General features: G+C 61.2%; 104 protein-coding genes (2 of these 104 running past the window's edge). 48 read left to right on the forward strand and 56 right to left on the reverse strand.

Going from position 1 to position 115,343, the window contains the following annotated elements:
* The 6 genes from HJB89_RS23620 to HJB89_RS23645 all read left to right on the forward strand — a co-directional run.
* Nucleotides 1–708, forward strand: the 3' portion of a protein-coding gene (locus tag HJB89_RS23620; protein WP_221116568.1) for a hemin-degrading factor. Its footprint begins 342 nt before the window's first position; 708 of the gene's 1,050 nt are visible here — the last part of the coding sequence; its start codon lies off the left edge, out of view; its stop codon occupies nt 706–708.
* Nucleotides 709–719: 11 nt separating this feature from the next.
* Entirely contained in the window at nt 720–1,649 is a 930-nt protein-coding gene (locus HJB89_RS23625) for a hemin ABC transporter substrate-binding protein (protein ID WP_221116567.1), read from the forward strand.
* A 2-nt stretch (nt 1,650–1,651) separates the two neighbouring features.
* Nucleotides 1,652–2,764: an iron ABC transporter permease gene (locus HJB89_RS23630; RefSeq protein WP_207581492.1), complete on the forward strand. Its 1,113-nt coding sequence runs from the start codon at nt 1,652–1,654 to the stop codon at nt 2,762–2,764.
* Between the two features lie 9 nt (nt 2,765–2,773).
* Nucleotides 2,774–3,568 (forward strand): heme ABC transporter ATP-binding protein, encoded by a 795-nt coding sequence (locus HJB89_RS23635; protein ID WP_207581493.1) that lies wholly within the window; start codon nt 2,774–2,776, stop codon nt 3,566–3,568.
* 147 nt (nt 3,569–3,715) lie between these two features.
* A complete protein-coding gene (locus HJB89_RS23640; RefSeq protein WP_207581494.1) occupies nt 3,716–4,060 on the forward strand; it encodes a YqjD family protein in 345 nt (114 codons plus the stop codon).
* Nucleotides 4,061–4,069: 9 nt separating this feature from the next.
* A complete protein-coding gene (locus tag HJB89_RS23645; RefSeq protein WP_207581495.1) occupies nt 4,070–4,471 on the forward strand; it encodes a hypothetical protein in 402 nt (133 codons plus the stop codon).
* Nucleotides 4,472–4,685: 214 nt separating this feature from the next.
* Here the strand turns inward: HJB89_RS23645 and HJB89_RS23650 are convergent, their stop codons facing one another.
* Both HJB89_RS23650 and HJB89_RS23655 read right to left on the reverse strand, forming a co-directional pair.
* Nucleotides 4,686–5,243, reverse strand: coding sequence for an RNA polymerase sigma factor (locus HJB89_RS23650; protein WP_007630757.1), 558 nt, complete (start codon nt 5,241–5,243; stop codon nt 4,686–4,688).
* 10 nt (nt 5,244–5,253) lie between these two features.
* On the reverse strand, nt 5,254–5,460 hold the full coding sequence (locus HJB89_RS23655) for a NepR family anti-sigma factor (RefSeq protein WP_207584361.1): 207 nt from the start codon (nt 5,458–5,460) through the stop codon (nt 5,254–5,256).
* 254 nt (nt 5,461–5,714) lie between these two features.
* Between HJB89_RS23655 and HJB89_RS23660 the strand changes: the two genes are divergently transcribed.
* From HJB89_RS23660 to preA, 4 genes are all read left to right on the forward strand, one after another.
* A complete protein-coding gene (locus HJB89_RS23660) occupies nt 5,715–6,509 on the forward strand; it encodes a response regulator (protein WP_003581798.1) in 795 nt (264 codons plus the stop codon).
* A gap of 192 nt (nt 6,510–6,701) precedes the next feature.
* A complete protein-coding gene (locus HJB89_RS23665; protein ID WP_221116576.1) occupies nt 6,702–7,697 on the forward strand; it encodes a sensor histidine kinase in 996 nt (331 codons plus the stop codon).
* A gap of 415 nt (nt 7,698–8,112) precedes the next feature.
* Nucleotides 8,113–9,474: an NAD(P)-dependent oxidoreductase gene (locus tag HJB89_RS23670; protein WP_207581496.1), complete on the forward strand. Its 1,362-nt coding sequence runs from the start codon at nt 8,113–8,115 to the stop codon at nt 9,472–9,474.
* A gap of 15 nt (nt 9,475–9,489) precedes the next feature.
* Complete coding sequence (preA, locus tag HJB89_RS23675) at nt 9,490–10,803, forward strand: NAD-dependent dihydropyrimidine dehydrogenase subunit PreA (RefSeq protein WP_221150593.1); 1,314 nt, start codon at nt 9,490–9,492, stop codon at nt 10,801–10,803.
* A gap of 64 nt (nt 10,804–10,867) precedes the next feature.
* Here the strand turns inward: preA and ftrA are convergent, their stop codons facing one another.
* Entirely contained in the window at nt 10,868–11,854 is a 987-nt protein-coding gene (gene ftrA / locus HJB89_RS23680) for a transcriptional regulator FtrA (protein WP_207581498.1), read from the reverse strand.
* A gap of 90 nt (nt 11,855–11,944) precedes the next feature.
* On the opposite strand from ftrA, the gene HJB89_RS23685 reads away from it, so the two are divergent.
* On the forward strand, nt 11,945–12,355 hold the full coding sequence (locus HJB89_RS23685; protein ID WP_207581499.1) for a rhodanese-like domain-containing protein: 411 nt from the start codon (nt 11,945–11,947) through the stop codon (nt 12,353–12,355).
* Between the two features lie 38 nt (nt 12,356–12,393).
* Here the strand turns inward: HJB89_RS23685 and HJB89_RS23690 are convergent, their stop codons facing one another.
* The gene (locus tag HJB89_RS23690) at nt 12,394–13,416 is read right to left on the reverse strand and encodes an NAD(P)-dependent alcohol dehydrogenase (protein WP_207581500.1); all 1,023 of its coding nucleotides are present in this window, start codon (nt 13,414–13,416) and stop codon (nt 12,394–12,396) included.
* A 103-nt stretch (nt 13,417–13,519) separates the two neighbouring features.
* On the opposite strand from HJB89_RS23690, the gene HJB89_RS23695 reads away from it, so the two are divergent.
* The 3 genes from HJB89_RS23695 (at nt 13,520) to HJB89_RS23705 (ending at nt 17,715) form a co-directional block, all read left to right on the forward strand.
* A complete protein-coding gene (locus HJB89_RS23695) occupies nt 13,520–14,419 on the forward strand; it encodes a LysR family transcriptional regulator (RefSeq protein ID WP_207581501.1) in 900 nt (299 codons plus the stop codon).
* 192 nt (nt 14,420–14,611) lie between these two features.
* On the forward strand, nt 14,612–15,148 hold the full coding sequence (locus HJB89_RS23700) for a biliverdin-producing heme oxygenase (protein ID WP_207581502.1): 537 nt from the start codon (nt 14,612–14,614) through the stop codon (nt 15,146–15,148).
* On the forward strand, nt 15,145–17,715 hold the full coding sequence (locus HJB89_RS23705) for an HWE histidine kinase domain-containing protein (RefSeq protein WP_221150594.1): 2,571 nt from the start codon (nt 15,145–15,147) through the stop codon (nt 17,713–17,715). The genes HJB89_RS23700 and HJB89_RS23705 overlap by 4 nt, the downstream gene beginning before the upstream one ends.
* 3 nt (nt 17,716–17,718) lie before the next feature.
* On the opposite strand, the gene HJB89_RS23710 is transcribed toward HJB89_RS23705, so the two are convergent.
* Nucleotides 17,719–18,396 (reverse strand): TetR family transcriptional regulator C-terminal domain-containing protein, encoded by a 678-nt coding sequence (locus tag HJB89_RS23710; protein WP_207581504.1) that lies wholly within the window; start codon nt 18,394–18,396, stop codon nt 17,719–17,721.
* Nucleotides 18,397–18,672: 276 nt separating this feature from the next.
* On the opposite strand from HJB89_RS23710, the gene HJB89_RS23715 reads away from it, so the two are divergent.
* From HJB89_RS23715 to hydA, 3 genes are read left to right on the forward strand one after another with little or no spacing between them, the layout of a single operon-like run.
* Nucleotides 18,673–19,926, forward strand: a complete 1,254-nt coding sequence (locus HJB89_RS23715; protein ID WP_221116562.1) for a Zn-dependent hydrolase — start codon at nt 18,673–18,675, stop codon at nt 19,924–19,926.
* Nucleotides 19,926–20,531: a hypothetical protein gene (locus HJB89_RS23720; protein ID WP_207581506.1), complete on the forward strand. Its 606-nt coding sequence runs from the start codon at nt 19,926–19,928 to the stop codon at nt 20,529–20,531. The genes HJB89_RS23715 and HJB89_RS23720 overlap by 1 nt, the downstream gene beginning before the upstream one ends.
* A gap of 34 nt (nt 20,532–20,565) precedes the next feature.
* A complete protein-coding gene (hydA, locus tag HJB89_RS23725; protein WP_207581507.1) occupies nt 20,566–22,020 on the forward strand; it encodes a dihydropyrimidinase in 1,455 nt (484 codons plus the stop codon).
* 58 nt (nt 22,021–22,078) lie between these two features.
* Here the strand turns inward: hydA and HJB89_RS23730 are convergent, their stop codons facing one another.
* Nucleotides 22,079–22,492, reverse strand: coding sequence for a cupin domain-containing protein (locus HJB89_RS23730; protein WP_207581508.1), 414 nt, complete (start codon nt 22,490–22,492; stop codon nt 22,079–22,081).
* A 94-nt stretch (nt 22,493–22,586) separates the two neighbouring features.
* Between HJB89_RS23730 and HJB89_RS23735 the strand changes: the two genes are divergently transcribed.
* The 4 genes from HJB89_RS23735 to HJB89_RS23750 all read left to right on the forward strand — a co-directional run bounded on the left by HJB89_RS23735 (nt 22,587) and on the right by HJB89_RS23750 (nt 26,689).
* Entirely contained in the window at nt 22,587–23,372 is a 786-nt protein-coding gene (locus HJB89_RS23735) for an ABC transporter ATP-binding protein (RefSeq protein ID WP_221150595.1), read from the forward strand.
* A gap of 234 nt (nt 23,373–23,606) precedes the next feature.
* Entirely contained in the window at nt 23,607–24,536 is a 930-nt protein-coding gene (locus HJB89_RS23740; protein WP_207581509.1) for an ABC transporter permease, read from the forward strand.
* Nucleotides 24,533–25,660 (forward strand): ABC transporter permease, encoded by a 1,128-nt coding sequence (locus HJB89_RS23745; RefSeq protein WP_207581510.1) that lies wholly within the window; start codon nt 24,533–24,535, stop codon nt 25,658–25,660. Before HJB89_RS23740 ends, HJB89_RS23745 begins: the two co-directional genes overlap by 4 nt.
* 57 nt (nt 25,661–25,717) lie before the next feature.
* Nucleotides 25,718–26,689, forward strand: coding sequence for an ABC transporter substrate-binding protein (locus tag HJB89_RS23750; RefSeq protein WP_207581511.1), 972 nt, complete (start codon nt 25,718–25,720; stop codon nt 26,687–26,689).
* Here HJB89_RS23750 and HJB89_RS23755 read toward each other — a convergent pair.
* Nucleotides 26,682–26,888, reverse strand: coding sequence for a hypothetical protein (locus tag HJB89_RS23755; protein ID WP_207581512.1), 207 nt, complete (start codon nt 26,886–26,888; stop codon nt 26,682–26,684). The genes HJB89_RS23750 and HJB89_RS23755 overlap by 8 nt on opposite strands.
* Before the next feature lie 194 nt (nt 26,889–27,082).
* On the opposite strand from HJB89_RS23755, the gene HJB89_RS23760 reads away from it, so the two are divergent.
* Together HJB89_RS23760 and HJB89_RS23765 are read left to right on the forward strand one after the other, a co-directional pair.
* A complete protein-coding gene (locus HJB89_RS23760; protein WP_207581513.1) occupies nt 27,083–28,273 on the forward strand; it encodes an efflux RND transporter periplasmic adaptor subunit in 1,191 nt (396 codons plus the stop codon).
* A gap of 12 nt (nt 28,274–28,285) precedes the next feature.
* A complete protein-coding gene (locus HJB89_RS23765) occupies nt 28,286–31,612 on the forward strand; it encodes an efflux RND transporter permease subunit (protein WP_221140837.1) in 3,327 nt (1,108 codons plus the stop codon).
* Between the two features lie 104 nt (nt 31,613–31,716).
* On the opposite strand, the gene ureG is transcribed toward HJB89_RS23765, so the two are convergent.
* From ureG to HJB89_RS23855, 18 genes are all read right to left on the reverse strand, one after another.
* The gene (ureG, locus tag HJB89_RS23770; protein WP_207581515.1) at nt 31,717–32,328 is read right to left on the reverse strand and encodes an urease accessory protein UreG; all 612 of its coding nucleotides are present in this window, start codon (nt 32,326–32,328) and stop codon (nt 31,717–31,719) included.
* Between the two features lie 90 nt (nt 32,329–32,418).
* Nucleotides 32,419–33,090 carry an urease accessory protein UreF gene (locus tag HJB89_RS23775; RefSeq protein ID WP_207581516.1) on the reverse strand — a complete coding sequence of 224 codons (672 nt, stop codon included), beginning with the start codon at nt 33,088–33,090 and terminating at the stop codon, nt 32,419–32,421.
* 6 nt (nt 33,091–33,096) lie between these two features.
* Nucleotides 33,097–33,690 (reverse strand): urease accessory protein UreE, encoded by a 594-nt coding sequence (gene ureE, locus HJB89_RS23780; protein ID WP_221140846.1) that lies wholly within the window; start codon nt 33,688–33,690, stop codon nt 33,097–33,099.
* 87 nt (nt 33,691–33,777) lie between these two features.
* On the reverse strand, nt 33,778–34,641 hold the full coding sequence (locus HJB89_RS23785) for a GGDEF domain-containing protein (RefSeq protein ID WP_207581518.1): 864 nt from the start codon (nt 34,639–34,641) through the stop codon (nt 33,778–33,780).
* A gap of 330 nt (nt 34,642–34,971) precedes the next feature.
* Nucleotides 34,972–35,643 (reverse strand): TIGR02117 family protein, encoded by a 672-nt coding sequence (locus HJB89_RS23790; RefSeq protein ID WP_207581519.1) that lies wholly within the window; start codon nt 35,641–35,643, stop codon nt 34,972–34,974.
* Nucleotides 35,644–35,676: 33 nt separating this feature from the next.
* On the reverse strand, nt 35,677–37,389 hold the full coding sequence (gene ureC / locus HJB89_RS23795) for an urease subunit alpha (RefSeq protein ID WP_221150596.1): 1,713 nt from the start codon (nt 37,387–37,389) through the stop codon (nt 35,677–35,679).
* 3 nt (nt 37,390–37,392) lie between these two features.
* Complete coding sequence (locus HJB89_RS23800; protein ID WP_221150615.1) at nt 37,393–38,016, reverse strand: Urease operon accessory protein; 624 nt, start codon at nt 38,014–38,016, stop codon at nt 37,393–37,395.
* A 16-nt stretch (nt 38,017–38,032) separates the two neighbouring features.
* Nucleotides 38,033–38,440, reverse strand: coding sequence for a lysozyme inhibitor LprI family protein (locus HJB89_RS23805; protein WP_221150597.1), 408 nt, complete (start codon nt 38,438–38,440; stop codon nt 38,033–38,035).
* Between the two features lie 12 nt (nt 38,441–38,452).
* Nucleotides 38,453–38,758: an urease subunit beta gene (locus HJB89_RS23810; protein ID WP_207581522.1), complete on the reverse strand. Its 306-nt coding sequence runs from the start codon at nt 38,756–38,758 to the stop codon at nt 38,453–38,455.
* 10 nt (nt 38,759–38,768) lie between these two features.
* Nucleotides 38,769–39,020 carry a DUF1272 domain-containing protein gene (locus HJB89_RS23815; protein ID WP_207581523.1) on the reverse strand — a complete coding sequence of 84 codons (252 nt, stop codon included), beginning with the start codon at nt 39,018–39,020 and terminating at the stop codon, nt 38,769–38,771.
* Nucleotides 39,021–39,030: 10 nt separating this feature from the next.
* Nucleotides 39,031–39,333, reverse strand: coding sequence for an urease subunit gamma (locus HJB89_RS23820; protein WP_028743291.1), 303 nt, complete (start codon nt 39,331–39,333; stop codon nt 39,031–39,033).
* A gap of 20 nt (nt 39,334–39,353) precedes the next feature.
* Entirely contained in the window at nt 39,354–40,172 is an 819-nt protein-coding gene (locus tag HJB89_RS23825; RefSeq protein ID WP_207581524.1) for an urease accessory protein UreD, read from the reverse strand.
* A 152-nt stretch (nt 40,173–40,324) separates the two neighbouring features.
* On the reverse strand, nt 40,325–41,020 hold the full coding sequence (urtE, locus tag HJB89_RS23830) for an urea ABC transporter ATP-binding subunit UrtE (RefSeq protein WP_207581525.1): 696 nt from the start codon (nt 41,018–41,020) through the stop codon (nt 40,325–40,327).
* 224 nt (nt 41,021–41,244) lie between these two features.
* Complete coding sequence (gene urtD, locus HJB89_RS23835; protein ID WP_207581526.1) at nt 41,245–42,000, reverse strand: urea ABC transporter ATP-binding protein UrtD; 756 nt, start codon at nt 41,998–42,000, stop codon at nt 41,245–41,247.
* 5 nt (nt 42,001–42,005) lie between these two features.
* Nucleotides 42,006–43,169 (reverse strand): urea ABC transporter permease subunit UrtC, encoded by a 1,164-nt coding sequence (gene urtC, locus HJB89_RS23840; protein WP_207581527.1) that lies wholly within the window; start codon nt 43,167–43,169, stop codon nt 42,006–42,008.
* On the reverse strand, nt 43,166–44,818 hold the full coding sequence (gene urtB, locus HJB89_RS23845) for an urea ABC transporter permease subunit UrtB (RefSeq protein ID WP_207581528.1): 1,653 nt from the start codon (nt 44,816–44,818) through the stop codon (nt 43,166–43,168). Before urtB ends, urtC begins: the two co-directional genes overlap by 4 nt.
* A 115-nt stretch (nt 44,819–44,933) precedes the next feature.
* Complete coding sequence (urtA, locus tag HJB89_RS23850) at nt 44,934–46,226, reverse strand: urea ABC transporter substrate-binding protein (RefSeq protein WP_164014049.1); 1,293 nt, start codon at nt 46,224–46,226, stop codon at nt 44,934–44,936.
* Nucleotides 46,227–46,413: 187 nt separating this feature from the next.
* Nucleotides 46,414–48,318: a phosphatase PAP2 family protein gene (locus HJB89_RS23855; protein ID WP_207581529.1), complete on the reverse strand. Its 1,905-nt coding sequence runs from the start codon at nt 48,316–48,318 to the stop codon at nt 46,414–46,416.
* 178 nt (nt 48,319–48,496) lie between these two features.
* On the opposite strand from HJB89_RS23855, the gene HJB89_RS23860 reads away from it, so the two are divergent.
* The gene (locus tag HJB89_RS23860; protein WP_221150598.1) at nt 48,497–51,883 is read left to right on the forward strand and encodes an ATP-binding protein; all 3,387 of its coding nucleotides are present in this window, start codon (nt 48,497–48,499) and stop codon (nt 51,881–51,883) included.
* Complete coding sequence (locus HJB89_RS23865; RefSeq protein ID WP_207581531.1) at nt 51,876–52,793, forward strand: response regulator transcription factor; 918 nt, start codon at nt 51,876–51,878, stop codon at nt 52,791–52,793. Before HJB89_RS23860 ends, HJB89_RS23865 begins: the two co-directional genes overlap by 8 nt.
* Nucleotides 52,794–52,812: 19 nt before the next feature.
* Here HJB89_RS23865 and HJB89_RS23870 read toward each other — a convergent pair whose 3' ends face one another.
* The 7 genes from HJB89_RS23870 to HJB89_RS23900 all read right to left on the reverse strand — a co-directional run bounded on the left by HJB89_RS23870 (nt 52,813) and on the right by HJB89_RS23900 (nt 59,555).
* The gene (locus HJB89_RS23870; RefSeq protein WP_221150599.1) at nt 52,813–53,784 is read right to left on the reverse strand and encodes a D-glycerate dehydrogenase; all 972 of its coding nucleotides are present in this window, start codon (nt 53,782–53,784) and stop codon (nt 52,813–52,815) included.
* Between the two features lie 240 nt (nt 53,785–54,024).
* Complete coding sequence (locus tag HJB89_RS23875; RefSeq protein WP_207581533.1) at nt 54,025–55,146, reverse strand: branched-chain amino acid ABC transporter substrate-binding protein; 1,122 nt, start codon at nt 55,144–55,146, stop codon at nt 54,025–54,027.
* Between the two features lie 119 nt (nt 55,147–55,265).
* Entirely contained in the window at nt 55,266–55,619 is a 354-nt protein-coding gene (locus HJB89_RS23880; RefSeq protein WP_207581534.1) for a DUF6867 family protein, read from the reverse strand.
* Nucleotides 55,620–55,638: 19 nt separating this feature from the next.
* Nucleotides 55,639–56,382 carry an ABC transporter ATP-binding protein gene (locus HJB89_RS23885; RefSeq protein WP_221150600.1) on the reverse strand — a complete coding sequence of 248 codons (744 nt, stop codon included), beginning with the start codon at nt 56,380–56,382 and terminating at the stop codon, nt 55,639–55,641.
* A complete protein-coding gene (locus tag HJB89_RS23890) occupies nt 56,382–57,257 on the reverse strand; it encodes an ABC transporter ATP-binding protein (protein WP_207581536.1) in 876 nt (291 codons plus the stop codon). Before HJB89_RS23890 ends, HJB89_RS23885 begins: the two co-directional genes overlap by 1 nt.
* Nucleotides 57,257–58,648: a high-affinity branched-chain amino acid ABC transporter permease LivM gene (livM, locus tag HJB89_RS23895; RefSeq protein WP_164014065.1), complete on the reverse strand. Its 1,392-nt coding sequence runs from the start codon at nt 58,646–58,648 to the stop codon at nt 57,257–57,259. The genes HJB89_RS23890 and livM overlap by 1 nt, the downstream gene beginning before the upstream one ends.
* 4 nt (nt 58,649–58,652) lie before the next feature.
* Nucleotides 58,653–59,555 (reverse strand): branched-chain amino acid ABC transporter permease, encoded by a 903-nt coding sequence (locus HJB89_RS23900; protein WP_207581537.1) that lies wholly within the window; start codon nt 59,553–59,555, stop codon nt 58,653–58,655.
* A gap of 536 nt (nt 59,556–60,091) precedes the next feature.
* On the opposite strand from HJB89_RS23900, the gene cysQ reads away from it, so the two are divergent.
* Complete coding sequence (cysQ, locus tag HJB89_RS23905) at nt 60,092–60,889, forward strand: 3'(2'),5'-bisphosphate nucleotidase CysQ (protein WP_221150601.1); 798 nt, start codon at nt 60,092–60,094, stop codon at nt 60,887–60,889.
* A gap of 732 nt (nt 60,890–61,621) precedes the next feature.
* Nucleotides 61,622–62,347 carry a sugar transferase gene (locus HJB89_RS23910; RefSeq protein WP_164014068.1) on the forward strand — a complete coding sequence of 242 codons (726 nt, stop codon included), beginning with the start codon at nt 61,622–61,624 and terminating at the stop codon, nt 62,345–62,347.
* A 452-nt stretch (nt 62,348–62,799) separates the two neighbouring features.
* Here HJB89_RS23910 and HJB89_RS33375 read toward each other — a convergent pair whose 3' ends face one another.
* Nucleotides 62,800–63,072, reverse strand: a complete 273-nt coding sequence (locus tag HJB89_RS33375) for a hypothetical protein (RefSeq protein ID WP_259672105.1) — start codon at nt 63,070–63,072, stop codon at nt 62,800–62,802.
* Nucleotides 63,073–63,485: 413 nt separating this feature from the next.
* Between HJB89_RS33375 and HJB89_RS23920 the strand changes: the two genes are divergently transcribed.
* Entirely contained in the window at nt 63,486–63,761 is a 276-nt protein-coding gene (locus tag HJB89_RS23920; RefSeq protein ID WP_007533628.1) for a DUF1153 domain-containing protein, read from the forward strand.
* Nucleotides 63,762–63,781: 20 nt separating this feature from the next.
* Here HJB89_RS23920 and HJB89_RS23925 read toward each other — a convergent pair whose 3' ends face one another.
* Complete coding sequence (locus tag HJB89_RS23925; RefSeq protein WP_207581539.1) at nt 63,782–64,249, reverse strand: paraquat-inducible protein A; 468 nt, start codon at nt 64,247–64,249, stop codon at nt 63,782–63,784.
* Nucleotides 64,250–64,382: 133 nt separating this feature from the next.
* Between HJB89_RS23925 and HJB89_RS23930 the strand changes: the two genes are divergently transcribed.
* Nucleotides 64,383–64,661 (forward strand): GNAT family N-acetyltransferase, encoded by a 279-nt coding sequence (locus HJB89_RS23930; protein ID WP_207581540.1) that lies wholly within the window; start codon nt 64,383–64,385, stop codon nt 64,659–64,661.
* 259 nt (nt 64,662–64,920) lie between these two features.
* Here the strand turns inward: HJB89_RS23930 and HJB89_RS23935 are convergent, their stop codons facing one another.
* Nucleotides 64,921–65,271 (reverse strand): hypothetical protein, encoded by a 351-nt coding sequence (locus HJB89_RS23935; RefSeq protein WP_026188505.1) that lies wholly within the window; start codon nt 65,269–65,271, stop codon nt 64,921–64,923.
* Between the two features lie 435 nt (nt 65,272–65,706).
* On the opposite strand from HJB89_RS23935, the gene ctrA reads away from it, so the two are divergent.
* Nucleotides 65,707–66,408: a response regulator transcription factor CtrA gene (gene ctrA / locus HJB89_RS23940; protein WP_003542362.1), complete on the forward strand. Its 702-nt coding sequence runs from the start codon at nt 65,707–65,709 to the stop codon at nt 66,406–66,408.
* Between the two features lie 182 nt (nt 66,409–66,590).
* Here the strand turns inward: ctrA and HJB89_RS23945 are convergent, their stop codons facing one another.
* Together HJB89_RS23945 and chpT are read right to left on the reverse strand one after the other, a co-directional pair.
* On the reverse strand, nt 66,591–66,953 hold the full coding sequence (locus tag HJB89_RS23945; protein WP_207581541.1) for a response regulator: 363 nt from the start codon (nt 66,951–66,953) through the stop codon (nt 66,591–66,593).
* Nucleotides 66,954–67,074: 121 nt separating this feature from the next.
* Nucleotides 67,075–67,722, reverse strand: a complete 648-nt coding sequence (chpT, locus tag HJB89_RS23950; protein ID WP_207581542.1) for a histidine phosphotransferase ChpT — start codon at nt 67,720–67,722, stop codon at nt 67,075–67,077.
* A gap of 194 nt (nt 67,723–67,916) precedes the next feature.
* On the opposite strand from chpT, the gene HJB89_RS23955 reads away from it, so the two are divergent.
* The gene (locus tag HJB89_RS23955; protein WP_221132316.1) at nt 67,917–68,504 is read left to right on the forward strand and encodes a DUF1134 domain-containing protein; all 588 of its coding nucleotides are present in this window, start codon (nt 67,917–67,919) and stop codon (nt 68,502–68,504) included.
* 116 nt (nt 68,505–68,620) lie between these two features.
* On the forward strand, nt 68,621–69,781 hold the full coding sequence (locus HJB89_RS23960; RefSeq protein WP_221150602.1) for a hypothetical protein: 1,161 nt from the start codon (nt 68,621–68,623) through the stop codon (nt 69,779–69,781).
* A gap of 59 nt (nt 69,782–69,840) precedes the next feature.
* On the opposite strand, the gene HJB89_RS23965 is transcribed toward HJB89_RS23960, so the two are convergent.
* Both HJB89_RS23965 and HJB89_RS23970 read right to left on the reverse strand, forming a co-directional pair.
* Nucleotides 69,841–70,665 (reverse strand): RNA methyltransferase, encoded by an 825-nt coding sequence (locus HJB89_RS23965; protein ID WP_221140867.1) that lies wholly within the window; start codon nt 70,663–70,665, stop codon nt 69,841–69,843.
* 7 nt (nt 70,666–70,672) lie between these two features.
* Nucleotides 70,673–71,059, reverse strand: a complete 387-nt coding sequence (locus tag HJB89_RS23970) for a hypothetical protein (RefSeq protein WP_221140869.1) — start codon at nt 71,057–71,059, stop codon at nt 70,673–70,675.
* Nucleotides 71,060–71,100: 41 nt separating this feature from the next.
* Here HJB89_RS23970 and HJB89_RS23975 point away from each other — a divergent pair, with 41 nt between their 5' ends.
* The gene (locus tag HJB89_RS23975; protein WP_221140870.1) at nt 71,101–72,126 is read left to right on the forward strand and encodes an RluA family pseudouridine synthase; all 1,026 of its coding nucleotides are present in this window, start codon (nt 71,101–71,103) and stop codon (nt 72,124–72,126) included.
* A gap of 180 nt (nt 72,127–72,306) precedes the next feature.
* Entirely contained in the window at nt 72,307–73,215 is a 909-nt protein-coding gene (gene rpoH / locus HJB89_RS23980) for an RNA polymerase sigma factor RpoH (RefSeq protein ID WP_007630673.1), read from the forward strand.
* A gap of 208 nt (nt 73,216–73,423) precedes the next feature.
* Here rpoH and HJB89_RS23985 read toward each other — a convergent pair whose 3' ends face one another.
* Nucleotides 73,424–75,928, reverse strand: coding sequence for a hypothetical protein (locus HJB89_RS23985; RefSeq protein WP_221140872.1), 2,505 nt, complete (start codon nt 75,926–75,928; stop codon nt 73,424–73,426).
* Between the two features lie 60 nt (nt 75,929–75,988).
* On the reverse strand, nt 75,989–77,287 hold the full coding sequence (locus HJB89_RS23990; RefSeq protein ID WP_207581549.1) for an adenylosuccinate synthase: 1,299 nt from the start codon (nt 77,285–77,287) through the stop codon (nt 75,989–75,991).
* Nucleotides 77,288–77,478: 191 nt separating this feature from the next.
* On the opposite strand from HJB89_RS23990, the gene HJB89_RS23995 reads away from it, so the two are divergent.
* Nucleotides 77,479–78,396, forward strand: coding sequence for a DMT family transporter (locus HJB89_RS23995; protein ID WP_207581550.1), 918 nt, complete (start codon nt 77,479–77,481; stop codon nt 78,394–78,396).
* An 82-nt stretch (nt 78,397–78,478) separates the two neighbouring features.
* On the opposite strand, the gene HJB89_RS24000 is transcribed toward HJB89_RS23995, so the two are convergent.
* The 7 genes from HJB89_RS24000 to HJB89_RS24030 form a co-directional block, all read right to left on the reverse strand.
* Nucleotides 78,479–79,327: a GNAT family N-acetyltransferase gene (locus HJB89_RS24000; protein WP_207581551.1), complete on the reverse strand. Its 849-nt coding sequence runs from the start codon at nt 79,325–79,327 to the stop codon at nt 78,479–78,481.
* Nucleotides 79,328–79,699: 372 nt separating this feature from the next.
* Nucleotides 79,700–81,526, reverse strand: coding sequence for a bifunctional diguanylate cyclase/phosphodiesterase (locus HJB89_RS24005; RefSeq protein WP_207581552.1), 1,827 nt, complete (start codon nt 81,524–81,526; stop codon nt 79,700–79,702).
* Nucleotides 81,527–81,658: 132 nt separating this feature from the next.
* Nucleotides 81,659–83,443, reverse strand: a complete 1,785-nt coding sequence (locus tag HJB89_RS24010) for an IlvD/Edd family dehydratase (protein ID WP_221116548.1) — start codon at nt 83,441–83,443, stop codon at nt 81,659–81,661.
* Nucleotides 83,440–84,351: an NAD(P)-dependent oxidoreductase gene (locus HJB89_RS24015; RefSeq protein ID WP_207581554.1), complete on the reverse strand. Its 912-nt coding sequence runs from the start codon at nt 84,349–84,351 to the stop codon at nt 83,440–83,442. The genes HJB89_RS24010 and HJB89_RS24015 overlap by 4 nt, the downstream gene beginning before the upstream one ends.
* Nucleotides 84,352–84,495: 144 nt before the next feature.
* Entirely contained in the window at nt 84,496–87,696 is a 3,201-nt protein-coding gene (locus HJB89_RS24020; RefSeq protein ID WP_207581555.1) for an efflux RND transporter permease subunit, read from the reverse strand.
* A 142-nt stretch (nt 87,697–87,838) separates the two neighbouring features.
* Nucleotides 87,839–89,029: an efflux RND transporter periplasmic adaptor subunit gene (locus tag HJB89_RS24025; protein ID WP_221116547.1), complete on the reverse strand. Its 1,191-nt coding sequence runs from the start codon at nt 89,027–89,029 to the stop codon at nt 87,839–87,841.
* A gap of 46 nt (nt 89,030–89,075) precedes the next feature.
* Nucleotides 89,076–89,888 carry an alpha/beta hydrolase gene (locus tag HJB89_RS24030; RefSeq protein WP_207581557.1) on the reverse strand — a complete coding sequence of 271 codons (813 nt, stop codon included), beginning with the start codon at nt 89,886–89,888 and terminating at the stop codon, nt 89,076–89,078.
* A 164-nt stretch (nt 89,889–90,052) separates the two neighbouring features.
* Between HJB89_RS24030 and HJB89_RS24035 the strand changes: the two genes are divergently transcribed.
* Nucleotides 90,053–90,964: a LysR family transcriptional regulator gene (locus HJB89_RS24035; protein WP_207581558.1), complete on the forward strand. Its 912-nt coding sequence runs from the start codon at nt 90,053–90,055 to the stop codon at nt 90,962–90,964.
* A 325-nt stretch (nt 90,965–91,289) separates the two neighbouring features.
* On the opposite strand, the gene HJB89_RS24040 is transcribed toward HJB89_RS24035, so the two are convergent.
* Nucleotides 91,290–92,033 carry an SDR family oxidoreductase gene (locus tag HJB89_RS24040; protein WP_207581559.1) on the reverse strand — a complete coding sequence of 248 codons (744 nt, stop codon included), beginning with the start codon at nt 92,031–92,033 and terminating at the stop codon, nt 91,290–91,292.
* A gap of 119 nt (nt 92,034–92,152) precedes the next feature.
* On the opposite strand from HJB89_RS24040, the gene HJB89_RS24045 reads away from it, so the two are divergent.
* The 3 genes from HJB89_RS24045 (at nt 92,153) to HJB89_RS24055 (ending at nt 94,185) form a co-directional block, all read left to right on the forward strand.
* Complete coding sequence (locus tag HJB89_RS24045) at nt 92,153–93,076, forward strand: LysR family transcriptional regulator (RefSeq protein WP_207581560.1); 924 nt, start codon at nt 92,153–92,155, stop codon at nt 93,074–93,076.
* A 124-nt stretch (nt 93,077–93,200) separates the two neighbouring features.
* Nucleotides 93,201–93,515, forward strand: a complete 315-nt coding sequence (locus HJB89_RS24050; protein ID WP_207581561.1) for a hypothetical protein — start codon at nt 93,201–93,203, stop codon at nt 93,513–93,515.
* 52 nt (nt 93,516–93,567) lie between these two features.
* Entirely contained in the window at nt 93,568–94,185 is a 618-nt protein-coding gene (locus tag HJB89_RS24055) for a DNA-3-methyladenine glycosylase (protein WP_207581562.1), read from the forward strand.
* On the opposite strand, the gene HJB89_RS24060 is transcribed toward HJB89_RS24055, so the two are convergent.
* From HJB89_RS24060 to HJB89_RS24070, 3 genes are read right to left on the reverse strand one after another with little or no spacing between them, the layout of a single operon-like run.
* On the reverse strand, nt 94,186–95,727 hold the full coding sequence (locus HJB89_RS24060) for a DHA2 family efflux MFS transporter permease subunit (protein ID WP_207581563.1): 1,542 nt from the start codon (nt 95,725–95,727) through the stop codon (nt 94,186–94,188).
* A complete protein-coding gene (locus HJB89_RS24065) occupies nt 95,720–96,943 on the reverse strand; it encodes an HlyD family secretion protein (protein ID WP_207581564.1) in 1,224 nt (407 codons plus the stop codon). Before HJB89_RS24065 ends, HJB89_RS24060 begins: the two co-directional genes overlap by 8 nt.
* Entirely contained in the window at nt 96,936–97,400 is a 465-nt protein-coding gene (locus HJB89_RS24070; protein WP_207581565.1) for a MarR family winged helix-turn-helix transcriptional regulator, read from the reverse strand. The genes HJB89_RS24065 and HJB89_RS24070 overlap by 8 nt, the downstream gene beginning before the upstream one ends.
* Before the next feature lie 243 nt (nt 97,401–97,643).
* Between HJB89_RS24070 and HJB89_RS24075 the strand changes: the two genes are divergently transcribed.
* The 3 genes from HJB89_RS24075 to HJB89_RS24085 all read left to right on the forward strand — a co-directional run bounded on the left by HJB89_RS24075 (nt 97,644) and on the right by HJB89_RS24085 (nt 103,809).
* A complete protein-coding gene (locus tag HJB89_RS24075) occupies nt 97,644–99,188 on the forward strand; it encodes a sodium:proton antiporter (RefSeq protein WP_207581566.1) in 1,545 nt (514 codons plus the stop codon).
* Nucleotides 99,189–99,448: 260 nt separating this feature from the next.
* Nucleotides 99,449–100,627 (forward strand): efflux RND transporter periplasmic adaptor subunit, encoded by a 1,179-nt coding sequence (locus tag HJB89_RS24080; protein WP_207581567.1) that lies wholly within the window; start codon nt 99,449–99,451, stop codon nt 100,625–100,627.
* The gene (locus tag HJB89_RS24085; protein ID WP_221132310.1) at nt 100,624–103,809 is read left to right on the forward strand and encodes an efflux RND transporter permease subunit; all 3,186 of its coding nucleotides are present in this window, start codon (nt 100,624–100,626) and stop codon (nt 103,807–103,809) included. Before HJB89_RS24080 ends, HJB89_RS24085 begins: the two co-directional genes overlap by 4 nt.
* A gap of 33 nt (nt 103,810–103,842) precedes the next feature.
* Here the strand turns inward: HJB89_RS24085 and HJB89_RS24090 are convergent, their stop codons facing one another.
* Nucleotides 103,843–104,619, reverse strand: coding sequence for a metallophosphoesterase family protein (locus HJB89_RS24090; RefSeq protein WP_207581569.1), 777 nt, complete (start codon nt 104,617–104,619; stop codon nt 103,843–103,845).
* Between the two features lie 262 nt (nt 104,620–104,881).
* Here HJB89_RS24090 and HJB89_RS24095 point away from each other — a divergent pair, with 262 nt between their 5' ends.
* Nucleotides 104,882–106,006 (forward strand): monooxygenase, encoded by a 1,125-nt coding sequence (locus HJB89_RS24095; protein WP_207581570.1) that lies wholly within the window; start codon nt 104,882–104,884, stop codon nt 106,004–106,006.
* Nucleotide 106,007: 1 nt separating this feature from the next.
* On the opposite strand, the gene HJB89_RS24100 is transcribed toward HJB89_RS24095, so the two are convergent.
* Both HJB89_RS24100 and HJB89_RS24105 read right to left on the reverse strand, forming a co-directional pair.
* Nucleotides 106,008–106,472 (reverse strand): Rrf2 family transcriptional regulator, encoded by a 465-nt coding sequence (locus HJB89_RS24100; RefSeq protein WP_207581571.1) that lies wholly within the window; start codon nt 106,470–106,472, stop codon nt 106,008–106,010.
* Between the two features lie 174 nt (nt 106,473–106,646).
* Nucleotides 106,647–107,435 carry an SDR family NAD(P)-dependent oxidoreductase gene (locus HJB89_RS24105; RefSeq protein ID WP_207581572.1) on the reverse strand — a complete coding sequence of 263 codons (789 nt, stop codon included), beginning with the start codon at nt 107,433–107,435 and terminating at the stop codon, nt 106,647–106,649.
* Nucleotides 107,436–107,578: 143 nt separating this feature from the next.
* Between HJB89_RS24105 and HJB89_RS24110 the strand changes: the two genes are divergently transcribed.
* Nucleotides 107,579–108,349 carry a TIM barrel protein gene (locus HJB89_RS24110; RefSeq protein ID WP_207581573.1) on the forward strand — a complete coding sequence of 257 codons (771 nt, stop codon included), beginning with the start codon at nt 107,579–107,581 and terminating at the stop codon, nt 108,347–108,349.
* Here HJB89_RS24110 and HJB89_RS24115 read toward each other — a convergent pair.
* Complete coding sequence (locus tag HJB89_RS24115) at nt 108,346–109,365, reverse strand: LacI family DNA-binding transcriptional regulator (protein ID WP_207581574.1); 1,020 nt, start codon at nt 109,363–109,365, stop codon at nt 108,346–108,348. The two genes, HJB89_RS24110 and HJB89_RS24115, sit on opposite strands and share 4 nt — an antisense overlap.
* A gap of 167 nt (nt 109,366–109,532) precedes the next feature.
* Here HJB89_RS24115 and HJB89_RS24120 point away from each other — a divergent pair, with 167 nt between their 5' ends.
* From HJB89_RS24120 to HJB89_RS24135, 4 genes are all read left to right on the forward strand, one after another.
* Nucleotides 109,533–111,458 (forward strand): ABC transporter substrate-binding protein, encoded by a 1,926-nt coding sequence (locus HJB89_RS24120; protein ID WP_221150603.1) that lies wholly within the window; start codon nt 109,533–109,535, stop codon nt 111,456–111,458.
* A 188-nt stretch (nt 111,459–111,646) separates the two neighbouring features.
* Nucleotides 111,647–113,755: a family 10 glycosylhydrolase gene (locus HJB89_RS24125; protein ID WP_207581576.1), complete on the forward strand. Its 2,109-nt coding sequence runs from the start codon at nt 111,647–111,649 to the stop codon at nt 113,753–113,755.
* 101 nt (nt 113,756–113,856) lie between these two features.
* Nucleotides 113,857–114,843, forward strand: a complete 987-nt coding sequence (locus tag HJB89_RS24130; RefSeq protein ID WP_170278817.1) for an ABC transporter permease — start codon at nt 113,857–113,859, stop codon at nt 114,841–114,843.
* Between the two features lie 10 nt (nt 114,844–114,853).
* Nucleotides 114,854–115,343, forward strand: the 5' portion of a protein-coding gene (locus tag HJB89_RS24135) for an ABC transporter permease (RefSeq protein ID WP_221150604.1). Its footprint extends 701 nt past the window's final position; 490 of the gene's 1,191 nt are visible here — the first part of the coding sequence; its start codon is at nt 114,854–114,856; its stop codon lies beyond the right edge, outside the window.

Here is a 115,343-nt window from a genome sequence, read left to right on the forward strand (position 1 = left end):
GCCGTATCCAAGAAGGATGGCGACCAGGTGCGCCTCAGCCTGCAATATTTCGATAAGGCGGGCTGCGCCGTGCACAAGCTGCACCTGCGTCCGAATTCGAATGTCGAGGCTTATCACGCGATGGTCGCCGAGTTGAAACTCGAAGACCAGTCTCAGGACTTCGTCGAGGCCGAGACCTCGAATACCGTCGATGAAACCGCCTACGTCAGCCGAGACGAATTGCGCGACAGTTGGAACAAGCTCACCGATACCCATGAGTTCTTCGGCATGCTGAAACGCCTGAAGATCGGCCGCCAGGCGGCCATCCGCAGCGTCGGCGACGATTATGCCTGGAAGCTGGACAACACCGCGACTTCGGAGATGATGCATGCCTCGGTGAAATCCGGCCTGCCGATCATGTGCTTCGTCGCCAATAACGGCATCGTCCAGGTCCATTCCGGCCCGATCTTCAACGTCCAGGCCATGGGTCCGTGGATCAATATCATGGACCCTACCTTCCATCTGCATCTGCGCCAGGATCACATCGCCGAGACCTGGGCCGTGCGCAAGCCGACCAAGGATGGGCATGTCACCTCGCTGGAGGCTTACAATGCCGATGGCGAGATGATCATCCAGTTCTTCGGCAAGCGGCAGGAAGGCTCCGACGAACGCGCCGAATGGCGCGCGATCATCGAAAATCTGCCGCGGGCAGCAAGTGTTGCCGCATAAGGATCGCTGTGATGACGATGCGTAACAATCTGCGCCGGCTTCGCCCCTGGCAACTCGCCCTGACGGCGACCGTCATGGCACTGCCGCTGATCCCGTCGGCACCGGCGGTCAAAGGCTTCGCCTTCGTCCGCGCCGCCCATGCCGAAGAAAACAAGCTCGACACCTCGCGCCTGGTTTCGGTCGGCGGTGATATCACCGAGATCGTCTATGCGCTCGGCGAGGAAAACCGGCTGATCGCCCGCGACACGACAAGCATCTACCCCGAGGCGGCGCTGAAGCTGCCCAATGTCGGTTACATGCGGGCGCTCTCGCCGGAAGGTATCCTCGCCATGAACCCGACGGCGATCATCGCCGTCGAGGGTTCCGGCCCGAAGGAGGCGCTGGCTGTGCTGAAGAGTGCCAGCGTGCCCTTCGAAACCGTGCCGAGCCCCTTTACCCGCGATGGCATCATCGCCAAGATCGACCGGGTGGGCTTGCTGCTTGGCGTGCCTGACAAGGCGAAGGCGCTTGAAGAAAAGGTTGCGACCGATCTCGACGCGGCGATCGCCGATGCCGAAAAGCGTCCGGAGGCGGAGCGCAAGCGCGTTCTCTTCATCCTCAGCGCCCAGAACGGCCGGATCATGGCATCGGGCACCGGCACGGCGGCCGATGGCATCGTCAAGCTCGCCGGTGCCATCAACGCCGTCGGCGCATTCCCGGGCTACAAACCGCTGACGGACGAGGCGATCATCGAGGCCAAGCCCGACATCATCCTGATGATGAACCGCGGCGATGGCGCCGGCACCAAGAACGAGGACCTGCTGGCCCAGCCGGCGATCGCGCTGACGCCGGCTGGCGAGAAGAAGGCGATCATCCGCATGGACGGCATCTACCTGCTCGGCTTCGGCCCGCGCACCGCCGCCGCCGCGCGTGAGCTCAACATGGCGATCTACGGGGGCTGATCATGGTCCTGCCGCAAGCCATGATGGAACGAAGGCGACCATTCCCGATGGCGGAGATCAGCGCAAACCGGCGGGCGGGCGACAGAACGCGGCTCGCTTTGCTGGTCATCGCGCTGCTCGTCATCGGCTCGGTCTTCTCGATGCTGTTTTCGGTGACGACGGGCGCCTCGGATGTCTCGATCCTCGACGTTATCAGCAACATGGCCGGTTCCGAGACGGCGCTCAGCACGCGTGGCCGGATCATCATCTTCGATATCCGCCTGCCGAGGGCGATCCTCGGCTTCCTGATCGGCGCCTCGCTGGCCGTTTCCGGCACGGTGATGCAGGGCCTGTTCCGCAATCCGCTGGCCGATCCCGGCCTCGTCGGCGTCTCCTCCGGTGCAAGCCTCGGTGCGGTCACCGTCATCGTGCTCGGCGGTGGCCTTGCCGCTCCACTCCAGGCGCTTCTCGGCATCTATGCCCTGCCGGCGGCCGCCTTTGGCGGCGGTCTCGTCACGACGCTGCTGCTCTACAGGATCGCCACCCGCCACGGTCAGACCTCGGTGGCGACGATGCTGCTTGCCGGCATCGCTCTCGGCGCGCTCACCCTGGCGATGACAGGACTGCTGATCTACATGGCCAACGACCAGCAGCTGCGCGACCTGACATTCTGGAGCATGGGCTCGCTTGCCGGCGCCACATGGATGAAGATCGCCGCCGCCGGCCCGATCATCCTGTTGTCCTTCACGGCCCTGCCCTTCATGGCTCGCGGCCTCAATGCCATGACGCTCGGCGAGGCCGCCGCCTTCCATATGGGTGTGCCTGTCCAGCGGCTGAAGACTATCGCGATCGTCGGCGTCGCCGCGGCGACCGGCGCGTCCGTCGCCGTCAGCGGCGGCATCGGTTTCGTCGGCATCGTCGTGCCGCATATCCTGCGCATGGCAATCGGCCCGGACCATCGTTTCCTGCTGCCGGCTGCAGCCCTTCTCGGCGGCTCACTGCTGATCTTCGCCGACGTCCTGGCGCGCACCCTTGTCGCCCCGGCCGAACTGCCGATCGGCATTATCACCGCGGCCGTCGGCGGGCCTTTCTTCCTGTGGATCCTGCTGAGGCAGCGTTCACGCCTTGCCCTTTGAGTGACTGAGATGATCGAAGTTTCCGGCGTCTCGGTGCGCCTTTCCGGCAAGGCCATCATCAGCGACGTCGCCTTCACGGCAAAGGCCGGCGAGCTGACGGCGATTGCCGGGCCGAACGGCTCCGGCAAGACGACGACGATGAAGGCAATCTCCGGTGAACTTGCCTATGGCGGCTCGGTGCGCATCGGCGGCAACGAGGTCAAAGGACTGTCACCCTGGCAGCTTGCCGCCGTTCGTGGCGTGCTCCCGCAGGCAAGCACGATCTCCTTTCCCTTCACCGTGCGAGAGATCGTCCGCATGGGCCTGACATCAGGCATCAACCTCAATCCCGACAAGGCCGACCAGACGGCCGCCGCCGCACTTTCCTCCGTCGACTTGACCGGCTTCGAAGGCCGTTTCTATCAGGAACTCTCCGGCGGCGAGCAGCAGCGCGTGCAGCTTGCCCGCGTGCTCTGCCAGATCGCCGAGCCTGTCGTCGACGGCAAACCCTGCTGGCTGCTGCTCGACGAGCCGGTCTCAAGCCTCGACATCAGCCACCAGCTGGCGATCATGACGCTTGCCCGCAATTTCTGCGAACGCGGCGGCGGCGTCATCGCCGTCATGCATGATCTCAACCTGACGGCGCTCTTTGCCGACCGCATCGTGCTGATGAAATCCGGCCGCCTCGCCGCCGCCGGCAGCGTCAGTGACGTGTTGACGGACGAAACAATGCTGTCGGTGTTCGGCTGCGCGCTGCGGATCAACCAGGTGCCGGCCGACGGCACGCCCTTCGTGCTTGCCCACAGCGCCGTATCCCGTCCTTAGACCAGCACACGCGGAACTTTTGATCGCCCGGCACGTTTTCGGCAGTGATCTGGGTCAATGCCGGGCAATATCATTCATGCAACGAACGGTGGCGACCCCAGTGCGAAATAGGCGGGCTTGCGCGCGCCCCAGCCAATGGAGACAGCCATGAGCTATTCTATCTTCCAATCCGGCCGCAGCCGCCGCAATGGTACTTTCCACAATCTGGAATCCGGCATCGAGGAGCAGGTGGAGGCGCTGCGCGACGAACTCGCGGAACTGACACGCCTCGTCGGCAAGAGTTCGCGCCACCAGGGCGAAAAAATCCGCAGTCAAGCCGGCGCCGGTTATGAGGACCTGCTCGGCCGCAGCGAGGATCTGCTACGCGAATTGCAGCACGGCTACGAGCGTAGCGCGACCGAAATGCGCGAGACCGTCCGCAAACATCCGCTGACAACGATCGGCGCCGCAGCCGCTTTCGGCCTGGTTATCGCCTTCCTCGCCCGCCGCTGAGGACGCGCGATGCTGTTCTCGATCCTCAGCCTGCTCACCGGCGCAAGCGTGCACCGGACCGTTGCGCGCGCCAAACGCAATAGCATCTTCATCGCGCTTGCCGCGCTCTTTCTCCTCACCGCCTACGCGCTGGCAGTCACCGCCGGCGCCATCTGGCTCGCCGGCATCTACGGCGCATTCGCCGCCGTGCTCTTCCTGGCCGCGGGCGCGTTGCTGATCGCTATCATCGCCTTGGTGGTCATGGCAGTCATGAATGCCCGGGAGAAGCGTCGTGCCCGCGAGCGCCGCGCGGCGCTGGAATCCTTCGCAACGGTTGGCCTCGGTCTCATCCGCGCCCAGCCGCTGCTGACCGCCGGCGTGCTGGCAGCCATCGTCGCGGCCAATCTGATGGGTTCGAAGCGCGAGGATTGAGGAGGGAGGGGACCGGCAGCACCCGATCGCCTTTGGATTCAGAAGCACCATGCCAACTTCCTTCATTCCTGTGCTCGTCACAGGAATGAGGTTGGAGAGGAGGATCCCGCGGAACAACCCGCAACCCCGTCTCCGCCGCGCGGTTGCTCACGCTCCCGACAACGCAAAAAAGCCGGCGCCCCAAGAGGCCGCCGGCTTTTCGCGATCATAATTTTCAGAACGCAAACGCCTTCGACGTCAGCGGCGCCGAGGTGGCGTCGGGGCCGAAATCGGCCTCGCCGGATATCTGCAGCAATTCCTGCAGCCGCTGACGGGCGCGGTTGACGCGGCTCTTGATGGTGCCGACGGCGCAGCCGCAGATTTCGGCCGCCTCCTCGTAGGAAAAACCCGAGGCGCCGACGAGGATGATCGCCTCGCGCTGGTCCGGCGGCAACTGGTCGAGCGCTTTCTTGAAGTCCTGCAGATCGAGCGCGCCGTATTGCGAGGGGTGCATCGCCATCGATTCCGTGAACAGCCCGTCGCTGTCCTGGACCTCGCGGCCGCTCTTACGCATCTGGCTGTAGAGTTCATTGCGCAGGATCGTGAACAGCCAGGCCTTCATATTCGTGCCCATCTCAAAATGATCCTGCTTGGCCCAGGCCTTCATGATGGTGTCCTGGACGAGATCGTCGGCACGATCATGCCGCCCGATGAGCGATATTGCGAAGGCGCGGAGACTTGGGAGGGCCGCCAGCAGTTCCCGCTTGAAGCTGGGTTGCGCTTTATCTTCCATGCGCACGATCCTATTCGGCCATCTTGGCAGAAGCCATCATTTCGGCATGGTCGAGCTTTTCGAGAAGATCGAGAAAACGATCGGGGATCGCCTCCCCCTGCGCAGAGGCATACAGCGACCGCAGCCTGACGCCGATCTGATTGTTCGGGTCCAGTATATCGCTTGCCCGCAGCTCCAGCTTGCGCTGGTCGGCTGCTTCTTTCTTGCGTGTAATCATCAATTCGTCTTCTCGCCGGTTGTCTGTTGGGGCGTGCATGGGATCGATCACGATTTCAACCATCGACACCGACCCTCCGATTGTCGATGTCGCTGACATCTTTTGTTGCATGGGTCAAAACGCTACGCCCTTTCCTCGTCGGCTGGAATAATGCGGCGCGACAAAAAAAGTTCCTGCCATTCCGGAACTTTTTTATCAAAGTGACGTTTACCGCTCATTGAAGCCAATGACCGGCCTGCATACGGGAGCCCTTAATGACACTTTCCACTCGAATTGCGCCGCACCTTCCTTATCTGCGCCGCTATTCCCGCGCCCTTACCGGCACTCAGACTTCCGGCGACGCGTATGTCGCCGCCGTTCTCGAAGCCATCATCGCCGATCTCACGATTTTCCCGGATACGGCGAATGACCGGGTGGCACTCTACAAACTGTTTACGCAATTGTTTGGTTCCACCGCAGTCCAGATTCCAGAACCCACCTCGCCCTATGCCTGGGAACAGCGCGCCACGCTCAACCTTTCCAAGGTTTCGCCAGGCGCCCGTCAAGCCTTCCTGCTCGCCTCCGTAGAGAATTTCCGCGTCGCCGAGATCGGCGAAATCCTGGAACTCGACGAACAGGATGTCATGCGTCTGCTCGACATGGCCTCGCAGGAGATTTCCCGTCAGGTCGCAACCGACATCATGATCATCGAGGACGAACCGCTGATCGCCATGGATATCGAGCAAATGGTCGAAAGCCTCGGCCATCGCGTCACCGGCATTGCCCGCACGCACGCCGAGGCCGTTGCGCTCTACAACAAAACCAAGCCGAGCATGGTTTTGGCCGACATCCAGCTGGCCGACGGCAGCTCCGGCATCGACGCTGTCAACGACATCCTCAAGACGTCTAGCGTGCCGGTGATCTTCATCACCGCTTTCCCGGAAAGGCTTTTGACCGGCGAGCGGCCCGAACCGACATTCCTCGTCACCAAGCCCTTCAATCCAGACATGGTCAAGGCATTGATCAGCCAAGCTCTTTTCTTCAACGAATCGACCAGAGTGGCTGCCTGAGACGCAATTTTCCGGCCTTCGGAACCAAATCGCCAAAATAGGCGTTCCGGTGTTACCGGGACGCTCCGGTGGCTTTAACGGTTTTTGCAGCGCTTTGTTCTAGAGTTGACCGGCGGCGCCTCTAAGGGCGCGTCCTTCAGCGACGTTCAAGATGTCACAAGGAAAGGCGGCCGAGTGAATACGACTGAACCATTGTCCGGCATGCCTTTTACCTTCGAAAGCAAAGCCGCAATGATGGAACGCGCGCTCGGCAGCGCCGGGATTTCAATCCTCTGTCAGGACGCCCGGCTTTCAATCTTCTACGCCGAAAATCTGCCGCCGCATTTCGCGGCGCTCTTCATGCCGGGCGGCGGCGATGCTGCCCTCTTTGGCGACGCGCACGGCCGGTATCTGACGGCACTAAAACACAAAGTGCTGGAAACCGGTATCCCCAACAATGCCGAGGTCGAGATCGAAGTCGACGGCGAAATGCGCAGTTATGAGCTGAAGATCCAGCGCACCGGCGAACGCGGCACACATGGACTTCTGTCGGTAATGGCTGAAGTCACCGAAAGCCGACATCGTGAAAAAGTGCTGAAATCGCTGCTGCGCGAACTCTCGCACCGCTCGAAGAACCTTCTCGCCATCATCCAGGGCATCGCCACCCAGACGGCGCGCAACACGCTCTCTCTCGACAGCTTCCTCCTCAAGTTTCGCGGACGGCTGCAATCGCTTTCCAATTCGCAGGATCTGATTACAGACTCGAGCTGGCGCGGCGCCTATCTCTTCGAACTTGCCGAAAAGCAATTCGCCCCCTACTGGCCGGAAACGGCCGGCTCCATGCCGATCTACGGCATCAACGCCCATCTGACGCCGAATGCCGCCGTGCATCTCGGGCTCGCCCTCCATGAACTCATCGTCAACTCCGCCTCCTACGGCGCGATTTCCGGTGGCGCCGCTTCGATCACGTTGAATTGCCGCGACGCCATGATCGGCGACAGGAAGGCGATCGAAATAACCTGGGTAGAGGTGCTGCAGAACCAGTTGGAAATCCACGAATTCAGCGACAACAGCTTCGGCCGCACCGTGCTGGAGCGTGTCGTGCCCTCGTCGGTCAACGGCAGGGCGGAGCTGAGCCTCGTGCCCGGCCGCATCGAATATCGCCTGACCATTCCGGAAAGCGAATTCGAAATCTTTAAGCGCCTGTGAAAGCAAACCAGAAAACAAACCGTCGCAAACGGAAAAACAGCCGGTGCGAGGGCGGCGCACCAGCTGTCTTCACTCACCGGGAGGGGACCGTGAGTACGTCCGGATGGTGGGTTGGGGGCGCGCATGTTGGGTCGATGCGGTCACCATCCAGATATCGCAATAACGACGACATCCAACATTGGTTCCCTCCACCAACAAAAAAATCCGACTTTTTCGAATCTTTTTTTGGAAGTCCTGACGCTGACACACGTCCCACCATTTCACCGATATCGACCAGTGAAAATCAGTGAAAGGAAACAGATAGTTATCTAGGGATAAACAACAGAACGCTCTCAAAATTTTACCGTTTGATAAATTTTTAAACCTGAGTTACGCTTTCCCTCACAGGCCGTTTACCAATAATGAGGGAACTTCAATGGAACGACTGGAAACGGGGATTCATGCCGGCCGGCTTTCGCCCGCCGAGTATGAGGCTAATTTTTCCGATCTTCATCCGCGCCTCGACAATCATGAGGCGCTGGTCGCCGCCGACCGCTGTTATTTCTGTTACGACGCGCCGTGCATGACGGCCTGTCCCACCTCGATCGATATTCCGCTGTTCATCCGGCAGATTTCGACCGGCAATCCGATCGGCTCGGCCAAGACGATCTTCGATCAGAACATCCTCGGCGGCATGTGCGCTCGCGTCTGTCCCACCGAAGAGCTTTGCGAACAGGCCTGTGTGCGCAACACGGCAGAAGAACGCCCCGTCGAGATCGGCCGGCTGCAGCGTTATGCGACCGATGCCGCCATACAGGCCGGCAGGCAGTTCTACGCCAGGGCCGAAGCATCAGGAAAGACGATCGCCGTCGTCGGCGCAGGCCCAGCCGGCCTTGCCGCCGCCCATCGTCTGGCCGTGAAGGGCCACTCCGTCGTCATCTATGACGCCAGGGAAAAATCCGGCGGCCTCAACGAATACGGCATCGCCACCTATAAGACGGTCGATGATTTCGCCCAGCAGGAAGTCGACTACATCATCTCGATCGGCGGCATCGAAGTTCGCCAAGGCGCTCTTCTCGGCCGCGATTTTTCGCTCTCCGATCTGCAGGCGCAGTATGACGCCGTCTTTCTCGGTATCGGCCTTGCCGGCGTCAACGCCCTGCGCATCGACGGCGAGAACCTTGCAGGCGTCGACGACGCTGTCGATTTCATCGCGGCACTCCGCCAAGCCGAAGAAAAGAACGAAATAGCTATCGGCCGCCGGGTCGTCGTCCTCGGCGGCGGCATGACGGCGATCGACGCTGCCGTTCAGGCAAAGTTGCTCGGCGCCGAGGAGGTGACGATCTGTTACCGCCGCGGCAAGGAGCACATGAACGCGTCGGAATTCGAGCAGGATCTGGCAAGCTCCAAGGGCGTCATCATCCGTCACTGGCTGGCGCCGAAATCGATCCTGTCACAGGACGGCAAGGTTGCCGCCATCGAGGTGGAATATACGAGGGTTCTTGACGGCCGCCTCATCGGCACCGGCGAGACCGGCGTGATCGCCGCCGACCAGATTTTCAAGGCGATCGGCCAGAACTTTGACGCCTCGGGCCTCGGTTCGTTGCGCATGGAATCCGGCCGCATCGCCGTCGATGTCGAAGGCCACACCTCGCTCGATGGCGTCTGGGCCGGCGGCGACTGCGTCTTCGGCGGCGACGATCTCACGGTTTCCGCCGTCGCCCATGGTCGCGACGCAGCTGAATCCATCCATCGCACCCTGTCTGCTGCAGCCGCTCCGGCTGTCGCGGTTGCTTGAAGGGGAGAATGAACAATGGCTGATCTCCGCAATAATTTCGTCGGCATCAAGTCTCCGAACCCGTTCTGGCTGGCGTCCGCGCCGCCAACCGACAAGGCCTATAACGTCGAGCGCGCCTTCAAGGCAGGCTGGGGCGGTGTGGTCTGGAAGACGCTGGGCGAGGAAGGCCCGCCCGTCGTCAACGTCAACGGCCCGCGCTACGGCGCGATCTGGGGCGCCGACCGCCGCCTGCTTGGTCTGAACAATATCGAACTCATCACCGACCGCGACCTCTATACCAACCTCAGGGAAATGAAGCAGGTCAAGATGAATTGGCCCGATCGGGCGCTGATTGCTTCGATCATGGTGCCCTGCGAGGAAGAGGCCTGGAAGTCGATCCTGCCCTTGGTCGAGGAAACCGGCGCCGACGGTATCGAGCTCAATTTCGGCTGTCCGCACGGCATGTCGGAGCGCGGCATGGGCTCCGCCGTCGGCCAGGTGCCGGAATACATCGAAATGGTCGTACGCTGGTGCAAGCAGTACACCCGCATGCCGGTCATCACCAAGCTGACGCCGAACATCACCGATGTCCGCCGTCCTGCCCGCGCTGCCAAGGCCGGCGGCACCGATGCCGTCTCGCTGATCAACACGATCAATTCGATCGTCTCCGTCGATCTCGACAACTTCGCCCCGAACCCGACCGTCGGCGGCAAGGGCAGCCACGGCGGTTATTGCGGCCCGGCCGTCAAGCCGATCGCGCTCAACATGGTGGCCGAGATTGCCCGTGATCCCGAAACCTACGGCCTGCCGATCTCAGGCATCGGCGGCATCACCACCTGGCGGGACGCCGCCGAATTCCTCGTCCTCGGCGCCGGCAACGTTCAGGTCTGCACGGCAGCGATGACCTATGGCTTCAAGATCGTGCAGGAGATGATCACGGGCCTCTCCGACTGGATGGACGAAAAGGGCCATCGCAGCCTCGACGACATCACCGGCCGCGCCGTGCCCAACGTCACCGACTGGCAATATCTGAACCTCAACTATATCGCCAAGGCGAGGATCGATCAGGATGCCTGCATCAAATGCGGCCGCTGCTACATCGCCTGTGAGGACACTTCGCATCAGGCGATCACCAACTTCGTCGACGGCGTTCGCCATTTCGAGGTGATGGACGAGGAATGCGTCGGCTGCAATCTCTGCGTCAGCGTCTGCCCGGTGGAGAACTGCATCACCCTGGAACAGCTTACCGCCGGCACCCTCGACAAGCGCACCGGCCGCATCGTCGACCCAAACTACGCCAACTGGACGACGCACCCAAACAACCCGATGGCGCGTCAGGCGGCGGAGTAACGATCTGCGACGCCGCGGAAACAATGATCCGCGGCGTTGGATCTCGCCGGCAACGTTCGCAGCGTCAGCCCCCTTCGCCGAATGACTTCCGATAGGCATGCGGGCTCGTGCCCAGCCGTTTGCGGAAATGGTGGCGCATTGTCGCCAGCGTGCCGAAGCCGCTGGTGGCAGCGATATCATCGAGCGATACCGCAAGCTCCCTTTCGAGAAGGTCGCGCGCATGCCGCATCCGCTCCTTCAGCAGCCATTCGCCGACACTGAGACCCGTTGTCGCTTCGAAGCGCCGTTGAAAAGTACGCATGCTCATGCCTGCTCTTTTGGCAAGCAGGCTGATCGGCTGCTCCTCGGAAAGGCTTTGACGCATCCATTCAATCAGTGGCCCGAGGCGAATGCCCTCGCGTTCCTGCGGAACCGGCGCGTGGATGAACTGCACCTGTCCGCCTTCGCGGTGCGGCGGCACGACGAGGCGGCGGGCGACGCTGTTTGCGGCCGCCGCGCCGAAATCGCCGCGCACCACATGCAGGCAAAGATCGATGCCGGCAGCACTGCCCGCCGCCGTCAGCAGGCTGCCTTCATCGACGTAGAGAACGTCGGGATCGAGGGCGATGTCCGGATAACGGGCGGCGATCGAGGCGACATAGCGCCAATGTGTCGTCGCCCTGCGGTTGGCGAGCAGCCCCGATCCGGCAAGAACCGCAACGCCGGAGCAGAGTGACATGATGCGCGCGCCGCGTTGACGCGCCGCCTTGAGCGCTGCGGCGAGCGGCGCCGGCACCGGCGCATCGATCGCCCGCCAGCCGGGCACGACGATCAGATCCGCCTCGTCGAGCACCTCCAGCCCCTTGTCGACCGCGACCGTCAGCCCTCCGGCGGCGTGAAGCGGCCCCGGTTCGATGCCGCAGACCGAGAAGCGATACCAGTCTTCGCCCATCTCCGGGCGCGGCAGGCCGAAGACTTCGTAGGCGATGCCGAACTCGAAGGTGCAGAGCCCGTCATAGGCAAGGGCTGCGACCAATGGTCCTTTCGTCTGCGGCAGTGATGAGTTTGGCATGATCTTTACGCTGTCGGTCGTTATGGCCAGTTTCGCAAAGTTCTAGCATCGGCGATACCAGGCGACAATTGCACCATGAAAGGAAAAACGATGCCAAGCCCCGTTGCCGAAATGCCTGCCGCAGCCCCCGATACTGCCGCCGCCCACTATGCCGCCAAGCTCGCCTTCGAAACCGACTGCTCGGATGTCCACGCCGCCTTTGCCGGCGCCAAGGTCGATTTCATTCTTCTCGACGTCCGCTCGCCGGCACTGTTTGCGCAGGCCCATGTACCGGGCGCGATCAACCTGCCGCACGGCAAGATGACCGCGCACCGCATGTCGGAATGGTCGGGGGATACCCTGTTCGTCGTCTATTGCGCCGGTCCTCACTGCAACGGCGCCGACAAGGCCGCCTTCCGTCTCGCCAATCTCGGCCTCCATGCCAAGCTGATGGTCGGCGGCATGACCGGCTGGGCCGACGAGGGCTTTATCTTCGAAAGCGCAGCCATCGCCGCCGCATAGCAGAACGCTCCCCTCACGGTGCGAGGGGAGCACATGTCTCAGAACTCGATAACGACCTTGCCGAACGGGCCGCGATAGAGATGATCGAGCGCCTGCGGCAGGTCCTCGAAAGCATAACGTCTGTCGATCACAGGCTTCAGCCCCGTCTGGTCGACGGCGCGCACCAGATCCTCCAACCCCCGGCGGTGGCCGACCGAAATTCCCTGCACGACGGGCGCCTTGAGAAGCAAGGGCGCAGCAGGCGCCGAGACTTCAAAGCCCTCGAACACGCCAATCACCGAAATCCGGCCGTTGACCGCCACGGCCTCCAGCGCCCGGCCGAGATGCGGCCCACCGACGATTTCCAGCACGTGGTCAGCGCCATAATCGCCGGTCAGTTGATAGAGCTGCTCCACCCAGTCGCGCTCCTGGCGGTTGATCAGATGATCGGCCCCGAGCGCCGATGCACGTTCGAGCTTTTCGCTGCTGCCTGATGTGATGAAGACTTCGGCGCCATGCGCCTTGGCAATCTGCAGGCCGAAAAGTGCAACCCCGCCGGTTCCCTGCACCAGCACCTTGTCGCCGGCCTTGAGCTTGCCGCATTCGATGAGCGCAAACCACGCCGTCAGCCCGGCGCAGGGCAGCGTACTTGCTTCAGCCGCATCGAGTGTATCAGGCGCAAGCGCGAACCATTCCTCGGAAAGCACCATGTGCTCGGAAAGTACCCCAGAATAAAAGCCGCCGCGCGTCTGATAATGTGGATTGCGGGCAGTTCCAGGCCCGCGTCCATCGATCCAGTCCGGGTTAAAGGTGGAGATCACCCGATCGCCGGGTTTGAAGCGCGTGACATCAGGCCCGACGGCATCGACTACGCCTGCCATGTCCGAGGCCGGCACGAAGGGGAACTGCAATGGCAGGCCCATGCCGCTATCAAGCACCAGCCTGTCGCGGAAATTGAGGGAGACGGCCTGCGTCCGCACCCGGATCATCGTGCCTGACACCTCAGGAATTCTGCCTTCGCCGATCTTCAGATTGGCCTCCGGGCCGATGGCATCGGTCTGCCATTGCCTTGTCGTCTGCATCTTTCTGCTCCTTCTCAATAGGCGGAGCAGCAGATATATCGTTGAATATTCCTCTCTAGTTGAGATATTAAATCGCCAGAATGGTGCCATTGAGGAAACAAAGATGGAGCAGTTGAAGGGAATTTCGATCTTTGTCGAGACGGTCGAGGCCGGTGGTTTCTCGGCCGCGGCCGAGCGACTCCATCTCACTCGCTCGGCGGTCAGCAAGACGATTGCAAGGCTCGAAGAGCGGCTCGGCGTCCGGCTCTTCAACCGCACGACCCGTGCCCAAAACCTGACCGACGAAGGCCGGTTCTTCTACGAGCGTTGCCTGAGAGCCGTCGAGGAAATCCGCATCGGCGAGGCCCAGCTTGAATCGGGCAAGCGCGAAGTCCGCGGCAGACTGCGTGTATCGATGCCGGCGCTTTTCGGGCGCCATTGTGCCGCTCCGATCCTGACCCGCCTGCTCGACGACCATCCGAATCTCGAACTCGACTTCTCCTTCAGCGACCGCGTCGTCGATCTTCTGGAGGACGGCTTCGACCTTGCCGTGCGCAACGGTCCGCTGAAGGACAATCCCGACCTGATGACGCGGGCGATCGCCCGACAGCCCATGACCGTCTGCGCTTCGCCCGCCTATCTGGAAAAATACGGGGTGCCACAAACGCTGGACGATATCGCTCATCACCAGGGCATCGTCTATCGCCGCGGCGACAACGACAAAGCCTGGACCTTTCCGGCAGCGGCAGGGCCCGCACGCGAAGTTCTGCCGAAATCGCGGCTGCGGCTTGACGATCTCGCCTCGATAGCCGACGCGGCGGTAAAAGGGCGCGGGCTAGCCTGGCTCACGTGCTGGCTGGTGCGCGACAGGGTCTTGTCGGGCGAACTCGTGCGGGTTCTGACCGATAGACCGCCGAGCGTCTTCGAAGCCTACGCCGTCTGGCCGAGATCGCCCGTGATGTTGCCAAAGGTGCGCCTTGCCATCGATATGTTGGCAGCAGATCTGCCGCGCCTGATGGGTTGAGGTTGCTCTCTGGCAGTCTCGTCCGGCTGCGCCTTAAAAATCCGACGGAGGCGAACAACGAGCTGCAAAAAGGAGCGGAAGCCCATGTTTTTCTATGGGTTTCCCTGGAAATACCGGGATGCTGCAATATATCGCTAATTTGCCATCACGCATGAACGGCATCCAATGCCATTTACTTAGAACACGGTCCGCATGTCACTTCGCAGCGTGCTGCGCGCACAAACAGCAGATTGCCACGCCGAGGTCGACAAGCTTTTCGGCACGTTCGATCTCTCCAATAGACAGCAATATAGAACATTCTTGCGTGCACATGCCAGGGTCGTACCGGCGGCCGAAGAGGCCCTCGAGGATGCAGGAATTGCCCGCCTGCTGCCCGACTGGCCGGAACGACGGCGCACGCAACTACTGCTCGCCGATATCCGGGAGCTCGGCGATTCGTTGCCCCCGCCTCTTCCGCCGCCGGCATTGTCCTGCGAGGCAGCGCTCTGGGGCGCCCTCTACGTGCTTGAAGGCTCCAAACTCGGCGGCGCCCTGCTTGCCAAGTCCGTGCCCGATCACCTGCCAAGCAGCTACCTGCGCCTTCAAGGCCCGAAGGGCGCCATGAGGAGCTTCATGGATCGTCTCGATGCCAGCGATCTAGACGATCCGGCCGCTGCCATTTCCGCGGCCCGCAGCATCTTCGACCTCTTCCTCAAAGCCGGGCAACTCGAACTGGAAGCCGTCCCATGAGCGGTACGTTTGAACCCGTCGATCTCACCAATTGCGACCGTGAGCCCATCCACCAGCTTGGATCGGTTCAACCCTTCGGCTTTCTGTTGGCGATATCCTCGGACTGGATTGTCACGCGCGCTTCGGAAAATCTGATGGAGTTCCTCGGAATTGCGCAGGCCGACGCGCTCGGCTGCCCTGTCACCTCGCTGATCACGCCTGAGGCACTCCACACGATCCGCAACAAGCTGACCACGCTGCGCGGTTCCGATGTCGTCGAGCGCATTTTCGGGCTCGCTCTGATGCCCGATCAAAACCGGTTCGACGTTGCCGTGCACCTGAACGAAGGTCAGGTGATCATCGAAGGCGAGCGCTGCCAGGAAGACAGACGAGACTCCCCTTCGCTCTCCATGCGCAGCATGATGTCCCGCCTCGATCACACGGAAACGATGGAGGCTTTCTTTCGCGAGGGGGCAAGGCAGGCGCGCGCTTTGACCGGGTTCGATCGGGTCATGGTCTATCGCTTCGACGACGGCGGTTCCGGCGAGGTGGTGACGGAAGCTGCCCGGGCTGGCATCGGTTCGTTCCTCGGGCTGCACTATCCGGCTTCCGACATCCCGGTGCAGGCGCGCGCGCTTTATCTGCGCAACCTGTTCCGCATGATTGCCGATGTCGACGCCGTCCCCGTGCCGGTCCTCCCGCAACTCGACGAGTACGGACAGCCGCTCGATCTCTCCATGTCGGTCCTGCGTTCGGTCTCGCCAATCCACATTGAATATCTGAAAAATATGGGCGTCGGCGCGTCGCTCTCCATATCGATCGTCGTCGACGGTAAGCTCTGGGGCCTGTTTGCCTGCCATCACTACGGCCCACGTCTTCCCTCGGCGCAAAGCCGATCCACCGCCGAACTTTTCGGCCAGATGTTTGCTTCGCGCCTTGAAAGTCGCGAACGGCGCCTCGCTCTTGACTACGAGACCAAGGCGCGTCGCATCGCCGATCGGCTTCTCACCTCCGTCGCAGACAATGCCAGCCTGCTCGATGATCCCGCCTGGTTGATCGAGGCGCTCGCCGACGCCATTCCCGCCGATGGCATCGGCGTCTGGATCAACGGCCGGCTGGCACTGGCTGGCATCGGGCCGGATGAGAAGAGCTTCGCAGCCCTCGTCCGCCACCTCAACCGAAATGCCGCCGGCCGCATCTATGCCGTCGACAGGCTGGCTGAGACCTATCCCGATCTCGAGCTCGACGATGCGGTGGCCGGCATGCTCGCCATCCCGATCTCGCGTTCGCCGCGCGACTATGTCGTGCTTTTCCGCCAGGAGTGGGTGCGCACCGTCCGCTGGGCTGGCGACCCGCACAAGCCGGTGGAATATGGTCCGAACGGTCCGCGGCTGACGCCGCGCAAGAGTTTCGAGGCCTGGTCTGAACTGGTGCGCGGTCGCTCGCTCCCCTTTACCGCGGCCGAGCGCCGCGTCGCCGAAACGATCCGCGTCACGTTGATCGAGGTGGTACTGCGTCTCACCGACGAGGCCAGCATGGCGCGCCAGACTGCAAACGAGCGCCAGGAACTGCTGATCGCCGAGCTGAACCACCGCGTCCGCAACATATTGAGCCTCATCACCGGGATCATCCGGCAATCGCAGGGGACCTCGGTCAGCGTTGACGACTACATTCGCCAGATCGAGGGCCGCGTCCAGTCGCTCGCGCGTGCCCATGACCAGATCACCCGCGATCATTGGGCGCCCGCTTCGCTGCGCCAATTGCTGCTGGCAGAGACCGCTGCCTATCTCGGGAAAAATGCGCAACGCATCCAGATGAGCGGCGAGGACGTGCTCTTGGAACCGCAGGCCTTTTCCACCGCCGCCCTGGTTTTCCACGAGTTGATGACCAACAGCGCCAAATATGGCAGCCTTTCCGGCACCGGCAGCGGTACCGTCCAACTCGGCTGGCACTGCGACGACGACGGCAATCTGCGCATTGCCTGGCGCGAAAAGGATGGTCCGCCCGTTGTCGAACCCAAACGCCATGGCTTCGGTTCAACGATCATCCGTCGTTCGGTTCCCTATGACCTCAGCGGCAAGGCCGAGGTCCGCTACGTCAAAGACGGGGTCGAAGCGGATTTCTGTATTCCGGCACGATATGTCGTCAAAGCGACGAGCGAACGGTTAGATTCGGCTCCGGATGGCGCGGCCGACCGCAAGACAATCCCCGACGATCATCAGCCGCTCTCGGGCCTGAAGGTGCTGCTGGTGGAAAACAATCTGATCATCGCCATGGATGGGGAAGACATCCTGCGCCGACTGGGCGCCGACGTAGCAACGGCGCCAAGTGTCGCTGAGGCGATGGAAATCCTCGCCGGCCAGTCGTTTGATCTGGCGCTTCTCGATGTCAATCTCGGGGATGAGACGAGTTTCGGCATTGCCGACCGACTGGCAGCAGACGGCGTGCCCTTCGTTTTTGCCACAGGCTACGGGGAAGGCATCGCCCAGGCGAACAGCCATTCTGGCGCGCCCGTGTTGCAGAAGCCCTATACGATGGAAGGCGTGACGGACACCCTGGTCCGGGTGCCGCTGCGCAAAAGGCAATAAACCTCAGGCTTCGGAGCGACCCGGTCGCAGCCCGCCGATAAAGAGCTGTTCCAGAAACCGCGCCGCATCCTCGAAGCGTCCCTCGCCGGAATGTTCCTGCCCGAGCACGGCACGCACCTGGACGTCGAAATCCGCATAGTGCTGCGTCGTCGACCAGATGGAAAAGATCAGGTGGTAAGGATCGCATTTGGCGATCTTGCCTGATTTCGCCCAGGCGCGGATCACCTCCGCCTTCTCGTCGACCAGTTCCTTCAGCGGCCCCTTCAACTCGTCTTCGATATGCGGCGCCCCCTGTAGCACCTCATTGGCGAAGAGCCGGCTCTCGCGGGGAAAATCGCGCGCCATCTCCAGCTTGCGTCTTATATAGCTGCGGATCTCCTCCTCCGGATTGCCCTCGGCATCGAAGGCGCGTAGCGGCTCCAGCCAGGTGTAGAGCACCCGGTCGATCAGCGCCCGGTGCATCGCTTCCTTGGTGCGGAAATAATAGAGCAGGTTGGGTTTCGACATCCCGGCCACTTCGGCGATCTGGTCGATGGTCGAGCCGCGGAAGCCGCTTGCCGAAAACACGTCGAGCGCTGCCTCCAGGATCTGCTCTTCCTTCTCCTCCTGGATCCGCGTTCGTCTGAGGGTTTTCGCTGCTCTCGGTATGGTCACAGGCTGTCGTTTCCCCTTGAAATTCAACTTCTTCGCTCAAGATTAAGCTGGAGGACGACCCTGCCGCTTTCTTGAGCAACTGCCCGTATTTTTATCGGCAATTTTCGTGATTTTCGTCTTGAGCCCGGCGGTGGAAGTTGTAATGTTTACCAATCGGTCAAATTATCCGCCAGATGAAAAACAAAGGCAACTGGCGATTTTCCGGCGCTCGACAAAACCAATAAGGGGGCGCAGGAAAGGACCACGGGAACAGGCGGGCATGCCACTTCGCATGGCTGCCGCAAACAGGTGAGGGCTTGAAGAATGGTGGCAGCACCAGGCGAAAACATGCGCGTCAATGGCGACCGTCTCTGGGACAGTCTCATGGACATGGCGAAGATCGGCCCCGGCATTGCAGGCGGCAACAATCGTCAGACGCTGACGGACGCCGATGCTGAAGGCCGCAGCCTCTTCAAGACATGGTGCGACGAGGCCGGCCTGACCATGGGCGTCGACCGCATGGGAACGATGTTCGCGACGCGGCCCGGCACCGATCCCGATGCCCTGCCCGTCTATGTCGGTTCGCATCTCGACACCCAGCCGACCGGCGGCAAATATGACGGTGTGCTCGGCGTGCTTGCAGCTCTCGAAGTCGTGCGCACCATGAACGATCTCGGCATCAAGACCAAACATCCTGTTGTCGTGACCAACTGGACCAACGAAGAAGGCGCGCGTTTTGCCCCTGCCATGCTGGCCTCAGGCGTCTTCGCCGGCGTGCACAGCCTGGATTTTGCCTATAATCGCAAGGATCCCGAGGGCAATCTGTTCGGCGACGAGTTGAAGCGCGTCGGCTGGATTGGCGACGAAGAGGTCGGCGCCCGCAAGATGCACGCCTATTTCGAATATCACATCGAGCAGGGACCGATCCTCGAAGCCGAGGAAAAACAGATCGGCGTCGTCACCCATTGCCAGGGCCTGTGGTGGCTGGAATTCACGCTGACCGGCAAGGAGGCCCATACCGGCTCGACGCCGATGAACCTGCGCGTCAATGCCGGTCTCGCCATGGCCCGTATCCTGGAAATGGTTCAGGGCGTGGCAATGGGCGAGCAGCCCGGCGCCGTCGGTGGTGTCGGCCAGGTGTTCTTCTCCCCGAACTCGCGCAACGTGCTGCCCGGCAAGGTGGTCTTCACCGTCGACATCCGCTCGCCCGACAAGGCCAAGCTTGATCGCATGCGCGCAAAGATCGAAGCGGAAGCGCCTGACATTTGCGATGCTCTGGGTGTCGGCTGTTCCATCGAGGCGATCGGCCACTTCGAGCCGATCACCTTCGACGAAAAGCTCGTCGCCTCGGTTCGCGCAGCCGCCGAGCGCCTTGGCTACAGCCATATGAACCTCATCTCCGGCGCCGGCCACGACGCCTGCTGGGCCGCCAAGGTCGCGCCCGCGACGATGGTCATGTGCCCCTGCGTCGGCGGGCTCTCGCACAACGAGGCGGAGGAGATTTCCAAGGAATGGGCGACGGCGGGCGCCGACGTGCTGTTCCATGCGGTGGTGGAGACGGCGGAGATCGTGGTGTGATGGCGCCAGACCAGCCAGCAACCTATCTCGATTATGCTGACGCTTTTAAGTTCTATAACCAGCGAACTGCAGACGACCTTGCATGGGCCAATGCCAATGTGACGCCGGTGAACGAAGGTCCGTGGGGCGACGTCCCTGCCGCGCAAATTTACTATATTGGCATCGACCTAGCAGGCGAGCGAATCAGGCTTCCGCAATTATCGAGCTTCTGGCGATATAAACCTACTGCTGTTCAACTGGCCGATTCAGATGACCGCGACCCACATACGCCCCATCGAACCTATTATGTGTTCGGGCGTGGGTCGAGCGTCGTTCGGATCGAACTCGGCCCTTCCATGCCCGGCATATTGATCGAACGCCCCAAAGGCAGCCAACCCGTACAGTCAACCGGGCTGATCGACGGCAAGGATTTCTACTTTCGCGAAAGCGATGGTTCTTGGTCAATGTCAGTCGGCGGCACTGATGTCGTTGACCAGCCCGACTGGTATTGTGAGGAAGAGCATGACACGCCCGATGAGCTGAGTGAGGAGGCCATCTACGGCCTTATCGCCAAGGGCGCAGCACTCCTGCGAAGTGGTACGCCCACGATGGCAGTTGAGCAGTAACAACAACAGACCGCAGGGAGAAGGAATAGCAGCCATGACCACAGTCATCAAAAACGGCACCATCGTCACGGCCGACCTCACCTACAAGGCGGACGTCAAGATTGACGGCGGCAAGATCGTCGAGATCGGCCCGGGCCTCTCGGGCGACGAGACGCTGGATGCGACGGGCTGTTACATCATGCCCGGCGGCATCGATCCGCACACCCATCTCGAAATGCCCTTCATGGGCACCTATTCCTCCGACGATTTCGAGAGCGGCACGCGTGCGGCCCTTTCCGGCGGCACCACCATGGTTGTCGATTTTGCCCTTCCCGCCCCCGGCCAGTCGCTGCTGGAAGCGCTGACAATGTGGGACAACAAGTCGACGCGGGCCAATTGCGACTATTCCTTCCACATGGCGGTCACCTGGTGGAGCGAGCAGGTGTTCAAGGAGATGGAGACCATCGTCCGCGACAAGGGCATCAACACCTTCAAGCACTTCATGGCTTACAAGGGCGCGCTGATGGTTGACGATGACGAGATGTTCGCCTCCTTCCAGCGCTGCGCCGAACTCGGCGCCCTTCCCTTGGTGCACGCCGAAAACGGCGACGTCGTCGCCTCGATGTCGGCAAAGCTGCTGGCAGAAGGCAATAACGGGCCCGAGGCGCATGCCTATTCCCGCCCGGCCGAAGTCGAGGGCGAGGCCACCAATCGCGCCATCATGATCGCCGACATGGCCGGCTGCCCGGTCTATATCGTCCATACCTCCTGCGAGCAGGCGCACGAAGCGATCCGACGCGCCCGCCAAAAGGGCATGCGCGTCTACGGCGAACCGCTGATCCAGCACCTGACGCTCGACGAGAGCGAATATTCCAATCCTGACTGGGACCACGCCGCCCGCCGTGTCATGTCGCCGCCCTTCCGCAACAAGCAGCATCAGGACTCGCTCTGGGCCGGGCTTGCCTCCGGCTCGCTGCAGGTGGTCGCCACCGACCATTGCGCCTTCACCACTGCGCAGAAGCGTTTCGGTGTCGGGGATTTCACCAAGATCCCCAACGGTACCGGCGGTCTCGAAGACCGCATGCCGATGCTTTGGACACACGGCGTCAACACCGGCCGGCTGACGATGAACGAATTCGTCGCCGTCACCTCGACCAACATCGCCAAAATCCTCAACATCTATCCGAAGAAGGGCGCGATCCTTGTCGGCGCCGACGCCGACATCGTCGTCTGGGATCCAAAACGTTCCAAGACCATCTCGTCTAAGGCCCAGCAGTCGGCGATCGACTACAACGTCTTCGAAGGCAAGGAAGTGACCGGCCTGCCGCGCTACACGCTGACGCGCGGGATCGTCGCGATCGAGGAAAGCACCATCAAAACCCAGGAGGGTCACGGCGAATTCGTCAGGCGCGAGCCGGTGACAGCGGTCAGCAAGGCACTTTCCCAGTGGAAGGATATCACCGCGCCGCGCAAGGTGACGCGCAACGGCATCCCGGCGAGCGGCGTCTGACGATGGTGCGCAACAAGACGCCCATCAACCGGAGACCGCTGCCTCCATGCGCATGACCTCAGGCCGGCACCAATCCATCCAGCTCCGGCAGAAGCACGACGCTTTCCTGCTCGTTGGGGTCGGTGCGGGCGATGATCGCCGTGCACGGCGTGCTGCTGAGGTTTGCCGGCAGGTGCGGCACGCCGGCCGGGATATAGAAGAGTTCACCGGCATGAACGATGACATGATGCTCGAGTTCGTCTCCGTACCAGGTATGCGCCTCGCCGGAGAGCATGTAGATCGCCGTCTCGTGCGCCTCGTGCAGATGCGCCTTGGCGCGCACGCCCGGCGGGATCGTCAGCAGGTGCATGCAGATGCCTTTGGCGCCGACCGTCTCGGCCGCGACCCCTTCGAAGTAGCTGAGCCCCTGCTTGCCGTCATAGGCATGGTTGGGCCGAACGATGTGGCAGGTGGGCTTTGATGTCGCGTCCATTCTCTTCCTCCATGAAATGTGCCGCCGGCAGGGCCTGCGGCGATGGTAACATGCAAACCGCGTCCCCGCGGCGAAAACAAGAACGGTCGCATTGATGCAAGCACCCTCCGTCGTATCCGCCAAGGATCTCTGTCTCACCTACCAGGCAAATGACGGCCCGGTGCGTGCGCTGAGCGATGTCAATCTCGATGTCCGCAAGGGCGATTTCGTCTCTTTCATCGGCCCGTCCGGCTGCGGCAAGACCACCCTCCTGCGTGTCATCGCCGATCTCGAAAAGAGCACCTCGGGCGAGATTTCGATCAATGGCATGACGCCGGAGGAAGCCCGCAAAGCCCGCGCCTACGGCTATGTCTTCCAGGCGCCGGCGCTCTATCCCTGGCGCACTATCGAAAACAATATCGCCCTGCCGCTGGAGATCATGGGCTATTCCGGCGCCGACCGCGCAAGGCGCATCGCCGAAGCGCTTGATCTCGTCAGCCTGTCCGGCTTCGAGAAGAAATTTCCCTGGCAGCTTTCCGGCGGCATGCAGCAGCGCGCCTCGATCGCCCGCGCGCTCGCCTTCGACGCCGACCTCTTGTTGATGGACGAGCCCTTCGGCGCGCTGGACGAGATCGTCCGCGACCATCTAAACGAAGAGCTGCTGAAACTCTGGGCGCGCACCAACAAGACGATCTGCTTCGTCACCCACTCCATCCCCGAAGCGGTCTATCTCTCGACCAAGATCGTGGTCATGTCGCCGCGCCCGGGCCGCGTGACCGATGTGATCGACTCTACCCTGCCGGCCGAACGCCCACTCGACATCCGCGACACCCCTGAATTCCTGGAAATCGCCCATCGTGTCCGCGAGGGGCTGAGGACGGGACATAGCCATGAGGTTTAGGCCGTTGAGTTCGGGGGCCACCCCCCTCTGCCCTGCCGGGCATCTCCCCCACAAGGGGAGAGATCGGCAAGAGGAGAGGACGTCGGTCCTCACTGATTCCACGCTGGATCAGGGGCCTTTCGTTGTTTTGGGAAGCCGTTTCCACATATCGATCTCCCTCCTTGTGGGGGAGATGCCCGGCAGGGCAGAGGGGGGCGGCCGCGCATTCGACGCCAACAAATGGGGGCAGTCGCTGTGAAACCCGATACCTTCAAGGACAAGCTCGTCCCCGTCACCACCATCCTGCTGGCCCTCGTCGCTATCTGGTATGTCGCTGCCGTCCTGATGAACGCGCCGTTTCAGCGCGACATGGACAGCCGCGCCGGCGTCACGCCGACGACCCTGGAATTCATCGGCAAGACGCTGGCGCAGCCGAAGCCGATCCTGCCGGCGCCGCATCAGGTGGCGCAGAACGTCTACGAGAACACCGTCCTGCGCAGCCTTTCCAGCAATCGCAGCCTCGTCTATCACAGCTGGGTGACGCTCTCCTCGACCCTGCTCGGCTTCGGTTTCGGCATGCTGCTTGGCATCCTTCTTGCGGTGCTGATCGTGCACAACCGCGCCATGGACCGCTCGCTAATGCCCTGGCTGGTGGCGAGCCAGACCATACCGATCCTCGCCATCGCCCCGATGATCGTCATTATCTCCTACAATGTGCTGACCGGCGACAATGCGCTTGCGCATCTGTTGAACCTCGATTCCGATGCTTCCCGCCTCGTCTCCAAGGCGCTGATCTCCACCTATCTTTCTTTCTTCCCCGTCGCCGTCGGCATGGTGAAGGGCTTGCGTTCACCTGAAATCATGCATCTCGACCTAATGCGCACCTATTATGCCAGCCCGATGCAAACCTTCTGGAAACTGCGCGTTCCCGCCTCGATCCCGTTCCTGTTCACCTCGATGAAGGTGGCGATCGCCGCCAGCCTCGTCGGCGCCATCGTCGGCGAGCTGCCGACAGGCGCTGTCGCCGGCATCGGCTCCAAACTGCTTGCCGGCTCCTATTACAGCCAGACCATCGATATCTGGGCGGCCCTGGTCGCCGGATCGTTGCTGGCCGGCATCCTGGTCGCGATCGTCGGGGTTGCGGCGAAGATCGTCGATCGCGCGATGGGCGGGAGACCGGCATGAGACATCTGACCTTCTCCTGGCAGGGCACGGTGGCCCTCCTTCTCTGCCTCGTGTCGCTAATCACCTTTCCGCTTTTCGCCGAAGGCGCGGCACACCCCTTAACCGACGGTACGGCAAGCCTCATCTTCATCATTGTCGTCGCGGCTGCCCTGCTATCTTTTGCGCCGCAACCGCCGGCCTACCGCGCCACTGTGCTGTTCATCGGCGCGCATGGTGCCGCCTGGATGCTGCTTTCCGCACTTTCCGGCAACGAGGGTCTGGCGACAAGAGCCTTCTTCCTGCCGCTCTTTTCCTGCTGGCTGCTTGCGTGGCGATGCGTCACGGAGCTGTCGAAACTGCAGCCCGTCACTGCTTTCGGCAAATCTTCGCTCCAACTGCTGATCCCGGCGATCTTCGGCGCCTGGATCCTCATCCTTTGGGAAGCAGCAACGCGTGGCGCCGGCATCCCCTTCATCATCCTGCCGCCGCCGAGTGCCATCGGCATGCGCATCACGGCCTCCCTGCCGATCCTCGGTGCGGATGTCAGGCAGACGATCTTCAAGGCGGTGTTGATCGGTTACATCGTCGGCAACCTCAGCGGCTTTGTCGTCGCGGTGCTCGCCGACCGCATCACCTTCCTGCGCCGCGGCCTCCTGCCGATCGGCAACATGGTATCGGCCCTGCCGATCATCGGCGTCGCCCCTGTCATGGTCATGTGGTTCGGCTTCGACTGGCCGTCGAAGGCAGCGGTCGTCATCATCATGACCTTCTTCCCGATGCTGGTGAATACTGTCGCCGGCCTTGTCGCCTCCGGCAGCATGGAGCGCGATCTGATGCGCACCTATGCCTCGAGCGACTGGCAGACGCTGCTCAAGCTCAAGCTTCCGGCAGCCATGCCGTTCATTTTCAACGCACTGAAGATCAACTCGACGCTGGCGCTGATTGGTGCCATCGTTGCGGAATTCTTCGGAACGCCGATCGTCGGCATGGGCTTCCGCATCTCCACCGAGATCGGCCGTATGAATGTCGACATGGTCTGGGCGGAAATCGCCGTCGCGGCGCTGGCCGGCTCGATCTTTTATGGCATCATCGCCCTGACCGAACGGGCGGTGACGTTCTGGCATCCGTCTATCCGTGGTGGCTAGACGCGCCCGGGCTTTGGAACCGGCCCGGGCATAACTTCAGAGGGTAAGGATAAGAAAATGAGAAAGTTGATAGTTGCAATGATGGCGAGCGCGATGTCGCTGGCAGCAACCCATGCGATGGCCGCCGACAAGGTGGTTTTGCAGCTGAAATGGGTCACGCAGAGCCAGTTCGGCGGCTATTACGTCGCCAAGGACAAGGGCTTTTACAAGGAAGAAGGCCTCGACGTCGACATTAAGCCGGGCGGTCCCGATATCGCCCCGGAGCAGGTGATCGCCGGCGGCGGCGCCGATGTCATCGTCGACTGGATGGGCGGCGCGCTGGTTGCCCGCGAAAAGGGCGTTCCGCTCGTCAACATCGCCCAGCCCTATCAGAAGGCCGGCCTGGAAATGGTCTGCCGCAAGGATGGCCCGATCAAGACCGAAGCCGACTTCAAGGGCCACACGCTCGGCGTCTGGTTCTTCGGCAACGAATATCCCTTCTTCGCGTGGATGAACAAGCTCGGCCTGTCCACAGAAGGCGGCGCCAATGGCGTCACCGTGCTGAAGCAGAGCTTCGACGTGCAGCCGCTGGTCCAGAAGCAGGCCGACTGCATCTCCGTCATGACCTATAATGAATACTGGCAGGCGATCGATGCCGGCTTCAAGCCGGAAGAACTGACGGTCTTCAACTACACCGAGATGGGCAATGACCTTCTCGAAGACGGTCTCTATGCGATGGAAGACAAGCTGAAGGATCCGGCCTTCAAGGAAAAGATGGTCAAGTTCGTTCGCGCCTCGATGAAGGGCTGGAAATATGCGACCGAAAACCCCGACGAAGCCGCCGGGATCGTCATGGACAATGGCGGCCAGGACGACAACCACCAGAAGCGCATGATGGGCGAAGTCGCCAAGCTGGTCGGCGACAGCTCCGGCAAGCTGGACGAGGCACTCTATGCCCGCACCGCAAAGGCGCTACTCGACCAGAAGATCATCAGCAAGGAGCCCGCGGGCGCCTGGACGCACGACATTACCGACGCCGCTTCTAAGTAATCGCGGCAAGCAATGCAAAGCGAAACGCGCGGGATATCTCCGCGCGTTTCTTTTTTTTCGGCACCGATGAAAAAACGCCTTGCAACTGTCGCATTTGTCCGGCGTCAAACGTCATAAGGGAAGCAGGATCAATCATCGTCATGTTCACATAACCCTGCAGTGATTGATTCAGGTTCTGATGGTAACTATCATCGCTCATGGGGAATTGTTTTCTGCCGGGCTTGCATATCGAGCAAATCGATACCAATTAAAAGCCGATTTGCCGGCGAGGGACGAAGACGGCAATGATGTGTGGATACCCCTGAGAATGCAGGAAAGGCAGTGGCCTGGTCGCGAGCTGAGTGGCACACGCGCGAGTTCGGCTAAGCTTGTTACAAGATTGGACGAAGACGCATGGCACGCAAGCCGATTGGAATTCTAGGCACCGCTACCCTTTTTGCTGCGGCTCTCGCCGCATCCACTGCATTCTCGCAGGAAACGCCGGTCGAAAAACCGCAACAGAATCTGCCGGCGATCGTCGTCACCAAGGCGACAAGCCGGACGCTGGTCGACCGTGTCATCGGCACGGGAACGGTCAAGCCCGTCGAGGAAGTCTATATCCAGCCGCAGGTCGAGGGCCTATCGATCCGAACGCTGAAAGCCGATATCGGCGACAAGGTTGAGGTGGAGAGCACGCTGGCGACGCTCAACGATGACGCGCTGGTCCTGGCAAAGAGCCAGATGATGGCGACGAAAGCCAAGGGCGAGGCAAGCCTCGCCCAGCTGCGCGCCCAACTCATCGAGGCGCAGGCCAATGCCGAACAGGCAAGGCAGCAGCAGGCCCGTGCCCAGGAAATGGGCAAAAAGGGCACTGTTTCCACCGCCCAGGTCGAGCAGGCCGATGCGACTGCCGCCGCCGCCAATGCCCGCGTTGTCTCCGCCGAACAGGCGATCGAAGTCGCCGAAGCCGATCTCAAGGTCTTCGACAGCCAGATTGCCGACGCCGATTTGAAGCTGGCGCGCACCGATGTGAAGACACCGGTCGCCGGCACGGTCTCGGCGAAGAACGCCAAGGTCGGCGCCATTGCCGCCGGCAACGGCGATCCGCTATTCACCATCATTCGCGACGGCGATATCGAGCTTGTCGCCGAGGTCGCCGAAAGCGACATCGTCAGGGTGGTGGGCGGCCAGAAAGCGTCAATTTCGCTGTCCGGCAGCCGCGAGAAGCTTTCCGGCGCCGTGCGCCTGGTTTCGCCGACCGTCGATCCGGTCACCCGCCTCGGTCTCGTCCATATCTCCATCGACGACGACAGCAAGGCGCGTTCCGGCATGTATGGCAGCGCCGAGATCATCGTTCGCGAGACGGAGGGCGTATCGCTTCCCCTGACCGCCGTGCTCACCGGCAACGAAGGCTCCTCCGCCCGCAAGGTGGAGGATGGCGTGGTGAAATACGCCAAGGTCGAGACCGGCATCCAGGACGGTGCCTATGTCGAGATCGTCGATGGATTGAAGACCGGCGACGAGGTCGTGGCCAAGGCGGGCGCTTATGTCCGTGACGGCGACCACATCACTCCGGTGCGTGAACAGCCCTCGGCTTCCAACTAAAGAGACCATCCGATGAATTTTTCAGCCTGGTCCATTCGAAATCCCATCGCGCCGCTCCTGGCCTTCTGCCTGCTGGTGCTCATCGGCATGCAGTCCTTCAATGCGTTGCCGATCACGCGCTTTCCAAACATCGACGTGCCGCTCGTTTCGATCAACGTGACGCAGAGCGGCGCTTCGCCGGCCGAACTCGAAATGCAGGTGACGAAGGAGATCGAAGACGCGGTCGCCTCCATCACCGGCATCGACGAAATCCAGTCGACAGTGACCGATGGCAGCTCGCAGACCGTCGTCATGTTCCGGATGGAAGTGCCGACGCAACAGGCGGTACAGGACACCAAGGATGCGATCGACCGCATCCGCAGCGATCTGCCGGCGACGGCCGAAACACCGATCGTCTCCAAGGTCGATGTCGAAGGCCAGGCGATCCAGACCTTCGCCGTTTCCTCGCCTGCCATGTCGCTGGAAGAGCTCTCCTGGTTCGTCGACGATACCGTCAAGCGATCGCTGCAGGGACAGGCCGGCATCGGCCGCGTCGATCGTTACGGCGGCGCAGAGCGCGAAGTACGCATCGAACTCACCCCTGGCAAGCTCGATGCCTATGGCATAACCGCCGCAAGCGTGAACCAGCAACTGCGCGGCACCAATATCGATCTCGGCTCCGGCCGCGGCCAGGTGGCCGGCAGCGAACAGGCAATCCGTGTTCTGGGCGATGCCCGCAACGTCGCCGAGCTCGCCGACACCACGATCGCGCTGCCGAACGGCCGCTTCGTCAAGCTGTCCGATCTCGGTGTCATCAAGGACACCTATGAAGAGCCGAAATCCTTCTCGCGCTTCGACGCCACGCCGGTTGTCACCTTCGGCGTCTTCCGCTCGAAGGGCGCCAGCGAAGTCAGTGTCGCCAAAACCGTAGCGCAGAGCCTCGACAAGGTCCGGACCGAAAACCCGAACGTGAAGATCGAACTGATCGACGATTCGGTTTATTTCACCTACGGTAACTACGAAGCCGCCATCGATACGCTGCTCGAAGGCGCGCTGCTCGCCGTCATCGTCGTCTTCCTGTTCCTGAGGAACTGGCGCGCGACGTTGATTTCGGCAATCGCCCTTCCGTTATCTGCGATCCCGACCTTCTGGATCATGGACATGATGGGCTTCTCGCTGAACCTCGTCAGCTTCCTTGCTTTGACGCTTGCGACCGGCATCCTCGTCGACGACGCGATCGTCGAAATCGAAAACATCGCCCGCCACATCAAGATGGGCAAGACCCCTTACCGGGCGGCGATCGAGGCCGCTGATGAAATCGGCCTTGCCGTCATCGCCACCACCTTCACCATCATCGCCGTCTTTGTGCCGGTTTCCTTCATGCCGGGTATTCCGGGCCAGTACTTCATTCAGTTCGGCCTGACCGTCGCCTTCTCCGTCTTCTTCTCGCTGATGGTCGCGCGCCTCATCACCCCGATGATGGCCGCCTATCTGATGCGCGCCGAAGACGGCGTCGACGATCATCACGACAATGACAGCCTGCTGATGCGTGGATACACACGGCTCATACGTGGCACGACCGGGCGCTGGTACACGCGTTATGCGACGCTGCTTGTCGCGTTCGGCTTCCTGGCCGGCTCCGTTTTGCTACTCATGCAGGTTCCCGGCAGCTTTTTGCCACCGGAAGATGCCTCGCGCATCGTGCTTTCTGTCGAATTGCCGCCCAATGCGCGGCTTGACGATACCGAGAAGACGACGGATGCGATCTATGACAGGGTCAAGGATATCAACGGCGTCGAAAGCGTCTTCGTCCTCGGCGGCGCATCGCCGAAGGGCGATCTCGAATTGCGCCGTGCGACCATCACGCTCGCGCTTGATAAGCTCGACCAATCGCTGGTCAAGAAGATGGTCAATGACGGGCTCGGCCACATCCCCCTCATCGGTCCGATGCTGCCGAAGGTGGAAGTCCACGGCCGTGAACGGCCGCAATGGGATATCGAAAAGGAAGTTTTCGCCAAGCTGCGCGACATTCCCGACGTCCATATCCTGAAACTCAACGATCGCGGCGAACGCGACCTCGCCTTTAACTTCCTCTCCAAGAACGAGAAAGACCTGAACGACGCTGTCGGCGTTCTGGAATCCAAGCTCCGTGCCGATCCGCTGCTTGCCAATGTCAGCGCCGACGGCGCCCTGCCCCGTCCGGAACTGCAGGTTTATCCGCGCAAGGACGAAGCCGCACGCCTCGGGATCACGCCGCAGCAGATCTCCGAAACGATCCGTGTCGCCACAATCGGCGATGTCGATGCGGCTCTTGCCAAGATCTCGCTCGACGATCGCCAGATCCCGATCCGGGTCCAGGCGGCGGTTGACATGCGCCGTGATCTCTCGGCGATCCGTGCATTGAAGATCCAGACCGCCAGCGGCGGCACCGTTCCGCTCTCAAGCGTCGCCGATATCAACTACTCGGAAGGCGTAAGTTCGATCAAGCGCAACAACCGTTACCGCGTCGTTTCGATCGGCTCCGACCTGCCGCAGGGCGTAGCACTCGACACGGCTTCGGCCCGCTTCCGCGAGATCGTCAAATCAGCCAATATCCCGGCCACGGTGCATCTTGCCGAAAGCGGCGACACCAAGGTGCAGAGCGAGATGCAGCAGAGTTTCGTCAACGCCATGTTGATGGGCCTCCTGCTGGTGCTGACAGTGCTGATCCTGCTCTTCAAGGACGTGATCCAGCCCTTCACCATCCTGCTCTCGCTGCCGCTCGCCATCGGCGGCGTAGCGGCGGCTCTGATCATCACCAGCAACCCGCTGTCTATGCCGGTCATGATCGGCATCCTGATGCTGATGGGTGTCGTCACCAAGAACGCCATCCTGCTCGTCGATTTCGCGATCGAGATGCGCCACCAGGGCATGGCCCGCGTCGAGGCGATGGTCGAAGCCGGCCGCAAACGCGCCCGGCCGATCATCATGACTTCAATCGCCATGTCGGCCGGCATGCTGCCTTCCGCGCTCGGCGTCGGCGAAGGCGGCTCGTTCCGCGCGCCGATGGCGATCGCGGTGATCGGCGGCATCATCGTCTCGACGGTGCTCTCGCTCGTCGTCGTGCCCTCCTTCTTCCTGATCATGGACGATCTGTCCCGCCTGCTCGGCTGGATGTTCGGCCGCCTGGTCGGCAGGAAGGACAATGAGGAGCTGCCGCTGTCGCGCGAGGATCTCACTCGCGTCACCCGCGAGAACCGCAGCGAGATCGACTCGCTGGAGGAGCGGCTGACCGCGATCGAAAAGCCGGAAAGCAAGCGCAAGAGCGCCAACGGCAACGACACCAACGTGCTGCGCCTGCCGCCCTTCGCAGCGGAATAAGCAAAGCCCAGAAAATCAACGGGCCGGGAGCACTCTCCCGGCCCGTTTCGTTTTGCCGTTTCGCTGCTATCAGCGACGTCGATCTTTTCCGCCAGATCTGGTCGTCAGAGCCCCCCCTGCTCTCTGAGGAAGCTGACGATCGAGCTGACGCCGTCGCCGCGTTTCATGTCGGAGAAGACGAAGGGGCGCGCCGCGCGCATGCGCGTGGCATCCCGATCCATTACCTCGAGATCGGCGCCGACATAGGGCGCCAGATCCTTCTTGTTGATCACGAGCAGGTCCGAGCGGGTGATGCCGGGGCCGCCCTTACGCGGGATCTCCTCGCCTTGGCAGACGGAGATGACATAGATGGTGATATCGGCAAGATCGGGCGAAAAGGTTGCCGCCAGGTTGTCGCCGCCGGATTCGATGAAGACGACGTCGAGATCGGGAATTCGCTGGTTAAGGCCGGCGATCGCCTGGAGATTGATCGTCGCGTCCTCGCGAATGGCGGTATGCGGGCAGCCCCCGGTCTCGACGCCGACGATGCGGTCCGAAGTCAGTGCCTGCATGCGCACCAGGGCCTCGGCATCCTCGGTCGTGTAGATGTCGTTGGTTACAACCGCGACGGAATAGTCGTCGCGCATCGCCTTGCAGAGCTTTTCTGTCAGCGCCGTCTTGCCCGAGCCGACCGGCCCGCCAATGCCGACCCGCAAAGGTCCGTTTCTTGATTTCATGTGCCTTACTCCAATCGAACCCCGATGATAGCGACGCTGCCATCGCACGCCACCGTCAAATGACGCAGTCGCAGTGATAATTTCGAACCATCACGAGCGGAACAGCCGCGTCGCCTGGGTCTCGTGGCGCAGGCCGGCAATATCGGCCTGCACCGTTGCCGAGCCCAGATCGTCAAGCGAGGAGGCTGCCGCCCGCCGGGCGACTTCCGCAATACGCTCTTCGAGGCCGGCAAGCACGGCAACACCGTCCCTCTGGCCGGCGACGCCGAGGCGGATGCCGGATGAAACCGCTTGTGAGACATAGGCGTGCAGGAAGGCAGCAAGCGCCTTCTCCGGCTCTATGCCGTGTGCACCCGTCACCGCCCCGACCGCAACGGGATAAGCGACCTTGTCGGGCAACCTATCGAACACGCCGTCCGGCCAGGCCCGCGCCGCCGCCAGGAACGCCTCGCCAAGCAGCATGATTTCCTGATGGCGCTCGCGCGATCCGGCAAGTGCGGCGGCGAGTGCGGCGATCTCGACAAGGCGCACGGGTTCTTCCTGACACCTGTGGCTTTCGGCCAGCAGTACCGCATCGTTCCAAACCGAACCATGGCCGATCAGCGTGCCGATCCAGGCCGCAAGCGAGGCCGCATCAGTGACCAGCCCGTCGGCCACCGCCCGCTCCAACCCGCCCGAATAGGCAAAGCTGCCAATCGGAAAAGCCGGCGAAAGCCATGCCGTTAGACGCAGCAATGCGTGCAGCTCACGATCCCTGGTCATTAGGTTTCAGTCGTGCTTGTGGCCGTGATGTCCGTGATCATGGTCATGGTCATGACCATGATCGTGGCGGTGCTCATGCTCATGCTCGTAGCCATGTTCATGATCGTGGTCATGACCCTGGTTAGGAATGTGCCCGTGATCATGATCGCGCTCATGCGAATGGCCGCCATGGGAATGATAGGCTCCCCGTGCAGGCTGGAACGGCTCATCGATATCGAGGACGGTGGCGCCGAGGCCCTGCAGCATGGTGCGGATGACATGATCGCGCAGGATGACGATGCGGTCTTCCTCGATCTGGGCTGCGAGATGACGGTTGCCGAGATGCCAGGCAAGCTCGACCAGGTGCATGCGGTTGCGTCCGCGAATTTCGAAGAGCTTCTCATCAGCCGCGAGAATCTCGATCAGTTCGCCGTCGTCGCGCACCAGCAGGTCGCCGTTGGCGAAAAGCACCGGGTCCTTGAGATCGAGCATGACCATCTCGCCATTTTCCAGATGCAGCAGCTTTCGGCGCAGATGGCGCAGATCGTGCGGCAGTTTGACCTGGACGGTCGGATGGGAGGACGGGGTTCCGGCGGGGAGATAGGAGGTAACGCGCTGCATGATATGTCCGTTTTGCTGAGACGACGACCATGCAAAATAGCCTTTCCCGATGCAAGCACCAATGGTCTTTGTGCGCGTGTCGGGCTTTTATATTCCGTAAGCCTGCATCATGTTGTCGCCCTCGGTTCCCCTGCCCTCGGCATCGGGGCTATTGTCGACGAGCCCGTGCCATGCATGATGCAAGCCTTCCCGCTCGTGTACGACGCGATTGCGCCCGAGCGCCTTGGCGAGATAGAGCGCCCGGTCAGCCGAAGCGTAGACCGCCTGCTTGTTGCGCCCGGCGGCGAGGTCGGCAACACCGCCGGAAACGGTGATGCGGATATCGTGCCCCTCGGCCGCGATGGCGCCGCTTGCGATCCGGGCTCGAACACCTTCGACGCGTTCCATCCGCGCCTCCAGCGGCTCGCCGGAGACGATGACGCCGAACTCCTCCCCACCCAACCGTGCCACGACGGACATCTCATCGAAGGCGGATATGAGCATCGCCGAGACCGCGGTGATGACGGCATCGCCGCAGGCATGGCCGAAGCGGTCGTTGATCGCCTTGAAGCGGTCGACATCGAAAACAACAAGCGAGGCGTTGCCCTCGGTGTTTTCAAGCGCCTCTGTGAAAGCGCGCCGGTTCAATAGTCCGGAGAGCGTGTCCGTTCGGCTGAGTTTTTCAAACTCCGCCCGCGACAGCGTCAACTCATGCAGGGCAAAACCGGCGGCCAGCGATAGCATGCCGGAAACCGTCCCACCAACGAGCCAGGAAAAAATGGCTCCGAAACCGATCGCGTGCGCGAGTGTCATCGGTAGCAGCCCGAAAAAGCCGAGCGGCGGTATCGTCAGCGAAATGATAACGCCGGAGAGAATGACTGCAAGAAAGCTCATCTTCAACGCAAAGAGATAGACATTCCTGCGATGTTGAAAATTGCCGAAATCGGCCTGCAGCGACATCCAGTTTCTCATGAGAATCGACCTTCCTGCCCGGCGTTTCAAGACATTGATAAGAGCCGAATTGCTGCGGGTGTCTTAATCGACTCGTTAAAATTCGAACGGTTTTAGACGATTCGGTGGACAGATTTTTTCTAGCAGGAGATGCAGCCTTCCAATCCCTGAATCGGACAGTACGCAGACACACTTAGGCGATTGATTTAAAACAGATTTACGGGGTCAGGGAATGGGGCTGTTTCAGAATGATCTATCTGGAGAAAATACCGGTTTCTTCAACGATTTTTACAACCGAATGGAGAGTGCCCTTCACAATTCACTTTAAGAGCGGGACGGCCATCGGCTGCCTCAATTGTAGACAGCAACAGACAATCGCAATGATTGTGGAAACGCGTTCCACAAGCCGGTCCGAAGCCCCGCAGAGCGCAGCGCTGCAGCCGTCCAGGTGTTACAGCCGAAGAGGGCGTTGAAATATCCCTTGGCCTCGAAGAACCGGTCGATTTCGCCGTAACCTGCATCCGGGATCGGCACCACCGAGCCCGCGTCGCGAACGAAGCTGTCTGAGATAAAATTGCGCAGCCGCGCCAATTGATCGTCACTGACATCGAATGGCGCAACACTGGACTGCGGCTCGGTGATATGACCGGCAAGGTCCACATGCAGGACCGAACGGTCGATTGTCAGCGCTCGCAGCACCGGCAGCGGTTTCAGCTCCGCCCAGGTCGGGGTTTCCAGATAGAAGGCGCGGCCGCCCCAGCCGACGATGAGCCATTCCGCATCCGGATGGCCGAGCGGAAAACCGTCATCGACGAGAAAGGAAAAGGCACTCCGCGCCTCCTCGTCGAGCGGAATTGCAATATCGGTGTGGATCGGTCCCGACAGCAGGAGAATCCGATGCGTCGCGGCCACAGACGACGCCTTGACCGGGGCAATCAGCGGCCGGGGAATGAAGCTTCCGCAAGCCACCAAAAGCACAAGCAGGAATACGATCCGTAAAACCCAGCGGATGCCTGTTCTCATCGGAACCGTCCGGGACGCACGGAGCGAGCCGGCCTAAAACAGGAAATAGCGCTGCGCCATCGGCAGCACCGTCGCCGGCTCGCAAGTCAGCAATTCGCCGTTTGCCCTGACCTCATAGGTCTCCGGATCGACCTCGATCTCGGGTGTCAGGTCGTTATGGATCATCGATGCCTTGGAGATGCCGCCGCGCGTATTCTTCACCGCGACCAGTTGCTTGGCGACGCCGAGTCGGCCCTTCAAGCCACCGTCGAGCGAGGCCTGGCTGACGAAGGTGACGGAGGAATTGGTGAGGCTCTTGCCATAGGAAGCAAACATCGGCCGGTAGTGCACCGGCTGCGGCGTCGGGATCGAGGCGTTCGGATCCCCCATCGGCGCGGCGGCGATCGAACCGCCGAGCAGCACCATGTCGGGCTTCACGCCGAAGAAGGCCGGATTCCAGAGCACCAGGTCGGCACGCTTGCCGACCTCGACCGAGCCAATCTCATGGCTGAGGCCATGAGCGATCGCCGGATTGATCGTATATTTGGCGATATAACGGCGGACGCGGAAATTGTCGTTATCGCCCTTTTCCTCCTTCAGCCGGCCGCGCTGCCGCTTCATCTTGTCGGCCGTCTGCCAGGTGCGGATCGCCACCTCGCCGACGCGGCCCATGGCCTGGCTGTCGGACGAGATGATCGAGAAGGCGCCGATATCGTGTAGGATATCCTCGGCGGCGATCGTCTCCTTGCGGATGCGGCTTTCCGCGAAGGCGATATCCTCGGGGATCGACGGCGACAGATGATGGCAGACCATCAGCATGTCGAGATGTTCGGCGATGGTGTTGACCGTATAGGGCCGGGTCGGGTTGGTAGACGACGGAATGACGTTCGGCTGACCGCAGATCTTGATGATGTCAGGCGCGTGCCCACCGCCCGCCCCTTCCGTGTGAAAAGCATGGATGGTGCGGCCCTTGATGGCGCTGATCGTATCTTCGACAAAGCCGCTTTCGTTCAGCGTATCGGTGTGGATCATCACCTGCACGTCATATTCGTCGGCGACCGACAGGCAGCAATCGATAGCGCCTGGCGTCGTGCCCCAATCCTCGTGCAGCTTCAGCGAGGTGGCGCCGGCCAGCACCATCTCGGTCAGCGCCCCCGGCAACGACGCATTGCCCTTGCCGGCAAAGGCGAGGTTCATCGGGAAGGCGTCGGCCGCTTCGATCATGCGCGCGAGATGCCAGGGACCGGGCGTGCAAGTGGTGGCAAGCGTGCCGTGCGCCGGTCCCGTGCCGCCGCCGAGCATGCAGGTCATGCCTGACATCAGCGCTTCCTCGATCTGCTGCGGCGCGATGAAGTGGATATGGCTGTCCATGCCGCCAGCAGTGACGATCTTGCCTTCGGCGGCGATCGCCTCCGTGCCCGGACCGACGATGATATTGACGCCAGGCTGCATATCGGGATTGCCCGCCTTGCCGATCGCAACGATGCGCCCGTCCTTAAGCCCGATATCGGCCTTGTAGATGCCGGAGTGATCGACGATCACGGCATTGGTGATGACGGTATCGACCGCACCATCCGCCCGCGTCACCTGGCTCTGGCCCATGCCGTCACGAATGACCTTGCCACCGCCGAACTTCACCTCCTCGCCATAGGTGGTGAAGTCCTTCTCGATCTCGATGAAGAGTTCCGTATCCGCAAGGCGCACCTTGTCGCCGGTGGTCGGTCCGAACATGCCGGCATAGGCGGCGCGCGAGATCTTGTAGGGCATCCATCAGGCTCCATGGGAGAAAGAGATAAGCGTTTCCCCGCTAAGCCGCTTGAGGCGGCCCGCGGCAATATAGGCATCGGCAAGCTGCCTTTCGGCGGCAAACGGGTGCCATTCCCAGCCGACATGACCGAACCCGGCAAGCGTCACCTCGGCATCGGCATAGCTGTTCAGCGCCTCGGCAATGACGATCATGCCGCTGCTCGGCACAATGTAAGGCGCCGGCGCGAAGGCCGACAGCGAGGCATCGACAGCCTCGTGGACCGCCTTGCCGATGACGACATGCGTCTTGCCGGTATCAGCGCAGAAGGCAGTGAATTCATCCGTATAGTCGTCGCAGAAATCGTCGAGTTCCGGATGTGAGACGGCAAGCGGCGCCCGCATCGCGGCGAATTTTTCCGGATCGCGCACACTCCAGATTTCGCGCGCCGAAACGACGCCGGGATGGGCACGCCACTGTGGCGAACCGAGCAGCGCCTTTGCCGGCCGGCCGGTATTGCAGACCGCGACGGCATCCGTGCGGCTGCCGCCAGCCCCGTAGGAACGGCAATCATTGAAACGGATGACGAAATCAGCGGCATCGATGACGCCTGCCTCTTTCTCTGCGATCTCGCCATTGCCGACGATCATGATCTTCTTGGTCACCTTAGTTGCTCATCGTGTCTTCAAGCTCTTTCAGCTCTTTCGTGCGTTTGTCGGTAATGTCGGCGAGACATCCAACAACCAGCATCGGCTCCAGCGTGCCGCCGCGGGCCTGAAAGCCGAAGGCATCGCATTCGGCGTCGCGATAATCGATCCAGGCGCGCTGAGCCTTGACCAGCGCCTGTTCCGCACCTTTCATGTCGCCATCCAGATCCTTGTCGATCGCCACCATGGCGGCACGCGTCTTCTTATATTGCGCATTCAGCGCCTTGTCGGCGGTCTCGTGACGCGCCGCCTCGCAGGCGGTCATGTCCGATTGCGTCTTCGGATTGTTGCAATCGACATCCTGAGCGGAGGCGGTACCAGCCGCTACCAGCATCGCCGCCCCGATGAGGCAAATGTTCAAGCGCATGCGCCTCTCCCGTTAAAGCTTGCCCATTACCAACTGACGGAAGCCATAGACTTCGCGCTTGCCGGAAAGCGGGATGAGCGTAACCGAACGCGTCTGCCCCGGCTCGAAGCGCACGGCCGTTCCCGCCGGAATATCGAGCCGCGTGCCATGCGCTGCCGCGCGATCGAAGGAGAGCCCGGCATTGGTCTCGGCGAAATGATAGTGGCTGCCGACCTGCACCGGCCGGTCGCCCGTATTGGAAACATCCAGCGTCACCGTCGGCGCGCCGGCATTCAGTTCGATGTCGCCGCTTGCGGCAATGATCTCGCCTGGAATCATCTCGTCCTCCTTAAGCCGCCTTGGGCGCGCAGCCCTCGGCCTTCAGCACACGCTTTGTCGACGCCGGGTTTTTGACGAGCATCGCCGCCGGCCGAATAGGCCTGACAACGAGATTGCCGCCGCAGTTGGGGCAGACACCCTTCAGCACGTCGTCGACGCAATCGGCGCAGAAGGTGCATTCGTAGGTGCAAATCCGTGCCTCGGTGCTCTCCGGCGGCAGATCCTTGTCGCAGCATTCGCAGTTGGGCCTGAGTTCGAGCATCCCTGTCTCCTTACCGAATCGGTTCGTGCACGGTGACGAGCTTGGTTCCATCCGGGAACGTCGCCTCCACCTGCACGTCATGGATCATCTCGGCAATGCCCTCCATCACCTGGTCGCGGCCGATCACATGGGCGCCGGCCTCCATCAGCTCGGCGACAGGACGGCCGTCGCGGGCGCCTTCGACGACGAAATCGCTGATCAGCGCGATCGCCTCGGGATAATTCAGCTTGACGCCACGCTCCAGCCGCCGCTGCGCCACCATCGCCGCCATGGATATCAGCAGCTTGTCTTTTTCTCTCGGAGTGAGGTTCATCGTCTACCTGCCTATTGAACTCATAGATTCCAGACTTTCGGCACAGGCGCACCATTGCGCAAGGCGGAAATGACCGGGATCAGGATTTTTCTAAGTGCAAAGCCGTCGGCCGCTGCAAGACGGACGACGAGCTTGCCATCCCAGGCGCTCGCACCGCCCATCGATCCTTCTATGAGCGGCCGCACCCTGCCGAGATAGGCTTCCGAAAGCGGCCCGGCATAAAGCAGCGTCGCAAAGGCCACCTGTCCGCCGAGCACCGCCTGCCGCGCCGCCAGTGCCGAGACACCTTCGGAAAGTCTGAGCTCTTCGGCGTGGATCAGTTGACCCGAGCGTCGGATGCGCCAGCGGTCGCGAAACAGCCCGGTTTCCACCGTCTCGCCCATCGCCTTGCGGCCGAGCAACACAGCTTCGACGGCCAGAAATTCGGAGCCTTCGTCAAGATCGACATCGAGCCTGCGGAAAAGTGCGGCCCGATCGAAGAGGATCGTTTCCTGCGGCAGCCAGTCGACCCTCGCTTGGGCTCCGACCTTAATGCTGGTCGTCACCTCGGCCGTGCCGGCCGACGCCTTGTAGATCTTCTCGCAGGCCTGGGTGGTGACGTCGATCTTCGTGGCGGGACCGGCCACGACGCTCCAGTCCATCCGGTCGCCGCCGGTCAGCCCGCCTGCTGTGTTGATGATGACGGCTTCCATCGAGGCATCGAACGTATCGGGCAGGCGGATCTTCGCCGCGCCCTCCTGATAGAGTTCACGCAGACGCGTGCGGCCATCAAACAGCTTTGCCGCCAGATGCCCGCGTCCCTCCGCTCTTTGCGGTCTCGTCCCTGCCGCCGCAATCATCGTACCGTCCCTTTCGGTCGCGCCACCGGTTTCATTCCATCGCGCGGATAACGGAAAGCAAGCAAGTCCCATGCCGTCCAGGGATACCCGCAGCGGAGCTGGAAGATTTGAAAGGCGCTCTGCTAGCTGCCGAAAAATGCAGCATTTGCCGATCAGACGGTCAGGTGACGGCGGGCCTCCGGCGTATCCAGCGTTTCGGCAAGGCCTTCATGCACGATCTCGCCCCGATCCATGATGTAGACGTAATCGGCAAGCTCCCGGCAAAAGTCGAGATATTGCTCGACAAGCAGAATCGCCATGCCGGTGGAATCGCGCAGGTAACGGATGGCCCGGCCGATATCCTTGATGATCGACGGCTGAATGCCCTCGGTCGGCTCGTCGAGCACGAGAATCCGAGGCCGGGTCACCATGGCGCGTCCGATCGCCAGTTGCTGCTGCTGGCCACCGGAAAGATCGCCGCCACGACGCGATAACATCGACTTCAGCACCGGGAAGAGACTGAAGATGTCGTCGGGAATATTCCGGTCGCCGCGGCCAAGCGGAGCAAAGCCGGTTTCGAGATTTTCCTTGACTGTCAGCAGCGGGAAGATCTCGCGCCCCTGCGGCACATAGCCGATGCCCTGCTTGGCGCGGGCAAAAGGCGGCAGGCCATTGAGTCTGGTATCATTGAAGGTAACGGTGCCGGCCGACAGTGGATGCTGGCCGGTCACGGCGCGCAGAAGCGAACTCTTCCCCACGCCGTTCCGCCCCAGCACGCAGGTGATCTTTCCCATCTCCGCCTTGACGGAGATGCCACGCAACGCCTGGGCGGCGCCATAGTGCAGGTTTACGTTTTCGACTGTCAGCATGATGCCGTCTCCAGAATCTTTATGGGTCCCAAAAAGACCCCTCCCCAACCCCTCCCCACAAGGGAGAGGGACAAGCTCGGAGCTACCGTCCCACTTCCCAAGAGATCATAAGAAAGCTGGCAATCGTAGTGATGAGCGAGCGCCCAGGTTAAGCCCCTCCCCCTTGTGGGGAGGGGTTGAAGAGGGGTGACACACCCACCAACATTCAATCGACGCATCATCCCTCACCGCCCCAGATAGTTCTCGATCACCTTCGGATCGGAACTCACAAAGTCGATTGATCCCTCAGCCAGGACCGAGCCTTCGGCAAGGCACGTCACCTTGACGCCGAGGTCGCGGATGAAGCCCATGTCGTGTTCGACGACGACGACCGAGCGGGTCCTGGCGATGTCCTTGAGCAGGATCGCCGTTTCCGCCGTCTCCGCATCCGTCATCCCGGCCACCGGCTCGTCGACGAGCAGGAGCTTCGGCTCCTGCGCCAGCAGCATGCCGATCTCCAACCACTGCTTCTGCCCATGCGAGAGGTTGGCGGCGAATTCGTCGCGCCGATACGTCAGCCGCACCGTTTCGAGGATTTCTTCGATGCGTGCTTTGTCCCCGCGCGAAAGCCGATAGAACAGCGTCGAGAACACGCCGCGGCGGCGGTTCAGCGCCAGTTCCAGATTGTCCCAGACCGTGTGGCTTTCGAAGACCGTCGGCTTCTGGAATTTGCGGCCGATGCCGAGCTCGGCGATATCGGCCTCGTCCTTTTTGGTAAGGTCGATCATGCCATTGAAGAACACTTCACCCTCATCGGGCCGCGTCTTGCCGGTGATGATATCCATCATCGTGGTCTTGCCGGCCCCGTTCGGGCCGATGATGGCGCGCAGTTCGCCGGGCTCGATCACGATCGACAGCGAATTCAGCGCCTTGAAGCCGTCAAAGGAAACCGAGACGCCGTTAAGATAAAGCACGCTGGTGGGTTTGACGTCGGGGATCATGCTGCTCACTCCGCGGCCTGGATTTTAGGTTCGATGCCGTCTTCCTGCGCCACCGGTGGGGCAGCCTTGGAGACGGCTTTCCGCCTGCCGAGATATTGGGCGATCGTGCCGACGACACCCTTTGGCAGAAACAGAGTGACGGCGACGAAGAGACCACCGAGCGCAAACAGCCAAAACTCCGGGAAGAGGCCGGTGAAGATCGTCTTGCCGCCATTGACGAGGATCGCGCCGATGATCGGTCCGATCAGCGTCGCCCGTCCGCCGACCGCTGTCCAGATGACCACTTCGATCGAGTTTGCAGGAGCGAATTCGCCGGGATTGATGATGCCGACCTGCGGCACATAGAGCGCGCCGGCAATGCCCGCCATCATCGCCGAGACGACGAAGGTGAAGAGCTTGAAATGCTCGACGCGGTAACCGAGGAAGCGCGTGCGGCTTTCGGCATCACGCACGCCGACCAGCACCTTGCCGAACTTCGAACGAACGATCGCCGAGGCAAGCAGCAGCGACAGCGCCAGCAAGACCGCGGTTGCCGCAAACAGGGCTGCACGCGTGCCGTCAGCCTGGACGTTGAAGCCGATAATGTCCTTGAAATCGGTCAGGCCGTTATTACCGCCGAAGCCCATGTCGTTACGGAAGAAGGCCAGCAGCAGCGCGTAGGTCATCGCCTGGGTGATGATCGAGAGATAGACGCCGTTGACGCGTGAGCGGAAGGCGAACCAGCCAAAGACAAAGGCGAGCAGGCCGGGCACGACGAGCACCATCAGCGCCGCAAACCACAAGTGGTTGAAGCCGTACCAGAACCAGGGCAGATCCTTCCAGTTCAGGAACACCATGAAATCGGGCAGGATTGGGTCGCCGTAGCTGCCGCGGGTGCCGATCTGGCGCATAAGATACATGCCCATCGCATAACCGCCGAGCGCAAAGAAGGCACCGTGGCCGAGCGAGAGAATGCCGCAGAAGCCCCAGACGAGATCGAGCGCCAGCGCCAGCAGCGCATAGGTCAGATACTTGCCGAACAGTGACATGATATAGGTCGGCACGTGCAGCGGATTGGTCGGCCCGGTCATCAGGTTCAGCACCGGCACGAGAACCGCGACCAGAAGCAGCAGGGCGATGGCAATGACGATCTTACGATCGAGTGATCGGAGAAGGAAGGCCGTTATCATGCTTCCACCGCCCTTCCTTTGAGTGCGAAGAGTCCGCGGGGACGCCTCTGGATGAAGAGAATGATGAGGACGAGCACCAGGATCTTACCGAGCACGGCGCCGGCGAAGGGCTCGAGGAACTTGTTGACGACGCCGAGCGACAGCGCCCCGACCAGCGTGCCCCAGAGATTGCCGACACCGCCGAAGACGACCACCATGAAGCTGTCGATGATGTAGGATTGGCCGAGGTTCGGCGAGACGTTGTCGATCTGGCTGAGCGCCACCCCGGCAATACCGGCAATGCCCGAACCGAGCGCGAAGGTGAAGGCGTCGACCCAGCCTGTGCGGATGCCCATCGACGATGCCATGCGGCGGTTCTGCGTGACGGCACGCATCTGCAGCCCGAAAGCTGACCGCTTGAGCAGCAGGAGCAGCGTTACGAAGACGACCATCGAAAAGACGATGATCCACAGTCTGTTCCAGGTGATGGAGAGCCCGCCGAGATCGAAGACACCGGACATCCAGGTCGGATTGCGGACCTCGCGGTTGGTTGGGCCGAAGATGCTGCGCACGGCCTGTTGCAGGATCAGCGACACGCCCCAGGTGGCGAGCAGCGTTTCGAGCGGGCGGCCGTAGAGATAGCGAATGACGGCGCGCTCGATGACAAGGCCGACGAAGCCGGTAAAGACGAAGGCGGCAGGCACGGCAAAGGCAAGCGAATAGTCCGCCACACCGGGAAAGGTCGAGGTAATGTATTCCTGCACCACGTAGGTGGTGTAGGCGCCGATCATCACCATTTCGCCATGCGCCATGTTGATGACGCCCATGACGCCGAAGGTGATGGCAAGGCCGATCGCGGCAAGCAACAGCACCGAGCCGAGCGACAATCCGTACCAGACGTTCTGGACGACATCCCACAGCGCCAGGCTGCGATTGATCGTGCTGATATCTGCCTGGATCGCCGGCTTCAGATCATCGGGCGCAGTTTCGAGTGTGGTCGTGAGAATGGTCAGTGCATCACGATTACCGCGAGCTGCGATCGTATCGATCGCAGCCTTCTTGTCTTCGACGCTCGCATCCGTCTTGAGCAGCAGCACTGCGCGCGCCGCTTCCATCGTATTCTTGATCTCGGCGTCCTTTTCAGCCGCAAGCGCCGCGTTCAGCAGGTCGAGATTGGCGGGATTGGCGTCTTTCAGCAGGCCCTGCGCCGCCGCGAGCCGCGCCGAACGGTCCGGGCTCATCAGCGTCAGCTGGCTGGTGGCGGCGCTGATGACGCCGCGAAGTGCATTGTTGATCTTGACCTTGGTCATCAGATCCGGATCGACATCGGCAGCGGCTTCGCCGGTGATCGGATCGGAATAGGTCGGTTCGTCATCGGTGCCGCCCTGGAGGAGCACTGGGCCGCCATCGGAATTGACGTAGAGAAAGCCGGTGCTCAACTGCTGCAGGATCTGGCTGACATGCGGGTCCTTGGAGGCGACCAGCGCCTTGATGGCCGCCTCGCGTTCCGGGAAGTCGCCGGCGCCGAGCGCATCGATGAGCACGTGGATATCGTCCTCTGCCCGAACTTCGCTCGATGTTGCCAGGCCCGGAAATGCGAGGCCGGAAAATGTCAGGCCCGAGAACGTCAGGCAGAGCGTGATGAGGAAAATCTTTATGGCGCGATACATCAGCTTTCTCGCCCTTGAGTGTGTTGGCCTCGCGGCGCAATCGCTGGGACGGAGCTTCCGCCCGGTATCAAACCCGGACGGAAGTCTTCAGGCAATCATCTGACCGGGGTCGTACTCAGGAACCCTTGCCGCCGCACTTGCCGGTAGCGACGTTGAAGTTGCCGCAGGACATCGGCTTGCGCCAATCGGAGATCAGGTCCTTGGAATCAGGCAGGTAATCGGACCATTCGTCGCCGACCACGGCGGGCGTCTGCTGGACGATTTCGAACTGGCCGTCGGCCTGGATTTCACCGATCAGCACTGGCTTGGTGATGTGGTGGTTCGGCATGACGGTCGCATAACCGCCGGAGAGGTTCGGAACGCTGACGCCGATGATGGAGTCGAGAACCTTGTCGGTATCGGTCGTGCCGGCAGCCTGGACGGCCTTAACCCATGCGTTGAAGCCGATATACGCAGCCTCCATCGGGTCGTTCGTCACGCGCTTGTCGTTCTTGGTGTATGCGTGCCAGTCCTTGATGAACTTCTTGTTGGCCGGGCTTTCGACCGACTCGAAATAGTTCCAGGCAGCGAGATGGCCGACAAGCGGCTTGGTGTCGAGACCGGCAAGTTCTTCTTCGCCGACCGAGAAGGCGATGACAGGAATGTCGGTTGCCTTGATGCCCTTGTTGCCCAGTTCCTTGTAAAACGGAACGTTGGCGTCGCCGTTGATCGTCGAGACGACGGCGGTCTTCTTGCCAGCCGAACCGAATTCCTTGATCTTGGAAACTTCGGTCTGCCAGTCGGAGAAGCCGAACGGCGTGTAGTTGGTCATGATGTCTTCTTTCGGAATACCCTTCGAAATCAGGTATGCCTCGAGAATTTTGTTGGTCGTGCGCGGATAGACGTAGTCGGTCCCTTCAAGAACGAAGCGCTTGACGCCTTCTTTTTCCATCAGGTAGTCGACGGCCGGAATGGCCTGCTGGTTCGGAGCAGCACCGGTGTAGAAGATGTTGCGCGAGGATTCTTCGCCTTCATACTGCACGGGATAGAAGAGCAGCGAATTCAGCTCTTCGAATACCGGCAGCACGGATTTGCGCGAGGACGAGGTCCAGCAACCGAAGACGGCGGCAACCTTGTCCTTCTGGATCAGTTCACGGGCCTTTTCGGCAAACAGCGGCCAGTCGGAAGCCGGATCGACGACGACGGCCTCGAGCTTCTTGCCGAGAAGGCCGCCCTTTTTGTTCTGCTCGTCGATGAGCATCAACATGGCGTCTTTCAGCGTGGTTTCGGAAATCGCCATCGTGCCGGAAAGCGAATGCAATACGCCGACTTTAATCGTGTCCTCGGCGGCCACCGCGCCGTGGAATGCGGCCGATGCCGCCATGACGGCACCGAGCGCAGCGCCGGTGATCGTGGATCTGAGATTCATCTGGTTGAGCCCCTCTTCTTGTTCCGCAACAGGCCGGAAACGGAATTTAACTGTTGCCGAGGGGACTATCGGGTGCTGCATCGCAAAAACACATACGCAAAATGACGTAGGCGCGGGGGCAAACGGACAGATCGAAGAAAGCGGCATCCCCCCAGCGGGAGATGCCCTGTCGGTTCTATGCGAAGAATTATTCGTCGATCGTCAAGATGACGGCTGTCGGGCCGTAAGAGAGGCTGGCCTTGTGTTCGGAAACGGTGACCTTACCCAAGGTGCCGACGACACCACCCGCCTTCAGGATCTCGATCTTCGTTCCGGGTATAGGGGTAATGCCATCGGCAAGCGTCACCTCGAGATCGCCGGCGAGCGCAGCCTTGCCCTCCACGGCCAGCGTGCCGGCGCCGTTCGCGCCGAGCGCCAGCTTTACCGTTGCATGGGCGAGCTGCTGATAATCACCGCCTACGATCAAAGGCTTGTCTGCCGCCACGACGAGCGAACCGCCATTGACCGTAAGGGCGCCGGCACCGAAGGCCGAGGGCGATCCAGCCACCAGCGCGCCGTCTTCGAGCACGGTGCCACCAGCATAGCTGTTGGCGCCCGAAAGCCCGAGAGTGCCGCTGCCGCGTTTTACCAGCCTGCCTTTGCCGGCGATGTCGTTGCGCCAGGTATCGATCGAATTGAAGCCGCCCTTTGCCGCGTCCATCGTCACGGTGACATCCTGCTCGAAGGCACCGTAACCATCGGCGGCGGCAAACAGGTTGAGACGACCGTAACCTTCCGCATCGTCAATGAGCGGATAACCCGAGGCGATTTCGGTGGTCTTCAGCACGTCGCGGCGCTGTTCGACGTCGAGATAGGGCAGGCGCGTTTCGAGAAGCGCTTCAGCGCCCTGCGGCACGCGAGCCGGCTGATCGGTCGCATGGATCGTCGGCATTCCGTAGCTCAGGCGCTGCAGCACGTAAGCGCGATTGGCGTCATGATCGGCAAAACGGTCTGCGGCGAGCGGCGCCGCATGCGCGGCGACTGCAAGCGCGCCCGCATCGGCAACGCCTGATTTGGCGAGGAGCCATGACTGTGCCCGGGTGTACGCATCGCTCTTCAGCGCGGCATTGTCGGCCTTGTTCAGATTATAGACGACCGTCGCAGTGCCGAGCATCCGGCCACCCATCACGTCGAGAGGGGAATGCATGCCGGCGAGGATGCGATCCTCGCCCAGTTCGCTGGCACGCGTGATCATTTCCTGAAAGCGCTGCGGCACGAGATAGGCCATGGCAAGCGCATCCCGCCAGGCTTCCGCCGTATGCCCGCTCGGGAAACCGCCGTCCTCGACCGGCTTGCCGCTCTTGGCCGGCTCAAGCGTCGGGACGACCGACACGTCCTGGCTCCAGCGATAGGGGCGGCCATATTTGAAATAGCGCTTGGCGGGTTCCGTCGAGCCGTCACCGCTTGCGGCGTTGATGAAATCGATAGCAAGGCCCATGTCCGGGTTTGCATCGGTCTTGTTTTCCGTATCCCGCTTGCTGCCGGCGCCGCGATTGTTGCCCTTGTCGTCATATTTGACCGTCGTTGCATCAGCCGCCACTTCGGTGATCGTGGTGGTCTGCTTCGAGCCGGCTTTCCAGGCATCCGTCAGCGGACCGAGGCCATCGACGATGCTAGCATTCTTGCCGCGCCGGTCGTCGAGATAGGCGGCCACCGCCTGATCGGCCGTCCGCGCCCGCGTCGCATTGACGACATAGGCGATGTTGGCGTCATGGACGGCTTGGTTGACGATATGGCCGTCGGTCTTGCTGGAGGGAATGCCATCCCAATCCGTCTTGGCGACCGCCGGGCAATTGTCCTTGGCCGGGGCTTCGACACCTGCATCGACGAAGGACGTGCGCGGGGTCCAGATTTCAAGGAAGCCGGAGAGGAGGTGAACGGCGGCGTTGGTGTCGACCGTCGAGAAGCAGGCGTCCCCGCGCTTGTTGGTGTTTCCGGCTTCGGCATAGGGCGCTTTCGCCGCCGTGGCCTGATCGGCGCTGGCAAACGAAGGCACGATGGAAACAAGGCAGACGAGGGCGGTGCTCAGGCGGCAAAGGCTTAAAGCAGACATGGAATACCCGAAATAGTTGAACGAACGCGGGGAGAGGTAGAGTTCTTGTGTGACAGGTCAATTTCAAAAATATTGCCATTCTGTGAACCACCCGGCGTCCGCCTCTTGCCTTTCCGCTCCATCCCGCCAAAACTCGCTGGAAGACGATGAGCCCCAACCGGAATGCTGAAAGGAAGACATGGCAGCGCGCCAACGCATCATTCCGGTAAGACGCGAATACAATCGCTGGGTCGCCAACCAGACGCTGGAAGATTATGCGTTGCGCTTCACCGCAAAGAGCGCACGCCATTTCTCTTCGCAACGCATCTCGCAGACGGCGATCGGCGCAATCTCTTTCCTGGCGCTCGAGGCGATCGGCGGCGCAATCACCCTCTCCTACGGCACCACCAACGCCTTTTATGCCATTATCGTCGCAAGCATCGCGATGCTGGCGATCGGCCTGCCGATCAGCCGCTACGCCATCCGCCACGGCGTCGACATCGATCTTCTGACGCGCGGCGCCGGCTTCGGCTATATCGGTTCGACCATCACCTCGCTGATCTATGCGAGCTTCACCTTCATGCTGTTTGCGATCGAGGCTTCGATCATGTCCGGCGCATTGGAGCTCACCCTCGGCATCCCGCTCTGGATCGGATACATCCTCAGCGCCGTCATGGTGATCCCGCTGGTGACGCATGGCGTGCGGCTGATCAGCAAGTTCCAGCTGATGACCCAGCCCTTCTGGATCGTGCTGAATATCCTGCCTTTCATCTTCATCGCCTGTTTGGACTGGGAAAAGTTCGATCTCTGGCGCGCCTTTGCCGGCATCCGCCATGCCTCCGGTCCGCCCGGCACCATCGCCGATTTCGATCTGGTGGAGTTCGGTGCTGCCTCTGCCGTTATCCTGGCGCTGATGTCGCAGATCGGCGAACAGGCCGACTTCCTGCGTTTCCTGCCGCCGGACCCGCAGCGCAAGTGGCGCCATCGCCTGGCTGTTTTTCTCGCCGGACCCGGCTGGGTCATTATCGGCGCGCCGAAACTGCTTGCCGGCTCCTTCCTCGTCGTGCTGACCTTTGCCTCGGGCGTGCCGCTTGATCGTGCCGCGGACCCGGCGCAGATGTATCTGACCGCTTTCGGCTACATGGTCCCCTGGCACAACGCTGCGCTGTTGTTGATGGCCGCCTTCGTCGTCATCTCGCAGTTGAAGATCAACGTGATGAATGCCTATGCCGGCTCGCTCGCCTGGTCGAATTTCTTCTCGCGGCTGACCCACAGCCATCCTGGCCGCGTCATCTGGCTGGTCTTCAACGTCGCGATCGCCCTGCTTTTGATGGAGCTTGGCATCTACCGGCTGCTGGAGGAAACGCTCGGCATCTTCTCGATCATCGCCATGGCCTGGCTCTGCACGATCTCCGCCGATCTTTTCATCAACAAGCCCCTTGGCCTCGCTCCACCCGGCATCGAGTTCAAGCGTGCCCATCTCTACGACATCAACCCGGTCGGCCTTGGCGCCATGACGCTGTCGGCGACGGTGTCGCTGATTGCCCATTTCGGTGCCTTCGGCGAGATCGCCGCCTCGCTCGCTCCCTATATCACCCTCGTCATCGCGCTGATCGCCTCGCCGGTGCTCGCTTGGGCGACGAAAGGCAAGTTTTACCTCGCCCGCAAGCCGCGACACGGTTGGAAGAACCTGGCGAACATCACTTGCTCCGTCTGCGAACACCCGTTCGAGCCGGAGGACATGGCCTGGTGTCCGGCCTACGCCGCGCCGATCTGTTCGCTCTGCTGCTCGCTCGACAGCCGCTGCCACGACATGTGCAAGCCGGCCGCCCGTTTCAACGCGCAGGTCGGCACCGTCGCCAAGGTACTGCTGCCCGACGCCATTCTGGGGAAGCTGACGACGCGACTCGGCCGCTACGGCATCGCCGTCGTGCTGGCCTTGACCGCCATCGGCGCAATCCTGGCGATGATCGCCCATCAGGTCGCCGCCGCCTCGCCTGAAACAGCCGAGGTCGTCAACCGCACTATCCTCATCGTCTTCTTCGTCTTCTCGGTGATATCAGGGGTCGTTTGCTGGTTCTATGTGCTCGCCCATGACAGCCGCGTCGTCGCCGAGGAGGAATCCTCGCGCCAGAATACGCTGCTGCTCAAGGAGATCGCCGCCCACAAGAAGACCGACACCGCCTTGCAGAGCGCCAAGGAGACGGCAGAGGCCGCCAATCGCGCCAAGAGCCGCTACGTCGTGGGATTGAGCCACGAACTGCGCACGCCGCTCAACGCCGTGCTCGGCTATGCCCAGATCCTTGAGCGCGACGAAACCATCCCGGCGCCACGTCAATCCTCGATCAAGGTCATCCGCCGCAGCGCCGAACACCTTTCCGGACTGATCGACGGCCTGCTCGATATTTCCAAGATCGAGGCCGGCCGCCTGCAGGTCTACTCCAATGAGATCAACATCCAGGATTTCCTCGACCAGATCGTCGATTTGTTCCGCCCGCAGGCGCAGGCAAAAGGCCTCGTCTGCATCCACGAGCGCTCGCCGGCCTTGCCGCAATTCGTCCGTACCGACGAAAAGCGGCTGCGCCAGATCCTCGTCAACCTGCTCTCCAATGCCATCAAGTTTACCGACGAAGGCAGCGTCACCTTCGATGTCGGCTATCGCAACCAGGTGGCGACCTTCACCGTTGCCGATACCGGCCGCGGCATCACCGAGAAAGATCTTCCCCGCATTTACGAACCCTTCCAGCGCGGCGAGGCCGAAAGCGTGCGGCCGATGCCGGGCCTCGGCCTCGGCCTCACCATCACCCGGCTTCTGACCAACACGCTCGGCGGCGAGATTTCGGTTTCGAGCGTCAAGGACGAGGGCTCGACTTTCCGCGTCCGCCTCATGCTATCGGCCGTCATGCGCGCCGTGGCCGCCGCGCCGCAGGAGAAGCGCATCGCCGGTTATGACGGCCCGCGCCGCACGCTCGTTATCGTCGACGATAACGAAGACCATCGCGAGATGATGCGCGAAATCCTGGCACCCCTCGATTTCATCATGCTGACGGCGGCGGGCGGCGCCGAATGCCTGACGCTGATCGAAGGCATCATGCCGGACCTCTTCCTCGTCGATATCCTGATGCCCGGCATGAACGGCTGGCAGCTCGTCTCGCGTCTGCGCGAGGCCGGCCAGACAGCGCCGGTGCTGATGCTCTCGGCCAATATCGGTGATGCCGCTGTTCTCAGCGACAGTGACGACAGCCACAATGATGCGATCGGCAAGCCGGTCGACATCCGCCAGCTCCGCGACAAGCTCGCTTTGCATCTTGGGTTGAAATGGGTCTATGCCGACGCTGCACCCGCAGTTCCCGTTAAGACCCAAGCGCCGATGCCGAGCCCAGGTGCTGCCCATGTGCAGGAATTGCTGCGGCTCGGTGAGATCGGCTATATCAGAGGCATCGAAGCCAAGCTTTCGGACCTTGCCAGGGTGGAGGCAAATCAGCCATTCACCGAGAAACTTCGCGCCTATGTCGCCGCCTTCGATCTCGCCGGCTTCATGACCTTCCTGCACGACTTCGACGAAAAGGTGGAACCCATTGGCTGAGCCGGCCCTCCCTCGCGACATCGTTCTGCTCGTCGACGACTCGCCCGAAGCGCTCGGCTTCCTGACCGACGCGCTCGAACAATCCGGCTTTTCCGTACTGATCGCCACGTCAGGCACCGCGGCCCTGGGTATCGTCGAGCGCATCACCCCCGATCTCATCCTGCTCGACGCCGTCATGCCCGCCATGGATGGCTTCGAGACTTGCCGCCGGCTGAAGGCGAATGCCGCGGTGGCGCAGGTGCCCGTCATCTTCATGACCGGCCTGACCGAGACCGAACATGTCGTGCACGCGCTGGAATCCGGCGGTGTCGACTATCTCAGCAAGCCGATCAATATCGACGAACTGCGCGCCCGCATTCGTGTCCATCTGCGCAATGCTCGCTCGGCCCAAAGCGCCCGCGTCGCGCTCGACGCAGCCGGCCGCCATTTGCTGGCCGTCAAAGGCGATGGCGCCATCCATTGGTCGACGCCGCAAGCAACACGGCTCGTCAACGCCGCCATGGGCAGCGACGACGGCATGGAAATCGTCGTCCGCCATATCGCGGGCTGGATGCGCGACCGCGCAGCCGCAGTGCGCGATAGCGTTATCTCTATCGCCCATGCCGGCCAGGCGGCGCTGCAACTCGCCTTCCTTGGCGCAATCGGGCCTGACGAATATCTCTTCCGCCTGACCGCCGCCAACCAGCGGCGCGACGACGAGGCACTGCGCCAGCGCTTCTCGCTCACCCAGCGCGAATCCGAAGTTCTGCTCTGGATCGCCAAAGGCAAGGCTAACCGCGACATCGGCGAAATATTGGGACTGTCGGCGCGCACGGTGAACAAGCACCTCGAACAGATCTACGTGAAGCTCGGCGTTGAGAACCGGGCGTCAGCAGCCGTCAAGGCCACGCACGTGCTGCACGAGATGTGAGGACGGGACGACAACCGCATCAAGTCACCCGATCCGGCAGGTCCCTGCCCTCGAAGAATGCCGTCACGTTGTCGACCACCTTCATACCCATGGCAGTCCGCGTCTCTTCCGTAGCGCTGCCGAGATGCGGCAGCACCATGACGTTCTCCATCCGCCGCAGCGCCTTCGGCACGTCAGGTTCCGCCTCATAGACGTCAAGCCCGGCGCCACGAATCGTCCCCGCTTCAAGTGCTGCAATGAGCGCCATCTCATCCACCACGTCACCGCGCGCGGTATTGATGAGAAAAGCATTCGGCTTCATCGTCGAAAGCCGCGCCGCATTTATCAGGTGCCTGTTCTCTGCTCCGCCAGGGCAGTGCAACGAAACGAAATCGGCAGCCGCCAGCACGTCCTCGATCGCCGGCAATTGCCGCGCGCCGTACCGCGCCGCCTCCGCGGGATCGACGGTCGAGCGATTGAAGAACACGACGTCCATGCCGAAGCCGAAATGGCAGCGTTGCGCAAACGCCTTGCCGATCCGGCCGAAGCCGATGATGCCGACCGTCTTGCCGGTTACCTTGGTGCCGATCATATGGGTCGGGCACCAGCCCGTCCATTCGCCGCCGCGCAGTTGCCGTTCGCCCTCGCCGCCGCGCCGGGCAACGGAGAGCAGCAGCAGCACGGCGATATCGGCCGTGCAGTCGGTCAGCACGCCGGGCGTATTCGTCACCGCAATGCCCTTCGCCCTGGCGGCTGATATGTCGATATGATTATAGCCGACGCCAAAATTCCCGAGGATCTTAGTGACCACAGGCGCGCCTTCGAAGACGGCGGCCGGCAACCGATCGGAAACCGTCGGCAGCACCGCATCATAGGTAGAAAGCGCCAGCCTCAGCTCATTTTCGCCGAGCGGACTGTCGTTGCCGTTGAGCGTCACATCGAAACGTTCGGCAAGGACGGCCTCCACCGCGGCTGGCCAGCGCCGGGTGACGAGAATGCGGGGTTTAGACATGGGCGGCTCCACTCGACGCTTCAAAAGGATGACGAGAGTTAAGGCATGTCGCGCAAAAGTGTGCAGCGGTTTTGCGCTAACGACTTGCGTAAAAACAAAGACCTAAAGCGCGAGGAGCGAATCTGAAAGATCGCGACGAACTTTAGACCAGCCCGGCGGAAATTGGAACGTTTCGCAAAAAGAAAGAAGCCCGGTCGGAACCGGGCTTCGATAGTCATCGCTCACAAAGGTAGCGAAAGCTTACTTGCCCTGCGGGACGTAGGTGTACTTGCCGTCCGCGCCCTTCTTCCATTCGTACATGATGTAACCAGGGATCTTCGGGTCGCCCTTTGCGTCGAACGAAATGTCGCCGAGAACCGTCGGGAACGGACCCTTTTCCTTCATGGCCGTAGCAACAGCCTCAGGATCCACCGAACCGGCAGCCTTGGCGGCACCGACGATCGCCTGCATCGCAGCATAGGAATAGAGCGTGTAGGCTTCCGGGTTGAAACCGGCGGCCTTGAACTTTTCGACGAGTTCCTTGTTGGCCGGGTTCAGCGTCGGATCAGGACCGAAAGTGTTCAAGGTACCGGCGACAGCGTCGCCAGCGATCGAGGCCAGTTCGTTCGAAACGATACCGTCGCCCGAAACCAGCGTTGCCTTCAGGCCCTGATCGGCGGCCTGGCGGATGATGAGACCGGCTTCCGTGTGCAGGCCGCCCCAATAGATGATCGAGACGCCGGCTTCCTTCATCTTGGCGATGAGGGCCGAGAAGTCCTTGTCGCCGACGTTGATGCCTTCGTACATGACTTCCGTCAGACCGGCGGCATTCATCGCCTTCTTGGTTTCGTCAGCAAGACCCTGACCGTAAGGTGTCTTGTCGTGAACGACGGCGATCTTGGCGTCCTTGAAGTGATCGGCAAGATACTTGCCGGCGATGGCGCCCTGCTGATCGTCACGGCCGCAGGTGCGGAACGTGTTCCAGAGGCCCCGTTCCGTAAACTTCGGGTTCGTAGCGGCCGGGGTGATTTCGAGGATACCGTTTTCGGCATAGACTTCCGAAGCCGGGATCGAAACGCCAGAGTTGAAGTGGCCGATGACGAACTTGACGCCGTCGGCAACGAATTTGTTGGCGACCGAGATGCCCTGCTTCGGGTCGGAGACGTCGTCGCCGAGCTCGAGCTTGATCTGCTCGCCGTTGATGCCGCCAGCAGCATTGATGTCGGCGGCCGCCTGCTCGGCGCCCTTCTGGAGCTGAGCGCCGAACGCGGCGTTCGGGCCAGTCAGCGGACCAGCGACTGCGATGAGGACGTCGGCCCATGCGTTGCCGCTGAAGGCGACCATCGCCGTCAGAGCCACTGCCGACAGAAGAGACTTCTTCATATTGTTACTCCCAATTTTTGGGCGGGTTCCGGTCCAAGGCCCAGCGCACTACCCACCATTGACTGCGCTAGGAAAGCTGCTCACTCTGAAGGCAATTCATGCCTAGTTTCAACGGACTGTCAATGTTTGTCCTTCCACGAAAACGCGGAAGTTTTTTCATACAGCCAGTAATAGTTGTTGACCATCTGATTGGTACGGCGAAAGCGGAAGCCGGCCGTCGAGAAGACCAGCAGCATTACGAAATCGATGCAGTAGTAGAGGGTGCTGAGCATCGGCCCATCAAACAGGGCGTGGTGCAGGAACTGCATCGCCCAGGCGAGTAGGAAGGTGTAGACGACAGTCAGCGGATAGTCGTTCCAGCCTTCGGCAACCGCCTTGCCGGCGCGCCAGGCCGTCCAGAAGCCAATCAGCACGACGATCGCGCGGATGATCAAGCGGGCGCCGGTATCGCTTTCGAAGAAAAGTCCCTGCATGTCAAACTCCCCCTTCGAGCTAGTGTCTTCCGCCTTCGAGATAAGCGGCACGGACTTCAGGATTGGCGAGCAGCTCCTTGCCGGAGCCGCTCATCGTTACCTTGCCGTTCACCATCACGTAAGCGCGGTGCGAAAGCCTGAGGGCGGCAAATGCGTTCTGTTCGACAAGAAACACCGTCAACCCTTCCTGTTGATTAAGCTTCCGAATCGCCTCGAAGATGCCCTTGACGATCAGCGGCGCCAGACCAAGCGAGGGTTCGTCGAGAAGCAGCAGCTTCGGGCGCGCCATCAGCGCGCGGCCGATCGACAGCATCTGCTGCTCGCCGCCCGAAAGGGTGCCGCCGCGCTGGGCATGGCGTTCCTTGAGACGTGGGAAGAGCGTGAATATCTTCTCGACGTCCTCGGTGAAGTATTTGAGATTGTCGAGGCCGGCGCCCATCTGAAGGTTCTCCAGAACCGTCATGCGTGGGAAGATGCGGCGACCTTCCGGCGACTGCGCGATGCGCAGGCGGGCGATTTCATGGGTCGGAAGCTTGGTGATGTCGCGGCCCTCGAAGACGACCGAACCGACACGGGCCTGCGGGCTGCCGCAGACCGTCATCATCAGCGTCGACTTGCCGGCGCCGTTGGCGCCGATCAGGCTGACGATCTCGCCCTTGTTGACTTGGACATCGACGCCGGCCAGCGCACGGATATTGCCATAATAGGTTTCGACGCCATTCACCTGAAGGAGCGGTTGACCCGTCATTACTTCATCGCCCATCAGTTTGCGCCTCCTTCGAGCTGCTCGACGGTTGCGATCACCTCTTCCACTTCTTCATCCTCGACACCGAGATAGGCCGCGATGACCTTCGGATCGTTCTTCACGTGATCCGGCGTGCCATCTGAAATCTTCTGGCCGTATTCGAGGACGACGACGTGGTCGGAGATTTCCATAACCACCGACATGTCGTGCTCGATGAGCAGGATAGATGTTCCGGTTTCAGCGCGGATGCTCTGCAGCAGCGCGTTGAGCGTAGCCGATTCCCGCGGGTTCAGGCCGGCGGCCGGTTCGTCTAGGCATAGCAGCTCCGGGCCGGTGCACATGGCACGGGCGATCTCTAGACGCCGCTGGGCGCCGTAGGGCAGATCGCCTGCCGGATCGTCGGCGCGGTCGATCAGATCGGCCTTCTCCAGCCAATAGCGCGCAAGCTCGATTGATGCGGCCGCCTCCCGTTTGTAGGGACCGATGCCGATGAGGCCGAGGATCGTATAACCCGACGCCTTCATCAGCTTGTTGTGCTGGGCGACGAGCAGATTCTCGAGAACCGTCAGGCCGGAGAATAGCCGGATGTTCTGGAAGGTGCGCGCCACCTTGGCTTCTTTAGTGATGCGAAAGTCCGGCAAACGCTCCAGCAGGTGCTGCTTGCCGCTCTTCTGGTTGAGCGTGATCATCCCCATCGTCGGCTTGTAGAAGCCGGTGATGCAGTTGAAGACGGTGGTCTTGCCGGCACCGTTCGGCCCGATCAGCGCGGTGATATCGCCGCGCTTGGCTTCGAAGGAGAAGTCGTTGATGGCCATCAGACCGCCGAACTTCATCGACAGGTGTTCGACCTTGAGAAGCGTATCGCTGGACATGGTGTTAGTGACGGGGCTCATCAACCATGGCCCTCCTTGATGAAGCTTCCGGATATTGCCTTGCGCGCCTTGAGGAAGGCGGTCGGTTCACGCGAACCGACGAAACCGCGCGGCTTGAACAGCATGACCACGACCATGGCGAGGCCGAAGATCAGCATGCGATACAATTCTGGTGTGAAAGTCGGCCCGAAGATCACTTTCAGGAAGTCCATTTCGCGCAGCAACTCGGTGCCGCCGACCATGACGATTGCGGCGATCGCAATGCCGGTCAGAGAACCCATGCCGCCGAGGACGACGATGGCGAGGATGACGGCCGATTCCAAGAAGACGAAGGATTCCGGCGAAACGAAGCCCTGACGGGCAGCAAAGAAGGACCCGGCGAAACCGGCAAACATCGCTCCCGTCGCAAAGGCCGTGAGTTTGGTCGTCACCGTATTGATGCCGAGCGAACGGCAGGCGATCTCGTCTTCGCGCAACGCTTCCCAGGCGCGCCCGATCGGCATGCGGCGCAGTCGGATGGTCACGTAGGCGGTCAGCATGCAGAGCGCCAAGATAAGGTAAAAAAGGAAGATCTTGTAGTAAGCCGAGGACATCGGCAGGTGAAAAAGCTTGGCGAAGCCGCCGGCCGTCGCATCGAAGGGAATGCCGAAGAGCGTCACCTTGGGAATGCTCGAGATACCGAAAGTCCCCTTGGTGACATCCGTCCAGTTTATGATGACGAGGCGGATGATTTCGCCGAAGGCGAGCGTCACGATGGCGAGGTAGTCGCCGCGCAGGCGCAGCACCGGGAAGCCGAGGATGACGCCCCAGAGTGCGGCGAAAATGCCGGAAAGCGGCAGGAGAACCCAGAAGGACAGGCCGAAATGGCTCGAAAGCAGCGCATAAGAATAGGCGCCGACTGCGTAGAAGGCGACATAGCCGAGATCGAGAAGACCGGCGAGGCCGACGACGATGTTCAGCCCCCAGGCAAGCATCACATAGATCAGGATCTGGATGCCGAAATTGTCGACATATGTCAGCGAGCCCTGAGGCCCTTTGATCGCCACCACCACCATGGGATAAAGCAGCAGCGCGATCAGCGCGATCTTTAGGAAATGCCGGTGGAAGAAGCTCTTCTCGGTTGAGATGGCGAGTTCACCCTGTCTCGCCTTTGCCAGCTTGCGGCTGTCGAGATGCGGCCGCAGGAAAACCACCGTGGCGAAGCGGCCGATCGCGGCGACAGCGACGAAGATCGCAAGCAGCCCCCAGCGCTGGACGATGATCAACTCGTTGTTGATGTTCTGATCGGTCTTGAGGCCGACATACAAAACGAACATGCCGAACGACAGGATGGCGGCGAAAAGAGCTTCAGTAAGGCCTTTACGGACAAGTCCTGCATCGGGCTTGCCTGCGGAATTATCAATGTTTGCCATGACGTTACACCTTCTCGACTTCCGGCCGTCCAAGAATACCCGTCGGCTTGAAGATCAGCACGAAAGCGAGGATGGCGAACGTCGCGACATCCTTGTACGCGATGGTGAAATAGGCCGACCACAGCGATTCGATCAGGCCTATCATCAATCCGCCGAGAACCGCGCCCGGCAATGAGCCGATGCCGCCGAGAACGGCTGCCGTAAATGCCTTGACACCCGGCGTGAAGCCGTCGGCGAACGAGGCGACACCATAATACATCAGGTACATCGTGCCGGCGACGGCGGCCAGTGCCGCACCCATGACGAAGGTGATCGAAATCGTCTGGTCGACATTGACGCCCAGCAGCGCCGCCATCTTGCGGTCCTGCTCCGTGGCGCGCTGGGCACGGCCGAGTGCGGTACGATTGACGATGTACCAAAAGACGGCGAGCAGCACGACCGTGATCACGATGATGACGATCTGTTTCAGCGACACCGAGACGTTGCCGAACTGATAGACCGAGCTGATCATCGGCGGGATCGGCTTGTTGCGCGGACCCTGCGTCACCTGGATGAAATTGGACAGCACGATCGACATGCCGATGGCGGTGATCAGCGGCGCCAGGCGGAAGGAACCGCGCAGCGGACGGTATGCGACTCGCTCGATCGTCCAATTCCACAAACTCGTCATCAGCATCGCGACGACAAGCATCGCCAGCAGCAGAACCGCCACCGGAAGACCTGCGAAGATGGATGTGAGGACGAGAAAGACGATAAGAGCGGCAAAACCACCGAGCATGAAAATGTCGCCATGGGCGAAATTGATCATGCCGATAATGCCGTAAACCATCGTATAGCCAATAGCCACAAGGCCATAGATGGATCCGAGCGTCAGCCCATTGAAGAGCTGCTGGACGAAATACTCCATATGTCGTTTTCCCCTGGATACGAGCCCAACAGGCTGCATCTCTTTTTGGTTCTTTGGTTCCCCGTTTCAGAGAACCTCATAGGCCGAATGCATACCGGTTTCGTTGGAAATGTGAAGACAAAAAGGATTTACTCCGACAAATTCTTGTCCGAACAGGCCTAACTGGCGCATTTTGAACCAAAGTCCACAGAAAATCGGCAAGGAAGGACCTATTTTTGGTCATAAACTGCCAGCGAGTTAACGATCCGAAGATGTCGCCGTCGATTTTCTACGCCGTTCGTCGCACAAGCTATTCCATAGAATTGGAAGATGGCGCAAATTCAAACCCCAACCCAGGTTCTTTTACGAATACCATTTCACCAGCAGACGCCCGATCTTCGTCTGACATCACTGAAAACTTATGGTAGCATCGTGGAACTGCGGTATCGGGGATGCAGAGCGCGACGGGAAGCACCATATCAAGCATGTGGTGAAAGGGATGGTTTGCGGATGAGCGACCGTGGGGTGCTCGCCGCATGGCGAACGGCAAAAGGACAATGCTGAGGACATTTGAACGGGCGGCGCTCGAAGCCGGCAAGGCCATTATCACGGTCTTGCGCAATGGCTTCCCGGTCGCCATGAAAGCGGATGCAAGTCCAGTGACGGTCGCCGACGAGGAGGCCGAACGCATCATCCTCGCTCATCTCGCCAGAGATTATCCCGAAATACCCGTCGTGGCGGAAGAATCCGTCGCCGCCGGAAAGGTGCCCGACATCGCCGGCCGAGGCTTCTTCCTGGTCGACCCTCTCGACGGCACGCGCGAATTCGTCGATGGGCGGCAGGAATTCACCGTCAACATCGCCTATATCGAGAACGGCGCCCCGGTGGCCGGCATCGTCTATGCGCCGGCGCTCGGCCTTGCCTTCTCAGGAGAACGGGGGCGGGCGCAAAGGCTCGTCGTGACCGATGATTTCGCGGTTGGCGCACGCGCCGCAATCGCCGTGCGCGAACAGCCGGACGACAGGCTGGCGCTTGCAAGCCTTCGTCACAACAGCCCGGAGACCGGAAACTTCCTCGCCCACCACGCGATCTCCAAATGCACGAATATCGGCTCCTCGCTGAAATTCTGCCTGCTGGCCGAAGGCAAGGCCGACGTCTATCCGCGCTTCACGCGTACTATGGAATGGGACACAGCGGCTGGCGATGCGGTGCTGCGCGCCGCTGGCGGTTCGACGGTGACGCTCGACGGCGCGCCGCTGAGCTACGGCAAGACCGGAACTGCCGCTGATTTCGACTTTGCCAACCCGAACTTCATCTCCTGGGGCGGCACCAAACGCGTCCTCGAACCGGTGTAGCCACCCGCAGCAATCCCTGAACGTCGGGCAGCGGCGCGATTTCTCGCACCGTGACGATTTCTGCACCTGCCGCGGCAGTCGCAACCGGCCCCGGCTTGGAGCGCCCCTTTTCTCCTAATGTCTGCCGGAAGTGTGCAGCGGTTCCGGGACAACAACACGCGCTTTGGAAGCGGGCGCCACGTGATCCAGGTCATATCGTCTTGTCATGATCGAGCGGCTGTCCACGGGACCGGACCGCTGGCAGTGGTCTGAGAGTGATTCGCAAACGGCGTGGGCGGATCAAGTGATTCTGGGGTGCGACGCCGTTTTTTCATCGTTCCGACGCCAGATCGTGACCCGTTCCGCCTTGATTTTGTCATATTCCGACACAGCTTGAGAATGATCGAGCAGCCTCGCTAAAAAGTTTTCGCGTCGGCAATCGTTAAAATTACCGTCTGACGACCGTCGGTCGCGTGCCGAAACAGCACGTCGGAACACCCCTGGAAGCCCTCGCCAAAGGCCTAGAAACCTTGACGAAATTCCAATTATTAACGAAATATCATGAGCTTGCCTCAACTTATCGCAAATGCGAAAGATTTGCTGCGATGCGATATTTCTCTGGACACCATTACACAATTGTCGCATTTTTCCGTTTTAGTAGGGTTACCAAGACCTGAGTGCAGCCCTGGTGACAGGGTAAACCATTGATCGCCTATTGCCGCCGCACCCCTCGAAGACAACAGAGTACGATCCTTGAGCATCACGGAACTAAACAACAGCATTTCGACAGAGTCCTTTAGGCCAAGCCGCCGCCAGCAGCCCAGCCCGAAGATCCAGACCCCTGTCATCCATAGCGATGCGCCGCAGGCGCCGTGGATGGATCTCGTCTTGAAGCGGGCGTTCGACATCGTTTCGTCGTTGAGCGCCCTCCTCGTCCTCGCCCCTTTCCTTCTGTTCGTCGCCTTGCTGATCAAGCTCGACAGCCCAGGACCGGTGCTCTTCAAGCAGACCCGCTGGGGCAAGAACTGCAAGACCATCAAGGTCTACAAGTTCCGCTCGATGCGCACCGATCTTTGCGATGTCTCGGGTATTGCCCAGACAGTGAAGAACGATCCGCGCATCACCCGCGTCGGCGCCATTCTTCGCCGCACGAACGTTGATGAGCTGCCGCAGTTGCTGAACGTGCTGATGGGTCACATGTCCGTCGTCGGTCCGCGCTGCCATGCAATCGGCATGCGTGCCGGCGGCATGCTCTACGAAGAGCTGGTTCCGGAATACCATCAACGCCATGCCATGCGTCCCGGCATGACGGGTCTTGCCCAGATGCGCGGCCTGCGCGGCCCGACCGACCGTCCGGCCAAGGCGCGCGCGCGCATCGTCAGCGATCTCTATTACGTCGGGAATTTTTCGATTGTGATGGACATCCGCATCATTGCCGGAACCGTCGTGTCGGAGCTGACCCGAGGAAAAGGTTTCTAAGCTTTATGAGAGGGACCGGCTGCCTCAGCAGCCGGTCCCGCAATGCTCTGGCGGCCGCCTGCATGCGGCTGACCAAGAGCTTGCGCATTGCGCTCCTCAGATAAGTCCCAGCGTGTGTGACGAGAGACCGAAATGATCGTGACTCATCGCTGCCTTTGCCGGCCGCCGACCAGCGCGCGCATTCGATTTCGCGCCGAGTAAGCCTCGCCGACCGGCTGTCGTCCGAACTGCATCGTCGCAAAACCTTGGCCAGAAGTTCCATGCACCCGTGACGCAGCGCCATCGCGTGCGTGGACATGGGCAAGCGCCTGAAAAGGCGTAGATGTATTATTTCAGGTCATCGCCGTGCGAGCGCGAAGGCGAAGGCACTCTTCAGCGCATGCATCTGAAAGAGCGGGTTGAGGCGGTGTCTTTTGGCAACGCCGCCCGCAATCGTCCCTCCTTACAGAAGATTAGGCACGATCGTCCGCTTCGCCACGGTCACCAATCTGATGCAATAGAAGAAATCGGTCGCCCAGCAAAAGCCGGTCAGGCTTCCCTCCGAGTTGCCGGTCAGCCGGACTTCGATGAAAGCCGTGCGGTCGCTTCTCGGGAAAGCCGAGGGCAAGATAAAAATCGAAGTCCGCAAGCTTTGTCATCTCGCCGAGCCGCTCCTTGGCGCCGTTCGGCGCGACCGGTCCGTGAAGGCGAAAATCCAGCATCCTCAATGCAGTCGCCGCGCGCATGCTCACTTCTTTTCATCTTCGTACCACGTATGGCCTGCTTCAACCGAACCCCGCCGCTGGCAGCAAAAGGCTCCGAGCCGGGCGTTGGCAAAGACGACTTTTGCACTGCATCCGACGAACCAGATCACCAAAAGCGCGAGCTGGACTGATACACCAAAAGGAACGGAGACGATGTCTTGCGCTCAGCCCTATACCCAGCGCCACAAAGATCATCCCGGGAAATCAGTCCTAGTTCTTCGGCTCGCCCCCTTTTTTCGGCGCTACAAATTAACGATCTGCAGATGGCCGTCCCAGGCCACCGGCCGCGCCAGGGCATCTAAATTTGTTATCAAAGTCTTACGATGAGTTTAGGCAAATTTTAAATGTGGCAAGCTAGAGTGGCGTCCGTGGTCTTGCGTTGTGTAGAGAGTCCAATGACCGAAATGATACGTCCCCGAGTTAAATATGTCATCGGCCCCGATGGCAGCCCCCTGACGATCGCGGATCTTCCGCCGCCCAATACGCGGCGCTGGGTGATCCGTCGGAAGGCAGAGGTTGTCGCGGCTGTTCGCGGTGGCCTGTTGAGCTTGGAAGAGGCCTGCGAGCGTTATACGCTCACGGTCGAAGAATTCCTCTCCTGGCAGTCATCGATCAACAGCCATGGCCTTGCCGGCCTGCGCACCACGCGCATCCAGCAATATCGCCACTGATCGCACGCCATCATCGACATCTATTTCGGGCCGGACGCATCTCCCGTCAGGGAATGAAGAAGGCCCGAAATCATTGACGAGGCGGCGTAACACCAGAGGCCGGGCTGGGTGAAGGCATTTGCCAGCCCCGTTGTCTTCGCCGCCGCAATGACGATCGCGACCAGCAGCACGTCCATCATTGACCACTTGGACAGATGCGGCACGACGCGACGATAGAACAGGCTGCCGGCCCCACCGCCGGCGGTCGTCACTTCCGCGGCAATGCCGATCATCTTCAGAAGCGGGAGCAGAATCGAAACCAATGCGACGATCGCCGCCAACAGCCCATCCCCGCCTTGCCACAGCGACATAACGATCTCGATGAGCGAAGGCGTTCTGTCGAAGAAATACAGCGTCTCGAAATGGACCAGCGGCAGGACCAGGCCGAGCGCCAGGAAGAACGGCGCGGCCACCAGAAGAACGGGGCGGATCATCAAAAGCGCTCTCATTGCGCTGAACCCCGCATCGATCCGACATTTTTCATGAACACTTCGTCTCCCAAAGAATCGCCGCACAGGCTTGGCACGGCTGTGTGGCCGTGTCACCGTCGGCTACCACCATATCTGGTTGCAAGGAACGACAATGGACATTCGAAATGAAGATGGCGCCTCCGGGGGCCGCTATGCAGCCGAGGTCGAAGGGCATGCGGCGGAGATGACCTATTCGCGCGCATCGGCGAAGCTTATCATCATCGACCATACGGCTGTACCCGATGCGCTGCGCGGCAAGGGTGTAGGCCAGGCATTGGCGCTTCATGCCGTGGAGGCAGCCCGAACCGGCGGCTGGAAGATCATACCGCTGTGCCCCTTTTTCAAGGCGCAGGCACAGCGCCATCCGGAATGGCAGGATGTGGTGAACTGATTCTGGCCCGAAGGGGCGGTTTTAAGCCGACGACCCTTCAGACGGCGAAAACACCAAAAGCCATGTATGACGGACAGTGCGCCCGTCATACATGGCTTCTCAGTGGCGATCGCCAGGGCGCCGAAGTCGGCGCCCGCGGTTTTCTTTTACGCCCTAGAACAGGATGATTTTAGGCCAGATCGGCCTAAGATCTGAATCCTGTTCTAAATTGAAGAGTAAGAGCATGATGTCGTCCGAAAACCGCTCACACTTTTCGGCATCATGCTCTGGCGCGGGCGCCGCTGTCACGCTCTTCCAGCGCCGTCGCTCTTGCATATTCGGCCTGCATCTCCTCGAGCGCCATTTCCAGCGTCTCTTCCTGCATCTTCAGTTCCTTGATCGAAACCTGCAGGTTATCGGCCCGCTGACGCGCGGCCTTGGCGAAGGTCGGATAGGCAAAGTGATTCGGATCTGAGATACCGGACTTCTTTTCCTCGACGACGATCTGGCTTTCCAGATCCTTCGTCATTCGTTCGAATTCGGACATCATCATCTGCAACTGCTGCAATTGACGTCGTTTTTCGTTCACCTGAAACTCTTTCAGACGAACGAGGCTCTCTCGCGACTTCATACGCATTACTCCCGTGATGCGAGACCCCGGCTCAACTTGAAACCGCCCTGCGCGCCGCTTTGACACGGTTTGCTAAAAAATTTCCTGCGATATTAACAAATACCTACCGCTGGTAACCTTTCGTTTACGGGCATCGTTAATGATAGGCCAGATGATTTAAGGGTCGGTAAATGCCGCGGCATGAAGTTCGAACCTTTTCATTGGCGAGTCGGATGAATCACTTAGCGCCTTTTCCTAATGTCAAAGTTTAGGAGCGCCATTTGAGATTCCTATTGGAAAACAGAGAAATGGAAAAAATATTTAATAAATTCGATACTCCTTGCCAGAGTGAATTAGAATTTGTTAACCATTTCGTGGCAGCTTCCAAATCACGTAGCGTGTTCGGTATCGTGTAGGGGGCCAGACCACCTTTCGGCGGCGGTAAAGGGGATAATTATGCGGGTACTTCTCATCGAGGATGATAGCGCGACGGCGCAGAGCATCGAGTTGATGCTGAAATCAGAAAGTTTTAATGTTTATACCACCGATCTCGGTGAAGAAGGCGTCGATCTGGGCAAGCTGTATGATTATGACATCATCCTTCTCGATCTGAACCTGCCCGACATGTCCGGATATGAAGTGCTTCGCACGCTCCGGCTGTCCAAGGTCAAGACACCGATCCTCATTCTGTCGGGCATGGCCGGCATCGAAGACAAGGTTCGCGGCCTCGGCTTCGGCGCCGACGACTACATGACCAAGCCCTTCCACAAGGACGAGCTCGTCGCCCGCATCCATGCCATCGTCCGCCGCTCCAAGGGCCACGCCCAGTCGGTCATCATGACTGGCGAACTGATCGTCAATCTCGACGCCAAGACTGTCGAAGTCGGCGGCCAGCGTGTCCACCTGACGGGCAAGGAATACCAGATGCTGGAGCTGCTTTCGCTCCGTAAAGGCACTACCCTCACCAAGGAAATGTTCCTGAACCACCTTTATGGTGGCATGGACGAGCCGGAACTGAAGATCATCGACGTCTTCATCTGCAAGCTCCGCAAGAAGCTCGCCAACGCCGCCGGCGGCGCCAACTACATCGAGACCGTCTGGGGCCGTGGCTACGTTCTGCGCGAGCCGGATGGTGCCGAATACGCCGAAACCGCCTGATTTTCCGATCCCCCTTATCGGATAACGAAAATCCCGCCCTTTCGGCGGGATTTTTCGTTTCTGCCTGGCAATAAGAAGCCGTCCTGAGAGGATCGGGGCTGGATCGGTACAAAGGGAAACAATGGCTGCGGCCGAACGTGCTTACACCTTCGGCATCATGCTGCATGGGGAGAGGCATGCCATCAGGCAGCGATTGCGCGGTTTCCAAAAACAGCGGTCAAGATCTTGCGATCGAACGGCTTCAGCAGGAAGTCGGTGGCACCGGCCCGTTTGCCCGCCATCAGCTTCTTCAGATCCGCCTCGACGACACAGTAGTAGATCTTGACCTCTTTGCCGCCGTCCATGGCGCGGATGGCGGCGATGAGGTCGAGAGCGCCTTCCATGCCGGAATCGACGATCAGATATTCCGGCAGCTCCGCCTGGCAGCGCTGCAGTGCCTCGGCGGCGTTGGAGGCCTCGCTGACAAGAAAGTCGAGTTCAGAGAGAATGCGCTTGCCGACCTTGCGGACGATATCCGAATTATCGGTGATCATGAACCTTTGCATGGGCGCTCCTTTGCCCCCGCATTCGTCGCAGCAAGAGGCCTCTTACAACCCTGGAGGATAGGTCCATCAGGCTAAGGAATCGTTACCGGACGGGCGCGTACACCCGCCCCTCGCTCCGAAATCAGGCAGCGGCGGCTACCGCAGTGAACACCAGCTCTTCTGGGCTGGCGCTGTGATCAAGCGTCATTCCGCACTCCTGCGCCAGAAGCACGGTGTAATAGGGCTGGATCGAATGAGCGTCGATCGCCTCCTCGATGGTGCCGGTCGATATCTCGACGAATTTCGGCGGCAAGCGCATCAGTTTGCCTTTGGCCGTGAGCTTGAACCTTGCATCGAATTCGGGGTTCTCAAGCGTTACTTCGAGGACGCCGCCGCGCGGGATAGCGGAATAAGCAACCAGAAAGAGGTTGAGCAGCAGCTTGACGCGATTCTTGGCGACGATGGCGCGCGGCCCGTTCCAGATCACTTCGGTCTTCTTCTCGGCGACGGCGAAATCTTTGGCTGCTCGCTCGGCCTCGCCGGTGTCGATCGAGGCACCGACAGAACCCGAAGCGCCAAAGGCGAGACGTGCGAATTTCAGGCGGACGGAGGCGTTGAGCGCGCTGGTGCGGATCAGGTCCATCGCATCGGCATCGGCACCACCCTCATCCAGGAGTTCTAGGCCGTTATTGATCGCACCGACCGGTGAGATGACATCGTGGCAAACGCGGCTGCAAAGAAGCGCGGCCAGATCCGGGCCGGCCAAGGTGAGATTAAGGTTCTTGGACATCATCGTCTCCTGAGGGGCAGCAATTTCATTGCGCCCGGGAATATGCTTCATCAAAATTGCGCGAAGTTTGCGATCGTATTCGGTGCCATAATGACACCATATTTGGTAAACCGATTGTTAAGATCATCGGCGCAAAATGCACCAATCGCCGCGAGCGCTTGCCCGCTCCAGCCAAACGACGAACGGATGATACCATGCGCCCTCGATTTCCGCACCGATTCATCGACTTCTACAGGTTGCTTTCGGCCCTCGTCTTCTCCTCGCTGATGGTTGCCGGACCTGCCTCTGCCCAGGACAACGGCCAGTACACGATGCAGGAAATCGTCGACGCCGGCCACTCCTTCTTCGGTTCCGCCAGCGGCGGACTTGCCAAAGTCGTCGAGAGTGCCTTCCAGAAATACGGCCTGCCAAATGGCTACATTCTTGGACAAGAGGGCGGCGGCGCCTTCATCGCCGGTCTCACCTATGGCGAAGGCCAGTTGAACACCAAGAACGCCGGCGAACATAATCTCTACTGGCAAGGTCCCTCGCTCGGCCTCGATTACGGCGGCCAAGGCTCGCGCGTAATGATGCTGGTCTACGACCTGCCCTCCGTCAACGGTATCTATGCCCGGTTCGGCGGCGTCAGCGGCTCTGCCTATGTGATCGCCGGATTCGGCATGACGCTGCTCAAGAACAATGACGTCCTGGTCGTGCCGATCCGCACCGGCGTCGGCGCCCGCCTGGGTATCAATGTCGGCTATCTGAAGATCACCCAGGCACCGACCTGGAACCCCTTCTGAGGCCGCAAGGCCGCTGGAATCCATCCCCGCCGGCATCAGCGGCCTTGCCATGCGTGTCCTGCGTGCTTAATCATCGCGGCTGACCCCGTATCAACCTTCGAATCGATGGCCGCGCCGTGATCGAATATGCTCTCTTGTTCGGATTGGGCTTCCTGACCGCGGCCTTCCTCGTTTTTCTGGTCTCACCCGCCGTTCACCGCCGCATTGTCTGGTATACCGAGAACCGCTTGAAGGCGACCATGCCGCTAAGCCCGCAGGAGGTTCGCGCCCAGAAGGATATGGTGCGCGCGCTCTATGCCGCTGAAAATGCCCGGACCGCCCAGGACCTTCTGCGTGAGCGGGAGAAATCCCTTTCGCTCCAGCTTCGCCACGACGCGCTTGCCGTCGATGCAGGCAGGCTTGCCGCCGATATCGGCGAATTGCAGGCCCAGATCGGCGAGATGCATGTCGAGGCCGCCGAGCAGCGCTCGCATCTGCGCAAGGACGAGAATTATATCAGTCAGTTGAAGACCAATCTGCATATTGCCGAACAGTCCGTTGCCAACAAGGAGAGCGAACTGGCGACGATGAGGACGCGGCTGAGCAAGCTCGGCGAACAGACCGATGGACTGAGGATCGACCTGGCTGCACGCGAAACCGAGGCGGAGAGCCTGAAATTTCGCGCCAACGCCTTGCGCGACGAACGAGACACGTTGCGCCAGGACGTCACCCTGCTGCAGAAGCGTGCCAAGGATGCCGAACAGAAATTGACGCAGCAGCAGCACATGGTGATCCGCCTGGAGGATAAGGCCGCGCGCGACAGCGCGTCGGCCGCCGAAAAAGAAACCCTGGTCGCTCGCCGCCAGCAGGAGATCGTCAAGTTGAAGGAACAGTTGAAGGCCGCCAATGCCGAGATCCGCAAGGTCAACCGCGTGCTGCGCGACGCCGGTCTTGCCGGGATGGCCGCGGAGTTGCCGGCGGAGATGGCGGCCGAAGATACGACGACAGTCACGCTCGACGCCGCCGTTGTCACGGCAGAGATAGGCCAGGATGTCCGCAAACGCAGCGCCGCCCTTGCCGAGCGCTTGCAAAAGGCAAAGGCCGTACCCGGGCGCGATGGCACGATCCGTGAGGAGATCGCCTCGATCGCCGCCAACATGGTGGCGCTGACCGCACTCAACGAAGGTCCCTCATCGCCGATCCGCACGCTTCTCGCGGAGGCTGCGGAAAAGAACCCGAACGATCGCGTCAGCCTTGCCGACCGGGCAACGGCGATCATCGCCGATCCCCAGCGCTGAGACCTGCAGCAATTCAATATGCTACGGCGTCCTTCGTGTGTCTAAAAAGACGCTATAATTTAGATCCGACCCATCGCGGAAGCCATGGAAAATAGAGCGATCCCCGTCGCCGTCGCGGCGTTAAGGCTGTCGAGTTCCTCCGACTGTGGAATGCGCGCGCTCTGAAAGCGCGCAAGCAGCGCCTCCGGCAACCCCTCCCCCTCCGTGCCGACGACGAGCGCCATACGCATTGAAGCCGGAATAGCGCGGATATCGGTCTTGCCGTGCGGCGAAAGCGTCCAGATGGCAAAGCCCCGGTCGGCAAGTGCCAGAAGCATATCCAGTGCCTTGCCACCGCGCCGGTGCGGAACGCTCAGCACCGAACCAACCGAGACACGCAGCGCCTTGCGGTAGAGCGGATCACAGCTGGTTTCGTCGAGCAGCACTGCGTCGGCCCGGAAGGCGGCTGCATTGCGGAACATCGAGCCGGCATTGTCATGATTGGAGATGCCGCAGCCGACGAGAACCAGCGCCCGTTCCGGCAGCGCGTCGAGAAGTGCCGCCTCCCCGCGATCCTCCCGCCGGCCGAGTGCGAGTACGCCGCGATGCAGATGGAAACCGACGACGCCGTTAAGCACATCAGCCTCGGCGACAAAGACCGGCACGTCGGCCGGCAGTCGTTCCAGGATCGGCAGAACGCCGTCGACGCGGTTGCGCAGCAGCAGGATCTTCTCGGCGATAAAGCCGCGGTCTCCCAGGTGCGCCTCGGCGAGCATGCGCAGCACGACAGTGCCTTCGGCGATGAAGCGGTTCTCTCGGCCTGTCAGGTCACGCTCGCGGATGTTGCGGAATTCCGCGACGCGCGGATCGTCGGCGCTGTCGATGGCGATCGGGACGGCGGCCATGCCGACCTCAATTGCCCGAGACAGTGAGATCGGCGACGGAGCGGCCAGTCCTGAGATCGAAGACCAGCGCCTTACTCTTACCCTCGGCCGTCTCGCCGTAAAACAGGATCTGCCCTGCAGAAAACGAAGTGGACTGCACCTTGAAGCCGAGCGGCAGGGAAACCGTCGCCGAAAGCGGCGCATCCGAGGGCACGCCGGAGGCGGAAACCGTCGCCGCCGTGTCCTTCGGTTCGCTGTGCATCGTCTTGTAGACAACCGCCCCGAAGACCGCCATAAGGCTCACGAACATGATGGCGCCGGAAACGATCTGCAGGCGGACCATCTTGCGCCGGACACTTTCCATCGCCGGATCAAGGGGCTTCTCTTCCTGATCGTCTGGCTCGATAGCTGTCATCTGTGCGTCCCATTCTAAAAATACGTCGGAGAAGAAGCGTCTTGAGCGACCCCTTTAAACAAGCAGCCGGCAATAGAAAAGTCCTGACCGCCGACGAAACCGCAGAAGGCCGGCTCGACACCTGGCTGACGGCACAGGTCGCCGAGGAATTTTCGCGCAGCCGCATCAAGGCGCTGATCAAGGACGGCCAGGTTCTTCTGCGCGGCGAACCCGTCACCGACCCCCAGCGCAAGGTGCGCAATGGCGACAGTTTCGAGATCACGCTTCCCGAGCCGGAAGACCCGACGCCGCAAGGCGAGGATATTCCTCTCGATATCCTCCATGAGGACGAAGACGTCATCGTCATCTCCAAGCCTTCCGGTCTCGTCGTCCATCCCGGGCCTGGCAACTGGACGGGGACGCTGGTCAACGCGCTGATCTATCATTGCGGCGATACGCTCTCCGGCATCGGTGGCGTGCGCCGGCCTGGAATCGTCCACCGTCTAGACAAAGACACGACAGGGGTCATGGTCGTCGCCAAGAACGACATTGCCCATCGCCACCTCTCGCTCCAATTTGCCGACCATGGCCGCAGCATGCCGCTCGAGCGCGCCTATCAGGCCGTCGTCTGGGGCCGGCCCCGCACGCTGACGGGCACGGTCGACGCGCCGCTTGGCCGCGCCACCGGCGATCGCACGCGCCGCGCCGTCAAGCGCCCCGACAGTCATGACGCAGACGAGGCGATCACCCATTACGAGGTGGTCGAGCGCTTCCAAGAAAAACCCGACGCGACCGCGCTTGCCTCACTGGTCGAGTGCCACCTCGAAACCGGCCGCACCCATCAGATCCGTGTCCATATGGCCCATATCGGCCATCCGCTGCTTGGTGACACGGTTTACGGCGCTGGCTTCAAGACCAAGGCCAATATCCTGCCCGAAGAAATCCGCAAGGTCGTCAACGGTTTCGGCCGCCAGGCGCTGCATGCCTTCATGTTGCAGTTCGAGCATCCCCGCACCGGCGAAATCATGCGTTTCGAAGTGCCGCTACCGGATGATATGGTAGAACTGGTCGAGTCATTGCGAGGATAGAGGCGTCTTCGACCCCATCTCACACCTGCGTGAGCGGCACCTTGAACCGCCGTTTCGCCACACTTATCTGTATGTTGACTTAGTGCGGGCTTGCAGTAGAGCCGCATGTCCCGGTTTGCCTTTTTTAACGCGAGAACGCGTTGCCAACGGGAGCCGGAAGCCATTTTAGGAGGGTGCACTATGGCCCGAAATACCTTGCCGTCCATTACCGCCGGCGAAGCCGGTCTCAATCGTTACCTCGATGAAATCCGCAAGTTTCCGATGCTTGAGCCGCAGCAAGAATATATGCTCGCCAAGCGTTATGCCGAGCACGGTGATCGCGACGCCGCCCACCAACTCGTTACCAGCCATCTTCGCCTCGTCGCAAAGATCGCGATGGGTTATCGCGGCTACGGCCTGCCGATCGGCGAAGTCGTCTCCGAGGGCAATGTCGGTCTGATGCAAGCCGTCAAGAAATTCGATGCCGAACGCGGCTTCCGCCTTGCCACCTATGCTATGTGGTGGATCAAGGCCTCGATCCAGGAATATATTCTGCGTTCATGGTCGCTCGTGAAGATGGGCACGACCGCCAACCAGAAGCGCTTGTTTTTCAACCTGCGCCGGCTGAAAGGCCGTATCCAGGCAATTGATGACGGCGACTTGAAGCCGGAGCACGTCTCCGAAATCGCCACCAAGCTGAAAGTCTCGGAGGAGGAGGTCATTTCGATGAACCGCCGGCTGTCCGGCGACGCTTCGCTGAACGCGCCGATCAAGGCGGCCGAAGGTGACGGCGGCCAATGGCAGGATTGGCTGGTGGACGACCATGACAGCCAGGAAGACGTGCTGATCGAACAGGATGAGCTCGATACCCGTCGGCGTATGCTGGCGAAAGCGATGAGCGTGCTGAACGAGCGCGAACGCCGTATCTTCGAGGCTCGTCGCCTCGCCGAGGATCCGGTGACCCTGGAAGACCTTTCGACCGAATTCGACATCAGCCGCGAACGCGTCCGTCAGATCGAGGTCCGCGCCTTCGAAAAGGTGCAGGATGCTGTCCGCAAGGAAGCCCAGGAACGCGCCAAGGCCGTCCGCGTCGTCGAAGCAACGGCATAGACCTGCCGCGTGAGAATGCATGTCGCCCGGAAGTGCGTAGTGGTTCCGGAATAACGACATTAGAATGCGCCCGATAAATCGCGTTTTGATGCGACGCGCTTTAGAATTGAAGAAGGCGGGTCCTTGCGGCCCGCCTTTCTGTTTCATTCTCTTTTCGCAGCCTCGGCACCCTGTCAAAGGCCGGGAAAGCTGGCATTGCGGACGACCATCACTGACTCGTCGACACATCCCCGAGCGCAGTCCATTCCTTGATAGCGGTATTGAAGGCGTCCGTTCCCGTGCCCCCCTTTTCCATCGTCAGTAGCGCGCGGCGACCGTTGCGGTAGGTGACTGGGATATCGATCCAGCTACGGGTCGCCATCAGATCGAGATTGGCCTTGCGCGCATCGGGATAGTCGTTGAGCGCGATCATGTGGAAATCGTCGGTGATCTTGGCCGGAACCGCGATCAGCGCGTCGCCGCGGTCCTGCTCTGTGCGCTTCATCGAGATGCGCTGGACGCTGTCGATGCTGCCGCCTTCGAAATTCGGCGGCACCGAGAAAACGATCTCGACCAGATGACTTGCCGGCAGCGACGGATCGGAATTGCGTTTGAAAGTGACGAGTGCCGAGAGATTGCGTTCCGGCACGGTGACGTTGCCTTGTACCGTCGCCTCCTGGCGGCCGTCCTGACCGGCCTCGTGCTGCACACTCCAGACGACGGATCCCTCGATCGCGGTTGGCGAGCTTTGGCCGATACGTTCCTCATAGAGGAACATCTTTTGCGACGAACCGACGGGGGCGGTCTGCTGCGGAGATGCCGCCGGGCCGTTCGGCGTCAGCGTTTCGGCTGGTGCGACATCGCCCTGGGCGCTGGCAGGCGGCGTATCGGCTGCAGCGACATTCTGTTCGGCGACCGATTTTCCTTCCGCGGTCGGCGTTCCCGGCACCGTCGCCGGTCCGCTGTCGACCTCGGTTCCATCCATCAGCAGCCGCTGAGTGAATTTCGAATTGGCCACGGCGCCGTCATTGTTCAATGACGCCACCTGCGGGTTCGGCTGGGCCGGCGCCACTGGGGTATTCTGTGCTCCTGGCGTGGTCGGCTGAGCTGGCGCCACCGCGCCCGGCTGGGCAGGCGTCGCGGAGTTAGCCGGCGGCGGCGTCTCGTTCTTGGTCGCCTGCGACGGTGCCGAACTGACGAGCCCGTCGACCATCGCCACCAGCGCCTCTCTGTTCATCCAGCCGGCATAGGCGCCGCCACCGATCAAGATGAGTGCGAAGATGAGTGTGATCACGGTGCCGATGCCGAAGCGGCGGCGCTTCGGCTCCATCCGGAAATTCTTGCCCTGCAGCTTGGAAGCGACGATCCGATCGATATCCATCGCCGGATTGGCGTCATCATCGTCAGTGGCGACCGAGCCGCGGCGGTCGTAGCCGCGCAGCGCCTTCGCCTCGCGCCATTCCTCGCTCGGCGCGCCGCTTGCAGGCGCCGGCTTGCCGTTGTGCACTTCCGCGAAGATATCGACATCGTCGAAATGCGAGGCCACCGGCGTCTTCTTGCTGCTGCCGGCGTCGATCGGCGGCAGATCGTCGAAGGCTGCGGTCTCCCAGGAGAAACTTTCCTTGGCCGTCGGCATGACGGCCGCAGGCGCGACTTTTTCGAGGCTCGAAATCACCTCTTCGAAGGCGCGTGCCGAGACGTCGGCGGTGACTGGCGCCGTTTCCGAATATTGCCGGAGTTCCTCTTGCGCCCATTCGGTCTCGGCATCCTTCGGCGCCGGAGCCGGCGTTTCGGCGGCGGGCTCGCTCCAGACGGGATCGAAATGCGCTGCGGCATCGGCCTGCAGCGGCTCCTCGCGGCTGTGCTCGACGAATTCCTGCGGACGATCGAACTCTGCAACCGGCTCCACCAGCCGATGGGCAGCATGGTCTAGGCCGCGCGCGACGCGTTGGGAGGCGTCGATAGGCTCGTACGCCTTCTCGGCAGCCGGCTCCTCGCTTTCCACCGTCGCCGGTTCGGCCGCGAGTTCTTCGGCCTCTGCGGGATGCTGCTCGTCGGGATGATATTCGCCGGATTCCTCGTTGCGATTCTCGGCAGGCGGCTCCCAGCGCTCATCATCTGCAGGCCAAGCCTCGGCAGCGATGTCGCGCCCCTCGCTGGAATGCCATTCCTCGGCCGGCGCTTCCTCTTCATGCGAGGGATGCCAGTATGTTTCGGTAGGAACGGGTGTCTCTGCCTGCGCGGGAGCGGTGGCCTCGGCCGCAACAGACGTCTCCGGGAGGCTGCGCGCTTGCTCGGAGAGAGGTTCCTCGTCCGCCAGCTTTTCCTGGGGCTCCTGCGGCGCGGCTGCCTCCAGGTGATCCGGCTCGTCGGCGGGCTCAACCGCCTGCGGTTCCGCAGAGGCTTCGTAGGTCGGCTCTTCGACGACAGGCGCAGGTGTTGGTTCGCTTTCGTCGTGAACCGTTTGTTCTTCCGAAGATTCCGGCGCGGGGACCGCGGCAACCGCCGCCTCGAGCGGCAGCGCTTCGGAGTGTTCGCCTTCCACTTCGCGGATGGCGGCCTCGAGCTTTTCGAGCTGGCGTTGCAGCATGGCTTCCGGCGGACGCGGCTTCATGTTCTCGAGCTGCCGCTGCACTGCGCCGCGGGCACGTTCGTAGACTTTCACCCGCATCTCGGGGGTATTTTCAGCCAGGCCGTCGACGGCCCGCCGAATAACTGCAATAAAATCCGCCATCAGTACTTTCTCAAGAAGTCCGGCACCCTACCGAACTATCCTCCACAGTGACCCGTGAGCTTAATCCTCAAACGGATCGGTCACAAGTATCGTGTCATCCCGCTCCGGGCTCGTGGAAAGGAGCGCGACGGGCGCCCCGATCAGTTCCTCGACCTGGCGAACATATTTGATCGCCTGCGCCGGCAGATCCGCCCAACTGCGGGCGCCGACGGTCGATTCTTTCCACCCCTCCAGCGTGATGTAGATCGGTTCGACCCTAGCTTGCGCTCCCTGGCTTGCCGGAAGATGATCAATCTGTTCGCCGTCGAGCATGTAGCCGACGCAGATCTTCAATTCCTCGAGGCCGTCGAGCACGTCGAGCTTAGTCAGCGCGATACCCGTGATGCCGTTGGTGGCGATCGATTGGCGCACGAGTGCGGCATCGAACCAGCCGCAGCGCCGCTTGCGCCCGGTCACCACGCCGAACTCATGACCTTTTTCGCCAAGGAACTCACCGATGGCGTCCTTCAGCTCGGTCGGAAACGGACCTTCGCCGACGCGCGTCGTATAGGCCTTGGTGATGCCAAGAATATAGCCGAGCGAGCCCGGTCCCATGCCGGAACCGGCCGCGGCCTGGCCGGCCACGGTGTTAGACGAGGTCACGAAAGGATAGGTGCCGTGATCGATATCGAGCAGGGTGCCCTGCGCGCCCTCGAAGAGGATACGGGAGCCCTTGCGGCGCTCCTTGTCGAGGAAGAGCCAGACGGTATCACGGAACGGCAGCACCCGATCGGCGACCGAGGTCAGTTCATCCATGATCGTCTGGTGGCTGACTTCGGCGACGCCGAGGCCGCGGCGAAGCGCATTGTGATGCGTCAGAATACGGTCGACCTTGCCGGCAAGACTGTCGAGATCGGCAAGATCCATCACCCGGATGGCGCGGCGGCCGACCTTGTCTTCATAGGCCGGACCGATGCCGCGGCGTGTCGTGCCGATCTTGGTGCCGCTGTTAGATGCCGCATCCTCGCGCATCGCATCGAGCTCGCGGTGCAGCGACAAGATGAGCGTCGCATTGTCGGCAATGCGCAGATTATCAGGCGTCACCGTCACGCCCTGGGCCTCCAGTCGACCGATCTCGGCGATCAGCGCATGCGGGTCGACGACGACGCCGTTGCCGATCACCGCCATCTTGCCCGGGCGCACGACACCGGACGGCAGCAGCGACAGCTTGTAGCTCGTGCCGTCGATGACGAGCGTGTGGCCGGCATTGTGTCCGCCCTGATAGCGCACGACAATATCCGCACGCTCCGAAAGCCAGTCGACAATTTTGCCCTTGCCCTCGTCACCCCATTGCGAACCGACCACGACTACGTTCGTCATCCAACTCTTCCTGTTACCGGCGGAAAACCGCACACCTGCTCAAACCCGCGCATCTATAAAGCTTTGTTTTTGGGAAAGCGACCCTGTTGTCACAGGTGATTGGGCTTTTTACGTGACAAATCAGCAGCCGGCAGGTTATTGCCCGTCACAAAACGCCGCGCGGCGATCGCGGAAAGATGGGAAGAACGCTTTTGCAAGCCAGGGCCTACATCTGCCTCGTTATCGCCACCCTCTGCTGGGGCGGCAACTCCGTCGCCGGCAAGCTCGCACTCGGGCATATCAGCCCGATGATGCTGACCTTCCTGCGCTGGTTTATCGCCGTGGCGCTGATCGCCCTGATCTCGGTGCCCCAGCTCAAGAGGGACTGGCCGGTGGTCAGGAAGAACCTGCCGTTGCTCTTTTTCTACGGCGTCATCGGCTACACGCTTTTCAACGCCATGCTTTATTCGGCCGTGCAATATACGACGGCAATCAATGTCGCCATCGAGCAGGCCGGCATCCCGATGCTGATCTTCCTGCTGAATTTCATGTTCTTCCGCACTGGCATTTCGCTGGCCCAATGTCTCGGCTTCGGCTTGACGCTGATCGGCGTCGCTCTGACCGCCGCTCATGGCGACCTGACAACGCTGCTGCAATTAAGCCTCAACCGCGGTGATGGGCTGATGCTGATCGCCATTGCCGCCTATTCGGTCTACACGATCTTCCTGCGCTGGAAACCGCCGCTCGACTGGCGCACGCTGATGGCGATCCCGGCATTTGCAGCCATGCTGACCTCGGTGCCGCTGCTCCTTTGGGAAGCCGGCCGCGATGCCGCGCAATGGCCGGACCATGCTGGCTGGATCATCACGCTCTACACGGCGATCTTTCCCTCGCTGGTGGCGCAGATCCTCTATATCAAGGGTGTCGTGGCTATCGGCGCCAACAGGGCCGGCCTGTTCATCAATCTCGTGCCGGTGTTCGGAACGCTGCTCTCCGTCGTCCTGATCGGCGAGACGCTGCAGTCCTTCCATGTGATCGCGCTGGTGTTGACCTTGGGCGGCATCGCGATCGCCGAAAAAGGCCGGCCGAAAGCTTCGGCCGCGACTGTTCCCGCCTCACCGGTGGATTGATGCATGTCAGGAAGTGCGCGGCGGTTCAACAAAAGAACCAAAGCGCCTCGGATGAATCAAGTTTGACGCGACGCGCTTTGGTCTATCCAAGCTCCAGAGTCGTCACGCCGAAGACATGCTTTAGTGGGATGGCCGGCGCCGGCCCGCGATACATGCGTGTCGTCTCGAACACCGGTTGAAGGCCGAGGCTTTCGGCAAGCGCGACCGCCTCGTGGTTCTCCGCGGGGATATCGATGAAGATCGAAGCCCCCTTCGCCTCGGGGATCAATTCGGCAAGCAGTGCTGCGGCGCTGTCGGCATCATTGGCAAAAAGCGGGCCGATCTTGTAGCCCTCGTAGCAGCGGCGGATCGTGCCGTAACCGCGGATCTTGCCGCTTTTGCGTACCACTACTGAGCGGCGACCCTTGCGACCGGTGCACCAGGCCGCGAGGAAGGCATCGCGCGGCTGCGGAAAGATCGCCGAATCATAACGCTGCAGGCCTTCCAGGCGCGAATCCAGCACCGGCTGCGCGGCAAGCGTCGAGACCGGCAAGGAGGTGACGACGCCGCCGTAGCGAAGGGTGGAGTAGGCGGGTTCGAAGCCGGCCTTGCGGTAGTTATCCTGCTGTGCGGCGACGCCGTCAAGGCCGATCGTGCGATCGTGTGCGCTGGCGATGCCCGCCTCCCAGATCGTCCTGCCATAACCCTTGCCGCGGAAATCGGGATGAACGATGTAGAGGCCGAGGAAGGCGAAACTCTCGCCATATTTGACGACCGAGATCGAACCGACGGGGACTTCACCGATGGCGCCGACGAAGAATCCGGACGAATCGGCCTCCATGAATGCAAGCGAATCATCGAGGCCTGGGTTCCAGCCCTCCTGACGCGCCCATTCGAGCACGAGTTCCAGTTCGCCGGGCCGCATCGAACGAACGGCAAATTCCGAATTCATGCGACTTTCCCAGATTGCATGTCCCGCAAGTCCATCCCGGCAATGTCAAAGTAATTGTCAGGTCCCCGACTCCCCGATTGCACCTGCGAATGATGGAGAGCCGCGTTGATGGACGTGACGACGCGTATAATCATTTTTCGAGGCAATGCAGAAAGCTTGGTTTCCGCATTACCATGAAACAATGCCGATGCAAGCTCAAGAAAATTACTTGCGCGCCAATTATCCTCCTGCGAGCGCGAATAAAACGCCGCGCCGAAAAGATATCGCCTGGCCGTTCCGAAAAAGAGAAAAGCATTTCGGCCGAAATCACTTCCGCAAGCCGGGAAAACCGCTGTTGAAACCGGGCGCGGCGGCGGTCGCCGCGCCGACGGATCACCGGGCCGTTCCGCTCATCACGGTCTTCTGCTTTTCGATCCCGCTCGCCATCGGCGAGAAAAGACGCGCTGTCTCGGCCGCCGGTGCGGGATAACCAAACGCGTAACCCTGCAGGCCATCACAGCCGAGTTGCGCCAACACGACGGCATGCGCCTCGGTCTCGATGCCCTCGGCGATCACCTCGACGTCGAGCGCCTTGGCGATTTCCACGATCGAACCCACCACGCGCCGCTGCTCGGCGGAGCTGACAACCTCGGCGATGAGCTGCCGGTCGATCTTCAACCGTTTCGGCCGCAGCTTAACGAGACCGATGAGCGAGGCATGGCCCGATCCGAAATCATCGATCTCGATGTCGATACCCATCTGTTTGATATCGCCGATATGATCGAGCAGTCTTTCGTCGCTGTCGTCGAGGAAAATCGTCTCGACCAGTTCGAAGACGATCGCGGCGGGCGGAATATCGAGCTTCCTCAGCTTGCCGAGCAATGTCGGATCGGCAAGGCGCGACCCCGAGATGTTGACGGCGATGCGTGGAACCGCAAGGCCGCGAGACAGCCAGGACAGCCGGTCTTCGAGAACGCTCTTGAGGATCGCCGCATCGATCTCCGCCGCAAGCCCGTGCTCGTCGGCGATCTTCAGGAAAATCCCTGGGGCGAGCACGCCCTTGTCGGGATGTTTCCAGCGCGCCAGCGCCTCAAAGCCGATGACTTCCCGGGTCCGGGCGTCAAGCTGCACCTGATAGTAGGGAACGATCTCGCCGCGCTCCAGCCCCAGCTTGAGCTCTTCGGCGAGGCGGCGCTTGGCGCGCAGATCCTCCTGTAGTTGCCGCGTGAAGAATTCGACGCGGTTGCGCCCGAGCTTCTTCGCCTGGTAGAGCGCCAGATCGGATTCGGCAAGCAGGTTGCGCGCCCGCCGATCGCCGCTCCAGGAAACACCGATCGAGGCGCCGGATTGCAGCATCTCGTGGCCGAAGCGGATCTTCTTGCGCAGCCGACGCTGAAGATCCTCGGTGATCAGCTTCAGCTCAGTGAGATCGCTGAAATTGACCAGTACGATGACGAATTCATCACCGCCAACGCGGGCGACCATGCCATTTGCGGGAATGGCGGCGGTGATGCGAAGCGCTGCGGCCCTGAGCACGGCGTCGCCTGCCGCATGGCCGTGACTGTCATTGATCTGCTTGAACTGGTCGAGGTCGAGATGCAGGACGCCAAGCGTCGTGATGCTCTTGTCAACCGGCAGTTCGGTGAGCCGCTTGTCGAGAAGCCGCCGGTTCGGCAAGCCAGTGAGATAATCGTGATCGGCGACGTGCTCGATGCGCGCATTGCTTTCCTCGAGCGCCACCGCCTTCGCCTCGGCCACCATTTTCTGTCGCGCGAGCTCGGCATTGAGCACTATGTCGGCAGTCACATCCCATTCGGCGCCGATGAACGAGGGAAGCCCCTCTGCATCCACATAGAAATGCGCGCGTGAACGCAGATAGCGGATTTCGCCGCTCGGCAGTACGATCCGGAATTGCGAATTATAGGCGCCGCGTGTTGCAATCGCCTGGTCGAAGTCGCGTTCGGCCTGCTCACGATCGTCGGGATGGATCGCATTCGACCATAACCATGCCGGCACGTCCCGACATGTCTCGCCGGTCTCGTAGAGACGGTGCATCTGCGCATCCCACAGGATCCCGCCCTTTGCGATGCTGTGTTCCCAGACACCGATCCGGGATGCATCGAGAGCGAGTTCGAGCCGGCGCAGAAGATCCTGGAACTCTTGTTCGGATCGTGTGGGTCTATTTTCTGGCAACGCGGTCTCAGCCTTAGGAGCTTCCATAATTGCAATATGGTCTCAAGCCGGCATTAATGAAGCCTTGTGCCGATGATCGAACTAGTCACTAGGTGAACCGTCCGTTACGACTTTCCCCTTTTGGATCAGAGAACTTGCAGTCCACGGCGCCCTTCAGGATCAGTGGTTGTGCCGCGGCGGTCTTTTGGCGATCTGACGAAATTCCGCCGCTCCCTCCAGAACTGCGCCGTCGGACAACTGCGTGACCGAGCGGCGGTAGATCTGCTGCCATGGCGTCGCGTCCGCCGGCACCGGCGGAATTCCCTCTGCCTTGCGCCGTTCGATTTCAGTCTCGTCGACCAGCATGTTGCAGCGCCCCTGATTGAAGTCGATGCAGATGACATCGCCGGTGCGAAGCCAGGCGAGGCCGCCGCCGGCAGCACTTTCCGGCGAAGCATTGAGGATCGAGGGGCTGTCGGCCGTGCCCGATTGGCGGCCATCGCCGATCGTCGGCAGGCTGCTTATGCCGCGTTTCAGCAGGTGATCCGGCGGCTGCATGTTGACGACCTCAGCCGAACCCGGCCAGCCGAGCGGCCCGGCGCCGCGGATGACAAGGATGGTATTTTCGTCAATGTCGAGTTCAGGATCGTTGATGCGCTTGTGATAGTCCTCCGACCCGTCAAAAACCACCGCCCGGCCCTCGAAGACGCCCTCGCGCCCCGGCTCCTGAAGGTAGCGCCGGCGGAAATCCTCCGAGACGACACTCATCTTCATGATCGCGAAATCGAAGAGATTGCCCTTGAGAACAAGGAAGCCGGCTCGCTCCTTCAGCGGTTCAGCGAATGGCCGGATAACCTCGCGGTCGCGCGCCTCCTTGCCCTGCAGGTTTTCGGCCATCGTCCTGCCCGTCACCGTGCGACAGTCGCCATCGAGCTTTCCGGCCTGCAGCAATTCCCACATGATCGCCGGCGTGCCGCCGGCGCGATGAAAACGCTCGCCGAGATAGGCGCCCGCCGGTTGGACATTGGCCAGCAGCGGGATATCGAAGCCGTGCACCTGCCAGTCGTCGGGATGAAGTTCGACGCCGGCGTGTTTCGCCATTGCCGCCAGATGCGGCTGTGCGTTGGTGGAACCGCCGATCGCCGAATTGGTGCGGATGGCATTGAGGAAAGCCTCGCGGGTCAGGATATCCGACGGCTTCAGATCCTCGAAGACGATTTCGACGGCGCGCCGCCCGGTACGATAGGCCATCTGGCCGCGTTCGCGATATGCGGCCGGAATGGCGCCGCAACCGGTCAGCGAAAGGCCGAGTGCCTCGGCAAGGGCGTTCATCGTCGAAGCCGTGCCCATCGTATTGCAGTGGCCGACTGATGGCGCTGAATCGAGCGCCGCCTGCAGGAATTCTTCCCGATCGATCTCGCCTGCCGCATATTTTCGCCGCATCCGCCAGATCACCGTGCCGGAACCCGCCAGTTCCCCCTCGTGCCAGCCGTCGAGCATCGGACCGCCGGAAAGCACGATCGCCGGAATATCGACCGTCGACGCAGCCATGATCGCCGAAGGCGTGGTCTTGTCGCAGCCGGTCGTCAGCACGACGCCGTCGAGCGGATAGCCGTAGAGGATTTCAACGAGGCCGAGATAGGCGAGATTGCGGTCGAGCGCAGCCGTCGGGCGCTTGCAGTTCTCGAAGATCGGATGCGTCGGAAACTCGATCGGAATGCCGCCGGCATCGCGAATGCCGTCGCGCACGCGCGTGGCAAGCTCGACATGAACCCTGTTGCAGGGCGTGAGATCGCTGCCGCTCTGGGCAATCCCGATGATCGGCTTGCCGGATCGCAATTCTTCCGGCGTGATGCCGTAGTTCATGAAACGCTCAAGATAGAGCGCTGCCATGTCGATGTGGTCGGGATTGTCGAACCAATCCTGGGAACGCAGGCGCCGCTTCGGAGAATGGCTGTCAGTCACCTCTTTCCTCCCGGCAGGGCATTCTTCTCTTCGAGATGGAGGAGCAGGGCGCTATGATCTTTTTCGCCATTGCCGTTTGCGACGAATTCGCTGAATTCGGCGTGCACCGTCGCAGTCAGGGGCAGCGTCAGCGACAAGGTGTCGGCCGTCTCCATGGCGGCGTTCAGATCTTTCAACTGGTTGCTCGACGAACCGCCTGGAGTAAACTGCCTTTCGACCATGCGCTTGCCGTGCAGTTCAAGGATACGGCTCTCGGCAAAGCCGCCGCGAATGGCGTCGCGAAAGGCTGCCGGCGAGCCGCCGCCGGCTGTAATCAACATCATCGCTTCGGCAACGGCGCCGATCGTTACCGCGACGATCTGCTGGTTGGCAAGCTTGGCAAGCTGGCCTGCTCCGCTTGGGCCGACGCGGGTCACGCGCCCCATCGGCGCAAAGACATCTGTAAGCGCATCGACGACGTCCTTGTCGCCGCCGGCCATGATGGCCAGCGTACCGGCATCCGCCCCGACGACGCCGCCGGACACCGGCGCATCGACATGAGCGATACCGCGTTCGGAAAGCCTGGCAGAATGGTCGCGGGCGAAATGCGGGGCGATCGAACTCATATCGATAACGACGGCGCCTGATGTCATCGCATCGACCGCTCCGCGGTTAAACAGCACGTCCTTCACCGCCTCGGCGTTGGTCAGCATGGTGATGACGACATCAGCGCCTGAAACGGCATCTGCGGGTGTTTCCGCGCAGATCGCGCCGTCTCCTGCGAGGGCCTCGGCCTTGCTGGGATCACGATTCCAGACGGCGACGGCAAAACCCGCGCCAAGCAGCCGACGCGCCATCGGCGCTCCCATCAGGCCGGTGCCGAGAAAGGCGATCCGCCTCCCGTCATGACCTTTGCTCGAACCTGTCATTCAGTCCTCCCAACTGTTGTTCGTCTTTGATAACCCGCTCACCCGCCGTTGCAACTATTTTGGTGATGCATCGGCCTGAAAACGATACGGGCGGGAACCGAAGTTCCCGCCCGATTTACTCGACAAAGGAAGGTTGAATTCTGTTTATTCCGCCGCGAGCCGGATGACCTCCGCCTCTTCTTCCTTGTGCTCGTCCGGCTTGTGCTGGACGAGCGGACGGTTGCCCGTCAACCGCCGTAGCAGCACGTAGAAGACGGGCGTCATGAAGATGCCGAAGAAGGTCACCCCGATCATGCCCGAGAAAACCGCGACACCCATGGCCGCGCGCATCTCCGCGCCGGCGCCCGTGGAGACGACGAGCGGCACGACACCCATGATGAACGCCAGGGAGGTCATCAGGATCGGGCGAAGACGAAGGCGGCTGGCCTCGATCGCGGCCTCCCGCGGTGTCCTTCCCTCGAACTCCAGTTCGCGGGCGAATTCCACGATCAGGATCGCGTTCTTCGCCGATAGACCGACAAGCACCACAAGGCCGATCTGGGTGAAGATATTGTTGTCTCCACCGGTGAGCCAGACTCCTGTCAGCGCGGCCAGTACACCCATCGGCACGATCATGATGATCGCAAGCGGCAGCGTCAGACTTTCATACTGGGCGGCAAGCACCAGGAAGACGAGCAACAGTGCCAGCGGGAAGACGACGATACTGGAGTTACCGGCAAGGATCTGCTGATAGGTCAGATCCGTCCATTCGAAGTCGATACCCGCAGGCAGGGTCTCGTGAAGGATCTTCTCGATAGCGGCCTGCGCCTGGCCGGACGAGAAGCCCGGCGCCGGACCGCCGTTGATATCGGCCGCGAGGAAGCCGTTGTAGCGGTTCGCGCGCTCCGGACCCGTGCTCGGCTCAACCTTCAGCAGGGCTGAAAGCGGGATCATCTCACCCGATGCCGAACGGACCTTCAACTGGCCGATATCTTCCGGCTGAGCGCGGAATTTGGCATCGGCCTGCACACGGACGCTGTAGGTGCGGCCGAAGGCATTGAAGTCGTTCACATAGAGCGAACCGAGATAGATCTGCAGTGTCTGGAAGACGTCGGTGACGGAAACCCCGAGCTGCTCGGCCTTGGCGCGGTCGAGATCGGCATAGAGCTGCGGCACGTTGATCTGGAAGCTGGAGAACAGCCCGGCGAGCTCAGGCGTCTGATAGGCTTTCGCAAGAACTGCCTTGGTGGCCTCGTCGAGCGCCTGGTTGCCAAGGCCTGCACGATCCTCGATCTGCAGCTTGAAGCCGCCCGTCGTGCCGAGACCGTTGACCGGCGGCGGCGGGAACATGGCGATGAAGGCATCCTGAATGGAGCCGAACTTCTGGTTCAGCGCCATAGCGATGGCGCCCCCGGAGAGATCAGGCGTCTTGCGCTCCTCGAAATCCTTCAGCGTCACGAAGACGATGCCGGCATTCGAAGAGTTGGTGAAGCCGTTGATCGACAGGCCCGGGAAGGCGATCGCATTGGCAACGCCCGGCTGCGCCAGCGCGATGTCGGTCATGCGCTTGATGACATTTTCCGTGCGGTCGAGGCTTGCGGCGTCCGGCAACTGGGCGAAACCGATCAGATACTGCTTATCCTGAGACGGCACGAAGCCGCCGGGGACCGTACTGAATAGGCTATAGGTCGCACCGACCAGCGCCAGATAGATCACCATGACGATGCTCTTGCGCGACAGCAATCCGCCCACGCCCTTGCCGTAGGCATTCGAGCCCGCGCCGAAGACACGGTTGAAGCCACGGAAGAACCAGCCGAAGATGGCGTCCATGAAGCGCGTCAGCCAGTCCTTCGGCTCATGATGGCCCTTCAGCAGAAGGGCTGCCAGCGCTGGCGAGAGGGTGAGCGAGTTGAAGGCCGAGATGACGGTCGAGATGGCGATCGTCAGTGCGAACTGACGATAGAACTGACCCGAAAGGCCGGAGATGAAGGCCAGCGGAACGAAGACCGCGACGAGGACCAGCGCGATCGCGACGATCGGACCGGAGACTTCCTTCATCGCCTTGTAGGTGGCGGCCCGTGGCGACAGCCCCTGTTCGATATTGCGCTCGACGTTTTCGACCACCACGATCGCGTCGTCGACGACGATACCGATCGCGAGCACCAGCCCGAACAGACTGAGCGCGTTGATCGAGAAGCCGAAGACATACATCACCGCAAAGGTGCCGATGATCGATACCGGAACCGCGATCAGCGGAATGATCGAGGCGCGCCATGTCTGCAAGAACAGGATGACGACGAGAACAACAAGCGCAATGGCTTCGAGCAGCGTGTCGATGACCTTCTCGATCGAGGCACGCACGAATTTCGTCGTATCGTAGACGATCTCGTATTTAACGCCCTCGGGCATGGCGAGCTGCAGCTGATCCATGGTGGCGTGCACATTGTCGGCGATTTCGATCGCATTCGAACCGGGCGCCTGAAGCACGGCAACGGCAACGGCCGGCTTGCCGTCGAGCAGCGAACGCAGCGTATAGTCCGCGGCACCGAGTTCGATGCGGGCGACATCGCGCAGGCGGGTGATCTCGCCACTGGCGCCCGTCTTAACGATGATGCTGCCGAACTCCTCGGGTGTGCGTAGGCGGCCCTGAGCATTCACGTTGAGCTGCAGATCCACACCCGGCTGGCTCGGCGATGCGCCGATGATGCCGGCGGCGGCCTGGACGTTCTGGGAACTGATGGCGTTGCTGATGTCGCTCGCGGCGAGATTATGCTCGGCAGCCTTCTGTGGGTCGATCCAGACCCGCATGGAATAATCGCCAGCGCCGAAGACCTGCACCTGACCGACGCCGGCGATGCGGGCAAGCCGATCCTTGATATTCAGAGTCGCGTAATTGCGAAGATAGGTGATGTCGTGATTGTCACCGTCGGAGACGAGGTTGACGACCATGATGAAGTTGGGCGAACTCTTGACCGTCGTGATGCCGAGCGAACGGACTTCCGCCGGCAGCCGCGGTTCGGCCTGCGAAACACGGTTCTGCACCAACTGCTGCGCCTTGTCGGCGTCGGTGCCGAGCTTGAAGGTGACGGTCACGTTGAGCACGCCGTCGGATGTCGCCTGGCTGGACATGTAGAGCATGCCCTCGACGCCGTTGATCTGCTCTTCGAGCGGCGTCGCCACGGTTTCGGCGATGACCGACGGGTTGGCGCCGGGATAGGTGGCGCGCACGACAATCGACGGCGGCACCACCTCCGGATATTCGGAAATCGGCAGCGAGCGCAGGCCGATCAGGCCGGCAACCACGATGAGGACCGAAAGAACGCCGGCAAAGACCGGGCGGTCGACAAAGAATCTGGAGATGTTCATATCAAAGCCCTCTCCGGGGTGAACATGGATGCAAAGTCCCTCTCCGGCGGTTTGGAAGCCGCCGGCGGGTCATATCATTTCGGGTATTGGCCTTCCCAGAAGCGAAGGCATCGCCCTCCCCCGGGAGGGGGCAGGCGATGTGTTATTGAGCGGTCGCGACCTTCTCTTCCATCTGGGGTGCTACGACTGCCCCTGGACGGATGCGCTGCAAACCGTTGACGACAATCGTCTCGCCGGCGTTCAGGCCGCTTTCGACCACCCGCTGGCCATCGGAAAGTGTGCCGAGCTGGACCTGCCGGTAGGCGACCTTGTTTTCGGCATCGACGACGAAGACGAATTTCTTGTCCTGGTCGGTGCCGACGGCGCGGTCGCTGATGACGATCTTGTTCTCGGCCTTCGGCTGGCCCATACGCACCCGCACGAACTGGCCGGGGATGAGACGCCCGCCCGGATTGTCAAACACGGCGCGCACGCCGATCGTGCCGCTTGAGGCATCGACCTCATTGTCGATCAGCTGCAGCTTGCCCTTGATCGGCGTACCGCTGTCGGTCAGCGTGCCGACCTCGACCGGGATCTGCTCGACCGGAGGCAGGGCGCTGTCGGTCTGCGGAAGCTGGGCAAGCGCCCGCGTCACCATCTCTTCGCTGGCGTTGAAACTCGCATAGATCGGATCGACCGAAACAAGCGTCGTCAGCGCCGGCGAGGTCGAGCCGGCTGCGACAAGGTTACCGGCGGTAACCTCGATCTTGCCGATGCGGCCGGAAACCGGAGCCCGCACCTGCGTATAATCGAGATCCAGCTGGGCCGACTGCAGCGCAGCCTGTGCCGACCGCAGCCCCGCCTGAGCCTCGGTCAGTGCGCTCTGGCGCTGATCGAGATCGCTCTGGGAGATGGTGCGATTGTCGGAAAGCCTGTGGCCACGATCGAGTTCGGTTTGCGCCAGGCTGACCCTGGCCTCGGCCGAAGCGACCTGGCCTTGCGCCTGGGCTACGGTTGCCTGGTAGGGAGCCGGGTCGATGGTGAAGAGCAGGTCGCCCTGCTTCACCAGCGCCCCTTCGCGGAAAGCCACCGCCAGGATGGCGCCGGCGACGCGGGAACGCACCTGCACCCGGTCGACGGCTTCTAGACGGCCGGAGAAACTCTCCCAGGCCGTCACGTCGCGCGCCGCAACGACGGCGACCGTCACCGGCACAGCGGGAGCCTGTGCGGGGGCGGAAGCAGCCGTGGCGGTCGTGCTCATCGGCAGCTCGAAAAACAATGCAGCGCCGGAAACGGACGCAATAAGGCCTAAGCCGGCGCCCACCAGGGCCCAGCGCTTCTTTCTGGACGTCATCAGTGCTCTCCTTGCGGCTACGAGCCGCCGAAATATCAGATCTTCTTCAATGCAATTGCGTTTGGACGCTTACGTCCCGAAGGAAGCTTCCGAAATGGCGGCTGACGTTTTCCTGCCAGTCGGGCGCTCCGTCGGATTTCCCACCATAAATCGAAGGCCAGCCCGTCCCGGCGGGAAGGACATGCTGGCGCACACCGACGCCGGCCGTTTTCAGGCGGGCACCGTAACCAATTGTCTCGTCGTGCAGAGGATCGTCCTCCGCAGTGAGTATCAGCGCCGGCGCGACGCCTGAAATACGCGAACAGAGACAAGGCGCTGCATAAGGGTGACAACCGCCACCGCTTAGATAGTGGCTCCAGCCTTCCGTCCAGCGCCGGCGCATGCCGATGGCATCGGCCTTGCGGATCGAGGACGTGCCCATGAACGGATCGAGCAGCGGCGAAATCAGCACCTGACCGTCGAGCGCATCCGGCATCTGGTCGCGCGCCTTCAGCGCCACGCCGGCGGCAATATTGCCACCCGCCTCTTCGCCGGCGACGAAGAGCAGCGATTTGCGGTCACCGAGGCCAGCGCGTTTGTTGGCGAGATAGCTGAAGACGGAGAAGGAGACTTCCAACGCCCTCGGAAAAATATTATCGGAAAGGCTGCTGTAATCAGCGGCGACAACAATGGCGCCCGCCTTGGCGAGACTCATTGCCACCGGCCGGTCGACGTTCTTGTCGCTGTCGAGAAACGCGCCGCCATGCAGGTAAAGCACGATTGGCGGACCCTTGCCGTAATCGGCGCCCTGGTAGATACGTGCGGAAACGGGGCCGATGGCCACCTTATCCAGCATCATATCTTTCCATTCCACCGTCATGCGTCCGGTCTCTTTTGCGTCAGCCAGAAGCAGACAACGCCTGCCGCTTGCATTTTGTACAAAAAAGATATTGTTATTCCAACCGAGGAATAAGAAGCTATATCGCGATAACACTGTTCCAGATCTCGAACAATGGTGCAACGCAAACCGCGGATTTCAAACCGATGGATCAGCTTTCGGCAATGCGCGTCTTCATTCGCGTGGTGGAGACGGGCAATTTCACCCGTGCCGCCGACATGCTCGCCATGCCCAAGGCGACGGTAACCAATCTCATCCAGGGCCTGGAGGCGCATTTGCGCACCAAGCTTTTGAATCGTACCACGCGCCGGGTGATGGTGACCACGGACGGCGCGCTTTATTACGAACGCGCCGCCCAGATTATTTCGGAGCTGGAGGAACTCGATGGCAGCCTCTCCAATTCGCAGAGCCTGCCGAGCGGGCGGCTGCGTGTCGAGATGGCCGGCGCTTTCGCCGATTGGATCGTCGTTCCCGCGCTCTACGATTTCTATCAGCGTTATCCCGATATCCGCATCGATCTCGGGGTCGGCGACCGCACGGTCGATTATCTTGCAGAAAATGTCGACTGCGCGCTACGGGCCGGCACGCCGGCCGATCAGTCGCTGATTGCGCGGCGTGTCTCCGAAGTCGAGATGATCACCTGTGCTTCGCCGAACTATATCCAAAAATTCGGCATGCCCGAGCGGCCGGAGGATCTGGAGGCCGATCATTACTCCGTCAATTATTTCCGCGCTCAGAACAACCGAACGCTGCCCTTTGAATTTCGCCGGCACAACGAGGTGATCGAAACCAGTCCACGTTACATCGCCTCGGTTAACGATAGCCGCACCTATCTGACAGCTGCGTTGACGGGGCTCGGCGTCGCGCAGGTGCCGATTTTCATGGCGCGTGAGCCGATGGCAAGGGGTGAACTCGTCCGCGTGCTCCCGGACTGGCGCCGCGATCCGCTGCCGCTCTACGTCGTCTACCCCCCGAACCGCCACCTCAGCAACAAGGTCCGTGTCTTTGTCGACTGGCTGGTAAAGCTTCTGGTAGAGGCGAGACTGAACGACGGCTGAGCGCCAAAACAAGTACGGCCCGGAAGGCAGGGGAAACCTTCGACGGGCCGCACTGTGCAACTTTGAACATCAAGCCTGTCGCACCGCAGGAAGAGAGCGGCAGGCTCTGGAGTTTCGGAAAAGAACGGTAGGGAATTCCACTCTCTCCCGATAGAACAAACATAGGTACTCCCCGCAGGATTGTAAGGGGAAATTCCGCAAGCCCGTTCACATAATCGCGATGACGGCTTGGCTCATGTACCCCCGTCGGCGGGCCGGGTTTCAGTTCTCGACGGCCGGCTTCAGCAAATCGTCGATGCCATAGGGCATCGGCCGCTTGCCTTCGTCAGATCATTCCGCCATTGGCGCGCAGCGTCTGGCCGTTGATCCAGCCGCCGTCGGGGCCGGCGAGGAAGGCCACCGCGGCGGCGATGTCTTCAGGTGTGCCCAGGCGCTCCAGCGGGTTCATCTTGGCCATCCGGGCAATCAGCTCGTCCGACTTGCCGTTGAGGAAAAGGTCCGTGGCAACAGGACCAGGTGCGATGGCGTTGACGGTGATGTTGCGGCCGCGCATCTCCTTGGCCATGATCGCTGTCAGCGTTTCGACCGCAGCCTTGGTGGCGGCATAGACTCCGTAGGTTTCGAGCTTCAGCCCGACGACCGAGGTCGAGAAATTGATGATCCGGCCGCCGTCGCGCATCCGCTTGGCCGCTTCGCGTAGCGTATTGAAGGTGCCCTTGAGATTGACGCTGACTTGGCGGTCGAAATGGGCATCATCGGCCTCAGCCAGCGAGGACAGCATCATGATGCCGGCATTATTGACGAGGACGTCGACACCGCCGAAGGCAGTTTCCGCAGCATCGAACATGCGACGGACGGCTTGCGCATCGCTGACATCGGCTTTCTCAGTCAGCGCCTTGCCGCCGGCCTGCTCGATCTCCCGGGCGAGTTCCTCGGCCGGGGTGGCGTTGCCGGAGTAATTGATGACGACGGTGAAACCGTCCTTGGCGAGGCGTTGGGCGACTGCCGCGCCGATGCCGCGGGAAGCGCCGGTGACCAGCGCCACCTTGCCGTTTTCTTGGGAAGCCATGGTCCGTCTCCTTCATCCTGCGCCGCAGCGCGTTTTCGATGAGGAGAAGATGCGCCTTTTCCTTCCGCGGATAATCAGGCATTCTTCGGCATCACTATCCGGGAATGGCGAACAAAAAGATGGACAGATTCGATGCCATGCGGGTGCTTTGCCGCGTCGTGGAACGCCGCAGCTTCACGCTTGCCGCCGAAGACACCGGCCTGCCGCGCTCGACCGTCACCGATGCGGTGAAGCAGCTCGAGGCCCGCCTCGGCGTGCGCCTGCTCCAGCGCACCACACGCCATGTCAGCCCAACGCTCGACGGCGAAGCGTATTACCAGCGCTGCCTGTCGATCCTTGCCGATATCGAAGATGCCGAAGGCGGCTTTGCCGGCGCCAAGCCGAAGGGTCTGCTGCGCGTCGATGTGCATGGCACACTCGCCCGCCATTTCGTGCTGCCGAGCCTGCCGTCTTTTCTCCAGACCTATCCTGAGATCGAATTTTACATGAGCGAAGGCGACCGGCTGGTCGATCTGGTGCGCGAGGGCATCGACTGCGTGCTGCGCGTTGGCACGCCTGGGGATAGCGACATGATCGCCCGGCGCGTTGCCATGCTGGATGAGATCACGCTCGCCTCACCTGGCTATGTCGCCACCCATGGCCTGCCGCAGCATCCAGACGGGCTTGCCGGCCACCGCATGGTCGGCTTCCGCTCCAGCAGTACAGGCAGCCTGTTACCGCTCGAATTCATCGTCGACAGCGCGGTGCGTCACATCACCATTCCCGCTACCGTCGCCGTCAACGCCGCCGAAAGCTACATTTCAGCGGCGAGGATGGGCCTCGGCATGATCCAGATCCCACGCTATCACGCCGAAAAAGACTTGGCCGAAGGAACGCTTATTCATGTCCTCAAGGATTTTCCGCTGACCCCGACACCGGTTTCCCTGCTCTATCCGCGCAACCGCCAGCTTACGCCGCGCGTGCGCGTCTTCATCGACTGGCTGGTGAAGGTCTTCGCACGACAAAATTCGGAAAACGCGTTTATTACAGCACCGCGCGTCTGAAAAGACGCGCAAAGGATGCTGTAACACTCTGAATCGCTGCATAATTCCCTAAATCGATTCCGATTTAGGGAATTATGCAGTAAAACGCACCTTGCTAATATGAGCGTTCTTTGGGGAAACGGCCATGGCACTCAATGATATCACCGTCTACCAGACGGAAGACGGCTTTGTCGTCGAATTCGGCGGCGAAGGCGAAGACAGGATTGCCGCGACACTGCGGAGTACGCCCGAGCTGACCCTGGAAACCGCCGTCTTGCGGGCCAAGACCCTGCTTGCGGCAGCGATCGAACCTGCCCATAACGACGGCGCGCGCAGCAAGGACCCAGCTTTGCTCGAAGAAGAGCTGGAGGAAGGTCTGGAAGGCTCCTTCCCGGCGAGCGACCCGGTCTCGGTCACCGTCTCCTCAATCCCGATGCGCGATCCGAATGCCGGCCGCTGATGCCGGTGGCTGAAAGCATGAAGCGGTTTTGGGATGACGGCGGGTGCGATGAATGTTATCTGCGTCGGCCATGACCGATGGTGGAACGATAACTGGCGCGATCGGCGCTGGCGCGCTCACCGGCGAAAACCTCAGGGCGTTTTTCGAGCGCGACGCGATCACCGTCTCTCGCGACCTGCTCGGCTGCCATCTCACTGTCGATGGCGTCGGCGGCCGGATCACCGAGACCGAAGCCTATTTCCCCGATGACGAGGCCTCGCACAGTTTCCGCGGCCCGACCAAGCGGAACGGCGCCATGTACGGCCGCCCCGGCAATGTCTACATTTACCGCATTTACGGCATGTACTGGTGCCTGAACTTCGTTTGCCATCCGGGCTCGGCCGCGCTCATTCGCGCGCTGGAGCCGGAAACGGGAATCCCTCTGATGATCGAGCGGCGCGGCACCGAGAGGCTGACCGCGCTCTGCAGCGGTCCCGGCAAACTCTGCCAGGGGCTCGGCATCGATATTCAGATCAACGACCGTCTGCTCGACCGCCCGCCCTATGCGATCGCGCCGTCAGCACCGGTGCCGATCATCTCGGGAAAACGCATCGGCATCACCAAAAATGCCGAAGCACCGTGGCGCTTCGGCATTCAGGGCTCGCGTTATCTCAGCAAACCTTTCCGCTGATTATTCCATGACCGCACTATGGTCGACGGCGGGCGCTGCTTTCGGCTTGCGCAGCAGCAGCACCAGCGGAATGACCGCGAGCGACATCACCATCAGCAGCTTGAAATCGTCCATGTAGGCGATGATCGTCGATTGCAGGGTGATGATCTCGTTGAGCGAAGCGCGCCCCGCCGCCGTCAGCGGACTGAGCCCCTGCGCCGCCACGGCATTGAAGGCGTGGTTGAATGGCGTCACATAGGCCGCGATCGATTCATGATTGCTCTGCGTGTTCTCGACGATCAGCGCCGCGACGATCGAAATGCCGACCGAGGAGCCGATGTTGCGCGACAGGTTGTAGAGCCCGGTGCCGTCGCCGCGCATATGGGCGGGCAGCGTGGCGAAAGCGATGGTTGTCAGTGGCACGAACAGGAAACCGAGGCCGGCGCCCTGTATGAAGCCGACCGAGACGATCGTCCATTGCGAGACGTCGGGCGTCCAACCGGTCATGTCGTGCATCGCCCAGGCAGTCAGGCCGAGGCCGAGCACCAGCAGCCAACGCGTATCGACCTTGCCGATCAGACGCCCGACGATGAACATGCAGAGCATGGTGCCGAGCCCGCGCGGCCCCATGACGATGCCGGCGGTGATGACGGGATAGCCCATCAGCGTCTGCAGGTATGGTGTCATCAGCGCCAGCGAGGCGAGATAAGTGATACCGATCACGAAGATGAAGATCATGCTGATGGTAAAATTCTGGTCGAGAAACAGCTTCGGATTGACGAAGGATTTCTCCGCCGTCAGCGTATGCACGATCAGCAGATAGAAAGCGGAAGCGCAGATCAGCGCCTCGAGGATTATCTCGCCGGAGGAGAACCAGTCGAGCTGCTCGCCGCGGTCGAGGAAGAGCTGCAGCGAGGCGATGCCGAGACTCATCATCCCGAACCCGAACCAATCCAGTTTGGCGAGGAAATCTCTCTTGGTCTCGGTGACGAAGATGACGATGCCGGCGAAGGCAAGCGCGCCGATCGGAATGTTGATGTAGAACACCCAGCGCCAGCTGATGTTATCAGTCAGCCAGCCGCCGATGACGGGACCGAGCACCGGCCCGACCATGACCGAGACGCCGAAGAGGGCCATGGCCGACCCGCGCTCCTCGACGGTATAGATGTCGAGAAGGATTCCCTGCGAAAGCGGCACCAGCGATGCGCCGAACAGACCCTGCAGCAGGCGGAAGGCGACGATCTGATTCAGCGATTGCGCCAGGCCGCATAGGATCGAGGCGGCCACGAAGCCGGCGATAGCGACGAGCAGCACGCGCTTGCGGCCGAACTTGGCGGCAAGGAAGCCTGACGGCGGCGTCATGATCGCCGCCGCGACGATGTAAGAGGTCAGGACCCAGTTGATCTGGTCGGCAGAAGCCGACACGCTGCCCTGAATATAGGGCAGCGCCACGTTGGCGATCGTCGTGTCCAGCGCCTGCATGATGACGGCGAGGATGACGCAGGCCGTGATTGCGCCGCGATTGGCAACCGGGGTCGCCGGGGAAGCGGAAGCGTTACTCATGATCCTTGCCCTGAGGCCGACCCAGAAGCTTGTTGACGAAATCGGGCAGGCCGCGGGCATGACCGGTCTCGACATCGACCACCGTGCTCATGCCGACGCGAAGCGGCGGCTTGCCTTCGGTGTCTTCGATGCTGACGCGCATCGGAATGCGCTGGACGACCTTCACCCAGTTGCCCGTGGTGTTCTGCGCCGGCAGCAGCGAGAAGCTGGAGCCTGAGGCCGGGCTAATGCTCTCGACCTTGCCCTTCCACGTCACGCCAGGATAGGTGTCGACGTAGATCTCGGCCGTCTGGCCTGGCTTGACGTAGGTAAGCTCGGTTTCCTTCGGGCTGGCGGCGATCCACAGATGATCGGTGGCAACGAGCGAGAAGGCCTGCTGCGAAGCCTGCAGGTAGGAGCCGACCTGCAGCGCGTTGACATTGGTGACGATGCCGTCGAACGGCGCCTTGACGACGCTGTGGTCGAGTTCGCGCTGGGCATTGTCGACATTCGACTTTGCCTGCAGGTAGAGCGGGTTCAGCTCGATCGGCTGATCGGCCGAACCGCCGAGCTGGGCAAGCGTGGTTGCGGCTTCCGCCTTGGCGACGGTCACCTTCTGCTCAGCAGCCTCGAGATTATGCTTGGCTTCGTCATAGGCCGATTGCGTCGCGCTGCCGTTGTTGACCAGGTTCTGCTGCCGGTCGAATTGATCCTGGTAATAAGGCAGATCGGCTTGCGCCTGGGTAATCTCGGCCAGCGACTGCTGGTAGCTCGCCTTGAGATTCATGATCTGGTTGCGCTGCACGCCGAGCTGCGCCTTGGCGCCGTCGAGCGCGATCTTGAAGGAATCGGCTCTGAGGCTGAAGAGCACCTGCCCCGCCTTGACCGCCTCGTTCTCGTGCACTTTGATCTGCTCGACGATACCCGAGACATCGGTGGTAAGCCCGACCATGTCGGCCTGGAGATAAGCGTTGTCGGTCGACATCACCTGGCCGCCATTGACGTAATAATAACCGCCGACAACGAGTGCCACCGGCAGCAGGGCGAACAGGATCGGCCGAGTGAGACTGCGCCGGCGGCGGACCTTGATGCCGCCGGGCGCAGCCACGGCGGCAGCCGGCGCTGAATTGGATGAAGGCGCTTCGGCTACCGTTTCCTGCTGTTTCGTTTGGTTGTCTTCGACAGATGTCTTGGTATTGGCGTCAGCAACGACGCGGAGGGGGGATTGATCAGCCATCGTTCGTCTCGTTCTCGTCAACCGGGGTCCGGCATGCCTGAACCAGGTTCGTCTTCATTACGGATAGGGTGTGGAAAAGCTGCTCGCGCTGCTCGGCTGAAACGCTTTGCAGCGCTTCCGCGCGGGTGGTGTCGCCAATCTCGCGCATTTCGGCGAGCAGCGGATGCGCCTCTTCGCGCATGTAGAGCAACCAGATGCGCCGGTCGGTCGGGTGCTGACGGCGCTCGATCAACCCGCGTTCGGCGAGTTTGTCGAGGATGCGCACCAGCGTAATTGGCTCGACCTCGAGGATTTCGGCAAGCCCGCTTTGATGGATGCCTTCATTGTTCGAGAGATAGGCAAGCGTCTGCCATTGCGATCGGGTCAGCCCAAGGCACTTCGCACGCTGCTCGAACCGCTTGCGCAGCAGCCGCGCGACGTCGTGGAGAAGGAAACCGAGGGTAGGAGTGGCGTTCATGAAAACCTGTGACTGTTATTTATAAGCATACTTATAATATGGGTAGATATATTGAGCTTGTGCGCTGCACAAGGGTATGGAAGACAGATTCGGCCGCCGCGGTGAAAATGCCGCAGCCGGCCGAGCCTATCCTGGGTTCCCCTCTATCGCCCTTTCGAGACGCCAGACGGTAGCCGCGGCCCGGCTCCGCCCTAGTTCCGAGACAGGAGCAGCCTCCGTCGGAGGCGCGCATTGGGGAGCTCGATGGCGTTCTTCGAAAGCATGTTGACGCTGCTGCTGGTGGCAATCGTCTTTCTGCAATTCTCCAGGAAGTTCAAAATTCCATATCCGACCATGCTGGCGATCGCCGGCGTCATTGTCGCCGCCGTGCCCTGGGCGCCCGAGGTCGCGATCGATCCCGAACTTGCACTTGCGCTGCTGGTGGCACCCGTGCTCTTCGACGCCGCCTATGATCTGCCGCCGAGAACGTTGCGACGAAACTGGCTGCCGCTCTTCTCGCTCGCCGCCATCGCCGTGATCCTAACGGCCGCCGCGGTCGCCACCGTCAGCGTGACGATGGCCGGCCTGCCGCTTGCCGCTGCCGTCGCACTCGGCGCCATCGTCGCGCCGCCGGATGCCGCGGCGGCGACCGCCATGCTCGACCGTTTCACCCTCCCGCGCCAAACCTATGTGATCCTGAAGGGCGAAAGCCTGCTCAACGACGCCGTCGCGCTGCTGATCTTCAGCGCCGCGGTTGCCGCGGCGGCGAGCCCCACCTTCTTCGCCGGCGTTCTGGCGCAACTGGCGCTCGCCGTGCCTGGCGGCCTCATCCTCGGTTACCTCATGGGCCGCCTGTACATGATCGTCGGTCTGAGGCTGGCCGGCACGCTTGGCGGCACCTTGCTCGAATTCGTCGCCACCTTTGGCACGTGGATCATCGCCGAGCGGCTGCACCTTTCGGCCATTCTGGCGATCGTCGTCTATGCCATGGTGATCGCCCGATACATGCCCGAGCGGCAGACCGCCCGCCACCGCATTCATTCGTATTCGGTCTGGGAAGCAGCAGTTTTCCTGCTCAACGTGCTCGCCTTCCTGCTGATGGGCCTGCAGGTCCGGCAGATCGTTCTCGACCTCGATCCCGGTCGCCTGAGTTTCGCCATCACCTTAGCCGCCGCGGTCTTCATCACCGTTATCGTCGTCCGCCTGGCCTGGGTACTCTTCTATAATCGCGTGGTGAACTTTCTCGCCGCGCGCGGACACACGACACAAGCGGCTCCGACATTCGCGACCAGCCTGCTTGCCGGCTGGTGCGGCATGCGCGGTCTCGTCACGCTGGCGACAGCACTTGCTCTGCCAATCGACTTTCCGGATCGCGATATCATCCTGCTCAGCGCGCTGGCCGTCGTTCTCGGCACGCTCATCATCCAAGGCCTGACGCTCGGACCGCTGATCCGTTTCCTGAAATTCGACCCCGACACCTCGCTGGACCGCGACCTCGTCAGAGCTCGCGTCGCGTTGATCGATGCAGCGCTTGCCGAGCTTGCCGACGACGAGGATAAATCCGCGCGCATCCTGCGCGAGGTCTATACCTCCGAACGCGAGATCGCCGCCGACGGAAAACACCCACGCGAGGTCAGCAAGTTGGACAAGCAGCGCCGCAACGTCATCGCCGCCAAACGCCGCAGACTGGCGGCGATGCGTCGTGCCGACGAGATCGACGACGATGTTTTTCACATGCTGGAACAGGAGCTCGATTGGGCCGAACTCGCCGTCCTGCCGCCCGGCCGCGACGAGATCGTCGAGAGCTGACGCCATCCATGACGTTTTGATGGATTTCGAAACCGCAGCCAATTGGCATTTGCTATTTTTCGCCGCTGCCGTTTATATCCGGTTCCATAGGTTACGATTTTTCCGATTTGCATTGTATGCCGGCCTTCCCTCCCATGGATTGAACGCCGGGGGAAATCACGAGGGCCGAGGCCTTCGTTCAAAGCAGCAAGACGTGAATAGCATCACCTAATCTTAGGTTCGGCGGCAGTCTATCAGCCGTCGCGATTGGAGGGACCGGTATGAGTTACGTGCTTCGACGGATATTGATGCTCGGCTGCATCACCACGTTCATGCCTCTGGCGGCGATGGCGCAGGGCGCACCGTCTGCCCCTCCTCCGGTCACCGTCGCCAAGCCGGTCGTTCGTGATGTCATCGACAGTGACGAATTCATCGGCCGCTTCGAGCCGGTCGACGAAGTCTCCGTTCGCTCGCGCGTTGGTGGATACCTGCAGGAAATCCATTTCCAGGACGGTGCATTGGTCAAGCAGGGCGACCTGCTCTTCGTCATCGACCAGAGGCCCTTCGTCACCGCGCTCAGCCAGGCAAAGGCGACGCTCGAAGCGTCGCAATCGGCTCTGGTCTTTGCCGATGCGCAGTATAAGCGCGCGCAATCGCTTGCCGCGAGCGGCAGCCAGTCGGCGCAGACACTGGATGATCGCCGCCGCGAATTCGATTCGGCCGAGGCCAATGTCCGCGGCGCGCAGGCCGCAGCCGATCGCGCTTCTCTCGACATGGAATATACCGAAATCAAGGCGCCGCTCAGCGGCCGCATCGACCGCCGACTGATCTCGGCCGGCAACCTTGTGCAGACCGACCAGACCGTCCTAACGACCATCGTTTCGCTCGACCCGATCGATTTCTATTTCGACGTCGATGAGCGCCGCCTGCTGAATTTCGCCGACACGGCGCGCAAAGTGGGCAAGGAACTCCAGTTGGGCGGTGGCGGGCTGGATGTATCCGTCACGATCTCGGATCCCTCTGCCAAACCATTTAAGGGAAAGCTCGATTTCGCTGAGAACCGGGTCGACAATCAGAGCGGCACCATTCGTCTCCGCGCCCGCTTTCCCAACCCCGATCTCGTCCTTCAGCCCGGCCTATTCGGCCGCATTCAGGTTGAAGCCTCCAACACCTACCAGGCCATTCTCGTCCCCGACGAGGCAATCGGTTCGGATCAGAATGAGCGTGTCGTTTATGTCGTCGCAACGGACGGCACGGTTTCGACCAAGCCGGTGCGAGCCGGACCGCGGCTTTACGGTTACCGCGTGATACGCGAGGGCCTCGACGGCACCGAGACGATCATCGTCAACGGCCTGATGCGCGCCCGACCGGGTTCAAAGATCACGCCTCAGATGACCGAATTGCCGCAGGAGCGGCAGGATACTGCGCCCGAAACTGCCGGCGCGGAGAACGGACAATGAGATTTGCTCATTTTTTCGTCGACCGGCCGATCTTTGCGGCGGTCATCTCGATCCTTTTTCTCGTCGTCGGCGGCATTGCCTACACGCAATTGCCGGTATCCCAGTATCCGGAGATAGCGCCGCCGACCATCGTCGTGCGCACCTCCTATCCCGGCGCCGACCCGCAGACGATCGCCGATACCGTTTCGACGCCGCTTGAACAACAGATCAACGGCGTCGAAGACATGCTTTACATGTCCTCGTACTCCAGCGCCGATGGCGCCATGTCGTTGACCATCACCTTCAAGCTCGGCACCGATCTCGACAAGGTCCAGGTGCTTGTCCAGAACCGGGTTTCCATCGCCCTCCCCCGTCTTCCCGAGGAAGTTCAGCGGCTTGGGGTGACCACCGACAAAAGCTCACCTGATCTGATGATGGTGGTGCACCTGCTGTCGCCGTCGCACCGCTATGACCAGCTTTACGTCTCGAACTACGCCCGCAACCGCATTCGCGACGTTCTCGTGCGCCTCGACGGTGTCGGCGACGTGCAGATCTTCGGCGAACGCCAATATTCGATGCGAATCTGGCTGGATCCGGAAAAGCTCTCCGCCTATGGCATGACGTCAGACGATGTCGTCTCCGCCCTGAGAGACCAAAACGTCCAGGTATCGGGCGGCAAGATCGGTGCCCCGCCGGTAACCGGCAAGAATGCATTCGAATATACGGTACGAACGGAAGGCCGCTTCTCCGATGCGCGAGAGTTCCGTTATGTCATCGTGAAATCGACGACAGCGGGGCGACTTGTTCAGTTGCAGGACGTCGCCCGTATCGAACTCGGCGCGCAGGACTACGTCACCAACAGTTATCTCAACAACGACCCCGCAGTTGCTCTCGGCATCTTCGCCCGGCCGGGAAGCAACGCGCTCGACACGGCCCATCAGATCCAGACGCTCATGAAGGACGTCTCGCAGAATTTCCCGCCGGGCCTGGAATATCGCATTGTATATGACACGACCGAATTCATCTCGGATTCGATCACCGAGGTATACAGGACCATCGCCGAGGCGGCCATCCTTGTGGCGATCGTCGTTCTTGTCTTCCTGCAATCCTGGCGAACCGCAATCATTCCGATCATCGCCATCCCTGTATCGCTGATTGGCACCTTCGCCGTCCTGCTGGCATTCGGCTTCTCGCTCAACATGCTCACCTTGTTCGGTCTGGTGCTGGCGATCGGCATCGTCGTCGACGACGCGATCGTGGTGGTGGAAAACGTCGAGCGCAATCTGGCCCGCGGCATGACGCCGAAGCAGGCTTCCCATGTCACGATGGACGAAGTCGGAACCGCCGTCGTCGCCATCTCGCTGGTGCTGATCGCCGTGTTCGTGCCGACAGCCTTCATCCCGGGCATATCCGGCCAGTTTTACAGGCAGTTCGCCGTGACGATCTCGGTCACCACCGCGATATCGGCGTTGAATTCACTGACACTGTCGCCCGCCCTTGCGGGGATATTGCTGAAAACCCATGACCATGAAACCAAGCCCACGAATGTTGCATCACGCCTGGGAAGAGGTCTTGCAAATGGCTTCAATCATGGGTTCGATCGGCTGAGCTCCGGCTATTCATGGACCATTCGGCATCTGGTCAGCAGTTGGGTCGGCCTGACCGCGGCGATGGTCGCCTTCGTCTGCCTGCTCGGAGCAACCTGGTACATGAGCACCCGCGTTCCCGCGGGCTTCATCCCGACCATGGACCAGGGCTACGCGATCATCGTCATACAGCTTCCCGATGGTGCCTCGCTTGCGCGTACCGACGCCGTGGTCAAACAGGTGGGCGATATCGCCCGTACTGTGCCCGGTGTCGGCAACGCCGTACAGTTTGCCGGCTTCAGCGGCGCGACATTCACCAATGCCTCGAATGCCGGCGTCGTCTTCGTGCCCTTCAAATCCTTTGCTGAACGTGAAGAAGGCGGAGAGAACGCCAACAAGATCATCGGCGAGCTTTACGGCAAACTGCAAAGCATCCAGGAAGCCTTCATCATCGCCATCCCGCCGCCATCCGTGCGTGGCGTCGGCAATTCCGGTGGTTTCAAGATGCAGATTTCCGATCTTGAAAACGCCGACATGACGCGCGTGCTCGGTCTCGCCCGCCAGATGATGGGTGCGGCAGCCACGACCGAGGGACTGACCGGCGTCTTTACGACATTCTCCGATGCAAGCCCGCAATACTTCCTGGCGATCGACCGTGACAAGGCGCGGTTCTTGAACGTGCCGATCCCCAATATCTTCAACGCGCTTTCCATCAATCTCGGCGTCGCCTACGTTAACGATTTCAATGCGTTCGGCCGCGTCTACCAGGTCCGTGCCCAGGCCGACCGGCAATATCGCATGGACAGGGAAGACATCCTCGCCCTGAAGGTTCGATCGGCGACCGGCGCGCTGGTTCCGCTTGGAACGTTGATGGATATCCAAGATGCCAGCGGCCCGGCGCTTGTCCAGCGCTACAACATGTATGTCTCGGTGCCGCTTCAGGGCAATCCGACGCCGGGGACATCGACGGGCGATGCCATCGCGAAGATGGAAGCGCTGGCGGCGAAGATCCTGCCGCAAGGGACAACCTTCGAATGGACCGAACTCGCTTACCAGGAGACCCATACCGGCAACACGGCCGTTTACATCTTCGCCCTGTCTGTCGTCTTCGTCTTCCTGGCGCTGGCGGCACAATATGAGAGCTGGGTTCTGCCCTTGGCGATCATTCTCATCGTTCCGCTTGCGGTGCTCGCGGCGTTGATCGGGGTCTCGCTGAGAGGAATGGACAACAACGTCCTGACGCAGATCGGCCTGATCGTGCTGATCGGCCTTGCGGCCAAGAACGCCATTCTGATCGTCGAGTTTGCCAGGCAAGCGGAAGATGAGGGCAAGTCGCCGGTGGAGGCGGCCATCGAGGCCAGCCATCTCCGCCTGCGCCCGATCCTGATGACGGCATTCGCCTTCATCTTCGGCGTTCTGCCGCTTGCCATCGCCACCGGCCCCGGCGCCGAAATGCGCCAGTCGCTCGGCACCGCCGTCTTTTCGGGCATGCTTGGTGTGACGATCTTCGGCCTGTTCCTGACGCCGGTCTTCTACGTCGTGCTGCGCGGTTGGCGCCGCAACCGTCCGGCTGAGAAGGCGGTCGAGACCGTCCCGGTTGAGAGCGAGACGGCTTGATCCGCTTCGACAGGCGGCTGATAAGGCGAGAAATCAGGTTGAAAACAGATGCACCTCGCCCTGCCACAGGCGGGCGACGGTGAGCTTGCCGCTGCGATAGGCGCGCGTATCGAGATTGAGCCGTTTCGACCGTATGTCGGGCTCGTCATTCGGCGTATGGCCGTGAACGACGAGCTTCGGCAACGGCACCCGGCTTTCGAGAAAACGCTGACGGATGATGACCAGATCCTCATCCGTCTGCTCGCCCAGCGACAGCTTCGGATTGATGCCGGCATGCACGAAAATTACGCTTGGAGTCTCCAGCATGACAGGCATCGCCCGCATGAAATCGATATGCGTGTGTGGCAGCGACTGGCGGATAAAGGCATCGAGCTTTGCGCCGGAGGGAAAGACTAGCGGCAGATGCTCCGGATCGAGTCCATAAGATTTGAGCGACTCTGCCGAACCCATCCCCATCCACTCGTCATAGGAGATCCAGCCATCGATGTAGTCGAGCATGGCAATTTCGTGATTGCCGGTAAGGCAGATGCGATCGAAATCATCAGGCGGCGGCTCCATGAGATGCGTGATGACCCGGGCCGAATCCGGCCCACGGTCGATATAGTCGCCAAGCGTGACGATCAGCTTGCGACCCGGCAATCGAGCGGCATCGCGCAGGATCGCCTCTTCTGCTTTCACAAGCAGATCGTACCGCCCATGGATGTCGCCGATCGCATAGGTTGGGATAGCGGCAATATCCAGCCTCAGACGCGGTCTCGGCTGGCGTGCCATTTTCGAAACCTCGCCGTTGCGAGCAAGAGTGTCGCCCATCATGTTTCTCGATCAAGGAAGCCCCACTTCACCGTAAATAGAGTGGAGCACAAGGCAATCAAGCTGGTAAGAAAATTCAAAGCCTTCGGGTTTTGTAGAAAAACCGGCCTTATCATTCGTGGGCCAATCCTTCACTCCTGTATCTCTCGCATCGGCCCGAAAATCGGAGCGATTTTCGGAAGACACGATACGCGGAGTCAACGTGTTGCAGCGTCCGTTGCGCGTCTGAAAAGACGCGCGGCGCTGTAGGAAAGAGTGACCGATGGGAACGGTATCGCAGTTTCAGGATAAAGTGAGGCCTCCCGCACATCGCATCGAAAGTGAAGAGGAGGCGATATCCACGGCCCGCAGCCTCGCCGCCGCATTCCGGCATCGGGCGAGCGAACGCGATATCAACCGCGTGCTGCCCTTTGCTGAACTCGATGCGCTGTCGGTCTCGGGACTGACGGCGATCACCGTTCCGCCCGACTATCAGGGGCTCGACGTGTCGAACGCGCTGCTCGCCGAAATCGTTGCAATCATTGCCGAGGCCGATGCCTCGATCGGCGAGGCGCTGCAAAACCATTATTGCGTCCTGGAAACACTCCGCACCCATGCCGGCGAGGATTTGAAGGTATCGCTGTTTACCCGTGCGCTGCTCGGCGACCGCTTTGCGGGCGCCGGCCTCACCGAAGGGGCCGAGCTTACCGCCGAAGGTCCAGGCTACCGCCTGAGCGGGCGAACTCGGCAGACGCCCGGCATTCTATTCGCCGACTGGATCGCGGCTGCCGCCACCGCGCCGCCCAGCCGCCCAGTGACACTCTACCTCGCATGCGATGCGGTAGGCCTGCAGGTGATCGACGATTGGGACGGTTTTGGCCAACGCACCAATGGCTCGGGAACGGCGATCATAGGCAGGCTACACGTCAATGCCGATGCGATAGCGCCTTCCCCCTCCTCCGGAAATCCGACCGGCATCTCGCTCGGCCTGCTGCTCAAGGCCAGCGTCAGCCTCGGCATCGCGCGGGCCGCATGGACCGACCTCACGACCGCGATTGACGATTGCACCGCCGTCCTTGCGCAGCTCGGCGAACGCGCCGTCCGCATCGAAGCGACGGCGGCAGCCTTGGAACGGGCTGGCCGCAAACTCGATATTGCCCAGGTCAACCCTGTGGAGGCCGCGATGGCGGACGCGCATTTCTCTGCCTCGGCGGCCGCGATCCTTGCAGGGGAAACGGCAATCGACACCGCAAACGCGCTGTTCGAACTTGTAGGGGAAACATCCGCCGGCATCGGGCTCAATCTCGACCGGCATTGGCGCAATGCCCGCATTCACGCTCTATCGCTGCCACGGGACAAGCTGGTGCGTTCCGCAGGCGAATATAGGTCGAAGCCCGGCGACGCCTAATTCAGCTGGCAGCGGAGACCGGGAATTGTTCCTCGGGGCCTTCGATGCCGCCGCCATCGGCGACGAATTGCTCGAGGCTCATATTGTCGAGAATGGCGGCGATCGCGTCACGAACATCGGTCATCGAGCGCCGCACCTGACAGGTTTCCGGATCGGCGCAGTCGTCGCAGGCCTCGTAAGCCGTACGGCTGGCACAGCGAATCGGCGCCAGCGGCCCATCGAGCGTGCGGATGACATGGCCGATGCGGATTTCGGAAGCCGGCCGCGACAGGGAATAGCCGCCGCCCGGCCCCTTCTTCGACCGCAGGATGCCGACATTGCGCAGTTCGAGCAGGATCGTATCGAGGAATTTCTTCGGGATATTATTGCGGCTTGCGATGTCATTGATGAAGGCGGTCTCACCCGGCGCCAGCCGCGCCAGATCCACCAGCGCCTTAAGCCCGTATTTGCCCTTTTTCGTCAGCATCGTCTTTGCCCTGTAGAAAACGCAGTATTTATCCTGCCAATAGCAGGCAAATAGCGTCAAAAGCGTGAACATACAACAAAATAGCTATTATTTATAGCTTATATCGGCAACGTCCACAGGCCCGCCCGGCAGTCTTGAGAAGAACCGACTTGCCGAGCCATTGACAGCCTTTGGTCAGATCGTCTTCAGCATGCCGCCATCGACGAAATAGGTGGAGCCGATGCAATAGCTCGCGCGTTCCGAACTCAGGAAGACGAAGACGTTTGCCAGTTCCTCGGGAGTGCCGAACCGTTTGGAGGCGGCGTGTTCGTTGGCGACACCCTGCAGATAGCCCTCCCAGTTCCCGCCGGTTTCGGCCGTCAACTGCTTGGCGGTCTTGATCCAGTCGGGCGTCAGGATCAGGCCGGCATTGACGCAGTTGACGCGGATATTGTCCTTGATGAGCTCAGTCGAAAGCGTCTTCGAAAACATCATCAGTGCCGACTTGCTGACATTGTAGATCGGCTCGTACCAGAGCGGCTGGACAGCGCAGATCGAGGCATTGTGCAGGATCACACCGCCACCGCGTTCCTTCATCTGCGGCGCAATTCCGCGCGCCAGCCGCACGGCGGCCATCACATGCAGGTCCCAATAGGTCTGCCACTTTTCGTCGGGCGCCTCCATCACCGTCTCGTTCGAACCGGTGCCGGCATTGTTGATGAGGATATCGGCGCCGCCTTTTTCGGCCGCCGCTGCAATGATCGCCTCGGTTCCCGCAACCGTCGCGACATCGGCGACAATAGCGGCGGCGCTGACGCCATACTTCTCGGCGATCCGGGCGGCTTCCGCCTCGAGCCGTTCGCCGCCACGGGCCGCCAGCACCAGATTGGAGCCCTCAGCCGCCAGCCCCTCGGCGATCGCCAACCCAATCCCGACAGAGGCGCCGGTTATGACGGCGGTCTTTCCCTTAAGTCCGAGATCCATATTTTCCTCCGCGCAAGCGGCCGGCGGTTCCGGCCTGATGTGCCGAGTGTTCCGTCAATGAAACCGGGCGTCAAGCACCCAAACGCCTCTTGCGGCAGTCACCGATCTGTCGCAGCCTGCATCCACACATAAGAGGAGTTTTCATGCGACGTTATTCAGCCTGTATAGAGTGGCTGTTTGCCGAAGAAGGCGACCGCTTTCCCGATCGCATCGGCCGCGCTCGTGCCAGCGGCCTGACGGCGATCGAATTCTGGCGCTGGACCGACAAGGATCTGGATGCGATCGAGGCGGCGCTGAAGGAAAGCGGCCTTGCCGTCACCAGCCTCGTTGCCGAACCGATGATCGCGCTGACCGATGCCGCCAACCGGCAGGCCTGGCTGAAAGGTCTTGCCGAATCCGTCGCCGTGGCAAAACGTCTCGGCGCGCCGGTCCTGATTGCCCAGGCGGGCAACGATCTTCCAAACGTGCCCCGCGAGGAGCAGCGCCGGGCGCTCACCGAAACGCTGAAAGCCGGCGCCGATATTCTTGCCGGCAGCGGTGTGCGCCTCGGCGTCGAGCCGCTCAACATCCGCATCGATCATGTCGGCTATTTCCTCCATTCGACCCGCGAGGGCCTCGACATCATCGATGACGTCGCCCGCCCGGAGATCGGCATCGTCTACGACATCTACCATTCCGCCGTGATGGACGAGCGCACAGAAGAGGTGCTGAAGGGCCGTCTCGACCGCGTCATCCACGTCCATGTCGCCGATCATCCCGGCCGCAACGAACCGGGCTCCGGCGGCATCGACCTTGCCCACCGCCTCGGCTGGATTTTCGCCAACGGCTACGACGGTTCGGTCGGCCTGGAGTACCGACCGACCAGGCCCGGTGCGGACGCAGTCAGAGCTGCGATCGCCTCGCTCGGCGGTTAAGCTTGAGCGACGTCAGCGCTCGGCGCCACCTTGCATGGGCCGGCCGAGCGGCGCTCGACGATGCGGGAGGCAATCATGACACGCCGCGCCGGCATACCGGGCAGGCGTGGATTCTCGATGCGTTCGAGCAGGAGCCGCAGGCCGACCGCCCCGCATTCCTGCCCTTCCATCCTCACCGTCGTCAGCGCAGGCGAAATCTGCGTCGCCGGCGAAAAATCGCCGAAACCGACGACCGAAATATCATCGGGAATGCGATATCCTTGGCCGAGAAGCTCGGAAACCACGGTCAGCGCCAAGCCGTCATGTGCGCAGAAAAAGGCCGTCGGCCGGATATCTTTTTCTGCCAACGCCCGGAAGGCTGCGCCGAAGCCGGCTTGTTCGTCGAAATGCATAACATGCAGCGCAACATTGCCATAACGTTCTGCGATCTCCCGGGCGCCGTAGTAACGCTCCTGGCGCCCCCTGAACCCCGGCGTGCCATAGACATAGACGATGGAACGGTGTCCAAGATCTACCAGATATTGGATCACCGCCTGCCCCGCCTCGTGGTCCGTTCCGGTCACTTGGTCGGCCTGTTCCAGCGGATCGACCCAGCCGAAACGCACGATCGGAACGCCCGTCGCACTCACCGCCACCATTGCCTCGCGGTCGTGAGGCCCAACGATGATCAGCCCGTCGCAAGCGCGCGCAAGTTCCTCCAACTGTCCGGCATTGTGCGTCCAACGCACGCGCAACGTCATGCCGAGCCGGTGCGCCTCGCGCTGCACCCCGTTCTGCACCTGCATATAGAGCTCGCTATTGACCGCATCGAGATCATGAAAGACGACTGCGACTTCACCAGCGCCCCCCTGTCCCGCGGGCCTGGTATAACCGAGACGCTGTGCCGTCTCGCGAATCAGCGTGCGCGTTTCCTCGCTGACACCACTCTTGCCGGCAAGCGAGCGTGACACGGCATATTTCGAGAGGCCGACCTCCCGCGCGATCGTCTGCAACGTAACCCGGCCCCTACTTCCCACCTGACACCTCGCTCTTCGACTGATCGGCGCTATCGCGCTCGCAAGCCAAAATATTGCACTAACAGAACATAACGCTTTACCTAACAATATCCAAATGTAATCTTTCCTACATCCCAAGCCCGACGGCAAAATTAAGAACAAGGGCGCGGTTTTCGGAGGAGACCCCTATGATCAAGCTGAAACGTCGTGCGTTTCTGGCCGGGACGTCGGCCGCACTCATATTGCCGGCGCTGCCGGTTTTCGCCGCCGACTTCAAGGAAGCGGATATTCTGAAAGCGAAAGTTTCAAGCGGCGCCCTGCCGGCCCTCAAGGACCGGCTTCCAGAAAATCCGCTCGTCGTCAAGCCGGTCGAGAGCGTCGGCAAACACGGCGGCGACTGGAACATGGCACTGGTCGGCGGCGGCTCGCTGTCGATGCTGTTCCGCTACCAGGCCTATGAGCCGCTGCTGCGCTATACGCCCGATTGGTCCGGCGTGACGCTGAATGTTGCAGAGTCCTTCGAGGGCGACGCCGACTCCAAGATCTACACGATCCGCCTGCGCAAGGGCATGAAATGGTCTGACGGCCATCCCTACACCACTGAGGACATCAAGTTCTGGTACGACACTGTCTTCACCGACAAGCGTGTCGCCTTCGTCGGCCAGGATCACTGGAAGTCTGGCGGCAAGCCGGCCAAGCTCGAAATCGTCGACGAACAGACCTTCAAGGTCACTTTCGACAGGCCGAACGGCCTGTTCCCGCTGCAGGTCGCCTGGGCGAACAGCGACCAGACGACGCGCACGCCGAAGCACTATCTCGAGCAATTCCACATCGACTACAATCCGAAGGCCGATGAGCTCGCCAAGCAGCGCGGCTTCGAAAGCTGGATCGCCTCCTTCCAGGCGGCCGCCGGTTTCCAGGACGACAATGCCTTCTTCCTGAACTCCTCGAAGAAGCCCTGCGTCCACGCCTGGATGTTCACCGTAGCACCCGGCGAAAACACCGAGCGCGCCGTCGCCGAACGCAATCCCTACTATTGGAAGGTCGATACCGAAGGCAACCAGCTGCCCTACATGGACCGCATCGTCTACCAGATGGTCGCCGACCCGCAGGTTCTGCTGCTGAAGGCCATGCAGGGCGAAGTCGACCTAATGGATCAGTATATCGCCACTCCGAACAACAAGTCGGTGCTCTACGATGCGCGTGAGCAGGGCGGCTATGATTTCTACACGTTGACCTCGACCGAAGCCAATGTGATGAATTTCATCTTCAACCTGAACCACAATGACGAGACCAAGCGGAAACTCTTCCAGAACAAGGATTTCCGTGCGGCACTCTCCACCGCACTCGACCGGCAGGCGCTGATCGATGCCGTGCTCGTCGGCCAGGGTACGCCCGCCCAGCCCTCGATCAAGAAGGAAGATCCGCTCTACAACGAGCAGCTCGCCACGCAATTCACGGCCTATGACGTCGACAAGGCGAATGCCATGCTCGACCAGCTCGTGCCGAAGCGCGACGACCAGAACTTCCGCCTCGATGAGAAGGGTCGCCGCCTCACGATCATCTTCGAGATCGACCAGGCCCGAGCCGTCTTCCTCGATCTCTTCCAACTGGTCATCCCGATGTTCCAGGCGGTCGGCATCGATGCGCAGATGCGCTCGATGGACCGGTCGCTCTGGGAAACCCGCGTCCGCCAGGGCCGCGATTTCGATGCGACGGCGCACCAGTTCGGCGCCAATGGCGGCGTCGCCGCCATGCTGGACCCGCGCTACTACGTGCCGACCGATGCCAATGCCATGTACGCACCGGCCTGGCAGCTCTGGTACCGCGACCGCGGCAACGCCAATGCCGAGGAGCCGCCGGAAGGCACGAAGAGCCAGCTTGCTCTTTATGACAAGCTGAAAGCGACCTCCGACGCTGCCGGCCAGCACGAGATCATGAAGCAGCTCCTTCAGGGTGCCGCCGACAACTTCTATGTCTTCGGCATCTCGCTGCCGCCGGATGGCTACGGCATCGTCAAGAACAACATGAAGAACATCACGAAGACCATGCCGAACTCCTTCGGCTGGCCGACGCCCGCTCCGACGATGCCGGAGCAGTTCTACAAGGTCTGATGGCCTTTTCCAATGATGCATGTCAGGCGCCGGCTTCACCGGCCGGCGCCAGCGCATAGCCCCGAAAATCGGAATCGATTTTCGGAAAGGATTATACGCAAATTCAAAGTGTCAGAGCGTCACTAACGCGTCCTTTTCGACGCGCGCCGCTCTAAGGCCCTTCTTTTGCCAATGATTGGATGAAGACGATGCTCGACGCCAGGAAACAGAACACCGATACGTTGAGGACGCCGGAGTGGTTCAAGACCGCGACCCGCTGGACCCAGCTGACCTTCGTGGAGGATGACCCGGAAAAATATGACCCGGCCTTCTGGATCGATGTCTTCAAGCGCACCAAATCGAATGCGGTCTGTCTCAGCGCCGGCGGCTATATCGCCTATTATCCGAGCGATGTGCCCTACCACTATGTGAGCAAATATCTCGGCGACAAGGATATCTTCGGCGCGCTCGTCGACGCCGCCCGCAAGCTCGACATGCATGTCATGGCCCGCGTCGACCCGCATGCGATCCACGACGACGCAGCCAAGGCCCATCCGGAATGGGTGATGATCAATGCCGACGGCACGCCGCGCCGCCACTGGGCCTATCCCGATGTCTGGGTGACCAATGCCTATGGCGATTATAACACCGTTTTCATGCCGGAAGTGGTCAAGGAGATCGTCCGCAAATACGATATCGACGCGATCTTCGCCAATCGCTGGCAGGGCCACGGCGTCGATTACAGCGAAGACAGCGCTCGCCGCTTCAAGGACATGTCTGGCCATCACCTGCCGAAGAAGCCCGATGCCGAGGATCCGGCCTGGCAGGCCTGGGTGCAGTGGCGCCGCCGTGTGCTGACGGACATGATCGCCCAGTGGGACGATGCCGTGAAGGCGATCCGCCCGCATGCGAGCTTCATCCCGAACATGGGCGGCGCTTCGCTAATGGAGTTCGACCTCTCGGTCATCGCCAGGCATTGCCCCTTCCTCGTCGTCGACCATCAGGGCCGCAAGGGCCTTGAACTCGGCTGGTCGGCCGGGCGCAACGGCAAGCGCATCCGCGCCACCTTCCCCGACCGCCCGGTCGTGCTGATCACCTCGATCGGCCCGGAGGAGGAATATCGCTGGAAGGACGCCGTCACCTCGGGTGAGGAGATGCAGCTCTGGATCAATGACGGCACGGCCCACGGCCTCTACGCCTGGTTCACCAAGTTCAACGGCGTCGTGCCCGACAAGCGCTGGGTCGAGCCTGTGGCCGACGCCTTCGGTCTGCAGGCAGCCGTCGAGCCGGTACTGGAAAGCATGAAGCCGACCGCAGAAATCGCCGTCGTCGATCCCTCGACGACGCTGCGTCACTGGGCGCCGGAAGAGCGGCACTTTGCCGAGAAGCACGATCTCGGTCTCTATCACGCCCTCGTCGAAGCCCGCCTGCCCTTCGAACTGCTTTCGGATCAGGTGCTGACCGAGGACAACCTCGACCGTTTCAAGCTGATCATTCTCGCCAATGCCTCCTGCCTCTCGGATGTGCAAAACGCGGCGATCCGCGCCTATGTCGATCGCGGCGGCAGCGTCATCGCTTCCTATGAGACATCGCTGCGGGACGAGTTCGGCAAGAAACGTCCGGACTTCGGCCTTGCCGACGTGCTCGGTGCAAAATTCATCGCCGGCCCGCGCGGCATCGTCAAGAATACCTATATCGCCCTTTCCGGCGATCATCCGATCAACCAGGGTTATGAAGACGCCGAGCGCATCATGGGCGGCACCCGCCTCATCCACGCCGAGCCGTATGCCGATGCGAAGACACCCTTCCTCTACGTTCCCGATTTCCCGGATCTGCCGATGGAAGAGGTCTATCCGCGTGAGGACCCGAAAGGAGCGGCCGTCATCGCCCGCGAAACCGGCAAGGGCGGACGCACAGTCTATATCCCCTGGAATATCGGCGAGATCTTCTGGGAAGTCTTTGCTGTCGACCACGCCCGCCTGCTTGCCAATGCCGTCCACTGGGCGCTCGGCAAGACGCCGCGCATCACCGTCAAGGGCAAGGGCGTCGTCGATCTGGCGCTTCGAGAAAACGATCATGGCCTAGCACTTAGCCTCTTCAACCTCACCAACCCGATGATGATGAAAGGTCCGATCCGCGAGAATTACCCTCTGGCTACACAGACCGTTTCGGTGGAGATTCCAGAGGGCCGATCGATGGCGAAGGCGTGGCTTGTCGTTGCCGACCGCGCCGCAAGCTTCACCCTCGGGAATGGCCGCGCACAGGTGGAGGTGCCGAGCATTGATCGGCTGGAGGTGCTGCACCTCACCTGGAAATGAGGTGATACGCGAGGAGCGCTTTTGGCCTGGAGGGGCCGAAAGCGGATGGAGATCCGGGGGAAGCACCTCACGGTGTTCCCGACGGGAGGAGAAACATTCCGATGCTTGGCTATATCTTCAAGCGCGTGCTCTACATGATCCCGACCTTGTTCGGCATGTCGCTGATCTCGTTCCTGATCATCCAGCTGCCGCCGGGTGACTACCTGACCTCGATGATCGCCACCATGAGCGACAGCGGCCAGACCGTCGATCCCGCGCAGATCGAGCGCCTCAAGGAAATTTATGGCTTCGACGACCCCTTCTATGTCCAATACCTGAAATGGATCTGGGGCATCGTCAGCCGCGGCGACTTCGGCTACTCCTTCGAATGGGGCCAGCCGGTCTCCGGCCTGATCTGGGCCCGCATGGGCTCGACGCTGGTGATCTCGCTCTTGAGCTTGCTCTTCGTCTGGATCGTCGCTTTGCCGATCGGCATCTATTCCGCCGTCCGCCGCCACTCCGTCGGCGATCACGTCTTCACGTTCCTCGGCTTCATCGGCCTGGCGGTGCCGAACTTCATCCTCGCGCTGACGCTGATGTACATCGCCTATAAATATCTCGGCCAGAGCGTCGGCGGGCTGATCTCGCCGGAATATGCCGAAGCGCCGTGGAGCCTTGCCAAGGTCGGCGACTTCCTCGCCCATCTCTGGATCCCGATTATCATCATCGGCGCATCGGGAACGGCGGCGATGATCCGCATCCTGCGCGCCAACCTGACGGATGAACTGCACAAGCCTTATGTGGTCACCGCCCGCGCCAAGGGCTTGCCGGAGTACAAGGTCATCCTCAAATATCCTGTCAGAATCGCGCTCAATCCCTTCGTCTCGGCAATTGGCTGGGTATTGCCGCACCTCGTCTCCGGCGTCACCATCACCGCCATCGTGCTGAACCTGCCGACCGCCGGCCCGCTGCTTTTTCGCGCGCTGATCTCACAGGATATGTATCTCGCCGGCAGCTTCATCCTGCTTTTGAGCGCCCTCACCCTCGTCGGCATGCTGCTGTCGGATCTGCTGCTGGCGCTGCTCGATCCGCGCATCCGGTTCAATTGAGGGGAATGCGATGAGCACGCACGAAACCTTCGGAACCCATGCAGGCCCGCTCCATGCCGTCGCCGACGGTCCCTCGATCAGCCCGCTGAAACAGGGCAAGACCGTCTCGACCGCCGTGATTGGCCCCTGGCGGCTGGTCGCGGGCAAGCTGGTCCGCCAAAAGGTGGCGATGGTAGCCGGCGCAATCATTCTCTTCCTCTATCTGGTCGGCCTCTTCGCCGAATTTCTGGCGCCCGCCTTACCGACGACCTCGCGGCCGCAATACACCTATGCCCCACCGCAGGGCTTCAGCTTCTTCGTCGAAAAACCGGACGGCAGCTCGGAATTCAATTTCCACGTGAAGGGCTACAAGGTCGAGATCGACAAGGTGGCGCTGCGCCGCACCTTCGTCGTCGACGACACCAAGGTGGTGCCGATCGGCTTCTTCGTCAAAGGCGCCGCCTATGATCTCTGGGGCTTGATCCCGATGAACAGGCACCTGATCGGCCCTCTCAACCAGA

The organism is Rhizobium sp. NZLR8, assembly GCF_019685025.1.
Classification (GTDB): domain Bacteria; phylum Pseudomonadota; class Alphaproteobacteria; order Rhizobiales; family Rhizobiaceae; genus Rhizobium.

Coding starts and splice junctions, on each gene's coding strand:
- HJB89_RS23625 (WP_221116567.1), top strand. CDS start 720: ATGACGATGCGTAACAATCTGCGCCGGCTTCGCCCCTGGCAACTCGCC.
- HJB89_RS23630 (WP_207581492.1), top strand. CDS start 1,652: ATGGTCCTGCCGCAAGCCATGATGGAACGAAGGCGACCATTCCCGATG.
- HJB89_RS23635 (WP_207581493.1), top strand. CDS start 2,774: ATGATCGAAGTTTCCGGCGTCTCGGTGCGCCTTTCCGGCAAGGCCATC.
- HJB89_RS23640 (WP_207581494.1), top strand. CDS start 3,716: ATGAGCTATTCTATCTTCCAATCCGGCCGCAGCCGCCGCAATGGTACT.
- HJB89_RS23645 (WP_207581495.1), top strand. CDS start 4,070: ATGCTGTTCTCGATCCTCAGCCTGCTCACCGGCGCAAGCGTGCACCGG.
- HJB89_RS23650 (WP_007630757.1), bottom strand. CDS start 5,243: ATGGAAGATAAAGCGCAACCCAGCTTCAAGCGGGAACTGCTGGCGGCC.
- HJB89_RS23655 (WP_207584361.1), bottom strand. CDS start 5,460: ATGATTACACGCAAGAAAGAAGCAGCCGACCAGCGCAAGCTGGAGCTG.
- HJB89_RS23660 (WP_003581798.1), top strand. CDS start 5,715: ATGACACTTTCCACTCGAATTGCGCCGCACCTTCCTTATCTGCGCCGC.
- HJB89_RS23670 (WP_207581496.1), top strand. CDS start 8,113: ATGGAACGACTGGAAACGGGGATTCATGCCGGCCGGCTTTCGCCCGCC.
- preA (WP_221150593.1), top strand. CDS start 9,490: ATGGCTGATCTCCGCAATAATTTCGTCGGCATCAAGTCTCCGAACCCG.
- ftrA (WP_207581498.1), bottom strand. CDS start 11,854: ATGCCAAACTCATCACTGCCGCAGACGAAAGGACCATTGGTCGCAGCC.
- HJB89_RS23685 (WP_207581499.1), top strand. CDS start 11,945: ATGCCAAGCCCCGTTGCCGAAATGCCTGCCGCAGCCCCCGATACTGCC.
- HJB89_RS23690 (WP_207581500.1), bottom strand. CDS start 13,416: ATGCAGACGACAAGGCAATGGCAGACCGATGCCATCGGCCCGGAGGCC.
- HJB89_RS23695 (WP_207581501.1), top strand. CDS start 13,520: ATGGAGCAGTTGAAGGGAATTTCGATCTTTGTCGAGACGGTCGAGGCC.
- HJB89_RS23700 (WP_207581502.1), top strand. CDS start 14,612: ATGTCACTTCGCAGCGTGCTGCGCGCACAAACAGCAGATTGCCACGCC.
- HJB89_RS23705 (WP_221150594.1), top strand. CDS start 15,145: ATGAGCGGTACGTTTGAACCCGTCGATCTCACCAATTGCGACCGTGAG.
- HJB89_RS23715 (WP_221116562.1), top strand. CDS start 18,673: ATGGTGGCAGCACCAGGCGAAAACATGCGCGTCAATGGCGACCGTCTC.
- HJB89_RS23720 (WP_207581506.1), top strand. CDS start 19,926: ATGGCGCCAGACCAGCCAGCAACCTATCTCGATTATGCTGACGCTTTT.
- hydA (WP_207581507.1), top strand. CDS start 20,566: ATGACCACAGTCATCAAAAACGGCACCATCGTCACGGCCGACCTCACC.
- HJB89_RS23730 (WP_207581508.1), bottom strand. CDS start 22,492: ATGGACGCGACATCAAAGCCCACCTGCCACATCGTTCGGCCCAACCAT.
- HJB89_RS23735 (WP_221150595.1), top strand. CDS start 22,587: ATGCAAGCACCCTCCGTCGTATCCGCCAAGGATCTCTGTCTCACCTAC.
- HJB89_RS23745 (WP_207581510.1), top strand. CDS start 24,533: ATGAGACATCTGACCTTCTCCTGGCAGGGCACGGTGGCCCTCCTTCTC.
- HJB89_RS23750 (WP_207581511.1), top strand. CDS start 25,718: ATGAGAAAGTTGATAGTTGCAATGATGGCGAGCGCGATGTCGCTGGCA.
- HJB89_RS23755 (WP_207581512.1), bottom strand. CDS start 26,888: ATGAGCGATGATAGTTACCATCAGAACCTGAATCAATCACTGCAGGGT.
- HJB89_RS23760 (WP_207581513.1), top strand. CDS start 27,083: ATGGCACGCAAGCCGATTGGAATTCTAGGCACCGCTACCCTTTTTGCT.
- HJB89_RS23765 (WP_221140837.1), top strand. CDS start 28,286: ATGAATTTTTCAGCCTGGTCCATTCGAAATCCCATCGCGCCGCTCCTG.
- ureG (WP_207581515.1), bottom strand. CDS start 32,328: ATGAAATCAAGAAACGGACCTTTGCGGGTCGGCATTGGCGGGCCGGTC.
- HJB89_RS23775 (WP_207581516.1), bottom strand. CDS start 33,090: ATGACCAGGGATCGTGAGCTGCACGCATTGCTGCGTCTAACGGCATGG.
- ureE (WP_221140846.1), bottom strand. CDS start 33,690: ATGCAGCGCGTTACCTCCTATCTCCCCGCCGGAACCCCGTCCTCCCAT.
- HJB89_RS23785 (WP_207581518.1), bottom strand. CDS start 34,641: ATGAGAAACTGGATGTCGCTGCAGGCCGATTTCGGCAATTTTCAACAT.
- HJB89_RS23790 (WP_207581519.1), bottom strand. CDS start 35,643: ATGAGAACAGGCATCCGCTGGGTTTTACGGATCGTATTCCTGCTTGTG.
- ureC (WP_221150596.1), bottom strand. CDS start 37,389: ATGCCCTACAAGATCTCGCGCGCCGCCTATGCCGGCATGTTCGGACCG.
- HJB89_RS23800 (WP_221150615.1), bottom strand. CDS start 38,016: ATGATCGTCGGCAATGGCGAGATCGCAGAGAAAGAGGCAGGCGTCATC.
- HJB89_RS23805 (WP_221150597.1), bottom strand. CDS start 38,440: ATGCGCTTGAACATTTGCCTCATCGGGGCGGCGATGCTGGTAGCGGCT.
- HJB89_RS23810 (WP_207581522.1), bottom strand. CDS start 38,758: ATGATTCCAGGCGAGATCATTGCCGCAAGCGGCGACATCGAACTGAAT.
- HJB89_RS23815 (WP_207581523.1), bottom strand. CDS start 39,020: ATGCTCGAACTCAGGCCCAACTGCGAATGCTGCGACAAGGATCTGCCG.
- HJB89_RS23820 (WP_028743291.1), bottom strand. CDS start 39,333: ATGAACCTCACTCCGAGAGAAAAAGACAAGCTGCTGATATCCATGGCG.
- HJB89_RS23825 (WP_207581524.1), bottom strand. CDS start 40,172: ATGATTGCGGCGGCAGGGACGAGACCGCAAAGAGCGGAGGGACGCGGG.
- urtE (WP_207581525.1), bottom strand. CDS start 41,020: ATGCTGACAGTCGAAAACGTAAACCTGCACTATGGCGCCGCCCAGGCG.
- urtD (WP_207581526.1), bottom strand. CDS start 42,000: ATGATCCCCGACGTCAAACCCACCAGCGTGCTTTATCTTAACGGCGTC.
- urtC (WP_207581527.1), bottom strand. CDS start 43,169: ATGATAACGGCCTTCCTTCTCCGATCACTCGATCGTAAGATCGTCATT.
- urtB (WP_207581528.1), bottom strand. CDS start 44,818: ATGTATCGCGCCATAAAGATTTTCCTCATCACGCTCTGCCTGACGTTC.
- urtA (WP_164014049.1), bottom strand. CDS start 46,226: ATGAATCTCAGATCCACGATCACCGGCGCTGCGCTCGGTGCCGTCATG.
- HJB89_RS23855 (WP_207581529.1), bottom strand. CDS start 48,318: ATGTCTGCTTTAAGCCTTTGCCGCCTGAGCACCGCCCTCGTCTGCCTT.
- HJB89_RS23860 (WP_221150598.1), top strand. CDS start 48,497: ATGGCAGCGCGCCAACGCATCATTCCGGTAAGACGCGAATACAATCGC.
- HJB89_RS23870 (WP_221150599.1), bottom strand. CDS start 53,784: ATGTCTAAACCCCGCATTCTCGTCACCCGGCGCTGGCCAGCCGCGGTG.
- HJB89_RS23875 (WP_207581533.1), bottom strand. CDS start 55,146: ATGAAGAAGTCTCTTCTGTCGGCAGTGGCTCTGACGGCGATGGTCGCC.
- HJB89_RS23880 (WP_207581534.1), bottom strand. CDS start 55,619: ATGCAGGGACTTTTCTTCGAAAGCGATACCGGCGCCCGCTTGATCATC.
- HJB89_RS23885 (WP_221150600.1), bottom strand. CDS start 56,382: ATGGGCGATGAAGTAATGACGGGTCAACCGCTCCTTCAGGTGAATGGC.
- HJB89_RS23890 (WP_207581536.1), bottom strand. CDS start 57,257: ATGAGCCCCGTCACTAACACCATGTCCAGCGATACGCTTCTCAAGGTC.
- livM (WP_164014065.1), bottom strand. CDS start 58,648: ATGGCAAACATTGATAATTCCGCAGGCAAGCCCGATGCAGGACTTGTC.
- HJB89_RS23900 (WP_207581537.1), bottom strand. CDS start 59,555: ATGGAGTATTTCGTCCAGCAGCTCTTCAATGGGCTGACGCTCGGATCC.
- cysQ (WP_221150601.1), top strand. CDS start 60,092: ATGCTGAGGACATTTGAACGGGCGGCGCTCGAAGCCGGCAAGGCCATT.
- HJB89_RS33375 (WP_259672105.1), bottom strand. CDS start 63,072: ATGCGCGCGGCGACTGCATTGAGGATGCTGGATTTTCGCCTTCACGGA.
- HJB89_RS23920 (WP_007533628.1), top strand. CDS start 63,486: ATGACCGAAATGATACGTCCCCGAGTTAAATATGTCATCGGCCCCGAT.
- HJB89_RS23925 (WP_207581539.1), bottom strand. CDS start 64,249: ATGAGAGCGCTTTTGATGATCCGCCCCGTTCTTCTGGTGGCCGCGCCG.
- HJB89_RS23930 (WP_207581540.1), top strand. CDS start 64,383: ATGGACATTCGAAATGAAGATGGCGCCTCCGGGGGCCGCTATGCAGCC.
- HJB89_RS23935 (WP_026188505.1), bottom strand. CDS start 65,271: ATGAAGTCGCGAGAGAGCCTCGTTCGTCTGAAAGAGTTTCAGGTGAAC.
- ctrA (WP_003542362.1), top strand. CDS start 65,707: ATGCGGGTACTTCTCATCGAGGATGATAGCGCGACGGCGCAGAGCATC.
- HJB89_RS23945 (WP_207581541.1), bottom strand. CDS start 66,953: ATGCAAAGGTTCATGATCACCGATAATTCGGATATCGTCCGCAAGGTC.
- chpT (WP_207581542.1), bottom strand. CDS start 67,722: ATGTCCAAGAACCTTAATCTCACCTTGGCCGGCCCGGATCTGGCCGCG.
- HJB89_RS23955 (WP_221132316.1), top strand. CDS start 67,917: ATGCGCCCTCGATTTCCGCACCGATTCATCGACTTCTACAGGTTGCTT.
- HJB89_RS23965 (WP_221140867.1), bottom strand. CDS start 70,665: ATGGCCGCCGTCCCGATCGCCATCGACAGCGCCGACGATCCGCGCGTC.
- HJB89_RS23970 (WP_221140869.1), bottom strand. CDS start 71,059: ATGACAGCTATCGAGCCAGACGATCAGGAAGAGAAGCCCCTTGATCCG.
- rpoH (WP_007630673.1), top strand. CDS start 72,307: ATGGCCCGAAATACCTTGCCGTCCATTACCGCCGGCGAAGCCGGTCTC.
- HJB89_RS23985 (WP_221140872.1), bottom strand. CDS start 75,928: ATGGCGGATTTTATTGCAGTTATTCGGCGGGCCGTCGACGGCCTGGCT.
- HJB89_RS23990 (WP_207581549.1), bottom strand. CDS start 77,287: ATGACGAACGTAGTCGTGGTCGGTTCGCAATGGGGTGACGAGGGCAAG.
- HJB89_RS24000 (WP_207581551.1), bottom strand. CDS start 79,327: ATGAATTCGGAATTTGCCGTTCGTTCGATGCGGCCCGGCGAACTGGAA.
- HJB89_RS24005 (WP_207581552.1), bottom strand. CDS start 81,526: ATGGAAGCTCCTAAGGCTGAGACCGCGTTGCCAGAAAATAGACCCACA.
- HJB89_RS24015 (WP_207581554.1), bottom strand. CDS start 84,351: ATGACAGGTTCGAGCAAAGGTCATGACGGGAGGCGGATCGCCTTTCTC.
- HJB89_RS24020 (WP_207581555.1), bottom strand. CDS start 87,696: ATGAACATCTCCAGATTCTTTGTCGACCGCCCGGTCTTTGCCGGCGTT.
- HJB89_RS24025 (WP_221116547.1), bottom strand. CDS start 89,029: ATGACGTCCAGAAAGAAGCGCTGGGCCCTGGTGGGCGCCGGCTTAGGC.
- HJB89_RS24030 (WP_207581557.1), bottom strand. CDS start 89,888: ATGACGGTGGAATGGAAAGATATGATGCTGGATAAGGTGGCCATCGGC.
- HJB89_RS24035 (WP_207581558.1), top strand. CDS start 90,053: ATGGATCAGCTTTCGGCAATGCGCGTCTTCATTCGCGTGGTGGAGACG.
- HJB89_RS24040 (WP_207581559.1), bottom strand. CDS start 92,033: ATGGCTTCCCAAGAAAACGGCAAGGTGGCGCTGGTCACCGGCGCTTCC.
- HJB89_RS24045 (WP_207581560.1), top strand. CDS start 92,153: ATGGACAGATTCGATGCCATGCGGGTGCTTTGCCGCGTCGTGGAACGC.
- HJB89_RS24050 (WP_207581561.1), top strand. CDS start 93,201: ATGGCACTCAATGATATCACCGTCTACCAGACGGAAGACGGCTTTGTC.
- HJB89_RS24055 (WP_207581562.1), top strand. CDS start 93,568: ATGTTATCTGCGTCGGCCATGACCGATGGTGGAACGATAACTGGCGCG.
- HJB89_RS24060 (WP_207581563.1), bottom strand. CDS start 95,727: ATGAGTAACGCTTCCGCTTCCCCGGCGACCCCGGTTGCCAATCGCGGC.
- HJB89_RS24065 (WP_207581564.1), bottom strand. CDS start 96,943: ATGGCTGATCAATCCCCCCTCCGCGTCGTTGCTGACGCCAATACCAAG.
- HJB89_RS24070 (WP_207581565.1), bottom strand. CDS start 97,400: ATGAACGCCACTCCTACCCTCGGTTTCCTTCTCCACGACGTCGCGCGG.
- HJB89_RS24075 (WP_207581566.1), top strand. CDS start 97,644: ATGGCGTTCTTCGAAAGCATGTTGACGCTGCTGCTGGTGGCAATCGTC.
- HJB89_RS24080 (WP_207581567.1), top strand. CDS start 99,449: ATGAGTTACGTGCTTCGACGGATATTGATGCTCGGCTGCATCACCACG.
- HJB89_RS24085 (WP_221132310.1), top strand. CDS start 100,624: ATGAGATTTGCTCATTTTTTCGTCGACCGGCCGATCTTTGCGGCGGTC.
- HJB89_RS24090 (WP_207581569.1), bottom strand. CDS start 104,619: ATGGGCGACACTCTTGCTCGCAACGGCGAGGTTTCGAAAATGGCACGC.
- HJB89_RS24095 (WP_207581570.1), top strand. CDS start 104,882: ATGGGAACGGTATCGCAGTTTCAGGATAAAGTGAGGCCTCCCGCACAT.
- HJB89_RS24100 (WP_207581571.1), bottom strand. CDS start 106,472: ATGCTGACGAAAAAGGGCAAATACGGGCTTAAGGCGCTGGTGGATCTG.
- HJB89_RS24105 (WP_207581572.1), bottom strand. CDS start 107,435: ATGGATCTCGGACTTAAGGGAAAGACCGCCGTCATAACCGGCGCCTCT.
- HJB89_RS24110 (WP_207581573.1), top strand. CDS start 107,579: ATGCGACGTTATTCAGCCTGTATAGAGTGGCTGTTTGCCGAAGAAGGC.
- HJB89_RS24120 (WP_221150603.1), top strand. CDS start 109,533: ATGATCAAGCTGAAACGTCGTGCGTTTCTGGCCGGGACGTCGGCCGCA.
- HJB89_RS24125 (WP_207581576.1), top strand. CDS start 111,647: ATGCTCGACGCCAGGAAACAGAACACCGATACGTTGAGGACGCCGGAG.
- HJB89_RS24130 (WP_170278817.1), top strand. CDS start 113,857: ATGCTTGGCTATATCTTCAAGCGCGTGCTCTACATGATCCCGACCTTG.